The following is a 115343-nucleotide window of genomic DNA, read 5'->3' on the forward strand; positions in this document are numbered from 1 at the left end:
CGCTGATGCATGACCATCAATAATCCAGTCCGCCAGTACCTTGCCGGCACCGCCGGAGGACTGGATACCAATCGAGTTGAAGCCCGCAGCAACATAGAAATTCCGGATTTCCGGGGCCGGACCGAGCAGATATCGATCATCCGGGGTGAAACTCTCCGGACCATTGAAGAACTGACGAATGCCGGTCTCAGCCAGGATCGGAGCGCGCTCCATCGCATCCATCAGGATCGGCTCGAAATGATCGTAATCTTCCGGCAGTTCATCGAACTCGAAATCATCGGGAATACCATCCATCCCCCACGGCTTGGCAACCGGCTCGAAACAGCCGATCAGCAGCTTTCCCGCATCTTCTTTCCAATAGACACAGCCATCCGGGTCGCGCATCACCGGTAATGTCGGGGGCAGGTCCGGCACCGGCTCAGTGACGATATAGAAATGCTCAGCCGCATGCAGCGGCACATTCACACCCGCCATCTTGCCGACATCACGGGCCCACATACCGGCGCAGTTCACGACATATTCAGCTTCAATGCTGCCAGCATCCATTGTCACGCCGCAGGCACGGCCATTTCTGACCGTAACCCCGGTCACGGGGACGCCTTCGATGATCGTCGCACCAGCCTGCTTTGCCCCCCTGGCCAGTGCCGCCGCCGTATCCGAAGGGTTGGTCTGGCCATCATTCGGCAGATATACGCCACCCATGACATCGTGGATCGACATCAGCGGCCAGAGACGTTTGCATTCCGCCGCGTCAATGACCTCGACATCCAGACCGAAAACCTTCGCCATATCAGCGCCGCGAACCAGTTCTTCCAGCCGGCCCGGTGTGCGGGCAATCGAGACACTGCCATTCTGCTTCATACCTGTTGCCTGACCGGTTTCCGCTTCCAGCGTTCGAAACAGGTCGGTCGTGTACTGGGCAAGTCGCGTCATGTTCTGACTGGCACGAAGCTGGCCAACCAGCCCGGCCGCATGCCAGGTCGTCCCGCAGGTCAGTTGTTTACGCTCCAGCAGCACCACATCGGTCCAGCCACGTCTGGTGAGGTGATAGGCAAGACTGCATCCGATAATACCGCCACCGATAATGACAACCTGTGCACGGGAGGGGAGTTGAACGGCCATGAGACGGTCCTTCTGCAGGAGGAGTTAATAGGAGGGTGGCGAGATGACCCAGAGAACATGGGTGACCTGACTGCCGGAATTGGCACAACGATGCGGTCTGGTACTCTCGAAACTGAAGCTGTCACCGGCGGACAGGCTGTACTTCCGGCCATCCACTTCGAGATCCAGCGTTCCTTCCAGCACAAAACCGCCTTCTTCACCGGTCCGGCTGTAGGCGACGCCACTGTCTGCGCCGGGCTCAAGCGTCGTCATGACCATTTCAAAAGTGCCATGAAGGTGAGGGGAGAGCAGGGCTTCCCGCACGCCGGTCCCCGAATAATTGAGCTCCCGGCGATTGGCCCGGCGAACGATAATGTCCCGTTCTTCCGGAGGTGCCATGGCCTGTCCCTGAAAGAACCAGTTGATTTCCACACCAAGCGCGTCAGCAATTTTTTTCAGGTCCGGAATTGTAACCGGGGACAGACCCCGCTCGACCTGACTGACATGACCGACGGAACGCCCGATTTCGCTGGCCAGTCCAGCGATACGCAGGCCCTTGGCCCGCCGCAGGTCGCGTATTTGCTGTCCGACAGGAATGCTGTCTGTTCGGGAAAGGCCCATTTGTCCGCCCTGTTACCAGTCTGGAAAATAATAGGGCGTAAAAATTATTCTGTCGTGAAAATTATATGAATTTTTTCATCTTTGCGTTTTCTCTCCATGGATAGAGGATCAACCGGAGAAGCAGACGCAGCCAGATAACCGGGCAGGTTACATATTATTCAGAAAAGCCTGTGCCGGGGCCGGTTCAGAGACTGACCCGACCCCGGAGGCTGTTAGTTCAGGGTCGGTATGGTGAACTCGGCACCCGTGCGAATACCCGACGGCCAGCGAGCCGTAACCGTTTTCAGCTTGGTATAGAAACGCACACCTTCCGGGCCATGCATATGATGATCGCCGAACAGTGACCGCTTCCAGCCGCCGAAGCTGTGATAGGCGACCGGCACCGGAATCGGCACATTGATACCAACCATCCCGATCCGGGCATTCCGGGAGAATTCACGGGCCGCATCACCGTCACGGGTAAAGATTGCGGTACCGTTACCGAACTCATGATCATTGACCATGGCGAGCGCCGCATCATAGTCCGGCGCACGAACCATCGAGAGTACCGGGCCAAAGATTTCCTGTTTGTAGATATCCATATCGGTTGTCACCCGGTCGAACAGGCAACCGCCCAGGAAATAGCCGTTCTCATAGCCCTGCAGGCGAAGATCCCGGCCATCAACGACCAGTTCCGCACCTTCCGCGACACCGCGATCCACCAGCCCCCGGACCTTTTCCATATGACCTTTGGTATTCAACGGACCGAAATCTGCGTCCGGATCATTGTAGGCGCCGACTTTCAGGGTCTGAATTCGGGGAATGAGTCTTTCCCGGATCGCACCTGCGGTTTCATCCCCGACAGGAACGGCAACGGAAACCGCCATGCAGCGTTCTCCCGCAGAGCCAAATCCGGCACCGATCAGCGCATCAGCCGCCTGATCAAGATCAGCATCCGGCATGATGATCATATGGTTCTTTGCGCCACCCAGCGCCTGAACCCGCTTATTATTCGCGGTTCCCGTATGATAGATATATTCAGCAATCGGCGTTGATCCGACAAAACTGACAGCCTCGACCAGCGGATGATGCAACAGGGCGTCAACGGCTTCCTTGTCACCATTGACGACATTCAGAACACCCGGAGGTGCGCCAGCTTCCGTCATCAGTTCAGCCAGCCGAATCGGGCAGGAGGGGTCTTTCTCTGACGGCTTGAGAATGAATGTGTTACCGCAGGCCAGAGCAACCGGGAACATCCACATCGGCACCATCGCCGGAAAATTGAACGGCGTGATACCCGCACAGACACCCAGCGGCTGACGCATGTTAAAGCTGTCAATACCGCCGCCGACCTGTTCCGAGAATTCACCTTTCAGCAACTGCGGAATACCACAGGCAAACTCCACAACTTCCAGCCCGCGCTGTACAGAACCCGCCGCATCCGGAAGGGTCTTCCCGTGCTCACGGCCAACCAGTTCTGCCAGTTCACCCATATTCTTTTCGACGAGGTCGCGATATTTGAACATAACCCGTGCACGCCGGATCGGTGTCCATTCCGACCATTCCCGGAAGGCTTCATGGGCGATCTGCACCGCGGCATCGACCTCGGCTGCGGAAGCCAGTTCAACATCCGCAAAATGCTCTCCGGTCGACGGATTGAAGACCGGCCCCGTTCGTTCCGAACCGGACTTTGAAACACCGCCGACAAAATGTGAAAGCCTGATCGTCATATTTACCCCCGTTCGTGCGACCGCTTGGGCCAGCATCAATTCATCCAGAAGACTAGTGATGCAGCCTAGCAATGTGAAGAGGAAGGTTTTAGGGCCAACCGTGTCATTTATTTCGGAACAAACACCGGCACAGAGCGTTCCTGTCTTAATGTTGGCAATGCCGACATCAGCCGGGACAACGGCTGGCTTTTACAGATGAAGGAGAATTTATCATGCGTAAGTTCGCAATTGTCGCAGCCACAGGCACAGCCCTCCTTGTTTCGGCCTGCTCTGGTATGTCTGCACAGGAACAGAAAGTCGTCAGCGGTGGCGCAATAGGTGCCGCAGTGGGTGCTGCAGGTACAGCAATCACCGGCGGGTGTGTCTCCTGCGGCGCCGCAATCGGTGGTGCGGTTGGTGCCGGCGCCGGTTATGTTAAGGACAAGATGGACAAAAATAACTGATTGTCCCGAACAGGTTAAAAAAGCGCTCACTCCGGTGGGCGCTTTTTTATGCCTGGAATCAGCGATTCTTTCGTTCCTGGGCTTCAATATCTTTCTGCGCCAGACGTAAATTGGCACGGTTTGCCTTCCAGAAAAAATCAACGGCATCCCCCAGCAGGGGAACAGAGCCAATCACCAGATCAGCTCCAGCATTGATCCCCATTCTTATCAGGGCAGGGACACGAACGCCGGCACGGCGGGCTTCGATGATGACATAGGCAGATAGCGCCGCAGCCACCAGGTCGCCTGCACCTGGCAGCAACCCCAGCAGTCCATCCAGCCCGAATCGAAAACCAGTCCCGGGAATCCGGAACTGGTTGTCGAGAAGGTGGCTGAGACGGTCCATCCGGGCCAGGCGATGGTGCCGGTGATCTGTCATCATGTCTCCATCAGCTCTCTGTATGGCATCCCGTCTTCATCCTGAAAATCCACTTTCAGTCAGGCGCTTCTCTGCATCTGGGTTTTATGGCCACCTTTTGAAGCCCCATAGGCCTGACCAAGTTCTTCGATCGTCTTTGAATGCAGGTTTTTCTCCGCCAGCGGAAAGATATCCTCTTCTTCCTCGTCAAGATGATGAAGAATATCATGGGCAAGCTCATCGAACGAGTTCCACCATTCGTCGCCGAAAGACGGTGTCTCCTGCATCATTTCGATCAGCTTGCGATGTTCACCATGCTCTTCAACCGCATGCAGCGCCTGATCGCCAAGCGACTCCAGCCGGGCGAGATGAGCGAACAGAACATGCTGTTCCGCTTCATGGTGAACCATCAGCTCAAGCGCCAGATCATCGTAATGGCGGGCAACAACCTTCCGGTCCTGACCTTTAGCCCGCTGCACAGCAGTGATTCGCTCGCGCAGGCTGTCATGGTCGTCTTTCAGCAAAGTGAAGATGCTCATTCAAGAACTCCTTTGGAATGAATGTCATAAGACAAACGCCTGGGAGTTATGGAGGTTCCGGATAGCAGGCACAAAAAACCCGAAGAACCTTGGTTCTCCGGGTTTATGAACGCCAGTCCTTTGCGGACCCGAATGCTCTGAACATCTCGCCTATCTGTAACTGATAGGAATGAATGCGGCGAAGCAGATCCGGTCGGGTGGCAAGATATTTCTCATACTCGCATCGACGGTCACGATGCATCTGACCATCGATGTAGGCATGAAGATCTTCCTCCGACCATTTCTTGTCATCAGCACTCAAAAGACCCTCAGCTCATCCATTCAACTCACATAGCATGAACGACATTATGAGCTGACTGTTCCCGCCGGCGGCGCATTTTCGGCGCTGCGGCCTGAGTCTGGATATCCCGGAGACGCTCACGGGCCCGGAACAGACGGGACTTCACAGTCCCGACCTTGATCTCCAGAACTTCAGCAGCTTCTTCATAAGCCATGCCTTCCATCCCGATAAGGATCATGATCTGCTGATCCCGTGCGTCAAGCTTGGCAAAGGCCCGGCGGAAATCACGCATTTCAAGAGAACCGAGCTGATCACCATTGGTGCTGGCACCATCTGACCATTCTTCCAGCGGTACATGTACGCCACGACGGACATCCTTGCGCTTACGATCGCACTGCAGGTTATGCATGATCGTAAACATCCATGTCCGCAGGTTGGTGCCAGGCTGAAACTGTTCCTGACGCGAGAGCGCACGCTCAACGCAGTCCTGTATCAGATCTTCAGCAGCATGCGGATTCCGCTCAAGCGCATGGGCATAACGGCGAATACTCGGCAACTGTTCTTCGATCATTTCGTAGACTTCGCTTTGCATCTGTCGACTCCAGTCGTGTTGTTCGATGACCAGAATCTACCCAGAACAAATTATTACTACAATAAAAACCGCTGACATTAGTTATACATCATAAACATATTATGTAATATATTATATAATGTAATTTATGTACTATACTCACATACATTAAGTTAACCAGATTACGCATTATCAGGGAAATCCATTGCTTACTTAAATTGAGTAAGTTACTCATAAAAAAAGACAACCGAACACGATTAGCTGTCAGGGCAGAAACAAGTGGAAAGATGGAGATGTCTGATGGACAACCACAGACGCAGACTGCTGTGACCGGCGGCAAAAAGCGCACCGAACGCCTTCAGGTCATGCTGGAACCAGAAGAACTTGAAGCCATTGATATCTGGAAATTTGAAAACCGGCTGCCGACACGGGCCGCAGCAATCAGAGAACTTCTGCGCCGCGGTCTGCTGGCTCAAGAACCGAAAATCTCTGCAGAAGCGGGCAGGGGGAATACGCGCAACTTTGGTGTTCTTCGGAGACAATAAAAAACGGGGCACCCGAAGGTGCCCCGTTTGCCGTCCAGTAATGCAGAGAGATTACTCAACGAGGATTTCGACGCGACGATTCCAGGCATTCTTCACCTCATCATCGGTCTTGATCGCCGGATCGACTTCACCAAAGGCCAGAACCGTAATGTCTTTCTCCGGGATACCGGCGATCATCAGCTGCTGACGAACCGCCTCAGCCCGTTTCTTGGAAAGCTCCAGGTTATAGTCCTGCGGACCAACCCTGTCTGCATGGCCGGAAATAAGAATCTTCTCCTTACCGGCAAACTTGGCATCCGAACGATAGGTCGTAATCGCATCGCCAATCGCTGTCTGGTCTTCCTCTCCGATAACCGCACTATCAAACGGGAAGTACAGTTCAAAGAGTGACGTCGGTGCAGGTGCTGATACAGGCGCCTCAACCTTTGCCGTCGGCTTCGGTTCCATCATTGCCGTATCGACCCGGTCCATGGCAGCCATGAACTGGTTACGACACGCCGCAATATGTGCTGTCTGCCAGTTTTCTTCCTGCTGCTCGACCCAGCAATCGAATTTTGCCTGCGCTTCGGCAACAGCCATCGGTGCCTTGGTACGGGCACCACCATCAAGCGCTGAAACCAGCTGGGTACGGGCAATGGAAAGCTCGGTCTGATGTTCGGCCGGCAAGTCCCATTCCTTCAGAGTGGTCGGTTTGACATCATTGCCTTGAGCGGCTGTCAGGCCTTTTTCAGCCCAGCGATCAGCATCCCGCCAATCCTGCATCTTGTCATATTCAAAAGCTGCGATCTGGCGATACTCGTCAACCAGCGCATTCTGATGCTGTGAGCCTGTCGGCTGAGCACCGCGAAGCGCCGTCATATTGGGCTCGACATCCCAGGTGCTGCAAGCCGCAGCAAGGGAAGACGCAACAACTGCTGTGATAATTTTACGGTAGGCCATGGAATGGTCTCCTTTTACTTCATTAATTTGGAGAAGCGCCTGTTCGACGCCTTACCCGACCTTTAACGAGGCGGGGTTGAAATAGTTCCGAGAAAGTTTATGCGGAGAAATAAACAGCCGCAGAAATGACAGCGATAGAAAGTACAGTTGAGCAAACAACAACCTTTCTCATACGCCCGGACGTTTCTCCCTGACGTACCTGTTCTTTTTCGATTTTAACTGGGTCAGTCATATCAAACTCCTTTTCTTCTTATATGCACTGCGTGAACGCTGATTATTTATATTTGTTCCCATGGAACTTCCGAAAATCATTGGCGTTTATCCTGTACTGCCTCAACAGCGGGGCACGAAATAAGGAGACCACCATGTCAAAAGCAGAAGAGTACAGTCAGAAACTGAAAGCCGAACTGAAGGACATTGAAGCTGAAATGAAGCATCTGGAGGCCGATATCGAGCGCGCCAAGGCTGACGGCAAAAATGACCTCGACGAGTTCCGGCGGGAGGTTTCCGCCCAGTACGAAAAATCGAGATTTGAGATGGAAAAGCTCCGGGCTTCCGGTGAGGCCAGTCTGGAGCAGGTCAAACAGAGCGCCGAGATGGCTTACCTTGACCTCAGAAAAGCAATCTCGAATGCCCGTAATCGTCTCTCCGGCTAATCAAGCAACATTTTCCTGACGAACCCAAGAAAGGACCAGAACATGAAACCGACCTATCTCAAGTTTGCCACCGCCGTTGCTCTGGCAACCACACTTGTTGCAACGTCAGTCCATGCAGAATCCAAAAAGGAAGATCCGGTTACCTACGAACAGGTTTCGGACTACACCGTCGAGCAAAAGACCGAGGCGGTGACCTGGCTGGAAGAGCGCGCTGACGACCTCGACCGTCAGATTGATGAACTCGACCAGAAAATGGCCAACGCCGGTGATGCGATGGCCAGGAAGTGGGAAGAGGTCAAGATCGACCTTGCTGCCAAGCGTGAGGCTGTGGCCCGGGATCTTGAAAAATTCAAGAATGCATCGGCTGATGCCTGGGACAGCGCCAAGGCCAGCATGGTGGAATCCATGCAGGACATGGAACGCGCCTATGATGCGGCAGCAGAAGAGCTGAGTAAGTAAGTAAACCGGCATCAATACCGGAAAGGCGGGCGCGGCGGCATCCGCCTTTTTTGATTCCGTTACATGAAAATCCGGCCAAAGCGCATGACAGAGGGCTGCCTGACAGCTATCAGTCGCCACCCTCCACAGAATCTAGTGATTGCCAGCTGATGTTTTCAGAATTTGATCCCGTTTTTCTCGCCGGTCTCGTTGCCGCATTGCTCGCCACCGGTGTGATTGGTGGTCTGATGGCCGGTCTGCTCGGCGTCGGCGGCGGCATTGTTATCGTGCCCGTGCTCTATCACGCCTTTTCCCTGCTGGGGATTGCCCCGGAAGTGCTGATGCATATCGCCGTGGGCACATCACTGGCGACAATCGTTGCAACCTCCATCTCGTCCGCCCGGGCGCATTACCGCAAGGGTGGGATCGATGTTGACCTCCTGAAATCCTGGGGCCCCTTCATTGCCCTCGGCGTCCTCCTCGGGGCCGTCCTTGGCGCCAATCTGGATGGTCTTGTGCTGTCCGGTATCTTTGCCGTCATTGCATTGTTCGTGGCAGCCAACATGGCCTTCCGGCCGGATGGATGGCATATGCGCGAAACGCTGCCCGGTGCGCCCGGCCGGCAAATCATTGCAACCATCATCGGATTTTTCTCGGTCATGATGGGTATCGGCGGCGGAACACTCGCCGTACCAACCCTGACAGCCTTTAATTATCCTATTCGCAAAGCTGTCGGCACAGCTTCAGCGATCGGGCTGATCATCGCCATTCCGGGTGCTGCCAGCTTTGCGATTTTCGGCTGGGGCAGGGCAGAGCTTCCTCCCTTTTCCCTTGGCTACATCAACCTGATCGGCTTTGCGCTGATTGTGCCGATGTCTGTCTTCATGGCACCGGTCGGTGCAAAACTGGCCTACACGATTAACACCCGCATGTTGCGGCTGTGTTTTGCCATATTTCTGCTGATCACCGGCTTGCGGATGCTCTATGATATATACGGGGCCTACGCCGTCTGATCTGCACGCGGATCAGACGTTGTTCAGGCCGGATGTTCGCAGAATATCGACCAGCGTCCGGCCGCTTACCTCCCGGTGCCGACTGTGTACTTCCCGCGCTTTTTCCGAATCACGGGCGGCAATGGCAGCCAGTAATTCCCGGTGATCCTTGTTGGAATTTGTCGGCCTCGGTCGCAGCTTGAGCGTCACCATCCGGACCCTGTGTGCCTGATCCCAGAAATTCTCCACCAGCGCCATCAGCCGCCGGTTGGCACAGTAGTTCAGAAGCAACTGATGAAACCGTTCATCAGCTGTTGCCCAGGCAGATAAATCGTCGCTGACCAGCGCATCATCCATATCGCTGACAGCCTTTTCCAGTGCTTCGAACTCTTCCACAGAGAGCCCGCGTTTTGCGACTTCTGCAGCTGCGGTCGATTCCAGCGATGTCAGAACCAGATAGATCTCTTCCATGTCATCAGCAGAAATCGGCAGCACCCGCATGCCATGCCGGGGCTTGACCTCAACCAGTCCTTCATTTGCAAGACGCATCATAGCTTCACGGGCGGGGGTTCGGCTCATCCCCAGCTCGGCAGCTATTTCCTGTTCGAGCAAATTTGCTCCCGGCGATAACTCGTTATCCAGAATGCGGCGTTTAAGTTCCCGGTAAGCCTGTTCGGCATAGGGAATTCGCGAACCGGTTCGTTCCGTGACATCCATGCGAAACCCGTCTCCTCCATCGCATTCATTATTATCACCAGACGTTGTGCGATCATGTTTGTTACAGCAAACTGATCATCTGCAGATGCCTGATTATGCGTCTGATATGATTCTAGCAATGAACAAGGTATGAGGGAACGACGAATGCATGCTGTCCTGGTCTGGTTTGATGTTCAGCCGCAACGGCGGGCGGATTTTTATGAAGCAATGATGGCACAGGCTGCCAACTCGCTGGCACTGGAATCCGACTGCCATTATTTCGATGTCTGCACATCAGAACAGCATCCCAACCGGTTCTTTCTGTACGAATTGTACACGGATGCCGCTGCCTTCCAGACCCATCTGGATTCCGATCATTTCAAGTCTTTCAATGAAAAGGTCACGCCCTGGGTCACCGGAAAATCTGTTGAGACCTGGAAACGTCAGTAGCCCTTACGAAACAATCTGAGCGGATATTCAACAGGCAGACAGCCCGCCCATGAACATCGCCCGTTTTCTCCAGCGTGCAGCCGGTCTTTATCGAGACCGGCCCGCCCTTGCGCTGAACGAACAGGTGATTGCCAGCTATTCGGACTTTGCCCGCAATGCGGCGCATCTGGGGCAGGGGCTGAAGATGCGGTTCGCCATTACCCCGGGCGACCGTGTTGCAATCTGTATGTCGAACCGGCCGGATTACGCCCTGATTGCCTTTGCCTGCTGGTGGGCTGGTGCGGCCATCGTCGCCGTGAATGCCAAACTGCACAGCAAAGAAATTTGCTACATTCTGGAGAACAGCGGCGCCAAACTCTGCTTTGGCTGCCCGAAAACAGCGCCACTGCTGACCGGCATGGAGGCCCCGTCCGGAACCCTCAGACAGGTCATCATCGCCGACCACGGAGGCCTCACGGATCTGCAAGCCTCAGACCCGGCAGACCTGATCACACGCTCACCGGATGATCTGGCCTGGCTGTTTTACACCAGTGGAACCACCGGCCAGCCAAAAGGGGCGATGATCAGTCATGGCAATCTGCTGTCGATGACACAGGCCTATTTCAGCGATGTCGATTCTGTCGCGCCCGGTGCCGCCATCCTGCATATGGCACCGATGTCGCACGGGTCAGGCCTCTATGCCCTGCCATTTGTGGCTGCTGGCGGCGTACAGGTAATGCCGGACAGCGGTGGCTTTGATGAAGCCGCCTTTTTTGACCTGCTGACCAAATGGCCTGATGCCAGCATGTTTGCAGCCCCGACCATGGTATCGCGTCTGACAGCGAGAGCCCGGGCCAGCAATCCGGATCATCAGAATCTGCGAACGATCGTCTATGGCGGCGGGCCGCTGTATCTTGATGACCTCCGCGCCGCTGCCGATCTGTTCGGGCCGAAGTTCGCCCAGATTTACGGACAGGGCGAATGCCCGATGACCATTACATCGATGAGCCGGCGAAACATGACCGCTGCCCTGATGGCAAATGACACAGGCTATCTGGAGAGCGTGGGCGCGCCTTTTACCGGCACAGAAGTCAGAATTCTGAACGAGGCAGGAGATGACGCCCTTCCCGGTGAGACCGGAGAAATCGCGGTATCCAGTGCTACTGTGATGCCCGGCTACTGGAACAATCCTGTAGCAACCCGGCAGTCAATCCGGAACGGATGGCTACTGACAGGAGATCTCGGCACACTGGATGACCGGGGATTACTGACCCTGAAAGGCAGAGCAAAGGAACTGATCGTCAGTGCCGGCACAAACATCTATCCCATTGAGGTGGAAAATGTCCTGACCTCACATTCCGATGTCAGGGAAGCGGCGGTTGTCGGGGTCAGGGATCAGGAATGGGGAGAACGTGTTGTCGCCTTCGTCCTTCCTGAAAGCAGCATTGACCCGATTGCCCTGGAACAACGCCTGGATCAGTATTGCCTGACCCATATCGCCCGCTTCAAACGCCCCAAACAGTATGTTTTTGTTCAGGAAATGCCGAAAAATGCCTATGGCAAGATCGTCAAACGCCAGTTGCTCGAATCATACCCAAACCTGAGCGATATCGACAGCCAGTAACCCGAGACAGCAGATCACACCTGATACAGGCACCCACATTGGCAAATTCAGTGGAACAAACGGAGCGTTTTCACGCATCTTGAGCCGGATAAGCGACAGGTTCACAATAGTGAAAACTGTGAGCGCAATCTGCGATGTCGTCGCCGCCAGACGCTCAACATTGAAGCCCAGTGCCAGCACAAGAACGATCACGGAGACCAATATTGTTGCGATTACCGGTGTCCGGGTCAGCGGATTGATCCGGGCAAGAAATCCCGGTAACTGCCCGCGATCTGCCACACCATAGATCACCCGGGACGCCATGATGATCTGAATGATGATCGTATTCAGAGTCGCCATAATCGCAATGCCGGTTATCACCACCGGACTGATGCTCCCAACTCTCGCCGCGACAACTGCCAGCGGTGCCTCAGATACTCCCAGTTCCGCAGGTGATACCGTCATCACGGCAACATACACGACACAGAAATAGACCAGCGTTGTAATGAAAAGTGTCAGGGCAATAGCACGGGGCATGTTTCGGACTGGATCAACCGTCTCTTCAGCGACATTCACCATGTCTTCAAAGCCGATAAAGGCGAAGAAGGCGATCAATGCGGCGCTGCCAATGCCAACAAGAGCCGGCATGTCGCCAACTGACGGCAGAACCTCGCTTATCCTGAGGATCATCCCCGGATCAGCAGCCAGACCCGCAATGACAATCACCACAAGACCGCCAACTTCGATCACGGTGAATACTGCGGCGAGGACAACGGACTCCAGAATACCCCAGCAGGCAACGGCACAGACAGCCAGCACCACGGCGGTCTTCAGCAAGACCGGCGATAGAGATGTGAATTCAGAAATATAGCCGACGGAACCAACGGTTATTGCGGCGGACGAAACAATACCTGCGCCGACAACCAGAGCACCTGTGACGAGTGACAGGATGTCTGAGCCGAATCCCGCCTGGACATATGCTGCTTCTCCCGCGCTAACGGGAAACCGGGCGGACAATTCGGCAAATGATGCCGCAGTAAAGGACATCACAAAGGCAGAAACCAGAAAAGCAATCGGCGCATTCATACCGCTTTCACGTGCTGCGGCACCAATCAGCACATAAATACCGGCACCAACCGTCACGCCGACGCCATAGAGTACCAGCAATGTCAGGCCCAACCGCCGTCGCAAGGCAACAGGCTTCTGCATGTTTGTTTCCCAACGGGATGGATGTAACGGGAACCATTGCATTCAAACCGGTGACCGGCATTGATGCATCGCAATGGGATTGACGAAAGAAATGCGGGGCAATTGATACGGATCAAGGCGTCATCATCGCTGCATGACTAACATCCGACCATCAAGCCACAATTGGGAGGACAAGATGTCCTACAAAACCGTTCTTGTTTATTTCAACAATGAGAAAAGTGCTGACGGTCTGATCAAAGCGGCTGTCAGACTGGCAACCAGCCACGGCAGCCATGTCATCGGCCTGTTTGTCACACCGAAAGTTCAGGTTTTCCCGGATGTGGGTCCCGGCATGACAGCTGAAATCCTCAAGGCTCACGCAGAAACCTTTAAGGAAGAAGCCGACGGCATTCATGCCAAATTCGAAAAAGCGATGGCAGGACAGCCATTCAGCGCGGAATGGCGCCATGCCGATACCGGCTACTACCAGACGGCAAACGAGATCGTACAGCAGGCCCGGATGGCCGACATTCTAATTGCACCACAGACCGACAGTGAAAACCCGGACCCGAACTATGCCGGTGTTGCGGAAGAATTGCTGATCGGTTGTGGCAGACCGGTTCTGATCGTTCCGGCCTTCAGCGGTGCCCGTGATTTTGGCCGGCATATCATGCTGGCCTGGAACGGCAGCCGTGAATCCGCCCGCGCCGCTTTCGATGCCCTGCCTGCATTGAAACTCGCAGAGATGGTCACAATTCTGTCTGTCGAATCGAGTGAAAAGAATGGCCAGACCTTCATTCCTGGGAGTGAAATCGCAACGGCTCTCGCCCGTCACGGCGTTACCTGTGACGTTTCCATGTCATCCGGCAGCAGCCTGCATCCGGGCGACGAACTGCTTGCCCGGCTGGCAGATGCCAATGCCGACCTGCTGGTAATGGGTGCCTACGGACATACCCGTTTTGCGGAATTCATCTTCAGCGGCGTCTCGCGGCATATGCTGAAAAACATGACGACACCGCTGCTGATGTCGCATTAGGGAGAAGCAGGCATGTCGCTTAGTAAAATCAGACTTGAGCTGGCCCGCGATCATGATTTCCCGAATGGCAGCACCACACACGGCTATGAATTCGTTGCGCCGCTGGATGCCAACCATCTGATAGAGGCAAAACAGTTCAGGACCCTGAAAGCCAGTTGCAGAGTCAGACGCTTCTGGGGGAACAGTGATGACGAAGTCGGTCATCTCGTCCGTAAACCGGGAGGATCATGGGCGTTCCATTATGATATCAATGGTGACGCAGATGATGATGAAACCGGCTACCGTTTCGGCGATCACCGGTTTGTCGAAGGAGAGTATGTGTCAATCAAGGAACATGACGACCATATGCGCACATTCCGTGTCGCAGCTGTCTCACAGGTTTCCTGATCACATACGGGCGCAACATTGTCGAAGGGCAGGGGCCAAATTCCCCTGTTCTTCAACTGCGACAGCCTCCAGATTCAGCCAGTCTGCCATCAGCCGCAGTTCCTCTGCCAGAGCAATCGCCACATCATCCCGGCGCACAGACTGTTCAGCATAGGCGCCCCTGACGCGCAAAATGCCTGCCGCCCGGTCTGCTTTCAGATCAACCCGTCCAACCAGACTGTCACCCAGCAGGAAAGGCAGGACGTAATAGCCGAACTGACGTTTTTCGGCAGGGGTATAGATTTCCAGCCGATAGTGAAAATCAAACAGGCGCTCTGTTCGCGGGCGAAACCATACCAGCGGATCAAACGGTGACAGCAGGGCAGAACAGGTGGCACGCCCCGGCAGCACATAATCCCGCCAGAGCCAGGCCGGCTGGTCCCAGCCCTGAACCGTAACGGGGATCAGGTCGCCCGCTTCCGCAAGTTCGGCAACCCGTGGTCTGGACTGCGCCGCTGACAGCCGGAAGTAATCACGAAGGTCAGGTTCCGTCGCAACGCCCAGGCTTGCAGCCGCCAGACGCAAAAGCCTGCGATGTGCCTCGGCCGCGTCCGGTGTCGGCTGGTTGAAGATATCCGCAGGGATAACCCGTTCTGTCAGGTCATAATGCCGTTCAAAATTAACCCGGCGGGATGACGTAACCCGTCCGGTCCAGAACAGCCATTCCATTGCGATTTTTGAATCCTGCCAGCCCCACCAGGAACCTTTACGCTTTTCCCCTCCGGAAATATCCGCCACCCGAACCGGCCCCTGATCTCGGACCATCGCCAGCACCTCGCTGACATAGGACTGTTTTTCATGGCCAAACCGGGCAATGCCTTTCCACGGTCCCAAACCATCCAGTGCATCCTGCATTCGCCAGCGAAACAGAGGCTGAAAATCCAGCGGTAGAATCGACGCCTCATGCGCCCAGTACTCGAAATAACCGCGTTTTCGGGGAGGGCCGTCAACCGCCTCATCCAGCAGGCTTTTGCGATAATTGCCGAGGCGCGAAAACAGCGGCAGGTAATGTGAACGTTCGAGCACATTCACCGAATCAATCTGCAAAAGCTGCAGATCGCCCAGAACAGCATCGAAATGCCGCCGGTCTATGCGCCGGCCACGACGGCGGGTCGGAATAAACCCCTGAGCTGCCAGCGTAATCCGACGCGCCTGTTTGATGCTGAGATGATCCATAATCCAAAACCTAGCCTGCCATATTCCGGAAGAGAAGCCGGGACAGAAAGCATGACAATAATCGCCCCGGCGCAATCCGATTGTTGCACCGGGTGCCTGAGTCTGAAATGAAGATCGGAGTCTTCATCCGATACCGGACCAGCCTTGACCACTGACATCGAACAGATTCGCGACCGTATACGCCGCCTGCGGGCCATGACTGTCGAAAATGGCTGCACGGAGGCCGAAGCCGCCGTCGCGGCAGAAAAGGCACTGGACCTGATGCTGCGCCACGGTCTCAGTGAAACTGTCACCAGTCTTGATGAAGCGAGTATCGTCAAGCATGGCAAACGCCTGACGCCCCGTGACCGGTTATGGCGCTGGGTCTCCATGTCGACCAATACAGCCGTGTTCTTTCAGCCGGAGTCCGACCGCACGATGACCGTCCGCTATATCGGCAAGGCTCCCGGACCGGATATTGCCGTTTACCTGACGGAGGTGCTGAACCGCGCAGTGGAAGACGGGCTGAAGACATTCAGGGAGGGTCGGATCTACCAGTCAAAACGAAACCCTCAGGCCAAACGACAGGCTACCGCTGAATTTACCGAAGCCATGGTCGAGCGACTGAGCCGCATGCTCTGGAAACGCATGAAGCAGGCCCATGATGAGGAAACCTATGCCCTTGCCTGCAACGCACTGGAGGAGAGGGTGCCCGATGCCCGTACTGTCCAGCACCGTAACCAGCGCCTGCGCCACTGGGACGCCCGTGCAGCCGGTCATGCGGCTGCTGGCGTTGTCCGGCTGATGGATGCCGTAAAAACCGGCTTCTTCCGTAAACAGATTGGCAAGGGCTGAGCAGACAGCCGCTGCCGTCAGGACGTCAGAACCTTACGGGCGTCCGCATGACCGTACCCCAGTTCCTCAGCAACTGCCTGACAGGTAACCTGTCCCCGGTACACATTCAGTCCGGGCAGGAAACCCGGAATTGAGAGCAGAGCATCTGCATATCCCTTGTCTGCCAGTGCCAGTGCATAGGGCAGGGTGACATTGTTCAGCGCATAGGTTGATGTTCCGGGAACCGCACTTGGCATGTTCGCTACACAATAATGAACGACATCATCAACCACATAGGTTGGCTCGACATGAGTTGTCGCCTTTGATGTCTCGAAACAGCCTCCCTGATCGATAGCCACATCAACCATCACCGCACGCGCCTTCATGCGTCTGACCATGTCAGCCGTGACCAGTTTCGGGGCTTCCGCACCAGCAACCAGCACGGCACCAATCACCAGATCTGCCGACAGCACTTCTTCTTCAAGGGCTGCGGCGGTTGAATAAAGTGTCGTCAGGGCAGGGCCATAACGATGGGAAAGACGGTCCAGCACGGTGACATCCCGGTCCAGCACCGAGATATCCGCCCCCAGACCAATCGCCATCTGAATCGCATTTTCACCAACAACCCCGCCACCGATAACCGTTACTTTTGCCGGACGAACGCCGGGCACGCCGCCCAGCAAAAGACCCCGGCCACCATTGATCCATTCCATTGCATGAGCCCCGGCCTGAATGGACAGGCGACCGGCGACCTGCGACATCGGGGTCAGCAATGGCAGACCCCGCCCGTCAGCACCGGTTACAGTCTCGTATGCAATACAGATTGCACCACTATCAACCAGATCCCGCGTCTGTTCCGCATCCGGAGCCAGATGCAGATAAGTGAAGAGAATCTGACCTTCACGCAGCATCCGACGTTCAGCCGCCTGTGGCTCCTTCACCTTTATGATCATCTCTGCTTCAGCAAAGATGGCAGCAGCATCGCCGGAGATTTCGGCACCGGCAGAGCGATAGTCGTCATCGGTTTTGCTGATGCCCTGGCCGGCATTGGTCTCGACCGTCACCCGGTGCCCGCGACGCGTGAGTTCTGCGACCGATTCAGGGGTCAGGCCAACGCGGTTTTCATGGGTCTTGGTCTCTTTTGGAACGCCGACATGCATCTCTGGAACCTCCGAATTCGGTGCTGCGGGAAACAAACTCCTTCCCATTCAAGTAGAGCGTATCGCGTCGAAAACCAGAATGTCCTTGCTAAGATAATCAGAATTGTCCGATTTATGCGAATATCCTGCGGATAAACCGACAGATAGAGAGAGATTATTCGATGACAGAAATTGACCTGACAGACCGCAAGATTCTGAATTTACTTCAGACCGAAGGACGAATATCGAACGCTGATCTGGCCGAACAGATAAACCTGTCCCCCTCTGCCTGTCTGCGGCGTGTCCGGCGGCTGGAGGATGAGGGGGTGATCGACAGCTATGTCGCACTTCTCGATCAGACAGCCATCGGGAAGCCATCAGATATCTTTGTCGAAATTACCGTTGCCTCACAGCGCGACGAGGCTCTCCGGGCTTTTGAAGCAGCTGTCGCTGAATTGCCCGATGTCATGGAATGTTATCTGATGTCCGGATCGTCCGATTACATGCTCCGGGTTGCTGCAGCCGATACAGCCGACTTCGAACGCATTCACAAGAATCTGGCGCAATTACCGGGACTGGAGCGGACCCGTTCCAGCTTTGTCCTGAGAACGGTCTGCAAGAAAACAGCCTTCCATCTGTAATGGCCTGACACATTCCGGAACGGGAGCAGACAACAAAAAACGGGCCCCTGTGAAGGAGCCCGTTTCCAGTCCGGCACGGAGGCCGGCGATATTCTCGGAAATTACGCTTTCGCGAGGTTTTCCGCTGCGAAGTCCCAGTTGACCAGGCTGTCGAGGAAAGTCGACAGATAGTCAGGACGACGGTTCTGGAAGTCGAGATAGTAAGCATGTTCCCAGACGTCGCAGGTCAGCAGGGCAGTCTGGCCATGAGCCATCGGCAGGTCTGCATTCGGGGTCTTCGTGACCTTCAGCTTGCCGCCGTCGAGAACCAGCCATGCCCAGCCGGAGCCGAACTGCGTGGCACCCGCTGCCTTGAATTCTTCAACGAACTTGTCGTAGGAACCGAAATCTTCGTCGATCTTCGCTGCCAGCGCGCCTGTCGGCTTACCGCCGCCACCCGGCTTCATCGAATGCCAGTAGAAGGTGTGGTTCCAGATCTGGGCTGCGTTATTGAAAACACCGGCCTTCGAAGCATCGCCAGCCGAAGCCTTGATGATTTCCTCCAGCGAGGCGTCGGCCATCGGGCCGTCCTTGATCATGCCGTTCAGATTAACGACATAGGTGTTGTGGTGCTTGCCGTGGTGGAAGCTGAGCGTGTTCGCAGTGATATGCGGCTCGAGAGCGTCCTGCGCGTACGGCAGATCGGGGAGTGAGAATGCCATGATGCCTCTTCTTTGTTTGGTTGTCAGTTACAAGACTACGGGAGACACATAGAACCTCCGGCCCGAAATTTGAAGCCCGGTTTCCCGGTTTAGGACGGTTTTTCCGGGTATCACCCCGATCTTTACGATAATTACCTGTTTGCCCGTAAGGTCACGTCAAATGTTATATTCTTATAACTAATCTGTTTTCCACAAGTCAATGCCACACAAAACGACAGATCAACAGGAGTGGCAGCCGATGCCAGATGAACCAGCGTTATCCTATTGTGCCGCAGAAATCCGGCGATATGACCGTGACCGCTTCCTGACCGCGCTGTTTGCACCGCCTGCCATACGAGAGAACCTGTTCGCCCTCTATGCCTTCAACCATGAGATCGCGAAGACGCGGGAGAGCGTCAGCGAACCGATGGTCGGACGAATCCGCCTGCAATGGTGGCGTGAGGCGCTCGATGGGATCGAAGCCAACGAACCACGCAAACATGAAGTTGTCGAAGCTCTGTATCGCGCACAGCAGTCAGGTCTGAAAATCGACAGCCTTCGCCCGCTGATTGATGCCCGCGAGTTTGATCTGGATGAAACAGCGCCCGCGACACTGGACGAACTGGTCGCTTACGCCAGAAAAACATCGGGCAAACTGGGCCTCACTGCCGCCAGCCTGCTGGATATCGATGATCCGGACACACTGAAAGCAGTCGAAGATGCAGGAACTGCCCATGCGGTTGTCGGTCTGATCCGGGCCATACCTTTCCATTCACGGGACCGGCGGCGCTTCATCCCGGATGATGTCATTGCCGAATCCGGTGCCGGTCTGGATGATCTGTTTGAACTGCGGTCCAGCGAAGAACTCAAGGTCGCCGTTTCCCGGATCGCCCGGACCGCAGATAAACTGATCCGCCAGGCCCGGAAAGCACGGACAAGGCAGGGCAGGGCGGCCATGCCCCTGTTGCTGCTGACCAGTGTTGCCGCCTCCAATCTCAAACGTATTGCGAAAGCCGGTTATGATCCGGCCAGCCGGGCCATACTGACTGCCTCACCAATGCTGGCGGCCAATCTCTGGCTGCGCGCAACCATCGGTCGTTACTGATGATTTCTTGACGTGGAAACAACATCACGGTAATGACGCTTTACTGATTAGGGAAGAAACCATGTTCATGAGTGCGCTGCGACGACGAATCTGCACGCCGGTCACTGACCGGCGCTAACCGCACGCCTCCGCCCTGACGAGCCCGTGCTGACTTTACTGTCAATCTGACCACGGGACGACCTTCCAGATGTTTGAACTTTCCGCGACTCAGCCGGCTGACCTTCCGGCCATCGAAAACCTGCTTGATACTGCTTTTGGCCCGAACCGGCATGCCAAGACCTCTTATCGTTACCGGGTTGGCGTCGATCCGGTTCCCGGCTTGTCTTTTGTCGCCCGCTCTCAGGGCACCTTGCTGGGCTCAATCGCCTATTACCCGGTACTGATCGGCGCCTCGCCAGATCCGGTCCTGTTGCTGGGACCGATTGCGGTTGATCCGGCGCTTCATGGTCGCGGCATTGGCGCCAGCCTGATGCATCACAGCCTCAATCTGGCGACGAGCATGGGGCACGGGCTAACTGTTCTGGTTGGCGATCCAAACTATTACAAACGGTTCGGTTTTCATCCGGCGTCACCTTGCGGAATCTGGATGCCGGACGAGGATCAGAACCGGCTTCAGTTACGGGAACTGAGTGAAGGCACTCTGGCTCACACCAGCGGCGAAATTCGCCACTGGGGGTCAGTTCGATGTGCCGCAGCGTGACATGGTCCTGACCAGTCTGGCCTGACCCGGGTTAAAGCCCCTGCAGGGGCGAGCCGTCCATTGCCGGGCCATCAACATCGAGATGACGGAGCACTGTCGGCGTGATATCGGTGACCGAGCTTTGATGATCACTCACACCAGTCGCAAAACCCCGGCCAGAGACGATCAGCATCGGGTTGGTTTCATACGGGCCGAGACCGCCATGCTGGCCAAAGCCGGTACTGTCTTTCGGGCTGAACGGATCACCGCAGACATCCCCCAGCCCCGGCACGCCAAAACGATTGGCTTCACCGGACTTTGCCATGGAGAAGGCAATCTGCATCGGTGTATCGACACGATGCCCGGCAGCAGCCAGCTCCTCACCCGCAAAGACATCGCCGCACCAGGCCTGTGCCCGCAGCCAGCCGGCGATGTCATCAACACGCGACAAAGCCTCCGGCGCGAAGTAGAGCAGGGCGCCCATTCCGCTGGAGCCAAGCACCACATCACTGGAGACCGGGCTTTCCTTGAAGCCCTGTTCCACCAGCATTTCCGTCACCGGCACCACACTTCGTGCCGTTTCATGACCGTGATCGGATCCGGCGATGAACAGCACGTCCTCACCCCGGTCACGCAGGCCCTGAACCGCCGCCATGACCTCTCCGGCCCGGCTGTCCGCACCGGCGATGTTCGCCAGATGATCTGCTGACCCCAGTTCCTGCACATGCTGCGAATGATCCGGCTCACAAATCCACAGCAGATTGAGCGCAGAGACAGGGCCGTCACGAAGCCAGTCACAGAACCGCCGGGTCACTTCTGCATCCCCGCCTGCGTCATAAGCAACGGCGGGATGTTCATCACCGGTAACCGGCTCAAAACCCGGCCGCCACGACCCGGAGCGATGAAACAGGGTTCCATGACCATCCGGGTCCTGCATATGCGCCGCACCTGCCGAGGAATTGGTATGAATGACGGCACCGCCCTTATCTTTCAGAACCTGCGTCAGGGTCGGACGATGTAATGTCCGGCCCGTCGCCGCCCGCCAGCGTTCCCGGAATTCCGGCGGACCAACGGATACCGCCTGCAGGCCCTGACCTTCATCAATGGCAATCGCATTGCCCTGAAGGCCATGAGCGCCCGGCAGACAGCCGGTTGATATGGAGGCTGACGTAATCCGCGTTGCAGACGGAAACACACCCCTGTGGTTTGGATAATGGCGGGAGGCTGCCGCCAGGGCAGCCAGATTCGGTGTCAGTTCCGGGCGAACCATATCACCACGCAAACCATCAACGATCAGAACAACGGCCCGTGCCATCTGCTTACTCCGCTGCCATATGTGAATCATCAAGCCAGGTGCCGATATCTGTCAGGGCACGGTCACTCATGGCTTTCTTGCGATCGCGTCCCTTGATCTTGCGTTTGCCTTCTGGCGGTTGTGGCGGCGGCAACAGACCGAAATTGATATTCATGGGCTGGAATGTCTCTGCATCCGCGCCGCCCGTGATATGCGACAGCAACCCGCCAAGAGCCGTCGTTTCCGGCGGGAAGGAGATATCGCGACCCAGACGCTCTGCCGCTGCAAAACGCCCGGCCAGCAGGCCAATAGCAGCACTTTCCACATAGCCTTCAACACCGGTTATCTGCCCGGCAAAACGAATCCGGGGCTGATTGCGCAGCCGCAAAGCCGGATCGAGCAGTTTCGGGCTGTTGATGAAGGTATTGCGGTGCAGTCCGCCAAGTCGTGCAAACTCTGCCTTTTCCAGCCCCGGAATCATCCGGAATATCCGGGTCTGCTCAGCATATTTCAGCTTCGTCTGAAATCCGACCATGTTGTAGAGCGTGCCCAGCGCATTGTCCTGCCGCAACTGGACAACAGCATGTGACCGCTCGTCACTATGTGGATTGGTCAGGCCAACCGGCTTCATCGGTCCGAAGGAGAGAGTTTCGCGACCGCGTTCTGCCATTACTTCAATCGGCAGGCATCCCTCAAAATAGGGAGTGTTCTCCTCCCATTCCTTGAAGCTGGTTTTCTCACCGGCCAGCAACTCATCTATGAAGTTGTTGTACTGGTCCTTTGTCATCGCACAGTTGATGTAATCCTTACCTGTGCCGCCGGGGCCGGGCTTGTCATACCGCGACTGATACCAGGCGCTGGAGAAGTCGATGGATTCTTTATAGATAATCGGCGCAATGGCATCAAAAAACGCCAGTTCATCAGCCCCGGTCAGGCCGCCGATAACTGCCGACAGCGCATCGGAGGTCAGCGGGCCGGTTGCCAGAATCACACTGCTCCAGTCCGCCGGTGGCAGGGCATCCACTTCTTCACGGCGGATATCGACCAGTGGCTCGGCTTCAAGCGCTGCGGTCACCGCGTCGGAAAAATGCTCACGGTCAACGGCCAGCGCCCCGCCGGCCGGAACCTTGTGCTGATCCGCCGACCGCAGAATCAGCGATCCGGCACGGCGCATCTCCTCATGCAGCACGCCAACCGCATTATATTCATGGTCATCGGAGCGGAATGAATTGGAGCATACCAGTTCTGCCAGTCCCTCCGTCGCATGGGCATCCGTTTTGCGAACGGGCCGCATTTCATGGAGGATTACGGGCACACCGGCACGGGCCAGTTGCCAGCAGGCTTCACTGCCGGCAAGACCGCCGCCAATGACGTGAACCGGCTCGATCCTGTCTGTCATTATTTTCTGCCTGATTGTTTGTGTCCGCGACTGTATCCACCGCCACAGCGCTTTCAACCGGAAAGGCTTGATTTCTTATATTTGAAGGCGTTGCATAGAGATGCTGATTTTGAGGGCGAAGCAAATGCGGCGACTTGCTGCACATTTTTCCGGAGCGATTGCGCTGCTGCTGGCGGGCGGCTGTCTGCATGACCAGCCTACAGCCATCGTTCCCGAGCCTGATGACAACGCCTTTATCCGGTTCGATCAGTTGCTGGTTCAGGCCCGCAAGGACCAGCTTATGGCTGATATGGTCTATGACGGGAAAATCTATATGGACCCGTCCATGACGCCGGCACTGATCGCTGTGCCGATGGTCTATCGTGCCCGGCAATGCGGGCTGGACACATCCGCCTCCCGGCCAGATCTGCTGCAGTTTCTTGAATCCAAGGGCCTCAATTCTGCCGATATCGCAGAATATATGAATTTTTTCGATGCTGGCCTTCAGGCACTGCAGCTGCGCAGCGGGCCATCGCCTTGTGCCGGACAGGAAGCTACCGATTTCAAGGCGATGTTTGATGAGTTCAACCGGCTGATTCTTCCCGGTGCCGAACCACCCCGGTTTCCGGAAACATTGCTGGCAGACGCCGCCGACGCCCGGCCACCCGTCACGCCGCCGGCAACCGCTGTCTGGGCCGACCAGCAGACAACCGGACCAGCAGCAGGCCCTTCCGTCTTTCCCTGGTCGCCAGCGCCTGGCGGGGCCGCCGTGACGCCCGGCACATCGGAAGTTCTGCCCTGGCGGCAAACCAGCCCGACAACCGGCTATTCGCAACAGACATCGACATCCGCCTATTCAAGCCGGTATGCGACGCCCGAACCATACGTGCCACCGACCCGTGCTGATGTACGCTATGCGGTGCAGTCCGACATCGGGAATACGACCGGCATTCCGATAACGGAAGACCAGCAGCGCCGTTCGTCAATTGAGGCGACCGGCGTCGATCTGACACCCTGGCTGCGCTAACACGGGTTCAGCCCCGGTCAGCCGTCATCATCTCAAACAGGTTTTCCAGATTACGGGCAAAACCCGGACCGTCACAAAGCGGTGACCCGGCGACCTGAGCCCTCAATCTCTCCCGCAATAACGCCAGATCCTCTGCACGCTTCGACCATTGCACGGCAAGTGTGACGTAATCCTCGATACTTTCAGCCGAGAATCCATCCAGCCCGGCGACCTTCTGGTAGGTCATGCTGTAACGCGAGACGATACTGTCGCCATACTGCGTTATGGTCGGCACGCCCATCCACATCGCTTCGCAGGTAACGATGGAGCCAGTCCAGGGGAAGGGGTCCAGCACCAGATCGATCTTGCCGTAATCCGCCAGCAAGTCTGCGTGTGAGCGGCGACCGATCAGATCAATTCTGTCACCGGCAATCCCAAGTTCCCTGAACTTTCCGAGAATATCATCCGCAACACCCGGTGTATCCAGCGACCGGCATTGCAGCCGCAGGCGAGCCTCTGGCAGCCGGGCCATTATGGCCGACCATGCTGTAATCACAGCATTATTGATCTTTGCCAGCCGGTTGAAGCAACCGAAGGTCACAAAGCCGTTTGCCAGCATCGGCAGTGTCGCTACATCCGGTGCATGTTCCGGCGGGCGATAGCAGATGCTGGCATCAGGCAGACGGGCAATCTTCTCGACAAAATTTTCTTCCGCCTTCGCCGGTGTCAGCAGCGGGTCACCAATCAGCCAGTCGACCGCGGTCAATCCCGTCGTGTTCCAGTAGGAGACTGGCCAGGCCGCAATCACAGGTGCCGGTTTCCGGGCCAGAACAGCCAGCCGGTTATCGCGGGTATGCCCGGACAGATCGATCAGCAGATCCAGTTCATCCTCTGCGATCAGATCAGCCGCCGCAGCATCATCAAATCCGGAAATATCACGCACGGCAGCAAGTCCCGGAGCGAGACGGTCCAGCGCACCATCTTCACTGCGGTTGTTGATATAGAAATAAATCTCGACCCGGCCCGGGTCATGGGCAGCAATTGCGGCTTCGCTCAGCCAGCCCGCCGGATGGTTACGATAATAGGCCGCAAAATAGCCAACCCGTAACCGGCGCCCCGCACGCGAATGTCTTACAGGCACGGATACCGGCACGTCCTGTTCCAAAGTCCCGGCATAGCGCCGATGTTCAGCCAGTACCTTGTCAGTTCCCAGTGTCGGCAGATAGGGCAGGTTCATCAGATAGTTAGACCAGACCAGCGGATCGTCAGGCCGCGCACGCAACACACGGGCGTAAATATCTGCCGCCTCACCACAACGGCGCATTGCCTGCAGGTTATTGGCCAGCGCCAGCATAGCCGGATAATGATCCGGTTTGATAGACAGGGTTCGCCGCAACTCCCGCTCGGCATCATCGAGACGCCAGACGCGGGTCAGCAGGTTGCCGTAGTTGAAGGCAATTTCCGGATGTTCCGGCATAAGGGCCACGGCATTACGATGCGCCTGCAGCGCCTCATCAACCTGATCGACACCTTCCAGCGCCCGTCCCAGATTGCTCCAGATAGCCGGATTCCGGGGCTCGACGACCGATGCCTTGCGGTAAGCGGCCAGTGCCGCCTCAGGCTCGCCACCTTCCAGCAGCATATTCCCGCAGGCATTCAGCGACGGTGCGTCCAGATCATTCCGCAGTGCCGCATCACGGGCCAGATCAAGTCCGCGATAAGGGCTGGTCCGCGCAAACAACAGGGCAGCCGTTGCTGCCATCAGGTTTCCGGTCGTCGTCTGTTCCGCCTCAAGCAACGGCCAGTATTTTGGCCACCGCTCTGCCAGCCCGGCAAAGGCAACCGGGATGTCTGCTGCCGCAAGGTTGTAAGACGGCTCCTCATCCAGTGTCGCATTCGCCCGGTTCATCAGTGCAGTCATCTGCCGGAACTTGTCCCATTCCGGGCGAATAGAATGTGCCGCCATGACGCGCCGGATAGCCGCAACCGCAGCCGCACGGTCATCCTGCTGCAAGGCCAGACAAACCATCTCAAAGTCTGCCTGACGCTGTTCCAGACCGCGTTCGGTTTCGCGTAGTTTTTCAGCCGCTGTCGACATTCACTCTATCGGGTCGTGGGTGATTTGAGAGACTCGATAAATACCACGACCGGCAACCGCATACAGCAGAAGAGAAACCGTCAGTTTCCTGTGCCGTGCGTGATCATCAGTTCAATGCTAGTTTTTTGCTGCCCGCCACACAGATGGAAACCGACCATACGCAACTATACCCGCCTCGATGCCTTCCTGAATCAGCGCATCAGGGATATCTATCCGGAACCGCTGGGAGCGCCCCGTCTGTCGATCCCAGCCCGCATGGTGCCCGCACTGATCGACCATCATCATATTCAGCAGGGGGCAAAAGTTCTCGATATCGGCTGCGGCCATGCGCTGATCCTGAAAGCCTTTCGTACTGCTGGAACGCTCCGGATTTAAGAACATCCGTCAGAACAACACCGCCCTCTGCATAACGGCGGCAGCTCACCCGGATCGCAACAGCCCCACAGCCGCATCGCGTTCAAACAGATACAGCAGAACCCGCAATGCCTTGCCACGGTCGCTCTGTAGTTCCGGGTCACGTTCAAGAATCAGCAGCGCGTCATCCCGGGCGGCAGCCATCAGGTCAGCATGGGCGGCCAGATCGGCAATCCGGAATTCAGGCAGACCGGACTGGCGAACGCCAAGCAGTTCCCCCGCACCGCGCAAACGCAGGTCTTCCTCAGCAATCAGGAAGCCGTCTTCGGTATCCCGCATCACCTTCAGACGTTTGCGGGCTGTCTCGGTCACCGGCTGGGCGTAGAGCAGCAGGCAGGTCGATTTCTTTGCTCCCCGGCCAATGCGTCCCCGCAACTGATGCAACTGGGCAAGGCCGAAGCGTTCCGCATGTTCAATCACCATGATCGTCGCATTCGGTACATTCACCCCGACCTCAATCACCGTGGTCGCGACCAGAAGGGACGTCTCTCCGCTGGCAAAAGCGGCCATTGCGGCGTCCTTCTCGGCACCTTTCATCCGGCCATGCACCAGCCCGATACGGTCTCCGAAAATGCCTTTCAGATGTTCGAACCGGTCTTCAGCGGCGGCAAGGTCGCTGACTTCCGATTCCTCTACCAGCGGACAAACCCAGTAAGCCTGTGCACCCTCACTGATCTGCCGCCGCAGCCCTTCCACGACATCTTCCATTCTGTCAGCAGAAATTGTCCGCGTATCAATAGGCTGACGGCCTGCCGGTTTCTCCATCAGGCGGCTGGTATCCATATCACCATAGGCGGTCAGCATCAGTGTGCGCGGGATCGGGGTGGCGGTCATCACCAGAGTATCGGCCGCACGCCCCTTGCGGCTGAGGTCCAGCCGCTGATGCACCCCGAAACGGTGCTGCTCGTCGATCACAACAGCGGCAAGGTCCTGAAATTCGATGTCCTTCTGAAACAAGGCATGGGTGCCAATTGCAATCTGCGCACGCCCGTCAGCAATCTGCTCCAGTATCTGACCACGCGCCTTGCCCTTGTCACGGCCGGTCAGGATGACAACACCGACGCCAATCGCCTCGCAGATCGGGGCAATGGTTTCATAATGCTGACGGGCCAGAATTTCGGTCGGGGCCATGATCGCACCCTGCGCACCGGCTTCCACCGCATTCAGTAGCATCATCAGGGCAACAACCGTCTTGCCGCTGCCGACATCGCCCTGCAACAGGCGCAACATGCGATCAGCAGCCTTCATGTCCTGCAGGATATCAGCAACCGCCGCTTCCTGACCCGCCGTCAGTTCAAAGGGCAGGGCGGCCCGTGCTGCCGCGATCAACCGGCCATCCCCCAGCAGACTGCGACCAAGCAGTTTCCGGGCATTCCGGCGGATCAGCAGCAGCGCCAGCTGATTCGCCAGTAACTCGTCATAAGCCAGTCGTCGCCGGGGAACCGCATCCGGCTCCAGGTCTACCGGGGCTTCCGGTGCATGGGCAGATTTCAGGGCCGTCAGCCAGTCCGGCCATTTCTGTTTCGCCAGCCACGGGCCATCCTGCCATTCCGGCAGTTCCGGTGCATGCTTCATCGCCTGTTCGACAGCTTTCTGCATGACCTTCGCCGTCAGACCCGCAGTCAGCGGATAGACCGGCTCTGCCCGCATGATTCGGTCTGCGTCCGACGGCAGCCCGATATGATCGGGGTGGGTCATCTGCAGCCGGTCGTAATAGGTCTCCAGCTTGCCTGAAATCAGCCGTTCCTCACCCGGTGGCAACATCCGGACCAGATAATCCTGCTTCGCATGGAAAAAGGTCAGTTCCAGTTCACCCGTATCGTCATGCACAAATATCCGATAAGGCTGTCTCCGGTTTTTTCCGGCAATATGCTCCGACGCAGTGACCCGCAAAGTCACAATACGTCCGGGGATCGCATCAGCCAGTTTCGGGGCATAGCGCCGGTCAACGATGCTGGCGGGCAGTCTCAGGATTAGGTGCACAACTTTAGGGCCGGCGATCTTCTCGATAAGATCAGCCGTGCGCTTTCCAACACCGGCAAGACCGGTGATATCCTTGAACAGGGGAAACAAAATTTCCGGTCGCATAACACTCCAATGCGAATGGGCGGCTGACAACAGGGTAGGGAATGTCTATATCCCCGGAAACCGTTTTCCTCCAGAAGCGCAGATATGGACGATCCAGAAAAACTCCGCCTGAAGAAACTTCTCCACCGCAGCCGCTACCGCGGTACCAGCGAACTCGACAATCTGGTCGGCGATTTCGCCGCGACCTATCTTGACGGGATGAGCGACATTCAGAAAGACCGGTTTGAGGGATTACTGAACGAAAACGACACCGATCTGTACAAGTGGATCACCGGAACCGCGCCTGTACCAGATGATGTTGACCATGATGTCATGCAGATGATGCGGGACTTTCAGAACGGATATACGAAACGGTGAATGCCCTGACACCGAAACCGGAAGACACCGGTCGCTTAACAGTCGGCGGTGCACCTGAAGGCTATGACGCCTGGTTGCTGGCACAGATTGCAGCTGACGGCGGACAGGCGATGTTTGTCCTGCGTGACGACGCCAGAATGGCCCGCACCGCAGATGCGCTTCGTTTCTTTGCACCAGACACCGAAATCATCGAAATTCCGGCATGGGATTGTCTGCCCTATGACCGTTTGTCACCAAAACCGGATGTCGCCGGACGGCGGGTTGCCGGTCTGGTCCGTCTGGCGACGCTTGGCGAGCGACCAGCCATCATTCTCACCACAACGGCATCGGTCCTGCAGCGCGTCCCTCTGCGGAAATCGCTGACCGGGCGTCGGATTGCCCTGGCGGCAGGCTCTGCCATCCGGACAGAGAAGCTGATTTCGTTCCTTGAGACGAATGGCTTTCACCGAACCGACACCGTGATGGAAACCGGCGAATATGCTGCCCGTGGTGGCATTATCGATGTTTTCCCGCCGGGCTCTGACCGCCCGATACGAATCGATTTCTTTGGCGACGATATTGACGATATCCGCCTGTTCGATCCGGAAACCCAGCGCACCGTCGAAAAGATTTCCCGAATCGATATCCACCCGGTCAGCGAAGTCGTTCTGGACGAAGAAAGCGTTGCCCGGTTCCGGACCGGGTATCGTGAACGGTTCGGCGCGGTCGGTGATGAAGACCAGCTTTACCTCTCCGTCTCCGAGGGACGCAGGCATATGGGGATGGAGCACTGGCTGCCACTGTTTCACCCGGCCATGGATACGATTTTCGATTATGCGCCTGATGCCAGCCTGTTTCTGGACAGCCAGATTGATGCATCTGTCGAAGCCCGGCTGGAGCAGATCGCCGACTATTTCCAGGCCCGTGATGAAATGCGCGGCACAAAGATGTTCAAGGATGCGCCGGACTACAAGGCGATGCATCCGGAAGCCCTGTATATCGGCCCGGAAGACTGGGAACGTCTGCTGCAGGCAAAGTCGGCCCGTACCTTCAGCCCGTTTGAAACCGGTGGTTCAGATGCCGGTGGCCGTCCCGGACGTAACTTTGCCGAAGTTCGCAATCAGCCGGGCGGCAATGTCTATGATGCGGCAATCGAGCATTTCAAAGACCTGACAAAACGGGGAATGCGCCCGCTTCTGGCAATTAGCGGTCGTGGCGCCGGGGAACGGCTGGCAACCGTGCTCAAGGAACATGGCGCACCGGAAGCCATCTTTGTCGACAGCTATACCGACATCAGCAACCTGCCGGCCACGACCATCCCGATGGCACTGCTTTATGTCGACCACGGGTTTCTTGCCCCGGATTTCGCTGTCATCTCCGAACAGGACCTGCTGGGAGAGCGTTATGCGCGCCCTGCACGCAAACGCCGGGCAGAACAGTTCATCAATGATGCCGGCACGCTGGGTGAGGGCGACCTTGTTGTCCATGTGGACCATGGTATCGGGCGTTATGAGGGTCTTGAGACCATTTCTGCTGCCGGGGCACCGCATGATTGCCTCCGGCTTGTCTATCAGGGCGGCGACAAGCTTTACGTGCCGGTCGAGAATATCGAGATGCTGTCCCGGTTCGGGTCCGAAGATGGCGCAGCCTTCCTCGACAAGCTGGGTGGTGCCGGATGGCAGGCCCGCAAGGCACGCCTGAAAAAACGCATTCGCGATATGGCTGAACAGCTGATTCGCATTGCTGCGAAACGAAAAATGAAAACAGCACCGGCCTTTGAGGTGACTGACGGTGCCTATGACGAGTTCTGTGCCCGGTTTCCGTTTGAGGAGACCGAGGATCAGGCCGCAGCCATTCATGATGTCACTGGCGATCTGAAAGCCGGACGGCCCATGGACAGGCTGGTTTGTGGTGATGTCGGCTTCGGCAAGACCGAAGTCGCCCTGCGTGCGGCCTTCGTTGCCGCCCTCAGCGGGCATCAGGTCGCCGTTGTCGTACCGACGACGCTGCTGGCCATGCAGCATTACAAGACCTTCGCCGACCGGTTCCGGGACCTTCCCGTGCGGGTGGTGCAACTCTCCCGGCTGACATCATCCGCAGATGCCAAGGCCATTCGTGAAGACATGGAAAGCGGCAAGGTCGATATTGTCGTCGGCACCCATGCGCTGCTCTCAAAAAATACCGCCTTCGCCAATCTCGGTCTGCTGATCGTCGATGAGGAGCAGCATTTCGGTGTCGCCCACAAGGAACGCCTGAAACAGCTGAAAGCCGACGTTCATGTACTGACACTGACCGCAACCCCCATTCCACGTACATTGCAGCTTGCGCTGACCGGCGTGCGGGAACTGAGCGTAATCGCAACACCACCGGTCGACCGTCTGGCTGTCCGGACCTTCATTCTGCCTTATGATCCGGTCATCGTGCGCGAGGCATTGCAGCGCGAACTGCATCGTGGCGGTCAGGTATTTTATGTCTGTCCGCGTATTGGCGATATGGACCGGCTGGTTGGCCGTCTGCGCAAGCTGGTCCCGGATATCCGCCTCGCCATAGCCCATGGCCAGATGTCCGGCAAGGAGCTGGAAGATGTCATGCATGCCTTTGCAGACGGCAAGTTCGATGTACTGGTCGCCACCAACATCATCGAAAGCGGACTCGATCTGCCGAACGTCAACACGATGGTCATTCATCGTGCCGACATGCTGGGCCTGGCACAGCTCTATCAGCTGCGCGGCCGGGTAGGGCGCTCGAAGCTGCGTGCCTATGCCTATCTGACGGTGCCGAACGACCACAAGATCACACCGACCGCAGAACGCCGCCTGCAGGTCATGCAGACCCTCGACAGTCTCGGTGCAGGCTTCAGCCTCGCCAGCCATGATCTCGATATTCGTGGTGCCGGGAACCTGCTTGGCGAAGAACAGTCCGGCCATATCAAGGAGGTCGGGATCGAACTCTATCAGCAGATGCTGGAAGAAGCCGTTGCTGCCATCAAGGATGGTGACCCGGATGACGAGACGGACAGCCGGGAATGGTCACCGACAATCAATATCAGCACACCCATTCTGATTCCGGAAAATTATGTGCAGGATCTGGGCCTGCGCCTCAGTCTCTATCGTCGTATGGCGAGCCTGTCAGACGAGATGGAATCGGAAAACTTTGCGGCAGAACTGATCGACCGCTTTGGAAAACTGCCGGATGAAGTAGAAAACCTGCTGAAGGTGCTCTCCATTAAACGGACCTGCAAACAGGCGAATATCGAGAAGATCGACGCCGGTCCGAAAGGGGCTGTCATCACTTTCCGGAACAACCAGTTCGACAATCCCGGCGGGCTGGTGGCCTTCATCGCGAAAGAAACCGGCGCCGCCAAGGTCCGTCCGGATCACAAGCTGGTCATTCGCCGCGCCTGGGATCGCCAGCAGGACCGGATTACCGGTGTCAGCCGTCTTGTCCGTGATCTGGCCGTCATCGCCGACGGCTAGGCACTGCCGCTTTGCGCTGAGATGGCTCCCTCCGCCGCTGTCTGAAACATCCGGCGCAGAACTTCCGGCTCCTGCGCACCGGCGATAGCGTATTTCTCATCCAGGATAAAACAGGGAACCCCTGTCACGCCAAGACGGTGCGCTTCAGCATTTTCGCGATAAATTTCGGCCCGGTCTTCATCAGTAGCCAGGTAGGCTGACAACATTTCCCGATCAAGGCCGGCGGCAACACCAATTTCCGTAAGCACGGCCAGGTCACCAATATCCTGCCCCTCCAGAAAATATGCCTCGAACAACCGTTCCATCATCGCTTCACAGGCATCCTGCGTCGCATTTTTCTCTGCGAAACGGATCAGGCGATGAGAATCAATCGAATTTGGTGTGCGCTGAATTTTATCGAAGGCGAAATCGATACCATTTCCAAGACCGGCGCGCCGGATACTGTCATAGACCCGTTCGGCACGGTGCTCACCGCCAAACTTGGTCGACAGATAGGTTTGCCGGTCCATCCCGCCATCAGGCATATCCGGATTCAACAGGAAGGGGCGCCAGTGAATCTCAACGGTTTCACCCGTGATACCTTCCATCGCTTCTTCGAGACGACGCTTTCCAATGAAGCACCAGGGGCAGATCGTATCGACAACAATGTCCAGTCTCATGGGAATATCCTGATTTAGTTACGGCTCAACATGGCCTTGACTTAAAGACCACCAGTCAGGGCGCAGCCCGTTCCATCATGGCATCTGCGCTGTCCGAATCCTCCATATGGGCAATACCAGCGATCAGGTCCACCGCAACCGGGCGATAAACATCATAAACCGCCAGATCCGTATTCACGAGAATGCCCAGAACCCGGTCACGAACGATCTCCGCCTCATGCCTCGGCGTATTCGGCAATACAATCGTGAAGCTGTCATCCAGATCCCGCGAAACCAGATCTTCGGTTCGCAGCAACTGGGTGATCCATTGCGCAACCTGCTGTGTCATATGATACAGCGAGGGCAGGCTGAATTCTGCGGCCATTTCCGGATAATTCGCGATTTTCACACGGATGATCGAAATCGGATGCCGCATCGCCCGTGCCGTACCGACTGCCGCCAGCAGGTGGCTGGACAGAAAGGCGGGGCTGTAGGTCCAGGTCAGCGGGTCAACGGTTTCGTCATGCATTGTCTGGCGAAGCGACCGGTTGAGTTTCTGGCCGAGAGCAAAATGCCTGGCGCGCTTTGAGGACAGAAAGCGCCAGACTTCCATATCCCCGTATTTGAAAACCACCTGTGTCACACCTGCGCGATACAGAGCCATATCAAATTGCTTCTCGCCATTCGTGGCAGCAACGATCGGCAGGTGAAACAGTCTCGGATTATTGCGGATCCGGGAACAAAAGCCCGGCCAGTCCTGGGTCTCATCCGTCGCATCAAACAGCAAAGCATCGTAAGCGTCAGAGACCAGTTCCTGTTCCGCCGCCGCCAGATCACTGACCCGGTGCGTCAGACCGCCTTCAGTCAGATCCCCTCCAAAGCTCTCGGCTTCACTGGTCTCCAGCAATAACAGCTTCGGTTCCGCTTCGGAAACAGCCGGTGTGACAACCGTTTCGGGCTCCAGCCCAAATCGCCGGGCGAGGCTGAACCGTCGCCACATTTCCTCGTAGAGCATCGACATCCGGATCAGCGGGCGTGTCCGCGCCAGCAACATGACTTCTTCTTCGTCGCCAAAGAAAACCTCATCTGCTCCCGCGCTTGTCGCGCTGCTATAGGCATCGGCGTCTGCCGGATCGCAGAGCCAGGCGACAGGTGTCGGGGCAATTCCATCGCCATTATTCAGCAGCCGGGTAAAGCTGTCCCTGCTGCCCTGACGCAGATATTCAGCAACGATAACCAGATCCGGACGGTTCTCGGCAACAACACCAAGACCAGCCCGTTCGGACGTCACGAAAAACACACCGTCACGTTCCCCGGCAATCGCAATCGCCAGTCGCTCCATGTCAGCACTGCGTTCACCAACGCAAAGGATGTTTGCACGTCTTCCCATAGCTACCATCATGCGCATGTTGCGCGATTAAATCCATGCATCAATAGTCACACCGACAACCTGTCAGGGGCCGGCATTCACAAGCAGAAAGAATATCATATGACATCAAAAACCGTATTCATTGCAGATGATGATCCCGATATCCGGTCGTTGCTGGAAATTGCGCTATCTGATATCGGCGGTCATGAAGTCATCTTTGCCGAAACCGGAATGCAGGCTCTGTCGATGACGGCAGAGCTGGGGCGTGCTGATATCGCTCTTCTGGATATGTATCTGCCGGACATGCAGGGCCCTGAACTGCTGACCCGCATACGGGCGATTGCACCGGCAAAACTGAAGATCGTTTTCCTGACCGGTGCCACGGCCCCGGTCCGGGAAGAGCTTGCGCAACTGAAGCCGGACGGCATCATCACCAAACCGTTCGACCCGCTCACGCTCGCCGAAGAAATCAAACAATATCTTTCCAGTTAGATGTCTATTTATCTGTTATATATAGGAAAAATAAATGTTCTTGTTTTGTTCTTTACACGGAATTTCTGATACGCTATAACCTCCCGACACCAACGAGGGAGAGTTGAAATGCAAATGATCAATCGTTCTGAAATGCTGTTGAGCGCCATTTCCGTCGCTGCCGGTTTCACCCTGATGATGACCGTTTTTGCCTATGGCTGGCTGATGGCTTTCAAGGTTATGGCTGCCTGATCAGGGGGTAACGCTTCTGCGGCAGTTTACCGCCCGGAGAACAGCAGGCTGATAAGCTGATCAGCGGCCACACCGGCGGGCAGGGTGCCGTCTTTGACTAGTGGCTCAATTCCGGCGATCTGGCTGGAGACTTCTTCATTATTCCGGAACCGTTCCATCAACCGGTCTTCGATCACGTCCCACATCCAGCGCAGGTTCTGTTGCTCGCGGCGTGCAGGAAGGGCGCCGTTTTCAGTCATCACCGTCTGATGTTCGATGATCCGTCCCCAGAGATCCTCTACACCTGTATTTGCCAGCGCGCTGCAGGTGATGACGGGCGGACGCCAGTCCGCGTTCTGGGGTGTCATGATGTTCAGAGCGCTGCGGTAGTCACTGGCGGCGCGGCGGGCGCGGCGTTCATTGTCACCATCAGCCTTGTTGATGGCGATCATGTCGGCGACTTCCAGCACGCCCTTCTTGATGCCCTGTAACTCGTCACCCGCACCGGCGATCATCAGCACCAGAAAGAAATCGACCATATCGGAGACCGCGATTTCTGACTGGCCGACCCCCACGGTCTCAACCAGCACAATATCAAACCCGGCGGCTTCACAAAGCAGCATGGTCTCCCGCGTCCGGCGGGTTACCCCGCCCAGCGTCCCGGCAGAAGGTGAGGGGCGGATAAAGGCATTCGGGTCAACCGACAGCCGGGCCATCCGGGTCTTGTCGCCCAGAATGCTCCCCCCGGTCCGGGAACTGGTCGGGTCCACCGCCAGCACCGCCACCTTGTGTCCGGCACTGGTCAGATTGCTGCCCAGCGTATCGATGAAGGTGCTTTTCCCGACACCCGGCACACCGGTTATTCCGACACGATGTGCCTTCCCGGCCGCAGCAGAGACGCCCTTCAGCAGGGCAGATGCCTGTTCCCGGTGTTCTGCACTGCGACTTTCAACCAGCGTGATGGCACGGGCAAGAATCACCCGGTCGCCAGTCAGCACACCGTCGATATAGTCACCGGTCGAGAGTTTTCGCCGCCGGGGGCGGACAGGGCGTGTCGACAAAGTCACTGACAATCCTGCCGGTCAGGCAACCTGTGGCTCATCATCGGCCGCGCTGCTGATGGCTTTCAGCAACTCAACCGCAGCCTCGGCAATGTTTGTCCCCGGCGGGAAGATTGCCAGCGCACCCGCCTCATAAAGCTCATCATAATCCTGCGGCGGGATGACACCGCCAACCACAATGGCAATATCCTCGCGCCCCAGCGCATCCAGCGCCTGCCGCAATTCCGGCACCAGCGTCAGGTGACCGGCAGCCAGAGAACTGGCCCCGACAATATGAACATCATTTTCCACGGCCTGGCGGGCGGCTTCTTCCGGGGTCTGGAACAGGGGACCGATATCGACATCAAAGCCAAGATCGGCAAACCCAGTGGCGATCACCTTCTGCCCGCGGTCATGACCATCCTGCCCCATTTTGGCCAGCAGGATACGGGGGCGACGACCTTCTTCAGCAGCGAAGGCATCGATATAGCTTCGGGCATCCTGTGCCGCGGTTGAGTCCCGTCCCATCTCCGCTCCATAAACTCCTGTGATCGACCGGATTTCAGCGACATGGCGACCATAAACGACTTCCATCGCCGTGGTGATTTCACCAACCGTTGCCCGGTTACGGGCCGCATCAACGGCCAGTGCCAGCAGATTGCCACTGCCCGTCTTTGCCGCTTCTGTCAGCGCTGCCAATGAGGCGTCACAGGCAGACTGATCACGTTCTGCCCGCAACTGTTCTAGCTGGGCTATCTGCCGCCGACGGACCGAGGAATTATCGACCTTGAGAACCTGTACATTGTCCTTCTGGCCGGATTTATAGCGATTAACACCCACAACGGTTTGCCGACCGGAATCAATCCGCGCCTGTGTGCGGGCAGCCGCTTCCTCGATCCGCATCTTCGGAATACCGGCTTCGATGGCCTTTGCCATGCCACCCTGTTCCTCGACTTCCTGAATATGCGCCCAGGCGCGCTGTGCAAGATCGTGGGTCAGGCGTTCAACATAGTAACTGCCGCCCCATGGGTCGATCAGCCGGCAGGAACCGCTTTCCTGCTGGATGAACAGCTGGGTATTACGGGCAATCCGGGCGCTGAAGTCAGTTGGCAGGGCCAGCGCTTCATCCAGTGCATTGGTATGCAGCGACTGGGTATGACCATGCACGGCGGCAAACGCCTCAACACAGGTTCGCGTCACATTGTTGAAGACATCCTGCGCCGTCAGGCTCCAGCCCGAGGTCTGGCAATGGGTCCTGAGCGACAGCGACCGCTGGTTCTGCGGATCGAACTGCTTCATCAGACGTGCCCAGAGCAGGCGGGCCGCCCGCATTTTCGCCACCTCCATGAAATAATTCATGCCAATCGCCCAGAAGAACGACAGGCGCGGTGCAAACGCATCGACACTCAGCCCCGCCGCCATCCCGGCGCGGACATATTCAACACCATCAGCCAGCGTATAGGCGAGTTCCAGATCGGCCGTCGCCCCGGCTTCCTGCATGTGATAGCCGGAGATCGAAATCGAATTGAATTTCGGCATCCGCTCGGCGGTATAGGAGAAGATGTCGGAAATGATCCGCATCGAGGATTCCGGCGGATAGATGTAGGTATTGCGAACCATGAACTCTTTCAGAATGTCATTCTGAATGGTTCCTGAAAGCTGTTCCGGGGCAACGCCCTGTTCTTCACCCGCAACAATGAACAGCGCCATGATCGGTAATACGGCGCCGTTCATGGTCATCGAAACACTCATCTTGTCGAGCGGGATGCCATCGAACAGGGTCCGCATATCCATAATCGAATCGATGGCCACACCGGCCATGCCGACATCACCGGCAACCCGCTGATGATCTGAGTCATAACCGCGATGGGTCGCCAGATCAAAAGCGACAGAGAGACCTTTCTGACCCGCTGCCAGGTTTCGCCGGTAGAATGCGTTGCTTTCCTGCGCAGTCGAGAAACCGGCATACTGGCGGATGGTCCAGGGCTTGGTGACATACATGGTCGGGTAGGGGCCACGCAGATAGGGCGCGATCCCCGGATATCCGCCGGTAAAGTCCAGACCGGCCACATCGTCCGGTGCATAGGCTGTTTTCACATCAATGCCTTCCGGCGTCTCCCAGGGGGCAGCCTCGTAACGCGGGCTGGCAACCGGTGCGCCGTCAGCTGACAGGGGAAGGGTCGAGAAGTCTGGTAATCCGCTCATGCCTGGCCTCCTTCAAGCCGGTCATAGATACCGCTCAGAAAACCGGCGGCATCCGAGCCCGCATAGATATATCCGTCAATTCCGGCGGCTGCATAGTCTGCCTCCGCCGCACCCGGCCGTCCGGCAAGCCAGATCCGGGCAGCACCGGCCGCTTTCAGTGCAGCCGCAAGCGCCGCAGCACGGGCAGCATAAATATCATCACCGGAACAGAGTACCACTTCCCGGCAGCCACTTGCTTCAAAAGCAGAGACAATATCTGTATCAGCAGCATCTGAGGGGCCGTCGGTGATTGTCACGCCGCCTGCTGCTGCCAGATTACGGGCAAACATGGCCCGGGCTGAGAAATCCGCCAGCGATCCGATGAACGCACCAAAAAGAGCAGGGCGACGGCCGTTAAGTTCAAGATACTCATCCGACAGGTCCCGCAAAGCCTCATAGGCCGCAGAAGGGCGGAAATCAGCCAGAACCTGTGACAGTTTCTCACCCGGCAGGGGCAGGGTCCGCGATATCTGCTGAACGGTGGCACCACCCTCCAGCGCCCCTGCAACAGCAGCATAGGTCGTCGTCTCCAGACCCGATACATCCTCAGACCCTTCAGGTTCCGGAACCCGGACGATATTTGCTTCCGCGGTTTCCTCATCAAGATGGGGGAATTCGCTGACACCGGTGACCGGCAGCTTCCGGTGGGCTGCATCCCGGCGTTTTCTCTCAACAACTCCGGCAACCTCAGTCTGAAACCAGCCATCCTGCAGGGTGCTGACCATACCGCCACCGGCCTCGATCTTCTGGAACATCGCCCAGGCACGGTCAGCCAGGTGGTCAGTCAGATGCTCGATAGCGTAAGATCCTGCCGCCGGATCACAAACCGCACCGAGATGGCTTTCCTCATTCAGGATGACCTGAATATTGCGCGCCATCGCGGCTGATAATTGTGACCCTTCTCCCTCAACCGCCCAGGCATAAGGCAGGACCGTGATTGAGAAAGCGCCGCCGATGGCACCAGCCATACCCGCCGCAGTGCCCCGCAGCATGTTCACCCAAGGGTCACGGCTGGTGTACATCCCGGAGGCAGAAATCGCTTCAATAATTGCAGGGCTGTCAACGGCACCGCTGGCCTGCAGAATGCGCTGCCACATGCGCAAACCCGCCCGCAACTTCGCGATGGAGATAAACAGATCAGAAGAGGTGCTCAGCCTCAGGCGGACCATATCCGCAGCGGCCTGAACCGACAGCCCCGCATCAATTCCTGCACGCAGATAATGAACGGCAGTCGCAAGCGCTGCCGCGAGTTCCTGTACTTCTGTCGCACCAACCTTTTCATAGACCGCCCCATCAGAAACAAGATTAACAAAATCAATATTCTGAACGGATTCCCTGAAGTCAGAAATAAAGGAAGAAAGATCAAAAGAAAGAGTGCCAGTGAACGCCATCCGCCCAACCGGATCAGCCCTGAAGGCCTGTATCCGTCGTTCCTGACGACCGGCTTCTGCATCCAGCAACACCAGTTGTGCCAGAGCCATATCCCCGGCCTCAATGCAGACATCCGTATCCATGTCCAGTCGCTGCGCCTGTTCCGGGTTGGACAACACGACACCATCGCCTTTGCCAGGTTCTGATTCGAGACGAACCAGACAGGACGTCGCACCACAACGCCGGTGTTCGGCTATCTGAGCGGAAGCTTCTGCACCATCCGGATGGGTAACCAGCGTCCTGATATCCCACGGTCCCTGCCGGGCAGGCACAGCTTCACTGTCGGCGGGGCGTGTCGTGTAGAGTGGCTCGATCCGGACATCGTCATAGGTGCGAGAGACGAGGGTTTTATCGAAATCGCGGCCCTTGAGCGCACTTTCCACGAGTTTCAGCCACTCCGCCTCATCAGGCAGTACAAAACCTTCTGAAAGATCAAGTTCGGACAGGTCTTCAACATTCGCCAAGGGTCGCGCTCCTACAGAACAGTGTTTTCAGGCGGTGCACAGGCTACCGGCCAGCAGATTTTGCGCAAGTATAGCCGAACCAGACGGCCTGTCCCATGCTAACAACCTGAAAACAGTTCCTTATCTCTTCGTGCTGATGGCCCGGAGAGAGGGAGCAAGAAGGCTGAGCGCAAAGATTACAGCCGCAGCAACCACAATTGTCGGTCCCGCCGGTGTATCAAAACGGACAGCCGTGAACAGGCCAAGCGGCACTGTCGCAGAGCCGACCAGCGCCGCCAGCACCGCCATCTGCTCCGGTGTCCGGGCAAAGGATCTGGCTGCCGCAGCCGGGATGATCAGCATTGATGTGATCAGCAGGATACCGACAACCTTCATGGCGATGGCAATGACAACCGCAATCATCAGGACAAGCGAAGCTTCAACAATTGTCGTCCGGACACCTTCAGCTTCTGCCAGTTCCGCGTTGACGGTCGCCGCCAGCAACGGGCGCCACAGCCAGACCAGCAAGGCCAAAACCACAAACCCGCCACCGTAAATCAGGGCGATATCGTCTGTTCCAACGGCCAGAATATCCCCGAACAGATAACTCAGCAGGTCAACCCGTACAGAAACGGCAACGGCAACAACCACAAGGCCGATAGAAAGCGATGCATGAGACAGGATGCCCAGCAGCGTGTCATTTGGAATGGCCCGCACGCGGCGCATCAGAATCAGACAGGCCGCAATGCACACGGCCACGGCCAGAACACCGAACGACACATTTACCCCCAGCAACAGGCCCAGCGCCACGCCAAGCAACCCGCTGTGCGAGACCGTATCGCCGAAATAGGCCATGCGTCGCCAGACAATGAAACACCCAAGCGGACCTGCGACCAGCGCAACACCGATACCGCCAGCCATGGCGCGGAAAAGAAAATCGTCAAACATCAGTGCTGATGATCCTCTGCGCAGGTTTCCGGCATGCCGTCGGCGATCTGCCCATCAAGATGATGATGGTGATCATGGCGGTGGGTGTAGACGGCAAACGCATCCGCTGCTCTCGGCCCAAAAAGCCGGGTATATTCCGGGTTGGCACCGACATCTCCGGGCACGCCCGAGCAGCAGACATGACCGTTCAGACAGACCACACGGTCTGTCGATGACATGACAATATGCAAATCGTGGGAAACCATCAGCACGCTGCATTGCCGGTTGTTCCGAATCTGTGAAATCAGGTCGTAAAGTGCGATTTCTCCGGCAAAGTCGACCCCCTGAACAGGCTCATCCAGCACCAGCAGGTCAGGCTGTCCGGCAAGTGCGCGAGCCAGAAGAACCCGCCGGAATTCGCCGCCACTCAGGGTCTGGACGGCGGCATTGATCAGATGTTCAACGCCGGTTTCCGCCAGAGCCGAACGGATTGTCGGCTCGTCATGGATCTGCGTCAGTGACATCAGCCGCCCGACAGAAAGCGGCATCGTCCAGTCCACACTGAAATGCTGCGGCACATACCCGACCTTCAGGCCATCACGTCGTGATATCACGCCCTGATCAGGCTTCAGCAGCCCCAGAATGCAGCGTACCAGCGAAGTCTTGCCGCCACCGTTCGGACCAATCAGCGTGACGATTTCATTATCGACGATGTCCAGCGCCACAGATTGCAGGATATCCCTGCCGCCAAGCGTCAGACTGACATCCCTGAGATGGACAAGGTGAGAAGGGTTCAAAACAGCAGGCCTCAGATGAATTTCGGTAGCAGAACGCCAGGAAACCAGCCTGCGCGAACCTGCGATACACCGTTATATTATAACAACACCAGATTCAGCCATTCATTTCTGCGACTGCCCCGGCCGCCTGACATTCGGCACAGAGTCCGATCAGTTCCACACGCGTGCGGCTGACCGTAAATCCCAGTGCTCCCGTTCGCTTGCGCATATCTTCCTCAATGGCGTCCAGAGGCAGCTCACTGACAGCCGCGCAGCTTTCACAGATTGCAAACCCCACATCATCTTCATGCCCGTGCTGATCACAGGCCACAAAGGCATTCAGGCTCTCAATCCGGTGTACCTGTCCATCAGCACATAGCCGGTCAAGCGCCCGGTAAACCTGCGGCGGGGCAGACAGGCCGTCATCTTGCAGTTCACCAAGAATCTGATAAGCCCCGAGAGCGCGGCCCGACGCCCGCAAAATACGCAGGACGGCCATCTGATTTGGGGTAAGTTTTCCGGGTGCTGAACGTGCCATGGCGAAACAGTACACCGCTTCGGCGACCGGTGAAATGATGATCCGCCAGCAAAATGCCTGCAGCAACATTTCGCATACAATGAAATCGCGGTTTCACCAGTCGGTACAGCATGGTAGTTTGAGGCAATGGGAATAACGACAAGTTGGACATTATGACACGGCAGCAAACGCTCTTCGACAAGATCTGGGAAAGCCACACTATTCTGGAACAACCGGATGGCGATACATTGCTGTATGTCGACCGGTTGCTGACACAGGAAAACTCCTTCCATGCCTTCGACAATCTGCGACGCGACGGTCACAAGGTTCGCAATCCCGGACAGGTCTTCAATTTTTCCGACCATTATGTCGCAACACGGCAGGATGGCGCGAAGCCGGACCCGGCCATCGCCAAGATGGTCGAAATCATCCGCGCGGACGCGGAACAATATGGCACAAGACTGTTCGGCCCGGATGATCCGGACCGGGGCATCCTGCATGTTGTCGGCCCGGAACAGGGCATCACCCAGCCCGGCCTGATTATCGCCGGAGCAGACAGTCACACATCAACCCATGGCGCACTGGGTGCTTTCGGCTTCGGCGTCGGCTCCTCGGAAACCGCTCATATCATGGCAACCCAGTCAATCTGGCGGAAGCGGCCGAAGACCATGCGAATCACCATTGATGGAAAACTTGGCTATGGCGTATCCGCCAAAGACATCATTCTCGCCATCATCGGGAAAATCGGCGCCGGCGGGGCTGTCGGGCATGTCATCGAATATGCCGGATCAACCATTGCCGATATGACGGTCGAACAGCGTATGACCGTCTGCAACATGTCGATTGAAGCCGGCGCCCGCGCCGGACTGGTGTCACCGGATGCCAAAACCATCGATTATGTCAAAGGTCGCCCTTATGCACCTTCGGCAGAAAGCCTGGACAAGGCCGTTGCCTTCTGGCTGGCACTGGCCACAGATGACGGTGCCACATTTGACCGGGACATAACACTGGACGCCGCTTCGGTGGTGCCCATGGCAAGCTGGGGAAATTCTCCGGAAGACGTCTCTCCGATTGACGGAACCGTCCCTGATCCGGCCTCAGAAACCAGTGATTTTCGCCGCAAGAAAATGGAACGCGCGCTCGATTATATGGGTCTGAAGGCTGGCATGAAGCTGACAGATATTCCCATTGATCAGGTTTTTATCGGGTCCTGCACCAATGGCCGGATCGAAGACCTGCGTGCCGCCGCCGATGTCGTGAGGGGACGCACGATCAAGATTCCGGGAATGGTTGTTCCCGGTTCCCGCAACGTAAAACGCCAGGCAGAGGCGGAAGGACTGGATCAGGTTTTCATTCAGGCCGGTCTGGAATGGCATGATGCAGGCTGTTCCATGTGCGTCGCCATCAACGGCGACAATGTCGCCAAGGGCAAACGCTGTGCCTCGACATCCAATCGCAATTTTGAAGGACGTCAGGGCAGGGGCTCGCGCACCCATCTGGTCAGTCCGATGATGGCTGCTGCTGCCGCAATCACAGGACATCTGACAGATGTCCGGGAACTGGGAGAGGAGGGCCGGTCATGAAGCCTGTTACCAAAGTCAGCGAACGTGCCGTTGCCATTGACCAGATCAATGTGAACACCGATCAGATTTTCCCTGCCCGGTTTCTTAAAAACCCGAGATCCGTCGGTTATGAACAATTCCTGTTTCATGATCTCAGATATGATGAATCCGGCGCAAAACGGGAACAGTTCCCCCTCAATAAGGAGGCCTACAGCGATGCTGCGATCATCGTCAGCGACCAGAATTTTGGCTGTGGCTCATCGCGGGAAGGTGCCGTTTATGCGCTCGTTGACGCCGGTTTCCGTTGCCTGATCGCACCGAGTTTCGGTGATATTTTTGCTGCGAACTGCGTCAAGAACGGCCTGCTGACCGTCGTTCTGCCGGCCGATGTCTGCGCTGAACTGAGACAGCAGATCACCGACAGCAATGGGGCACCGATCAGTGTCGACCTTCCGGCGCAGACCGTGGAAGCACCATCCGGTGAAAAGCACCATTTTGATATCGATCCGTTTGCCAAGGAATGCCTCACCAAGGGCCTCGATGAAATTGGCCTCACCCTGACTCACGCCGACAAGATTGATGGGTTTGAGGAAAACTGGCGCGCAAAAACCCCCTGGCTGGAGGCCAATGTCTGATGAGCAAGCAACTTGCAGGACTCGTGCTCCGGGAAATCAAACTTCCCCTGCATACCCCCTATAAACTTTCCTATCGTAACTACACCGAATTCGAGCCGATCATTGTTGAAGCCATTGGAGAAGATGGTGTTATCGGCTGGGGTGAAGGACATATTTCCCCTGGTTCCAGCAGCGAGACCCGGGAAGGGGGCTGGGCCTTTGTCAAAGAACTCTCAGCCAAAATTACTGGTATGAGTCTGGCGGATGCCAAAGCAGAAGTCACCCGCCGCATGGCCGAGAGCAAGGTTGCCGCAACCTCTATCATTACCGCCATCGAGATGTTGCAGAACCACAGCATCCTGACGGTTGATGCCGACACCCGGCTTCCCCTGCTGACCCCGTTCAATGCAAATGACGATGAAGGTATTGCACGGGAAGTCGAACAGCGGCTCGCATCCGGCTTCCGGACTTTCAAGATCAAGGTCGGGCAGGATGTCGAAGACGATATCAGGCGATTTGGCGTCATCCAGAAATATACAGCCGGACGCGCAACCCTGCGCGTGGATGCCAATCGCGCCTATTCACGCGAAGACGGGATCAAATTCTCCTCATCAATCAACCCGGAAGGGGTGGAACTGTTTGAGCAGCCCTGTGATTCGGATGACTGGGATGCCAATGCCGCTGTTGCAGCCGCCTCGAATGTTCCGCTCATGCTTGATGAGCCGATCTGTGCACTGCCGGACATTGAACGGGCGGCAACCATCAAGGGCGTCGGTTTCTGCAAACTCAAGCTGAAGCGGTTTGGCGGTCTCGACCTGCTTCGCGAATCACTTGATGCTGTCCGGGAACATGGCATGGAGCCGGTGCTGGGCGATGGCCTGTCGAGCGAAATCTGCTGCTGGATGGAAGCCTGCGTTGCCCGTCACACCATTCGTAATGCCGGAGAATTCAACGGCTTCCTGAAGCCTTCGGACCGGCTGTTCGCCAACCCGCTCCGGTTCGAGGATGGCGATATTGTGATGCCGGCCGGCTACTGGCCAAAGATTGACCGGGACAAGCTGAAAGAAGTTGAAGAACGGCAGGAGCGTTACGGAGAAACCTCCCCGGATTAATCCATCCCTGCTGTGTAGAATCGTAAGACCATGGTAAGTTCCAGAAGGTAGGCTAAAGAAAACCAAAAACACTCACGCCGAAAGCAGAGACATATGGCTGAAACAATTGACCGCGCAATCCTGATCCTGGACGCTTTTCTTGAAGGTCCGGCAGCGCTGACCCTCACAGCCATCGCAGAACGTACCGGTTTGCATAAAACCACGGCGCTCCGCCTCTGCACCTCGCTGGAAAGTCACGGGATGCTGGTGCGGGGAGGCGACCTGACGTTCAGACTTGGGCCGAAGGCCTGGCTTCTCGGGCAGGCATTCTCGCGAACCTCGCCGCTGGAAAATACGATCCGACCATTACTTCGTGAAATTGTCGACCGGGTTCAGGAAAGTGCCTCCTTCTATGTCCGGCATGGCGACCGGCGAACCTGCCTGTTTCGGATAAACTCCCCGCTGACAGTCCGTCACCACCTGAACGAAGGGGCCAGCTTTGCCGTCGGCAGTGGTGTGACCGGTCGCGTCATGCTGGCTTTCTCAGGTGATGAGGGTGAAGAGTTCGACCGGATCCGTGCTGACGGTTATCTCGTCGACGAAGGCCGGGAACCCTATACCACATCAGTCTCCGTGCCTGTGCTGGTCGCTAATGAACATATGATCGGCACACTGGTGGTGTCCGGTGTCACCACCCGTTTCAGCGATGAATCACGACAGATCGCGCTCCGGATGGTTCAGGAAGCAGCAAAGAAGATCAGCCGTGTGGCCGAAGGAACAACCGACGTCGGCTTCCACAGCGAAAGCGCTTCTGTCGAAATTCGCGAACCGGTCCCGCAAACCACTTGACGATTTCATACAATGAAACTACTGTTTCACTCAATGAGATTGCGTCTCTTTGAATAAACAGTGGAGAATGAAATGTCCGGACTAGCAGCAGCCGTTAAAAGCCAGGTTGAAATTGTACCTTTCGATGGGCCGCTCGGCGCCGAAGTGCGCGGGGTCGATCTGGCGCAGGGTATTACCGCAGATGACTTCGCAATCATTGAGCAGGCATGGAACGACCATCTTGTTCTGATCCTGCGAAATCAGAAAATCAGCGACGAAGACCTGATGGCTTTCAGTGAATTCTGGGGCGAGCTTGATCCGCCGGCACCGAATCCCTACGGCAAGCAGATGCATCCGAAATATGCGGTCATCAATGTCATCTCGAACATCGTACAGGATGGCCAGCCACAGGGCATTCTCGGAGCAGGCGAGGCGGTCTGGCATGCTGACCTGACTTATATCGATACACCCCCGAAGGCTGCTATCCTGCATTCCCTCGAAATTCCGGATGATGGCGGCAATACCTATTTTGCCAACATGTATGCCGCCTATGAAGCCCTGTCAGACGATATGAAGAAGCGGATCGAAGGCGTGAAGGCCGTCCATGACTGCTCCCATAACAGCGCCGGCCAACTGCGTCGCGGCTATGAGGAAATCACGGATGTCCGGAAAACTCCGGGCGCCCATCATCCGCTGGTCCGGACCAATCCGCGTGACGGGCGCAAATGCCTGTTCCTCGGTCGTCGCCCTTACTCCTATCTTGCCGGCTTTGAGGTTGAGGAAAGCGAAAAGCTGCTCGATCAGCTCTGGGCACATGCTTCCCGACCGGAATTTGCCTGGGGACATGAATGGGCACTGGATGACGTGCTGATCTGGAACAATCTCTCCGTTCTGCATCGCCGCGATCCCTTCGATCCGGACAGCCGGCGCCGTATGCACCGGACCCAGATCAAGGGCAACGAAGTCATCAGCTGACCAGCCCGGGCGGGCCGTCCTGCGGTTCGCCGGCAGATCCAGAACAGGGAACGCCGCGTGATCATCGATCGCGCGGCGTTTCGCATTCTGGGTATCAACACGGATGTCTGATTGCAAAAAGAAAGCCCGGTGCCTGATTGCTCAGGGACCGGGCTTGAAAAACTGGCCAGATAAAGCCAGTGCAGGGGAAGTCAGCGGCCCTTGAACTGAGCCGGGCGTTTTTCCATGAAGGCGCGGCGGCCTTCGATATAGTCTTCAGATGCAAAACAGACGTCGACCATTTCCTGACATTTGTCCATGTCACGGTCTTCACTGTCTTTACGGGTTTCACCGATAATGAACTTCATTGCAGCAACAGTGAGCGGCGCATTGCCGGCAACCGTCGCGGCATAATCCATCACGGTCTTTTCCAGATCAGCTTCGTCAACGATCTGCTGTACCAGACCGATCCGCAGAGCCTCATCCGCATCCATGCGGCGGGCCGAGAACACGATGTCCTTGGCCTGTCCCAGGCCGACCGTATCAACCAGACGGTTGAGACCACCATAGGGATAGCCAAGGCCGAGTTTCGCAGCAGGCAGTCCGAATTTTGACTTCGAGGAACAGAACCGGAGGTCACAACTGACAGCCAGCGCCAGTCCGCCACCAAGGCAGAAGCCATTGACCATGGCAATAGTCGGCTTCGGCAGGGCTGCAATCTTGTCATAGACGACCTTGATCCGCGCATTGTAGTGCGCAACGGCTTCCTGCGATCCGCGTTCTTTCTCGAATTTCGAGATATCAGCACCGGAGACAAAAGCCTTGCCGCCAGCGCCGGACATGACGATCACCCGGATATCATCGTCAGCAACAAAATCCTCAAGAATATCTACCGCAGCATCCCACATATCCAGAGAGACCGCATTATAGCGCTCCGGATTGTTGAAGATCATATGTCCGACAAAACCATGTTTTTCCGCCAGCATCTTGGGTGCTGAGATTTCATCCGTACTCATACAGAAAACTCCTCGATCAAACGACGTTGCGGGATCGCAGGTCAGCAATTTCATCTGCTGACAGGCCAAGCGATTCCAGAATTTCATCACTATGCTCGCCTCTCTCCGGCGGGCTGACCTTCAGCTCGCTCGGCGTCCGGCTCATATGAATTGGCTGTGCAATAAGCTGTGTCTTGCCAAAAGCCGTTGTCTCAATATCCGTGGCAATGCCCAGATGCTTCACCTGCTCATCCGCAAACATGTCACCAACATTGTAAATATGACCGCTTGGCACACCGGCCTTGGCGAACAGGTCAATCCATTCCTTGCTGGTTTTAGTCGGTGTCAGTTCCTCGATCATGCCGTTCAGCAGATCGCGATGGGCAAGGCGGTCTGCGTTATCGAGGAAACGCGGGTCTTCTTTCCATTCAGGCTTGCCAACCGCGTCACAAAGCCGGGCCCAGATCGTATTACCGGCAGCTGCGATATTGATATGGCCGTCTTTCGTCTTGAAAACGCCCGTCGGGATACTTGTCGGGTGGTTGTTTCCTGCCTGTTCGGGGATTTCATCATGAACCAGATAGCGGGCAGCCTGAAAATCGAGCATGAAAATCTGCGCCTGGAGGAGGGAGCTTTGTACCCACTGCCCCTTGCCGGATTTCTGGCGCTCCATCAGCGCGACAAAAATACCGAGTGCTGCAAACAGGCCGGAGGTCAGATCCGCAATCGGAATGCCCACGCGCATCGGGCCACGCCCCGGTTCGCCGGTAATTGACATCAGACCACCCAGTCCCTGGGCAATCTGGTCAAAGCCGGGACGCTTCATGTAAGGGCCGTCCTGACCAAAACCGGAAATCGAGGCCAGAATGATCGCCGGGTTTACCGCTGCCAGACTGTCGTAATCGATCCCGAGACGATGCTTCACATCAGGCCGGAAATTCTCGACAACAACATCCGCTGATTTCACCAGCTTCTTGAGCAGGGCAACGCCGTCCGGGTCTTTCATGTTCAGGGTGAGGCTGCGCTTGTTGCGCTGCAGATTCTGAAAATCTGCGGTGTGCCGTTTCGCGCCAAGCGCGCCGTCTGCTTCCAGCGCTTCCGGCATTTCCACCTTGATGACGTCGGCGCCCCAGTCGGCAAGCTGACGGACACATGTCGGACCGGACCGGACCCGTGTCAGGTCAAGAACACGGATATGGTCCAACGCGGTTGAGGCAGGTACGTGTGGCATGTTGGGATGATTCCTTTCAGGGCTGTTGCGCAAAGGGCGCAAGATCAATCACTGCATCACCGCGGAGAACGCCTGATGCATGGTTGTACAGGTGGTCGGCCTGAGCCGCCGAATAACCGCCAAACTGAACATTGGCAGTGAATTTGGTTTTCAGTTCGTCATCTGTCAGCGGCTCTGTCGCGCCACCACGCATATGTGGCTGGATGGCCTCGACGGTACTGCCGTCTTTCAGGGTTGCACGAACATGACCGCGATAACTTGCGGGGTAGGGATCCTTCGGATCAATTTCATATCGTGTCAATCCGGCGATATGAAGCAGATCCGCATTGGCAATCCGTTCGTCAGTAAACTGGGCCAGTCCCGCTGCGCCGTCCACCAGTCCGGCAGCAACGCAATAGGGGGTCGAAAACTTGGCCGCATAAGGTGTCGCCGGCTTCTGCTTGCTGGCCAGTGGCTCCCAGAGACGATGAACTGTCCCTTCACCACACTTGCACTCAATTCGTGCGACCTGATCAGGTGTCACACCCTTGTTGCGAAGGGCAATGGCGCAATCCACAAAGGGCTGCGTCATGGTGCCACAGGCATAAGGTTTGAAGGCAATGGAGGCATAGAGCCAGTTTCTTCCCAGTCCACGGTCAATCTGACCAAAATCCCGGTCAATTCCGGGCTTTGCAAATCCGAGGAAGAATCCGTGTTCACCTTCGATAACACTTTTCGGGCCGGTAAAGCCGTTCTCTGCGAACAATGCCGCACGATAACCGCAATGTGCCGCCCATCCGGCATGCAGACGCTTCGTTGACGAACCATCCGCCAGATATTCGATAATGCCCGAGGCCATTGATCCGGCAATACCCAGAGCACGGGACATCCGCTCACCATCCAGGCCAATCGCAACCGAAACAGCCGCAGCGGCTGCCAGAGCGCCTGCAACTCCAGTCGGATGAAATCCGGCACGGTGAATCGCTGTTGGCGCAACAACCGCGAGGCGGCACATAAGTTCACCACCGGCAGCGATACCAAGGCGGGCACGTTCTGCCGACAATCCCCGGGCCTCACAGGCAGCCAGGACGGCCGGAACAACAACCACACCGGTATGCACCGGCGTTCCCTCGAAAGTATCGTCATAGTCTTCGCCATGACCGGCAACGCCATTGACCAGCGCCGCATCCTGTGGCGCAAGTCCGGTCGCATGACCAAAGGCAGTACCATTGCCTTCCGCAGGATGGCTGGCCAGCAACGCGCTTACGTAATCTTCACGCCGGGCGGAAAGTGCCAGACCGACCACATCAAGCATCGAGCGAGCCGCCTGATGCACAACGGCCTCCGGCAGGTCATCCGAAACCAGAGAGGTGGCCCAGTCCGAAAATTTTTCAGCCCGGGTCATGTGGATGCATCCCGCAGAACCATCGTCAGACGGTCTGCATCCACATAACAGGTTACCATCAGGCTGCTGCCTTCGCCGCCCGCTTGCGGAACTTGCGAACCAGCGGCCACAGCAGGCTGACTGCTGTCAGCAGGAAGAAGAACAGCGCAATCGGGCTTTCAAACATCCGCCACCACTGATTATCCATGATGATCATCGCCTGACCGAGTTTTTCCTCAACGATCGGACCGAGAACAACACCCATGATCAGCGGAGCAGGGCCAAAGCCGTGCCGGTTCATCAGGAAGCCGATGACCCCGGATGCCAGCATGATCCAGACATCGAACACAGAACTCGCAAAGGAGTAGGCACCGATCACCGAAAAGGTGAAGACTGCCGGCCAGAGGAACTGTTTCGGGATCATGGTAATCCGCGAGAACACCTTCGCACCAAGGAAACCGATGCCCAGGAACATGAAGTTCGCCAGCAACATGGCACCAAAGATCGCATACATGAACTCGGGCTGGTTATTGATCAGCTGCGGACCCGGCCGGACACCATGCATGATGAGTGCGGCAAGAATGACAGCCGTCGACCCGCTGCCCGGAATACCGAGAGCAAGCGTCGGAACCATTGCGCCACCGGTTGCAGCATTATTCGCGGCTTCCGGACCGGCAATACCTTCCGGACAACCTGTGCCGAACTCTTCCGGAGTCTTGGACCAGCGTTTCGCCTCATTATAACCCATGATGGCAGCCACGGTGGAGCCTTCAGCCGGCAGAATACCGATGAAAGTACCAATGCCTGAAGACCTCAGTACCGTGCCGATAACCCGGCGGAAGTCTTCTTTCGACGGCAACTTCACGACGACCGATGTAATCCGTTCATAGGCAACATTGGCCGCGTTGGTCTGTGACAGCAGTTCACCGATAGCGAACAGGCCGATAAGCACCGGAATGAAGCTGATGCCTTCAGACAATTCGGGAATGCCGAAGGTGAAACGTTCAATACCCGTGACCAGCTGGACACCGACAGTACCGATCAGCAGACCGACAAAACCGGAAATCAGGTTACGGATCGCGGAACGGCCACTGATCGTCGCCAGCATGGAAAGGGCGAACAGCGTCAGCGCAAAATATTCGGTCGGCCCGAATTCAAGCGCTACAGCAGCCAGAGCGGGGGCCGCTATCAGGAAGATCAACAGGCTGATGACGCCACCGATAACACTGGAGAACGTCGCCAGACCAAGTGCCCGTCCGGCTTCCCCGCGCTTGGCCATGGGATAACCGTCAAGTGCCGTCGCCGCAGCAGGCGGAGCGCCCGGAGCATTGATCAGAATGGCTGTGATTGACCCGCCAAAAGTGCCGGCACAATACAGCGCAGCAAGCATGCCGATGGCAGATGCCGGCGGCAGCGAAATCGTAAAAGGTAACAGAAGTGCGATCGCCATCGGTGAGCTCAGGCCGGGCAGGGCACCAACCAGCACACCGACAAAAACACCAAAAAAGATCGCGAGAATGGCTGGCCCGTTCGATATAAGAGACAGGCCCTCAAACATTGCGTCCATGAAACTGTCCTATTCGAAAAAGACGGAGAGCAGACCAGGCTCGAAATGCACCTTCAGTGCATAATTGAACAAGGCCCAGATGCAGAGGGTGAAAATCACCGTGAAGGAAAGGATCGCAAACGGCCGCCGCTCACCCCACATCAGGGGCATAAGCAGGCAGTTCAGGATCACCGTCAGCAGCGCACCGAGCGTCGGCATCTGTGAGGCAATGACAATCATCAGCAACGCCGTCAGGAGGGTATTCCTGGGCAATGGTTTTTCACGGCCTTTGTCGAGACTCTTTGCGCCACCTTCAACGAAGCGGTGCTCAAACGGAATCACGACACCAAGCGTCATGATCACCACAAGAATGCATTGTGGATATATCTCCGGAGCCATTCCGGTACTGAACAATGCCGACACTTCATCAAAAGACGTGGTGACGTAGAACAGCCAGAGTGAAACAGCGTAGAGAATAAGGGTTACAATGAGATCAACGCGATGAACGAGCGGAGCATTGCTCCGCCCGTCATTCGCCAACGAACTGGAATCAGTCATCGGATTTTCCCCGGTATCAACTTATTTGATAATGCCGAGTTCCTTGAGAGCTGCTTCTGATTCGACATATTCCGCCTTCAGCTGCTTGTCCCATTCGACGGTACCGGCAACTGAATCTTCAGGGGTCAGGCCCGAACCCTTCAGATAGGTGGCAAACATTTCATGCTTCATCGCCTTGACCAGCTTCTCGGACAGCTTGTCGATGATTGCCTGCGGTGTTCCGGCGCGGACAGCATAACCACGGGTGGTTGAGGCCTTCACGTCCCAGCCTTTTTCAACAGATGTCGGAACATCCGGGTATCCGGCCAGACGCTTGGCAGAAAGCACGACCAGCGCATTGACGGAACCGTCTTCGATCTGCGTCACAGCTTCGGAGACGTTCGGCAGCGTGGCTTCGATATCACCGGAAAGCAGCGCCTGGATCATCTCGCCGCCGGAACCGAACGGAACCGCCTTGAATTTGATACCGGCCGCTTTGGCGAAACGTGCCAGTGCGATATGCTCGGTACCACCGATCTGCGCAACACCCCAGTTCAGCGGAGTCGTTTTCGACGCGGCAACCAGTTCATCAATGGTTTTGTACTTGCTGTTCTTACCGACGGTAATGAATGTCGGATCATCCATCGCACGGACAACACCAACCATGTCATTAATGCCCATCTTCGATTTGCCCTGGGCAATCGTGTAGAGATGAGTCTGGGTCAGAGCGAGGAGCGTGTAGCCGTCAGCCGGCTTCGACATGACGTATTCCTGTGCCGAGGAACCGGAGCCGCCACGCTTCGAGACGATGGCAATATCCGTGTCCAGTTCTTTCCGTGCACGGAGAGAAACCATTCGTGCAGTCACGTCGGTACCGCCGCCGTAGCTGGAATGAATAACGATTTCAATCGGCTTGCTCGGGAAATCATCCGCAGCGCTAGCGAATGTCGGCGCAAGAGTCAGCCCGGCAGCAACCGCGCCGGCAGAGAGCGTCAGGAGACGCCGGGAAAGGGTAAATGATGTCACAGTGTATCCTCCCAGAAGTTTATGTCTGCTTGTTGCAGATGATCGTTCATACGATGAACGATTTGTTTCATCCAGTGCATTCTAGATTTCATCGAATGAAATTTCAATCCCCCATAACAAGGCGGACCAGGTTAACTGCCAGAATGTTGCTGGCCAGGTTTCACCAGCTCCGGTCCCTTTTGTCAGAGGAGACCGCTTGCCTTCACGCCATCAAAGATGAACTGAACCGCAAGTCCGGTCATCAGTACACCAACAACCCGGGAAACAACCTGCAAACCGGTCACACCCAGTAGTTTCTGAACCTGTGTTGCAACCAGAAGCAGCAGGAAAGTAAGCAGAAGCACGCTCAGCAACACCGCAACGACGACCAGATGAGCCAGCGTATAGGACTCAGCATTGGAGACCAGCAGCATCGTCGCACCGATAGCTCCCGGCCCGGCAATCAAAGGGGTTGCCAGCGGGAATACGGAAATATCGTCACGTGTCACAGCTTCTGCATTTTCCTCATCTGTGGTCGAGGTACTGCCGGAATGACGGGCAAAGACCATATCGATGGCAATCAGCAACAGCAGCACGCCACCTGCCGTCCGGAACGCCGCCAGCGAGATGCCGAAAATATCAAGAACAGCCCGTCCGAATATGGCGAAGACAAGCAGGACACCGGTCGCAATCAGGACGCCCTTCAGGGCGATGTTCCGGCGCTGGGCAGGGGTTTCATCCGGGGTCAGTGCCGCAAAAAGCACGGCGACATCCGGCGGCCCTATCGTCGCGAATAAAGTCGTAAAGGCAATGATTGCCGTCTCAAGCATGCGCAACCTCAACTGTCTGACGGCAATTCTTGCATCATGAAGTTGTAACGTCCACAGGGCTCACCAGAATCGCCACTATTCCCCCAAGTTCTTTGACCTCCACCGGATAATATCGGATGGTCTTGAACTATATTTCACCCGGTTGAGTGAACGAGCGCTGATGAGAAAAAAGCCGAAGTCTCCTGAGCCTGCCAGCAACATCCCTCTATCAGAGGAAAAAGGTATGACATCAGTGGACTATGCGCTTGTTTTTGAAGCACAATCGACTGGCATCGCCATTGTCAGCCCGGACGGGGTTATACGCCAGTCCAATACGTCCGCACGCAACATACTGTCCAACACCGGGAACATTCTCGACGTTTCACCGGAAAGGCAGACGGAGTTCGGAGATCAGAAAGAACGAAAACGTCTTATACAGGCACTGGGGGCGACTGCTGACGGCGACCGGAGCGAGATTGAGATCAGAGTCACAAACAAGGGACTGGCCGTCACACATCTGCTGCTGACCATTGCACCTTTTTCTGCCGATTCGTCTGATGCCATTATCGTTGAGATCAAAGACATCTCGATGGAGCGCCAGAGCGAAGAAATTCTGGCAAATCTGAACAGCGACCTGGAGAGTCTTGTCGACAGCCGGGGCCGTGAACTCGGGGAATTCACAGAACGATATGAAGTGCTGTTCCAGACTTCTGCTGTCGGCATCCTGCTGCATGATCAGGGCACCCTGTTCATGGCCAACAAGGCGGCGGCAAGCATGTTCGGTTATGCATCCCCTGAGCAGCTTCTCGCAGAAACTGATATCTTCGGACTGGTTACCGATCAGGACCGGGCTCTCATAGAAAATGACATCCGATGCCGCACTGCGGGCGAACCTGTTCCTGACAGCTACGAAATACAAACCAGAATGCGTGATGGCTCATCTTCATGGGCCGTCGTTTATATTACCCAGGTCCCATGGCGCGACCGGATCGTCACGCAGGCAACCATCATTGATATTGGTGACCGCAAGCTCATCGAAGAAGCTCTTGCACATTCCAATGACCGCTACAGCTCCCTGATTCAGGAGACACCTCTGGGAATCTGTGTACAGCGGGACTTTGAGTATCTGTTCTCAAATATGACCTACGCCCAGATGCTGGGTTATGAGCATCCAGAAGAAGTCATCGAGAGAAGTACGCTGGAGCATATTTCTCCGCAAGAACACAGCCGTATGATGCGCAATGCCGAATTGCAGCGAACCGGATCCGGCGAGGCACCACGGATATACGACTATGCCGCCGTCAGGGCTGATGGCTCACAGGCAATCTTCGAAAACCGGGTCAGCCAGGTAAACTGGGATGGCAAACCGGCAACGCTTTGCGTGATGATCGATGTCAGTGAGCGGGACCGCGTGCGCCGTGACATGGAAACCAGCGAACGCAACTTCCGGACTATTGTCGAAAATTCCTTTCAGGGCATCGTCATTCATGACGAAACCGGCATTCTGTTCAGCAACAAACCGGCTGCAAATATTTTCGGTCTGCAAGAGGCCGACGACCTCAAGACCCTGCCAACACTTGATACGTTCATACATCCGGATGACAAACAACGAACAGCCCGGCCCTTTGCACCGCCTCATAACGACGAACGCCGGAAGCAACATCGTCTGAGGGTTATCGGACGCGACAAGACTACCCGATGGGCGGAAGCAACCTCAGGATGGATCCACTGGGAAGGTGGTAAAGCCGTCCAGACGATCCTTCTGGACATCACAGACCAGATCAAGGCTCAGGACGAACTGGAACAAAACCGGGAACATCTGACGGCAGCAATCGAGTCCCTTCCGGGCGGGCTGATAATGTACGACCGGGACAGCCGGGTTCTGCTGTTCAACACACAATATTCCCAGATGATGGGCTTTCCTGCAGATTATATTTCTGTCGGAATGGACCGTGCTGAACTCCACCAGCAGGCAAGTTCTCGTGGTTATTTCCGGGAAAAAAATGAAATCTACCAGAACGTCCATGACTACCTTGCATCCTACAGATACAGGGAAAATTCCGTCTACGAAGTCGAGATGGCGGATGGACGATGGATCCGGTGCGTTGACCGGGTAATTCCCAATGGCAGCCGTGTCTGCCTGAGAATGGACGTCACCCGCGAACGTCTGGCGCAACGCGAACTCCGTCTGGCAAAAGGGCAGGCAGAAACAGCAAACCGGGCAAAATCAGAGTTCCTGTCCAGCATGAGCCACGAGCTTCGCACCCCCATGAATGCGATCCTTGGCTTCAGTCAGTTGCTGGAAACCGACATTGATGCCCCCCTGAATGACGAACAGCTCCGGTTTGTTTCCCAGATCGCCAAGGCTGGTGACCATTTGCTCAAGCTTATCAATCAGGTGCTTGATCTGGCGAAGATTGAATCCGGCAAGAGCGAGATCGACATCGTCGATGTCCATCTTCTCGACCTGATACAGGAATGCATCGGTCTCAGTTCATCACTCTCCAAACAGATGGGGATCCACCTGATCTGCGACACGGGAAAAGTCACGGGCATCTTTGTTCGCGGAGATACAGACCGGCTGCGTCAGGTGCTGATCAATGTTCTGTCGAATGCCATCAAGTACAATCGCGCGAATGGTACGGTGACAATCGACATGGAAACCATGTCTCCCGACAAACTGCGCATTCTGGTCAAGGATACCGGAATCGGCATTCCCGCAGACAAACATGACAAGGTTTTCGAAGCCTTCGCCCGGCTCGGAGCAGAAAACAGTGGCATTGAAGGCACCGGTATTGGCCTGACATTAAGCAAGAGACTGATTGAGCAGATGGACGGTGATATCGGTTTCGAGAGTGTCGCCGGCGAAGGCAGTACATTCTGGATAGAACTGCAGATCGCTGATGTCACAAACATGATGCCGCCCACAGCCATCGACGGCACCTCAACAGCCCAGGAAACACCCCCTTCAACAACACGGACAACCGTGCTGTATGTCGAAGACAATGCTGCAAACATGATGCTGATGGAAGAGGTCGTCTCACGGATCGAGGGCGTGACCCTGTTGACCGCAACAACTGCCGAAATCGGCCTTTCACTGGCGCGTAATCATCAACCCGACCTGATCATTCTCGACATCAATCTGCCGGGAATGGATGGATATGAAGCACTAAGTATCATTCAGAATGAAACGAAATTGCTGAATACGCCGGTGGTCGCATTGAGCGCAGATGCCATGCCGCAGCAGGTAGAGCGCGGTAAAAAAGCCGGGTTTCAGGATTACCTGACAAAACCGATCAATATCCGGGAAGTGCGGAACCTGATACAGTCATATGCTGAAAGTGGGGAAAAATGACCAATGATGAAGCGCTTGTCTATATTGTCGACGACATCGAGGCTAATCGCGACCTGCTGCTGAGCCTCCTGAAGAAAAACGGTATCGCAACAGAAGCATACGGAACGGCAGACCAGTTTCTTGACGAGATGGCAGCCGACAGGCCGGGCTGCATCCTGCTTGATATCCGGATGCCTGGCATGGATGGCCTGACTGCATTGCGTGAGCTGCAATCCCGGGAATGCCCGTTGCCGGTTATCATGGTCACCGCACATGGCGACGTACCTGTTGCGATCGAGGCCATGAAAAGCGGAGCCTTTGATTTTGTCGAGAAGCCGATAAATACCCGGCAGGTCCTGGCCAGCGTCGAGCAGGCAATTGGCATCAGCCATCGCAACATACTCGACCGGCAGGAACTTCTGAAGGCCCGCGAGGGGCTCGAAAGCCTTTCGCAGCGGGAACGGGACGTGCTCAATCTTATTGCGGGCGGGTTGATGAACAAGCAGATTGCCTTTGAACTGAGCATCAGTCAGCGAACTGTTGAGGTCCATCGCTCACGCGTCATGGAGAAAATGGGCGCAATCACCGTTGCAGACCTTGTTCGCTCCTCACTTCTGGTCGGAATCGGCAAGGAAGACAGCTGACAGCATCACATCAGTCCTGCTGGATCAGACTGATTCCAGCAGTCCGAAAAATCATTTCTATCGTGGATAACCGCAATTGCCCGGACTATCCATGTTCGCCATTCTTCACCGAATATCAAAGCACTCGTCAGTACTGAAAGTCTCAGAGAGATGATTTCCAACTCGACCATCACCCGGTCACGTATCCTCATCGTCGACGATTTGCCGGTGAATGTGATGGTATTGGAAGCCACTCTTCGCAGAGATGGCTTTACCGATATTACGACAGTGACAGACCCCCGGATGGTCGAAAGTCAGGTCAGCGCCAACGAGTATGATCTGATTTTTCTTGATATCAGAATGCCTCACATCAACGGGTTCGAGTTATGTGAGCGACTGGCCTCGAATGTTGCGGATGATGATTATCTTCCGGTCATTGTTGTTACCGCACAAACCGACAAAGAGACCCGGCACCGGTCATTGCAACTCGGCGCAAAAGACTTCATCACCAAACCGTTTGATAATCAGGAAATCCTTTCCCGAACCCGGAATTCACTCGAAATTCGCGCCCTCTACAAGGAGCGCCGCGACCATGCTGCCCTTCTTGAACGGAAAGTTGCGGAACGGACCCGGGAGCTGGAAGACGCCCAGCTCGAAATCGTCCGTCGTCTCGGCATTGCCTCTTCCTTCCGCGACAATGAAACCGGCGCGCATGTGCAGCGCATGAGCGAAGGCTGCCGGCTGATTGCCCTTGAAGCCGGCCTTGGCGATACATTTGCCCAGATGATCCTTCGCGCAAGCCCGATGCATGATGTTGGTAAAATTGGCATTCCCGACGGTGTTCTGCTGAAACCCGGTCCGCTGAATCCCGACGAATGGGCCACCATGCAAACCCACGCCCAGATTGGGGCAGACATGCTTGCCGGCCATCCGTCACCGGTCATGCAGATGGCCGAACGTATTGCGAAAACTCATCATGAACGGTGGGATGGCAAGGGCTACCCGAACAAGCTGTCCGGAGCAGAAATACCGGTTGAAGGTCGTATCTGTGCGGTAAGCGATGTTTTTGATGCCCTGACCTCACGGCGTCCCTACAAGGAACCCTGGTCGGTTGAAAAGGCAATTGCCTATATCAAAGATGGCGCAGGCACCCAGTTCGATCCCGAAATCGTAGAATGCTTCCTGCGGGTTGCCCGCCAGATCGCCCAGTTGCGCATGCTCACCCCGGATGAAGAACCGGGACAATCAGTCACTGCCTCAGCAGCGCAAAAAAGAGACGCTGACGCAGCCTGATCCAGCGAAAACCCTCTCCCTTTTTTTCAGGAAGAGGGGTCTGTGTTCTGGCAGACCGGTCGTCGGCTCAGAAGGACGCCAGTGTCTTCCGCAAAATCGTCCCCATTTCATCGATATGGCTTTCATTACATATCAGCGGCGGGGAGAGCAGGGCGCAATCACCGGTCAGCTTGACCAGCAGCCCCGCAGCATAAAGCGCCTTCATCACCTCATAGCCGCGCTTGCCGGGCTTTTCATCGACAGAAAGATCGATACCCGCCAGCAGACCAATCGACCGGATGTCGGTCACCAGACCAAATTCCTTCATGGAATGAACCATCTCCTGAAACGGTCCGGCCATCTTCGCAGCATTTCCGAACAGGTCTTCGCGCTCATAGATGTCCATGGCAGCAACACAGGCCGCAGCAGCAGGAACCGATCCTGAATAGGTATATCCGTGGAAGAACTCAACGGCTGTCGGGCCACCTGACGAAATGATGGTCTCATACACATCATCACTCACCGCAACCGCTCCCATGGCGACCGTGCCATTGGTCAGGGCCTTGGCCATCGTCACGATATCGGCCTTAACGCCGAAGACACCATCAGAGAACGCGGTCCCCATACGGCCGAATCCGGTGATAACCTCATCGAAAATCAGCAGGATACCGTTGGCATCACAGATTTCACGCAGGCGCTGCAGATAACCTTTTGGCGGCGGCAGGCAGCCCGTTGAACCGGCAACCGGTTCGACAATGCAGCAGGCAATCGATTCGGCCCCATAGGTATCGACAAAGCCCTGCAGATCTTCCGCCTTGTCAGCACCGGTTTCCGGCTGCCCTGCCACGAAACGCTCATCCTTCGACCAGGTATGGCGCATATGCAGAACACCCGGCAGCCCCGGTCCGAACACTTCCTTGTTCTTCACCATGCCGCTGACCGACAACCCGCCGAAATTCACACCATGATAGGCACGCTGGCGACCAACAAAGCGGGTCCGCATCTTGTCATTACGGGCATAATGGTAAGCCAGAGCAATTTTCAGCGCCGTATCAACCGATTCCGAACCGGAATTGGTGAAAAAGACATGGTTCATGTGATCCGGCAGAATGCGCGCAACCTTGCGGGCAGCCTCGAAACTCAGTGGATGAGCCGTATTGAACGGAGGGGCATAATCCAGCTGCTCCAGCGCCGTATAAATGGCATCACGCACTTCCTTGCGACCATGACCGGCTGCAACACAGAACAGCCCTGCGCAGCCGTCCAGAAGGCGACCGCCTTCATGGTTTTCGTAATACATGCCATCTGCTTTCACGAGCAGGCGTGGCGATTGCTTGAAGTCCTTGTTGGCCGTAAACGGCATCCACTGACTTTCAAGGTCATTGGTCGTGAACTGGATGGTCATCGCAGAACTCCCGAAAATGGCGCAGCACAGGCGCTTTGTTGCTGACACAAAACTATGCCAGTGCCTTGCACCAAAACAGCGCCAGAATATTCGTTTTGGTTGGGCCACAGCAGAGTTTTGGTTATAAACTGGCCCCATGAGAGAATTTCTGTTCCACATGCCTGATGATAACGGGCTTCCCCTGCAGACCCGGATCCGGCAGATGATCGTCACTGCCATTCTGGATGGTCAGCTGGCCCCTGGCGCAACCCTGCCATCCTGCCGAAAACTGGCCAAAACGGTTGGTGTTGCCCGTAATACAGTGGTTCTCGCTTACGAAGGTCTGGTCGATGAAGGCTTTCTCAATGCCCGCGAACGAAGTGGTTTTTTTGTCAGCACAGATGTTGTCGACGGGCGGCTGAAGGCCTTACGCGGCGAAATGCCGGCGCCGACTGAGATCAGCCAGAAAGAACAGATCGATTGGTCCAGACGCCTGCGCAGCCCGGCCCGGGACGCCGTTATTGTCCGCAAACCGGCGGACTGGCAGAATTTCCCCTTTCCCTTTATCTCCGGCCAGCTGGATCCCGGCCTTTTTCCGCTGGCCGAATGGCGGGAATGTTCACGTCAGGCCATGGGGCGGGTTGCCGTGCGCGACTGGGCCAATGACGCCCGGATCGAAGATGATCCCGATCTGATCGAACAGGTCAGAACCCGCATTCTGCCGCGACGTGGTGTCCGCGCGTCAGAAAACGAGGTTCTGATTACCGTTGGTGCCCAGCATGCCCTCTGGCTGATTGCCTCACTGCTGGCCACGCCACGATCCCTGGTTGGTGTCGAGAACCCTGGATATGTTGATGCCCGCAATGTCTTCGGCGCGGTCACCCGGCAATTGAAACCACTCGCCATTGATGAATCCGGTCTCATCATCGATGAGCAGATTGATGATTGCGACCTGGTCTTCACCACCCCCAGTCACCAGTCACCGACCACCGTCACCCTGCCGCTGGAGCGGCGCCGGGCATTGCTCGCCAAAGCGCATGAAAAAGACTTCATCATCATTGAGGATGACTACGAAGCCGAAACCAATTTCGTCGGCGACCCGACACCGGCACTGAAGTCACTCGATACAGAGGGCAGGGTGCTCTATGTCGGCAGCCTGTCAAAGACACTGGCTCCCGGATTGCGCATCGGCTATCTCGTCGCCCCCGCTGAAGTCATTGCCGAGGCCCGGCGATTGCGCTGGCTGATGATGCGACATGCGCCAACCAACAATCAGCGAACGGCGGCTCTTTTCCTGATGCTTGGCCACCATGACAGCCTGATCCGACGGTTGCACAAGATCTACAGCCAGCGCTGGAACGCCATGCGGGACGCTCTGGAAAAACATCTGCCGGACAGCCATCGCGCCCCGACCTTCGGTGGCTCCAGTTTCTGGGTCGAAGGCCCTGACAAACTCGATTCCGACCGGCTGGCTGCTCAGGCCCTCGATCACGGCATTGTTTTTGAACCGGGCTCCGTACATTTCATGGGAGAGAACCCGCCAAGAAACTTCCTCCGGATCGGCTATTCCTCCATATCGATGGAGCGAATTGAACCGGGCATCGAACGACTGGCCTCCCTGATACGCTCCGCCTGCTGATCAGTTACACAGCAAAACAAAATCACCTTTAAGCAGGAAACATATGTCATCCTGAACTCGATTCAGGATCTGCAGCAGGCAAAAAAGCAGCTCATCGAATAAAATATTATTATTTGATAACAAATAAGTATGGATAGTTTTTAAAGCTCTATCAAAGTCATTAAAGTTCAGGATGACAAAAAATCCGGTTACCGGAGAGCCATCAGCCCAGCGGTAGGGCTGCACTTGCCTTGACCTGACGGAGCGCGAAGGAACTTTCGATGGAGGCAACGCCGGGAATCCGAGTCAGGGTCTCCTTCAGGAATCGCTCATAATCTGCAAGGTCGCGGGCGACGATACGGAGCAGATAGTCGCGGGGACCCGTCATCAGATAACATTCCAGCACCTCCGGACATTCCCGCAAAGTCGCTTCAAACCGGTCTAGCTGTTCTTCCACCTGATGCTCCAGCTTTACCGACACGAATACGGAAACCGGCAGACCGACAGCATTCTGGCTGACCTTCGCTGCATAGCCTTCGATCACACCTGCCGATTCCAGGGCGCGCAGCCGCCGAAGGCAGGGACTGGGGCTAAGGCCAACCCGCTCGGACAATTCCTGATTGCTCAGCCGGCCATCACCCTGCAATGCGCGGATGATATTTTTATCAATGTTATCCAGTTTCATTTAGCAGGTTCTTTCACTCAACATCAGAAGATGGTCACAATCTTGCGAAATCAATTTTGATTTTGGCAAATACGCGAGGAAATGCCAGAGGGTTTCAGCTATGATCTGCCAAAATCAGCTATTCAACCGGAGTATTCTGCCATGACCACCGCCGACGAGATTGAAATTCTGCGCGAATTACAGCGCAAGGTGCTCTGGCTTTCCTCCTGGACGATCCACAATGCCAACCATCTCCGCGACAAACCCGACGGATTGAAGGTCGGCGGCCATCAGGCCAGTTGCGCCTCCATGGTCTCCCTGATGACAGCGCTCTATTTCTCGGTTCTGCGCCCGCAGGATCGTGTTGCCGTGAAGCCCCATGCCAGCCCGGTATTCCATTCGATTCAGTATCTTCTTGGCAACCAGACCCGTGAAAAGCTGGAAAATTTCAGGGGCTTTGGCGGCGCGCAATCCTATCCCAGCCGCACCAAGGATGTGGATGATGTCGATTTCTCCACCGGGTCGGTTGGCCTCGGTGTCGCCATCACGGCCTTTGCCTCCATGATTCAGGATTACGTCCGGGCCAAAGACTGGTCAAAATCCGTACCGGAAGGCCGGATGGTGGCTCTGGTCGGTGATGCCGAACTGGATGAAGGCAATATCTATGAGTGCCTGCTGGAAGGCTGGAAACATGGCCTGCGCAATACCTGGTGGGTGATTGATTATAACCGCCAGAGCCTCGACGGCGTGGTGCGCGAAGGCCTCTATGACCGCATCGAGAAAACCTTCGCCACCTTCGGCTGGGAAATCGTCACCCTGAAATACGGTGCCCTGCAACAGGCTGCCTTTGAAGAGCCGGGCGGCGAGGCCCTGCGCAACTGGATCGATAAATGCCCGAACCAGCTCTATTCGGCGCTGACGTTTCAGGGGGGTGCCGCCTGGCGCAAGCGTCTGCTCGACGAACTGGGCGATCAGGGCGATGTCACCGGACTGATCGAGCGGCGGAGCGATGCCGAACTGTCAGACCTGATGACCAACCTCGGCGGTCATTGCCTGCCAAGCATTCTCAATGCCTTCAACAGTATTGATCATGACCGTCCGGTCTGTTTCATCGCCTATACCGTCAAGGGCTGGGGCCTGCCGCTGGCCGGCCACAAGGATAACCATGCCGGGCTGATGAACCCCGCACAGATGGGCGAATTCCAAACCTCGATGAACATTCGGGCTGGCCATGAATGGGACTTCTTCGAAGGACTGAGCAAGCCGGAGAAAGATATCAGGGGATATCTGTCGGCAGTACCTTTCAATGCAAAGGGCCCCCGGCGTTATCAGTCGCCAACCGTACCGGTCGAAAATTTCCCGATGATTTCCGGCTCCGACATGTCGACCCAGGAAGGGTTCGGCAAAGTCATGCTGGAACTGGCAAAGTCGGACAGCGCACTGGCCGAACGCATCGTCACCACGTCACCGGATGTTACCGTCTCGACCAATCTTGGTGGCTGGGTGAACCGGCGCTCGCTGTTTGCCCGTGATGAAATGGCTGACATCTTCCGGGACGAAAAAGTCGCCAGCGCCCAGAAATGGATTTTCGACCCGAAGGGACAGCATCTCGAACTCGGCATTGCCGAAATGAACCTGTTCCTGCTGCTGGGGGCGGCTGGCCTGTCGCATTCCCTGTTCGGTGAACGTCTGCTGCCGGTCGGCACATTGTATGATCCGTTTATCCAGCGCGGTCTCGATGCCCTTAACTATGCCTGCTATCAGGATGCCCGCTTCATGGTTGTGGCCACGCCGTCAGGCGTGACGCTGGCACCGGAAGGCGGTGCGCATCAGTCCATTGGCACACCACTGATCGGCATGTCGCAGGACGGTCTGGCGTCGTTTGAACCGGCCTTTGTCGACGAACTGGGTGTCATCATGGGCTGGGGCTTCGAATATATGCAGCGCGACGGAGCAGGGGACCCGGGCGAACAGACCTGGCTCCGCGATGAGACCGGGGGCAGCGTTTATCTTCGCCTCTCCACCCGTACTCTGGAACAGCCGAAGCGTGAAATGACGCCGGAACTGCGTGAAGACATCATCAATGGTGCCTACTGGCTGCGTCGCCCCGGTCCGAACGCCGAGGCCATCGTCGCTTTCACCGGCGTCGTTGCACCGGAAGCGATCGAGGCTGTCGGTATGGCAGGGGAAGACCGGCGGGATATCGGCTTGCTGGCCATTACCTCCGCTGACCGTCTGAACGCTGGCTGGACTGCGGCAGAACGCGCCCGGCAACGCGGCGAGACACATGCCATGAGCCATATCGAGCGGCTCCTCGCACCCTTGTCCCGCGACTGCGCGATCGTTTCCGTGCTCGACGGCCATCCGGCAACTCTGGCCTGGCTTGGCTCCGTCTACGGCCATCGCATGAAGTCACTGGGGGTCGAGCATTTCGGGCAGACCGGAACCATCGGTGATGTCTATCGCCAGCACGGCATCGACCGTGAGGCAATCCTGACAGCCCTCGACGCCATCGCCGGTCGCCGCCCGATCCGCCATCTGCGGGCATTAGCGTAAGATACAAAAGCGGACTGAAGAGCAATCAGCGCAGGTCCCGGAACCCGGCTTATGTCGGTTCCGGGACTGGCCTGAGACTGGTGTCCGGACGTCCTGTCAGGCAACCAGTGCCGCAATAGCTGCTGCTGTAAGGCGGGCTTCGGGCGGGTCTGCGCGGGAAGTCAGGACGATAGGGATTTTCGCGCCCATCACGATGCCCGCCGCACAGGCACTGCGGAAATAGACCATCATCTTGAACAGGCCATTGCCCATCTCGATGTTCGGGACAACCAGAATATCGGCATTTCCGGCAACCGGACTGTCGATGCCCTTCAGCCTTGCCGCCTCCGGGCTGACAGCATTATCAAAGGCCAGCGGCCCATAAATATCGGCATCTGCAATACCCGTGGCAGGATCGTTTGCTGCAGCAGACAGCTCAGCCATCAGTTCGCTTGATGGCATCGAGGCAATCGGCGTCTCCGTCCCAGACAGAAGAGCCGCCTTCGGTCGGGAATTTCCAAGCTTATGGGCCAGTTCCACGGCATTACGGGTAATATCCATGAGACCGGCCAGATTGGGTGCCACATTAACGGCCGCGTCCGTGATCATCAGCTCCTTGTCGCTGCCCGGCACAGTCATGTGAAAGATATGGCTGACCCGTCGTTCGGTCCGCAGGCCAGCGCTGCGGGTCAGGACCGCGCGCATCAGGTGGTCCGTGTGGATCTGCCCCTTCATCAAAGCCCGGACATGCCCGTCAGCCGCCATCGCAGCCCCTTTGACGGCTTTTGCTGCCTCATCCTGCTCGTCGACAACCTCGACAGCGGAAATATCCCAGCCGATAGCTGCCGCACAGTCCCTGATCCGGTCAGCCCGGCCAATCAGCACCGGCTCGATCAGACCGGCATCTGCCGCCGACCGGGCACTCTCCATAGGCAAACGGTCATCAGCACCAACAACGGCCATACGAACCGGCGCCAGATCTTTAGCCAGTTCCAGCAAGCGGGCCGGAGCTTCAAAGGGCAGGGTGGAGAGCATTATTTCGTTACCTTGATCACAAGTTTCGGCGCCGGGCCGTAAATATTGTCGATGAACCAGATATAGGTCCGCTGAAAACCTTCCTCGACCACCCGGTCCGCATTCTGCTGGATCACCTTTGCATCAGTGCGCACACGAAGCTGGCCCTGCATCGACAGGCCCATCTTCGCCAGTTGCTGCTTCTGATCGGTACGAAGATAAGCCCCCCGGACCGTGATCTCCTCGACCTCGGAATTGTACTCGATGGTCATGATCTTGGCGTTACGCCGGATGAAGAAGACAGACCGCACCAGCCCCAGATGGCCATGCCGTTCATATTTTGCTGAATAGCGGGACCGACCGAGATGTTTTACCTCTGTCAGTCCGGAATTCTCCAGATCTGTCCAGACATCCTGTATCCGGGTTTCACGTTCCTCGCTATCCTGCAGAGTGCCGTCAAGCAGCGCCCGGTGCAGCGGCAGGCTGATCAGCTCTCCTTCAAAGGCCAGCCCGAAAGCGCCTTTCTTGTCGATAACGATTTCCGCATCGAATTTCTGCGGCAGAAAACAGCCGGAAAGGGCCATCACCGTCAGCAGGGCTGCGGTCAGGGAAAGCAGGCGGCGTTTCATCATCAGGTTCCCGTCCGCTTCGCAAGAATGGTGTCAGGGGCTGCCACAGCCCGCTCTTCGGTCTTGGCCACCCGCCAGAGTTCATCCATCTCGGCAAGGGAGGCCTCTTCACAGGACCGGTTCTGATCGCGCAGCAACTGCTCAACCCGGCGGAAGCGACGCTCAAATTTGGCATTTGCCCGTCGGGCGGCCTGTTCCGGGTCAACATCGAGCTTGCGGGCAAGGTTGGCCATCACGAAAAGCATATCGCCCAGTTCATCCTCAAGCCGGTCATGGACAGGCTGATCAACGTCAATTTCGGCCTGAAGCTCTGCCGTTTCCTCATCAAGCTGATCAAAAACCTGGCTGACATGTGGCCAGTCGAAACCAACCCGGGCCGCCCGTTTCGTCAGCTTTTGTGCGCGCAGCAGACCGGGCAGGGTACGTGCAACGCCATCCAGCGCACTCTCCGGCGCGTCATTGCCCCGGGCTTTCTCCCGCCGTTCAGCGGCTTTCTGCTCTTCCCAGTTCCGGGTCTGGGCCTCTGCATCGTCAACCTGCTGATCACCAAAAACATGAGGGTGACGTCGGACCATCTTGTCAGCAATACCGGCGGCAACATCATCGAAGCTGAACAGCCCCGTTTCTTCGGCAATCCGGGTGTGATAGACGACCTGCAGCAACAGATCGCCCAGTTCATCGCGCAGGGAAGCCATATCCTTCTGTTCAATCGCATCAGCCACTTCATAGGCTTCTTCGATCGTGTAGGGGGCGATGGTCTCGAATGTCTGCTCGATATCCCACGGACAACCTGTTTCCGGGTCACGCAGGCGTATCATGATGTCGAGCAGACGACGCGTCTGGGGCAGGGACATGGAACCTCCGGTGAGTCGACATGAGAATAACCGGCTTGCCCGCTCCCTGCCAGAGCCGGGTTAACCGGGGGATGAATGCAGGCTTGCCATCTTCCCTGTCAATCATACCCGACCTTCTGATATATTAAGCGAATGAACCTTTCTGATCTGAAATATCTCATTGCCGTCGCAGAGCACCGCCATTTCGGCCATGCGGCTGACGAATGCAATATCAGCCAGCCCACACTTTCAACGCAGCTGAAAAAGCTGGAAGCGGAACTGGGCGTTGCCTTGCTGGAGCGCACAAACCGGTCGGTTTCAGTGACCGATGCCGGTGAGCAGGTGCTGCGTCATGCCCGCAATATCCTCGCTGAGGCAGACATGATCCGGCAGGTGGGGTCTGATGAATCGCGCCCGATGTCGGGACATCTCAGAATTGGCTGCATCCCGACGCTGGCCCCTTATATGCTGCCCTGGCTGTTGCCGGCCCTCGTTGCGGATTATCCGGATCTCATTCCGGTTCTCGTCGAGGACATGACTGCCCATCTGACCGAAAGCCTGATAAATCACGATCTGGATGTCGGATTCATGGCCCTCCCGCTGGATGGTGACGAACTGGCGACGGAAGCCCTGTTTGATGAATCCTTTCTTGTCGCCTGTCATCCCGATCACCCGTTTGCTGCGACAGAGGCCGTCCTGCGTCAGCAACTGGCGGAGGAGGATGTGCTGTATCTTGATGACGGACACTGTATGCGGGATCAGACAATGGAAATCTGCGGCCGTCCGTCATCCGGCGGACTTGGCGGCGACTTCCGGGCAGCCAGCCTGGAAACATTGCGTCAGCTCGTCAAAGCCGGCTTTGGCGTCACCCTGCTGCCCGCAATGGCCGTCTCCGGTAGCAATCATGATGGCCGGATTGCCATTCGACCGTTTGCCGGGCCTGCCTTTCGCCGGGTGGGGGCGGTCTGGCGTAAAAGCTTTCCACGGCCCGATGATATCCGCCTGCTGTGCCAGACGGTCCGCCGGGCAGCACCCGGAGTTGTCAGTCTGATTGATGATTGAATTCGCCTATCACCGTCATTCAGACAGTCAAATTCCTAAACAAACCCGCCTCCGATACGTTCTCTCCACGCAAGCAACGAAGCTTGCACCCAAAATTACGGAGAGACGTTATGAGCGACAAGCGCCCCACAATGACCACGACCGGTGGTAATCCGGTCTCCGACAACCAGAACAGCCTGACTGCCGGTGCCCGTGGCCCCGTGCTGATGCAGGATTACCAGCTGATTGAGAAGCTGGCCCATCAGAACCGTGAGCGCATCCCCGAGCGTGTTGTCCATGCCAAGGGTTCCGGTGCTTACGGCACCTTCACCGTCACGAATGATATTACTGCCTATACCCGCGCCAACCTGTTTGGTGAGGTCGGCAAGCAGACTGATATCCTGATGCGGTTTTCGACGGTCGCCGGTGAGCGTGGTGCGGCAGATGCCGAACGCGATGTCCGGGGGTTCTCCGTGAAGTTCTATACGGACGAGGGCAACTGGGATGTTGTCGGCAACAATACGCCAGTCTTCTTTGTCCGCGACCCGCTGAAGTTCCCTGATTTCATTCATACCCAGAAACGCCACCCGCGCACCAATATGCGCAGCCCGACTGCCATGTGGGACTTCTGGTCACAGTCACCGGAAAGCCTTCATCAGGTTACCATCCTGATGTCTGACCGCGGCCTGCCGCAGGGCTATCGCAACGTCAACGGCTATGGCAGCCATACCTACAGCTTCATCAACAGTGACGGTGAACGGTTCTGGGTGAAATTCCACTTCAAGACCCGCCAGGGCATCAGGAACTGGACCAATGACGAAGGCAACGCCGTCATCGCCAATGATCGCGAGAGCGCTCAGGCAGACCTGTATAATGCGATTGAAGAGGGCGACTTCCCGCGCTGGGACCTCAAGGTGCAGATCATGCAGGAGCTGGATGCTGAGACCTATCACCTCAACCCGTTCGACCTGACCAAGGTCTGGCCGCACAAGGATTATCCGCTGATCGATGTCGGGACCCTCGAACTGAACCGCAATCCGGATCACTATTTCGCGGAGATTGAGCAGTCGGCCTTCTCACCGTCGAACATCGTTCCCGGGATCGGCTTCTCGCCCGACAAGATGCTGCAGGCCCGTATCTTCTCCTATGCGGATGCTCACCGCTACCGGGTTGGTACTCACTATGAAGCCCTGCCGGTGAACCGTCCGAAATGCCCGGTTCATCATTACCACGCAGATGGCCCGATGCGCTTCGATGCTCCGAAAGGCACAGATGCTTATTACGAGCCGAACAGCTTCAACGGCCCGGCAGAAGACAAAGGCTATGCCGAACCGCCGCTGAAGATTTCCGGTGATGCCGATCGCTACAATCATCGCGATGGCAATGACGACTACAGCCAGGCCGGTGATCTGTTCCGGTTGATGGATGACAATCAGAAGGCCCAGCTGTTCGGCAACATTGCCGGTGCCATGCAGGGTGTTCCGGAGAACATCATCCGGCTGCAACTCAGTCACTTTGCCAAGGCTGATCCGGCTTATGGGGCAGGGGTTGCCAAAGCCCTCGGCCTCGACTTCTGAGCCTGCTCAATGCTTCACACCGGGGCCTCCTGACCGGAGGTCCCGGATTGCCGGTTACTTCAAATATTCTGATATAAATACAAAACGCCCGCCCCGGATTTTCCCGGAGCGGGCGTTCTGATTCAGACTGTCAGAAGATTATTTTCCAGCCTTGTGGTCAACAATTTCGCCACGGGCCGGATAGCCCTTGGCGAGGACAAAATCGAGTGCCCCGAGGATTTCACGGAAGTTCGGACGAGCAAACGGCATGGTCTGCACAGTACCGAAATAGAGGGTGCCATCCGGGCGGACCAGGAACAGACCCGGCTCACTGAAAAGGGCTGGCTCTTCAAAACCGGATGAGGTCACGCCATTCGACGAAGAGATATAGAGACCCCATTCGCGGGCCTTGTCGAGATCCAGACCATAGCCCATGACGAGCTTGTCGAGACCCCATTTTGACTTCGCCTCAACGGCGCGATCTTCACCATCACTGGAAACCGTGACGACGTTGACGCCACGCTCTGCGAAGTCGCCGAGCTTCTTTTCAAGGTCGGCCAGGTAGTTGCCGCAGATCGGGCAATGCAGTCCGCGATAGAAAACCACCATGGTAAAATTCTCGGGCTTGCTGTCACCGAGATCGAATGAGCCGCCACCGACAGTCGCAACCTTGAGCGACGGAACGGGCTGACGCGGAAAGAGGGGGGTAATGTCAGTCATCACATATTTCCTTATCTGGTTTGAACAACACCAAAGCAACAATGTCACTCGGCGGTTGCCCCGAAGATGCGCTTAACCATCCCGGATGCAACCATCCATCAGATAGCGATTTCGTGATCCCAGCTAACCCGGAACTACCGGTCGGATGAATGCCAGCCTGATAACATGTGTGAGATATTGTTCGCCAGTCAGTATCGGAACCATCCGACAGTTCGTCAGAAGCATCTCAGCAAGATCGATAGCGGCATCCGTGAGACCAACCTCCGGGACAAACATTGATTAGAAAAGTGAGGGGACCGACAGACCGGTCTGCGACCGAAACGCAGATCATCATAATCCATAATGTCGCATAATATACGTTATCTAAAATATAATATCATTTATAAACAATGGATTAGAAATTGAGTCCTAACTATAAAGCAGACCTTCTAAATTTCGATTACCATTCCATCCCAGGCTGGCTCAACACCGTTCGGGCACAGGCCAGCAACGGTTTTATAATCCATATCCGGTCCCATATGCGTCAGGATGGCCCGCCCCGGCCGAACGCGTTTGATCCATTCAAGGGTCTGACTGAACCAGCTGTGCGTCGAATGCCGGTCCATCCGGAAGCAGTCGACGACCCATATATCGACCCCCTTCAGGCAATCGAACGCCCGGTCATCGAGAGCAACACAATCTGTCGAATAGGCAAAATCACCAATTCTGAATCCGAGCGTTCGGGAATATCCGTGGTCCTGATCAAAGGCTGTCATCGTCAGCCCCGCGACATCAAACTGCCCTGGCTCTATCTGGTGAGCCTTCAGACAGGGTTTGTAGAATGGCCTGTCACGGAACTGTTCTTCGAACACATATCCGAATCTCTGACCAATCTCGTCCAGCGTGACCTGATCAGAATAGACATCGAGCCATCGGTCAGTTGCCATGTTGACCCAGCGCAGTTCGTCGATGCCATGAACATGATCTGCATGGGCATGGGTGAACAGAACAGCATCAAGATGGGAATGGTTAACGCGGAGAAGTTGTTCCCGCAGATCCGGACTCGTATCGACCAGCAGACGCTTGCCCGAGACTTCAATCAGGACCGATGACCGGAGCCGCCGGTTGCGTGGTTCATCCGGATCACAGCTTCCCCAGTAGTTACCGACAGCCGGCACACCACTGGAAGATCCGCATCCCAGGATGGTGATCCGCATACCCGTTATCCGGCCGGTCGCCGGGCCTTCGAGAACAGGCGATAGAAGTTATCGGTGGTGATCCGGGCCAGATCATCCGGGGTAACGCCCTTCACTTCAGCAACCTTCGCAGCGGTATGCTGAACGAAGGAAGGCTCGTTTCTTTTACCCCGGTTTGGCATCGGCGCCAGATAAGGCGCATCGGTTTCAACCAGCAATCTGTCTAGTGGAATACCAGCAATCGTCGACCGAAGGTCTTCAGCTTTCTTGAAGGTAACGATCCCGGAGATAGAGATATAAAGACCCAGTTCGACCGCCACGCGGGCCAGTTCAGGCCCGGCAGTAAAGCAATGAATGACCCCCGGAAACGCTCCGGCCGACATCGTCTCGCGAAGGATATGAATGGTATCATCATCCGCATCCCGGGCATGCACAATCAGTGGCAGACCGGTATCCTGTGATGCCTCGATATGCGCCCGGAAGTTCCGTTGCTGTTCAGCTTTCGGGCTGTGCTCATAGAAATAATCGAGCCCCGTTTCACCAATCCCGATGCATTTTGGATGGACAGAAAGCCCTGCCAGTTCAGCCCCCGTCACAGGCGGTTCGCTCTCCGCCTCGTGGGGGTGAATCCCAACGGAACACCAGATATGATCATGCGCCTCGGCGATGGCGCGAATCTGCCCGAACTTCGTCACATGGGTACAGATCGTCAGAATGCTCTCGATATCTGCATCTTCTGCCCGGCTGAGAACACCATCAAAATCCTCAGCGAAATCCGGGAAATCGAGATGACAGTGCGAATCAACCAGCATCTTCAGGCGCCGTCGGTCGTTTCATCCACGAACCGCGGAAACACCCCGGTTGGCTTCGGCACAGCCTGCCCCGGCGTCAGGGCCGTTTCCAAATCACCAAAGCTGCGCTTGTCTTGTGGCACATCCATCTGATCCAGAAGCTTTCCGGCACTTTCCGGCATCACCGGCTGTACCAGAATGGCGATCCGCCGGATCACGTCTGCCAGTGTATAGAGCACCGTCCCCATGCGTTCGGGGTCGCTCTTCTTGAGCCCCCACGGGGCCTGTTCATCGACATAGCGGTTGCCCTGCCCGATCACATCCCAGATATCGCCCAGTCCCTTGTGGAAGCTTTGGGCAAGGAACGCCTCACGTGTCTTTCCGTGCAGACTGCGGGCGGCATCAAGCAGGACGTTATCAGCTTCGCTGAACGCATCGGGCTGCGGAATTACGCCATTGCAGTTCTTGTGCACCATCGACAGCACACGCTGAGCCAGATTCCCGAGATCATTCGCCAGATCACCGTTCATGCGATGCACGATGGCGTTGTGCGAGAAATCACCGTCATTTCCGAACGGAACCTCACGCAGCAGAAAATAGCGAACCTGATCCAGACCATATTGTTCAATCAGCGCCAGCGGATCGATGACATTGCCCACAGACTTGGAAATCTTCTGGCCCTCATTTGTCCACCAGCCATGGGCAAACACCCGTTTCGGCGGCTGCAATCCGGCTGCCAGCAAAAAGGCCGGCCAGAAGACCGTGTGAAAACGGATGATATCCTTACCAACCATATGCAGATCAGCCGGCCAGAATGTCTTGTAGCTGTCGCTGTCCTGATCCGGATAGCCAACGGCGGTCATGTAATTGGTCAGCGCATCCAGCCAGACATACATGACATGTTTGTCATCGCCCGGCACCGGGACACCCCAGTTGAAGGTCGTACGTGAGATCGACAGATCAGTCAGTCCGCCCTTCACAAAACTCATCATCTCGTTACGACGACTGACCGGCGCAATGAAATCCGGATTGTCTTCATAGAATTTCAGCAGCGGCTCCTGCCATTTCGACAGCTTGAAGAAATAGCTCGGCTCCTCCACCCATTCGACATCCGCACCGGTTGGCGCCTTACCGGCGACCAGTTCGCTTTCCGCGTAATAGGTTTCATCCCGGACGGAATACCAGCCGCTGTAACTGCCGAGATAGATCTCACCGGCGTCCATCAGACGTTTCCACAGATCCTGCACAGCTTTTGTATGCCGTGGCTCGGTGGTCCGGATAAAATCGTCATTGGAGAAATTCATCGCGACAGCAAGGTCGCGGAAATTCTGCGAAACCCGGTCGGTAAAGGTCTGCGGATCAACGCCTGCGGCCATAGCCGACTTCTCGACCTTCTGACCATGTTCGTCGGTCCCGGTCAGGAAGAAGACATCTTCCCCTTCCAGCCGCATGAAGCGGGCAAGCACGTCACAGGCCAGCGTGGTATAGGCATGGCCGATATGGGGCGCATCATTAACGTAGTAAATTGGTGTTGTGACGTAGTAGGGCATGCCCCTGCTCCCGCTATAGGCTTTGGATCCGTCAGCCCTGCCCGACTGGCATTGCTGTCCGGCGCTGATCAGGCTTTGGATTGCGCGACTGACTGGATTGACAGCAGGGCATCCAGTGCTGCCTGCTTGCGATCCATATTGACAGTCGAAACGGCCCGACCAAGACGCGCGATCTTTTCCCACACCTCTATCCAAGGTTCAAGCGAACCGGCGCCTGCCGCCGCAGCGACACTGGCCCTCATACCGTCATTACCGACCTCACCAAGCTTGCCAGCTGCCGCCAGCGAGACAGATTTTCCGATCCTGTGATAGATCAGGTCCATCATGACAGTAAACCGGCGCTCGGCGCCGGCTTTCGCAACCTGGTCAGCCAGACCATGCATTTTGCGGATATCCATTTTCGGCAATCCGGCAAGCAGTGCATCCAGATCATCCATCAGATCGATACCACCGGCATCAATCAGCGACATTGCCTGACCGATGCTGCCGTCGGAAATTTCTGCCAACCGCTCAACCAGCCCGCTGCTGATTTCCGGATGATGCCGGGTGATAAGCTGGCTGACCGTGGTTTCCGGCAGCGGCTGAAGCATCAGCCTCCGACAGCGGGAGCGAATGGTAGGCAACAGACGTGATGGCTGATGACAGACCAGCATGATCAGCGCCTGCCGTGGCGGTTCTTCGAGAATCTTGAGGATCGCGTTCGACGCTTCCCGCCGCATCTCGTCGACGGCATCAATGACAACGACCCGCCAGTCACCTGCCGATGGTGTCATCGACATAAAGCCCGGGATCTGCCGGGCGACATCGACGGAAATGGATTGCGACAGTTTCTTGCCCTGCTTGTCGAGCTTGCGGGTGATCGCCAGAAAATCCGGATGGCCAAGCGACGCGACCTGCCGGAAAATCGCATCCTCCGGTGCTGTAGCCAGACTGGTGGGCGGACCACCAAACATGTCCGGCTCACCACCTCCCGAGAGGACAAACCGGGCGAACCGGTAGGCCAGCGTCGCCTTGCCGATTCCTTTCGGGCCACTCAGCATCCAGGCATGGCTCATCCGGCCGGATGACCAGGCTTCGATCAGTTCTTTCTCGGCGTCCCCCTGCCCCAGCAATTCCGGGTTTTCCCTTGGCGGCAACCAGGGCGGGTCAGACGGATCAACCAGATCAGGTACGGCAGGCTTCTTGCTCATAAGGTAATGCCAAGGCGTTCCCGGACAGCGCCCACCACCAGTTCATGCACAGCTTCAACAGTACGGTCGGCATCGATGACAACACAGCGATCCGGTTCCCGCCGGGCAATCTCAAGAAAGCCCGAGCGTACCCGCTCGTGAAAGGCCAGCGGCATCCGCTCATAGCGGTCTTCGCCTCCTTCCCGTTCAATCGCCCGGCCGATCCCTCTGTCTGACGCCAGATCGAGAACAATGGTCAGGCTGGGCCGGAAGCCGCCGCAAACCAGACGATGCAATCGTCGGATGGTCTCTTTATCAAGCTCATGGCCATATCCCTGATAAGCCATCGTTGAATCGGCGAACCGGTCGCTGATGACCCACTTACCCCCGGCCATTGCGGGCTGAATGCGTCGGGTCAGATGATCACGTCGCGCGGCATAATTCAGCAAGGCCTCGGTCAGCCCGTCCCAGCGGCCGGTTTCTCCGGTAACCAGAAGATTCCGGATTGCCTCCGCCCCCTCTGATCCGCCGGGCTCCCGTGTCAGTTCGCACTGAAACCCAGCGGTCTGTACGGCAGCAGCCAGCATCTTGCACTGGGTCGACTTCCCAACACCCTCACCGCCTTCAAATGTGATGAATGGGCCCACTTCCTGCCCGTCAGCCAAGGTCACGCACCCCAGACGATATATTTGACGGCAGACAGAATACGGCCGACAAAACCGAGCCGGTTGACCGTTTCTGCCGCTTTCAGGGGAATAACCCGGTCTTCAAGACCCGGTGCACTGATCACAAGGTCGGCAACCCGGTCACCGGCCACAATCGGTGCCGGAACCGGCCCGTCATAGACCACCGCAACCTTCATATCCTTGCGTGCGTTGCGCGGAACCGTGACGGTCAGAGCTTCATCAATGACCAGCGGCACCCGCTTCTTGTCACCCAGCCAGACTTCCGCGCTTTCAACCACATCGCCGCTCCTGAACAGGCTGACATTGGCAAATTCGCGGAACCCCCATTCCAGCAGACGTTCGGACTCCGATCCGCGTGCCTTCACGCTGTCGAGACCATTGACGACCAGCACAAGCCGCCGGCCATTCCGCTCGACGGTCGATGCCAGACCATAACCCGCAGCCTCTGTATGGCCGGTTTTCAGGCCATCCGCCCCCATATTACGGTAAAGCAGCGGATTCCGGTTACCCTGCCGGATGCCGGCATAGGTAAAGCTGCGTTCTGCATAGATCTTGTAGAGTTCCGGAAAGTCTTTGATCGTCCGCAATGACAGGGTCGCCAGATCACGGGCCGTGGTCATATGTTCCGGGTCGGGCCAGCCCGTTGCGTTACGCAATGTCGTATTCGACATCCCCATTTCCCGTGCCTTCGCGGTCGCGGTACGGGCAAAGGCCTCTTCAGAACCTGCCAACGCCTCGGCAACGACAATACTGGCATCATTCCCTGACTGGATGATGATTCCCCGAATCAGGTCAGAGACCTTCACGCGGGTATCGACTTCCACGAACATTTTCGAGCCGCCCTTCCGCCAGGCCTTTTCGCTGACGGGGAAATTGTCATCAAGGCTTACCGAACCTTCCCTGATTTTGGAAAACAGCATATAGACCGTCATCATCTTGCTCATGGATGACGGCGGCATCAGTTCATCTGCATTCTTTTCAAACAGAACAGCACCGGTCTCCGCATCAATCATCACGGCCTGTTTGGCTGCGGTATCCAGCGCGAATGACGGTGAAGCAACAGCCAGAAAACCTGCGAGAGAACACAATCCGGCAAACCGGCCAACCGTCTGAAACATGTTCTTTCCTCCGTTTTCTCTTTCGCCGGAACAGCATCCGGATATCCGTAACGGATCAGGCCGCTGTGGCGAAATTTTGATCTGAATGATTCGTCTTACTCTAGCACGATACGGGCGTCAGGAAATCCCGCCGAAATCACCGATGCGAGCAACTGATCAGCCTGATCCACTGTACTCAGGGGGCCGACCCGGACACGGAAATAATCCCGGCCATTCACCAGGGCGTGGGTAATTCCGGCTGTTCCATGCCCGGCAAGCCGCGCCTGCGCCCGGTTGGCATATTCGTAGACGGTAAATGATCCGGCCTGAATAAACATATCCGTATCGACAGGTACCGTTTGCGTAATGGTCTGCGGCAGCGGTGTGGTCACGCCTACGGCCGGCGCGGCGGCCCGGGTAGCCGGAGGAGCGGCAAAAGACTGAACAACCGGTGTTGGCTGGACGGCACCCGAGCCGTTCAGGTTCCGGGCGACAACTTTCGTCCTTGGTGCCGCCGTTACCCTTGTCGTATCGCCTGAGGCAACTGTTGTCCCCTGAAGGCGCGCCGCAAGCATACGGCTTTCCCGTGACAATACCCGCACCCGCACCCGCGCCGTTCCGGCCCCGATCATATCCAGCTGGTCGGCGGCCTTACGGGACAGATCAATGATCCGGCCTTTCGAAAACGGTCCCCGGTCATTCACCCGGACAATAATTGATCGCCCGTTTTCCAGATTCGTGACACGAACAATACTCGGCAAAGGCAGGGTACGGTGCGCCGCAGTCAGCGCGTTCATATCATAACGTTCGCCGTTCGCGGTATCCTTGCCGTGAAAGTTCGGCCCATACCAAGAAGCAATGCCTGTCTCGTCATAAGCATAATCAACCGCCGGCGTATACCAGGTGCCGTAGATCTGATAAGGATTCCCGATCTTGTAGGACGTCGAATTACCATATTCGCCGCCTTCGCCGGTAAAGGGCTCCGAGTTTTCAGGCAGCGTCTCCTTGATCGCGTGAGATAACAGATTGATCTCTGCGCACCCCGCCATCCCCATCATCAGGCAGAAAGCCCCGACAAGTTTACCGGCACGCGACACAGAATGCCGGTCAACAGACGCGTAAATTCTGCCAGAATTCATCTCAAACTCCCCCAAACCCAAAATCAGTCACCAATAGCGTCTGCAATCGACCCGACAGAAATGCCAAAGAAATGCGAATAATTCCACTTCAGCAGGGTTCGATAATTCTGATAGATCAGAAATGCAGCATCCCCGCCCCGCTTGGGACGAATGACGGAGGCTTCAATATTGCGGGTCGGCAAGGCACCACCACCTTCCTTACGCACACCGAGGGCACGCCATTCATCCATCGTCTTGATCACATCCAGACTGACCAGCGATTCATCAAATCCCCTCGGCAGGTCAACTGCCCGCCCCCATGTCAGGTCATCCCGCCAGCCGGATTTTGACAGGTAATTGGCAATTGATGCGAAAACATCTGATTGCGTCTCCCAGATATCACGGCGTCCATCACCGTTGTAATCCTCCGCAAACGAAAGATAGGAGGATGGCATGAACTGACTTTGCCCCATGGCGCCTGCCCACGATCCCTTCATGATATCGGCGGTCGTATGGCCCTGATTGAGAATCGTCAGTGCGTTAAACAGTTCCTTACGGAAAAAGGCACTTCGCCTTCCGTCCCAGGCCAGCGTTGCAAGAGAGTCGACGACCTTGAAGCCACCGGTATAGCGGCCAAAACTGGTTTCCGCTCCCCAAAGCGCCACAATAAACCGCGGTTGAACACCGTATTTCCGAGACACCTCATTGAGAATTTCACGATGCTCCTGCATCATCTTTTTGCCGTACTCAATCAGCTGAGGTGTTATTCTCTTTGCCATATACTGCTGGAATGTCTGGGTAAATTCCGGTTGTCCGCGGTCAAGTTCAATGACCCGGGGTATCGGTTTGATATCAGTCAGGGCAGCCGCGATGATCACCTCGGAGATATTACGCTCCCGCGCTTCCTGACGTACGCCCTCAAGCCAGGCATCGAAAGACTGTTCAGCAGCCAGTGCCCCGGCGCTCAGACTGACAGTCAATGAAAGAGCCAGCATCGAAAGTCGTTTTTGCATTGCTATTCATCACATTGATTGATCGGGAATATACTTTGTAATCCGGCAATCTTGCGAAACCGTTATCATCCGAAAGATTTCAGGGCGCGGGAAACAATTCGCTGGTTCGGCCCATAAGCCGGTATGCAAACAGGCCAATCCATTCCCTGATAGCGGATGATACGCCGCTCAACCCGCCGGCGAGATCAAACCGGAACGAAAAATTTTCGTCCTTTTTTGTTTTATAATCAACGGGGTACGGAGCTACCTTAAACCCCGCCCTGCGAAAAACACCAACAGATCGTGGCATATGTGCAGCGGAAGTAACCAGAATCCAGACATCCCCCGGCTTTGGGGGATACAAGTCTGCCACGCGGGAGGCATTCTCAAATGTATTCCGGGCATTGGATTCAAAAATAAATCTGCCGGGGTCAATTCCAATTCGTTCAACCAGAAGACGCGCCGCATCTGCCTCCCGATGTTCTGTATTGGTCAGCCGGCCTGAACCACCCGTATAGATTACCGGCACAGCCGGGTACAGTCTGGCAAGATACAGCATCTCCAGCACCCGTTCCGCACCACCACCAACCGAAGGCATCCCCGAGGCCGTTGTGGCTATCGGATCGATAACACCACCAAGAACGATAACTCCCGCAGGCCCGGGTGCGCTCTCCTGCAAAACAGCCGGAGGAAAGCGTTGTTCAAGCGGGCCTTCTATCCAGCTGCCAACCGGCAGAAAGGTCAGCGCAGAGGTCAGTCCCAGAAGCAGCACATTTGCCCGCACAAGCCAGCGGTTCCGGCTTCTGACAATACCAAAACCCGTACAGAAAATGATCAGGAAGGCGAGGAGATTTCCTGGCTGAACCACAAACCAGAACAATTTCGAGGCAACAAAAAGAACATCTTCCATACCGGACCTGCTTTCGTCATTCTGACGCCCGGTCAGGCGACAAATTGCTCCCGGTGCTTGTTGATCGCCTTGCGCAGCCCCATGAATATCTGCTTGCCGACATCGCCGCCATCGCCCTTGATCTTTTCTTTCAGGACGACGCGCATGGAATCAATATGCGCTTTCACTACTTCAACGGCAGCATCACTCTGGTTACAGCCTCTGCCGGTACAGTCATAAAGCGATTTGGCAAAAGTCGTGATCAATGGATAGCCGAAGGTTCCCCCCTGCCCGCGCATTTCATGAGCCAGCAGGTTGATCTGTTCAAAATGTTTGGGTCTCTGTGTTGGGTGCAGCAGCGCCTCGGTGCACAGATCAGACAGGCTGGCGAGGTCCGTCAGTGCCCAGTCGGCAAATTCCAGTGACTTGCGCGCCAGATTATCCTCGGCTTCCTCAAGCAGGTTAAGCGGCAACTCCCCGCTGCCTGTAGCTCCCATCCCGGCAACCTTTTCCTTCAGCCGGTTTGGTAACCTGAAATACCAGACTTCCGTTTTGTCTTTCGGCTTTGTGACCCGTGAGCCGGAATAAACAATCGTTATATCCTTCTCTGCGGTCACCCGGCGTTCATTATCGCCGACATCATCCTTTCGGCGCCGCCGGTCCGGACCAAAATAATGCTGATTCATGACATACTGCCTGGGATGATCAATCAGGGCGAGGATGCGCTGCGACACCGAACGTCCGGAAAACGGCTTGGCCAGAAACTCTGTTGTTCCGATGTCCCGGGCTGAATTCACATATCCCGTATCTGCTGCGCCACTCAACATGATGAACGGCATGAAACGGTCAGGCGATTCCTTTGCCATACGCAGCCAGCGCAGCAACAGCACACCGTTTACCGGGTTCATCACCAGATCACTGATCACCAGATCAATGCCAAAGCCATATTGCTGATTACTGCTGCTTTGCGCGACCATTTTCAGGAATTCAATCGCATCTGCGCCGTTTTTGGCTGTTTTCACCTCGCGAAAGCCAAGCTGACGCAGCAGGTCAGACAAAACATCTCGCATATAATCATTGTCTTCGACGACCAGTGCCGAAAGACGGTCAAAACTGTAAAGTGCCAACCTGATACCCTTGCCTAGTCAAAAGGCCCCGTCTACCCGGCTCTAAAGTGACGACCAACCGGGTATGATGCAATCCTGTTCTGGAAAAAGAAAAGGACGCCCCGGAGAGCGCCCTTTTTGATCTCGTATTTTACCCGGCTTAGAAGAGCTGAAGGACCGACTGTTCGGACTGCTGAGCCAGTGACAATGATGTCACACCGAGCGACTGTCTGGTCTGGAGGGAAAGCAGGTTCGCCGATTCTTCGTTGAGGTCAGCGTTGACCAGTTTTGCCGCCCCTTCTTCCAGCGTATTCACCAGTGTTTCCGTAAAATTCAGCCGGATCTGAAGCAAGCTGTTGCTGGAACCGAGTGTTGCCGAGGCATTCCGAACCTCCCCGATCGCAACATCCAGATCCGAAATTGCCGCATCAATGTTGGCATCCGAACCGAAGTTACCGGCCGCCAGTTCGATGGACAGACCGGTTGCATCCAGTGATGTACCGGTAATCGTAATCTTGTGGTCACCGTCTTCGTCAAAGGTAACCGTGAGGTTATCCGCTGTCTGGCCGACCAGGTTTGTACCGTTATAGCTTGAGTCGTTCGCAAGGTCGGTCAACTGGTTACGGATAACGTTGAACTGGTTGGCCAGGTTCTGACGTTCCGACGTATCGTTGGTCTGACGTGCCTGCAGGGCAAGACCCTTGGCCTGATCAACCAGGTCGGCCAGTGCTTCTGCGCCCTGAACAGCGGCTTTCACTGTCGAAATACCCTGATCGATGGAATTCTTGAGAGCAGCAAGATCGCTGCTTCGGTTGCTGAGGCCACGCGACTGGAAGAAGGCAAGCGCATCATCAAGTGCACTGTTTACCTTGAGGCCGGTCGAAAGCCGTTCCTGTGTCCGCCCGATCAGTCTGGAGGTGCGGGTAAGGGACAGCAGGTTAGTCCGTGTCGGTGCTGACAGTGTGATGTCCGAGGTCGACATTGATTCTACTCCGTTTACTGTTCTGTCATCAGCGCCGGGGCCTTTTCAGGGGCTTCCCCGCACCAGTTGATCCAAAGCACCGGCCAGTGGGCTTGCAGGACCCTTCGTCCTGCGTTGCGCCTTCTGCGCGATCCGGAACTTATCTGGCATCCAGATAGCAGGGAGCGTGCCAACTTTTATTTTCCTGTAAAAACAATGGCATACCTGTCCAGAACCTGTGGTAATGGTGGGCAGAGGGGAAAAATGGTACGGAACGAACGGCAAAAATTGCCGGGCAAACTGGGTAAAAGGAAAAATCGTCATGAGTCATGAACAGAAGTCTTCCGCCATCATCGTCGGTGCGGGCAGCGGATTAAGTGCCTCCTTTGCCCGGAAACTGGCTTCCGAAGGGATGGAGCTGATACTGGCAGCCCGGGATGAGACAAAACTCGCCGCGCTGGCAGAGGAGACCGGCGCCACCACAATCAGATGCGATGCCTCAGTCCCGGAAGATGTCGATGCGCTGTTCGCAGCGGCAGACAGACAGTTCGGAACAGCAGATATCGTTCTCTACAATGCCAGCTTCCGGACCCGCGGCGATTTCGAGAGCCTGGACCGGGATCAGGTTCGCAAGACCCTTGATGTTACCGCTTATGGCGCATTTCTGGTCGCCCAGCAGGCAGCACAGGCGATGCTCCGCCGCGGGTCAGGCGCGATCTTCTTTACCGGCGCCTCCGCCAGCGTGAAGGGCTATTCGAAGTCAGCCCCCTTCGCGATGGGCAAGTTTGCCCTGCGGGGGCTGGCGCAGAGCATGGCGCGGGAATTGTCACCAAAGAACATTCATGTTGCGCATTTCGTCATTGATGGCGGCATCGGCGACAGTTCCGATCCGCGTGCCGCCAGCCGCGGTGAAGACGGTCTGCTGCATCCCGACGCCATTGCCGAAAGTTACTGGCAGGTCTATCGCCAGCATCGCAGTGCCTGGTCCTGGGAACTTGAATTGCGTCCCTGGGCAGAAAATTTCTGACCGCATATTCGAAACCGCTCCGGTGCCGCCATATAGAAGATATGTAAACCGACAACAGGATCCCGCCCGGCATGTCCGTGAACAAGACCACCCTGCTCCCGTCCCTGCTGGCAACTGGCAGCCTGCTGATACCGACCAGAAGCGCCTTCGCGTTTGAGTTCAGTCAGAACGGGCCGGAGCTGGTTTATTCTCTCCTGCTGTTGCTGTTTGTCGGCTCGGGCGTGCTGTTTCATTTCCGTAACCGGGTCGGGCTGGCTTTGAAATATACCGCTGTCTGGCTGGGTATCTTCCTTGTCCTCGCGATTGGCTACAGCTTCAGGGGTGATGTCATGATGGTGGCGGACCGGGTGATGGGGAACCTCATCGAAGACCAGGGTTCTGTCGCAAACGGGGAAATTTCCTTCCCGGCGGGACGAAACGGTCACTTCTTTATTGAGGCCAGTGTGAATGGCGAGCCGGTGCGGTTTCTGGTCGATACCGGCGCGTCCAGCGTTGCCCTGTCACAGACCGATGCCCGGCGGCTGGGCTTCGCCCCGGAAACGCTGACCTTCGACCAGCCGACACAGACCGCCAACGGACCTGCACTCAGCGCCCGTGTCCAGCTGGACCATGTCGCCGTTGGTCCGGTTGTGGTTGAAGATGTCCGGGCGACGGTCAGCAATGCCAACCTCAATCAGTCCCTGCTGGGGATGAGCTTTCTCAGCCGCATCGGCGGCTATCGGGTTGAAGCCGGACGCCTGATCCTGACCCCCTGACGCCTAGGGAGCGGGTCAGGCCAGCGCCACCGCGATCCGTGCCGCAACATCCGCATTATGAATTGCCAGCGCCCGGTTGGCGGCAACCGTTCGCCCCTCGCTCAGTTCCGCGAGGCGGCGCAGCAGGTAAGGTGTCTCCCGCTTGCCGGTCACCCCGTCACGCCGGGCTTCAGCCAGTGCTGTTTCGATCCAGCCTTCAACCTCGGCACGGGGTAATTCGTCGGCTTCCGGTATCGGGTTGACGATCAGCAACCCGCCCTGCAATCCCAGCTGGCGCTGCGCCCGGATGATGGCAGCGGCCTGCGCTGCATCTTCGATTTTCCTGTCCACACCAAGACCCGAATCACGATAATGGAACGCGGGCAGACGGTCCGTGCCAAAGCCCAGCACCGGTACGCCCTCAGTCTCCAGCACTTCCAGTGTCCGCGGCAGGTCGAGAATCGATTTAGCCCCGGCGCAAACCACCGTCACCGGGCTTTGTCCCAGTTCACGCAGATCGGCAGACACATCAAGGCTGTCCTCACCCCCGCGATGGACGCCTCCGATACCGCCGGTCGCAAACATCTCAATTCCGGCCAGCGCGGCGCAATACATGGTCCCCGCAACCGTTGTCGCCCCCGGCAGACCCAGCCCGATGACGGTGCCGAGATCGCGCCGGCTTACCTTCACGCAGTCACTGGCCTGTGCCAGTCGCTCCAGCGCATCGCCCGACAGCCCGATATGCACCCGCCCATCCAGCAGCCCGATAATTGCAGGTGTCGCACCTGCTGCCCGCACTGCATCCTGCAACGCGGCTGCTACCGACAAATTGTCCGGCCAGGGCAGACCATGCGCAATGATGGTGGATTCAAGCGCCACAATCGGGCCGCCCGCAGCTCTCGCTGCCGCCACCTCGTCACTGAAAGTCAGAAGATCGTTCATCCGCGCAGTTTCGACATTTCAGCCGGACTGGCAACCCGCAGCGTTATTCCGCGTCATCCCGTGTCACTGTGATATCCCCGGCCCGGCTCTCAACAGCCGGCCAGTCCAGCGTCTCCGGTGCGGCCTGGTCACTCTCAACCACCAGCGAAGCCGCTGCGTTCCCCCGCAACAGCCAGGTTTCCGCCACTTCCCCGCGCAACAGCGAGGCCAGAACCCCCGCTGCAAATCCGTCCCCGGCCCCGACGCAATCAGCCATCTCACAATCAGTCCGTGCCCCGGCCCGATAGGTAATCCCCTCCAGCCCCAGCGCCGCCCCGGCAGCCCCCGCCGTCACGGCAACAATTGACGGCCCCTTGGCCAGCAGGTCGTTGGCCAGCCTGGCCGCCGCATCAAGGCTTTCTGCACTCTCCTCCTGTCGCAGCAGCGCCTCGGCCTCCCGCTGATTCAGCAGCAGCAGGTCAATGCGGTCCAGCAGCCCGGCCAGCCGGACCACCTTGGCCACGGACACACCGGCAACTGCAACCGGCGGGCGCCCTTCTGTCAGGATCAGTGATTCCAGCAGGGCACTCGACAGATTCGCATCCGCCAGCCACCAGCGACAGGTCATTGCCCGCGCCATCGCATCCCCGTCCAGCGCCGCCGCCTGTTCATGAATACCCATATCGTTGAAGGCGACCGACAGCCGCCCTTCCGGATCCAGCGCCGCAATATAACGGCTGGTCCGCCCCTGCCCGCCGGACAGGTTGATCAGATCGACGCCCATCCTGCCGGCATCACCGGCAATTGCCGCCCCGTCCGCATCATCGGCAAAGGCCGACAGCAACAGCGGCCGCTGGCCCAGCCGTGCCAGACAGGCCGCAATATTGCGCGCCGCTCCGCCGATCCGCAGCGTCATTTCCGCCGGGTTCGACAGACCCGGCAGCATCGGCTCATCCAGCCGCATCACCAGATCGACATTCGCCGCGCCAATCAGCGCGATATCGTTGCTGCTCTCCATCATCTCAGGCTCCACCATCCCGGCCATCCGGCAAATTCCCCCCATGCTGACGGCGAAAGATGAATCTCACGCTAATGCGTATCGGGTCTGGACAGGGCCGGTTCCGGCAAACCTGCACAACAAAGCTGAAACGGAATTGTAACCCCGATAAAAATCGACTATCCAACGCCTCTGGCGAAGGATGGGTGGCCGAGCGGTTGAAGGCACCGGTCTTGAAAACCGGCAAGGGTTAACGCTCTTCGTGGGTTCGAATCCCACCCCATCCGCCACTACCGCTTCGCAAAGCGAAGCGGTGAACCAACTCTCTGAAATTGATGTAGCGCCAGCCGTTTCGCAGAAACGGCGAGAGCGATGGCGTTCTCAAATCTCTACGTCTCCGACAGACACTCAAATGACCGCGTCGAGTTTCGACAAAATGCATCACTAATTTTTGAGTGAAATCAACAGACGCGATACAAGTGCCACTGGTCAAACGCGCAACCTCCAGGTAGCTTTCATTTATGGGGTATTGTGTGTTTATGCTTAGACCTGATTCGATCTACGATGACAGTCCATCGGAGCAGTATCAGTTTCCAAGGCAGTATCTAGATCGGGCAAAAACGTCAGAAGGGGACTGGATTGTATATCTAGAGCCAACGAAGATGCGCGGAACACGAGGGTATTTTGGAATTGCGCGTGTCAGCAGCATCATACCAGATCCAAAAACACCCGGGATGTACTTGGCTTTAATCGAATCTGGTAGTTATTTGGACTTTCCCTCTCCTGTTCCATTCAATGATAGCGATGGCCCGATTGATCGCGGTCTATTAAACGAGAATGGAATACTTTCTGGTCGCGCCCAAGCAGCAGTAAGACCAATAAATCCAGTCGATTTCCTCCGTATCATCGAAATCGGACTCAGCGATTCAAATCCGCTACTCCCGCGCCAAGATTCTGCTGAAGCGATACTCCAACTGGATGACGAACAGGCCCCTTTTACATTTGGAGAGGACCGGGAGCGTGTCCAGCAACTGACAAGACGCGTAATGCGGGACAAGGCATTTCGTCGTGTTGTGCTTCGGGCTTACAATGAGCGTTGTGCAATTACCGGACTGAAACTTATCAATGGCGGAGGACGCGCTGAAGTAGAAGCAGCCCATATCCAACCAGTTAAAAATAATGGTCCGGACATAGTTCGAAACGGTCTCGCACTTTCCGGGACCGCACATTGGATGTTTGACCTAGGTTTGATCAGTTTATCAGATGAGTTTGAAATTCTTATTTCTCGTCAGGTCAATGATCTTGAGAGTGTAAAATCATTCATCAACGAAAATGGTAAAGCATCATTACCCGAGCGAATTATGGATCGGCCACATCCACAATTTCTTCAGTGGCACCGGGAGCACTGCTTCAAGAGCTGAATCACTAGGAGAACTTTACTAATATAAGCTTAAATATTTAAATACATTTTTTACCATTTAACTCCAACGTCCTAATACAAACTTACTTTAGTTCATAATTTGACCAAAATTTATACGCTTCCGGATCCTTTAATTTATTTAAACCTGCAACGTCATTTATACTTTTAAGTGCTGACTTTCGCAATTGCGGAACTTCTAAAATAAACCTCTGCGTGAGACTAATAAACTCGTCTTTAATTCGATAACTCATGTCTTTTTTTGGACCAGTCATTATACCAGATTTTCTCCACAATTCCACGTCCCGAAGACTCATCACGGTATGTTTCTGGCTAAACAGATCTCGCCCAACCGTCATCGTCACAAATAAAAACTCATACAACACAGCGCAAGATTGATTTTTTATTCCATATCCAGAAACAGATATAATTAACCTACTTGCCGAATATCCATCATCCGATAAATTTATTTTGTAACCACTTCTCTGTAACTCAATCGCTACAGAATCCCTAGTCTGAGCGACATTTGTCCAACATCCATCTGAAACACCATCACTCGCAACAACCTTGATCTCGCTTCCAGAAGCAATATCAATCCAAGCTGGATCTTCTCCCCATGAAATGACGGTACTGATGCTTTCTGATCGGGAGTTAGAAGGCATCAGCATCAAAAACAGCACAAAGTTAAGGAGAAAAAAACGCATTCATCTTCCCTTTCGCAACTCACATATCTGCATCAACCAGCAGCGGACAAAACGGTAGAAATACAGATGAAAGAATATTTTATCGAAATAAATTTAACAAGTTATTCTATCTTTGGTATGACCGCAGACCGCGCTCTAACATCAATCCACCAACGGCAAGGTACACTCACGGAACCTTAATTAGACGATCAACAGAAACACAATCCTACTTCCCCCCATTGATCCAAAACAATGCCGCCCTGCCTCGCGACGGGCAGAGTCCCCTAAAAACACGCCGGGAGGGAAATAATCGCTGATGACTGAGACATATATTCCGATAGGAAGCCGCGTCAGGCTGATCTCTACGGCAGAGCCGTGGCGGTGGCTGGTGGCGGGGTGGAATGATTTGCGGGCAAACCGGATGCGGAGCCTGCTCTACAGCCTTCCCTTTGTACTGTTCGGATATGTCTCGACCGCCGGGCTGTATCTGGCGGGCTGGCATTATCTGATCTGGCCGGCGCTGGCCGGGTTCTTCATTCTGGCCCCCGCTTTTGCTGTCGGGTTTTACGAGGCCAGCCGGCGTCTGGAACGGGGCGAGGCCGTGACGGTGATGGACATGGTCATGGCCTGGCGGCGCAACCCCAGCCGTATCTTCGGGGCCGGGCTGACGCTCTGCTTTTTCATGATCCTGTGGCTGCGGTCGGCCTCGCTGATCTATGCGATCAATTTTCCCTATCAGATGCTGTCCCTGCAGGGGATCATGAACCAGACCTTCTTTTCCGCTGACGGGGCATCTTTTTTCGCGGTCGGAACGGTTATCGGTGCGGCCTTTGCGGTGACAGCCTTTCTGCTGACCGTTGTATCACTGCCGATGCTGCTGGGGGAGAAGGCTGACCTGCTGCCTGCGATTTTCCTGTCCATACTGGCGGTATCGCGTAACAGCCGGGCAATGGCACTGTGGGCCGCCATCATTGTTGTCGCGACGGCTGCCGGACTGGCCACGGCCTTTGTCGGGTTGATCCTGACCATGCCGCTTCTGGGCCATGCGTCCTGGCATGCCTACCGGTCGATGATTGAGCCGGAGAAGGAAACCCCGTGAGATCTGTGACCTGACCTCCGGGACCGTGCCCCCTCACCCCACCACGGGCAATTCTGCCGGTGCGCGGCGGCTCAGCCATTCGGCGCCGTCTTCGGTGATGACGATGTTTTCCTCATGCACCATCTGTTTGCCCGGCGCGAATTCCATACCGGGTTCGAGGGTCAGCACGACACCCGGTTCCAGCACGGTGCCATCCTCCGGAGTATTTGACGGCCATTCGGTGAGTTGCATGCCGAGACCATGCCCCATGCGGCCAACGCTGTTGCCGAGCGCACCGCCCGCTTCCAGCACGCCCCACATGGCGGCCCAGACATCGCTGGTGGTGGCCCCCGGTCGGGCCGCCGCAAACCCGGCGTCGGTGGCAGCATAGACCACGTCATAGGCGCGACGGACCGCGTCGTCTGCATGTCCGAAGGCGATATTGCGGTCGAAATCGCAGAAATAGCCGTCAAAGGTGGTGCCGGTATCGATTATCAGCACATCGCCCGCTGTCTGCACCCGGTCGGTCGGCCCCATGATGATGCTGTCATAACCACCGGGGCCAGAGCCTGAGATGATGTAGGGTGAGCTGTCTGCGCCCCGTTGCAGCAGGTCGATCCGGAAGCGGCGGCAGATTTCCCGCTCGGTCTCGCCCATGCTGACCGACGACGGCCAGTCATCGAAGGCATCGGAGGTCAGTTCGCAGATATGGGCGATCTTTTCGATCTCTGCCGCTGACTTCACATAGCGAAGACGGTGAATCAGCAGGGAGACATCGGCAATCTCAAAACCCGTGAGTTCCTGTTTCAGCCGCTCAAAGTCACCAGCGGGCATCCGCAGATGACTTTCATGCCCCATCGGAACCCCCAGACGGCCAAAACGTCCCGGCAGTTCGGCGAAAACCGAGCAGAGCAGTGAAATACCGTCATCCGCCGGTCTTGGCGCGGGCCATGTCCGGATATCCCCGATCCAGGTTGATGCCATCCCGGCCAGCCCGATTTCAGGGATCACGGCAATCGGCTTGCCCGCCAGCGGCACGACCAGAAACCAGGGCCGGGTCGGACTCTCCCAGAACTGGGTGAAGAAGCCGCTGAAATAGCGGACCTCCGGCTCTGTCGTCAGTAACAGCGCATCAATGCCGTCTGCCTGCATCTGCCGTTGTGCCCGCAGCAGGCGATTCTCGAATTCACAGACATCAAACCCTCGCGGCGGGATCTTTGCCATTTGCCGGTTTCCTATCGTGACAGTTGCGAGCGAACAAGACGCAGCCAGAAGGCGACACCGGTCTGCAGAATGTCGTCGTTGAAATCGTAGTGCGGGCTGTGGAGACCGCAGCCCCCCGGCCCGTCCCCGCCATTGCCAAGGAACAGATAGCATCCCGGCTTGCGTTGCAGCATGAAACCGAAATCCTCTGATGCCATCAGCGGCAGACAATCCGGCTGAACATTGTCTTCACCCACCACTTCGCGGGCGACCGCAGCCACGATGTCCGCCTCTCTGGCCGTATTGATGGTCGAGGCAAATTCCCGCGAGTACGAGAACGACGCCGTCGCGCCATAGGCGGCAGAAATCCCCTCGCTGATGCGCGCCATCGAGGCCTCGATCTGATCCTGTACAGCCGGCAGGAACGAGCGTGTATCACCACGCAGGGTCACCCGTTCCGGGATGACATTCCGCGTCGCCTCAACGGCAAAGTCCGTCACCGAGATGACCCCGTTCTCCAGCGGATTGAGGCTGCGGGAGACAATGCTCTGCAGGGCCACGACAATTTCGGAAGCCACCAGAATGGGATCGATGCTGAGATGGGGCATCGCCGCATGTCCGCCCTTGCCCAACACCCCGATCTCGAAATTATCCTCACAGGCCATGATCGGTCCCCGGCGCAAGGCAATCTGCCCTGTGGGCAGCGACGGCATGTTATGAATGCCATAGACCGCCTCGACCGGGAAACGCTCGAACAGGCCGTCTTCCATCATCGCCAGTGCACCGCGGCCATGTTCCTCTGCCGGCTGAAAGATGAAAACCACCGTGCCATTGAAATCCCGGCTGTTCGCCAGAAGCTTCGCCGCCCCCAGCAGCATCGCCGTATGACCATCATGGCCGCAGGCATGCATCCGGCCCGGATGTCGGGATGCATGGTCAAAGCTGTTCAGTTCGGTGATCGACAGCGCATCCATATCTGCCCGCAGGCCAATCGCCCTGTCACCGTCACCGGCTTTCAGGACGCCGACAACACCTGTCGTCCCGACCTTTTCATGGACCTCCAGCCCGAATTCACGCAGCAATCTGGCCACCTCTGCCGAGGTCCGCTTTTCCTCAAACCCCAGTTCGGGATGCCTGTGCAGGTCATGCCGCCAGGAAATGATCTGATCGGTAACGTCCTGTGAAATCTCGGGGAAACTGTTCATGGGTGTTCTCGGAAAAAGAAGACAGGAAGGATCATCATGGCTGGCCCTTATCTCCACGGAGGATGACAGGAGGAACAAAGGCCGTCACTTCAGGTGCCGGGCCGGACAGACGCTCTATATCGACCAGACAGGTCATCGCGCCCGGCCCCTGCGCCAGTTCGGAAGTTCCCTGATCGCGGGTCAGCGTATTCGGATTCCCGTGTTTGCAGCAAGTCTCGTCACCTTCCAGATCCGGGTCATACCACGCGCCTGTCGCAAGCATGACAACCCCCTGCCGCACGCCGGGATCGGGAATGGCCACGCTGACGGTCGCGCCACGTTCGTTATGCAGGCGGACAAGATCACCCCCTGATATGCCACGGGCGGCCGCATCTTCCGGATTCAGGCGACAGGGCTCCCGCATCTTCATCTTACCGGCACGGCTGTAGGCACTATGATCAAGCTGGCTGTGCAGCCGCCGGGCGGGCTGATGGGTGATCAGATGCAGTGAAGCCGGTTTCGCCAGTACGGACCCCAGCCATTCCGCAGGCTCACGCCAGACCGGATGGCCCGGAATGCCCTCCAGACCAAAGCCGGCAATTGTTTCACTGAAGATCTCGATCCTTCCGGTCGGCGTTTCAAGCGGACAGGCATCCGGATTTTCACGAAAGGCTTGCAGCATGACACGCGGCTGCTCCGGCGGGGAAACCCGGAAGAAACCAGCCTCCCTGAATGTCTCATAGTCCGGCAGGTCAATGTCGGATTTCGCCGAGGCGGTCCGGGTGCGCTGGTACATGTCCCGCAGCCACTGGTCTTCCGTCCAGCCATTGGTGAAGGCCGCCTCAAAATTCACCGGTGCGTCGGGCGATCTGCTCAGCCGTCGGGCGAGCCCGGCAAAAATATCATGGTCATTGCGCGCCTGACCGAAAGGCTCCGCAGATTTGCTCATCGCCGTGAGATAATCATCCCGTGATGAGGCCCCCAGATCATTGCGCTCCATCGCAACCGTCGCCGGGAAAATAATATCTGCATGACGGGCCACCGGCGTCCAGTGCGGCTCATGCACGATCACCGTCCCGATGTTCTGCCAGGCACGGCGCAGGCGGCTCAGGTCCTGATGATGATGAAACGGATTACCGCCAACCCAGTAGACCAGCCGGACATCCGGATAGCGCCGTTCCTGACCGTCATATTTATAGAGCTGGCCCGGATGCAGCAGCATGTCAGCAATACGCGCCACGGGGATATGGCTGTCGACCGGGTTGCGGCCCGTCGGGAAAGCCGCCCAGGGCGCCTTGCCCCGATGACTGCCCAGCCCGTTTACCGCACCAAGGCCGAGGCCAAACCCCTGCCCCGGCTTGCCAATGCCACCCAGCAGGGCAGCCAGCACAATCAGCATCCAGTAAGCCTGCTCACCATTTTGCTGCCGGGTCAGTGACCAGCTTGCATTCACCAGCGTCGGTGTTGCCGACATCCTGCGGGCCAGTGCAATAATATCCGCAGCGGGCAGTCCGGTGATCTCTGCCGCCCAGGCTGCATCCTTCGGCTGACCATCCGATTGCCCTGTGAGGTAAGGCAGGAATTTTTCGAACCCGATGCAGTAGCCTTCAACAAACTCCCGGTCATACAGGCCTTCTGACACCAAAACATGAGCCAGCGCCAGCATCAGCGCGACATCCGTATTCGGGCGAACGGGCAGCCAGTCTGCCTTCAGGTTTTCCGGAATATCAGACCGGTCCGGGCTGATATTGACGAAGGAGACACCGGCCCTGCGCGCAGCCTCGATATCCTGCGGCTGGCTGTGCTGGCCGACACCACCGGAATTCACCTGTGCATTGCGGGAGGCAAAGCCGCCGAAAGCCACGACCAGCCCGCCGGCAGCAGCAATCGACCGCCAGGACGTATGTTCAACAAACAGGCTGTTCAGTGACCCCGCCACATAAGGCAGGATAACCTCGGCAGCGGCATGGCTGTAGGTGTTTCTGGCTGACGTATAGCCGCCGAACAGGTTCATGAAACGGCGGAGCTGGCTTTGCGCATGATGGAACCGCCCCGCGCTGGCCCAGCCATAGGAACCGGCATAGATCGCCTGATTGCCGAACTGGCCCCGGACCCGGTTCAGTTCACCGGCAGCAAGATCGAGAGCCTCATCCCATTCCATGGCAACGAAGCTGTCCCGCCCCCGCAATCTCCGGTGGTCGGTGCTGTTTTCGAGGAAGCCCCGGCGTACCATCGGCTTGTCGATCCGCATCGGCCCGGACAGGGTGTCGACAATTGCCTCACCAATCGATGACGGCGACGGATCATCGGGGAAACCTTCCAGCGCCACCGGCTGACCGGCTGACCGGACGACCCGGTAAGTCCCCCAATGCGCTGCTGTCAGGGGTTCGGACAAATGCCTACCCCTCTTCCGGCCCTTCGGTCACCATCAGCAGGCACCGGCTGTCAGCAGGTAATCCCGCATGGCTGACCGCTGCCAGTGGCGCCCCGCCGCTTTCTGTCGTCAGAATACCGTGCCGCCGGTAACGGGCGACGGCAGCCGTTGCCTCATCTTCGGTAACGGTCATGAAAATATCAGCATCATGGCGCAGGGACTCAAACGCGATCAGTGAGGCATCCTTGCAATCCAGCCGCCCCATGTTCGAGACCGGCCCGTCGGCCCGTGTCAGCCGGTCTGCCTCAACGCTGGCCCGGATACAGGGGGCCGCATCCGGTTCAACAACAATGATCACCGGCTGCTCATCCCAGAAGTCACGGATATTTGCCGCGATTGCAGCCGCAAATCCCCCGACCCCGGCCTGCAGAAAAACATGTGTCGGCCAGCGGCCCTGTTCTGCAAACATCTGGCGGCATTCGTCTGCGAGGACGGTATAGCCTTCCATCACCAGTGCGGGACGCTCCGTATAACCGTCCCAGGAGCCATCCGCGAGATGCAGCCAGTCATTCTCGTCTGCCGCCTTGCGGGCATAGGCGACACTGTCTTCATAGGTCCCCTTCGTGCGCACCACCTCGGCATTCAGGGACCGGATGCGGTCAGCAAAGCCCTCGGGCACCGTCGGGGCCAGCACGACCACTGCCCGCGCGCCAAACACACGGGCACCAGCTGCCACGGACAGCCCATGATTGCCCGCACTGGCTGTAATGAAGGTCATTTCAGACGCCTTCTGCCGTGCAGAGTCCGACATCAGGTCTGTCTCGCCCGTCGCATCTGAAATCATCTGAGCCACAGCAAATGCACCACCCAGCGCCTTGAAGCTGCCGAGACGCATGCGCCTGGACTCGTCTTTGACGTACAACTCTGCAACGCCGCAATCTGCGGCAAGACCCGCAACCGTCATACAGGGTGTTGGCTGATAGACCGGGCATTGTTTCAGCATGGCAAGCGGACGGCTGGCATCAGAACGAAACCGGCGTGCAGGAGAATTCGGCTTAAGGCGTGTTTTATTTGACATAATACCGCTTATTTTATGCGCCCCAGAGACAAGTATGGTGTCACTGATGGCATGGAGAAGATAAAATTTGCCGTGAGAACCCGCTTACTGACCGGCTTCCCTCATTTCATCGAAAGATAAGAAATCAGCCGGATCTAAGGCTTTTAGGCTGGAAGTGTTTCTCCAGCTTCATCGCCAGATAAGCGGACGGGATGCTGACCAGAATGAAGAAGACGCCAACCAGCGTCATCGGCTCCAGATATTTGTAATGGCTGTTGCTATAGATATTAGCTGCGTTGAACAATTCCACCACAGTGATCGCGGAAAGCAACGGCGTTTCCTTGAACATGGTAATCAGATAATTCGCCAGCGGCGGAATCATTGGCGGAATAGCCTGCGGAAGAATGGCATATCGCATGGTCTGATAGGTGCTGTAGTTCAGCGCTCTTGTCGCTTCCCACTGTCCTTTGGGCACGTTTTCAATGCCGGCCCTGTAGACCTCGGATGTATAGGTACTGAAATGCAGGCCCAGACCAACAACCCCGGCCATGAACGGCGACATGAACATACCAAAGTCCGGCAGGACGAAGAACAGGAAGTAAAGCTGCACCAGCAGCGGCGTCCGGCGTATGAATTCTGAGATCCAGTAAAATGTGAAAGAAACGATCCGGAAACGGGACATCTTCAGCAAAGCCAGCGCCAGCCCCAGAACATAGGCCAGCAAGGCACCGACAATCGTCGCCTGAACCGTAACAACCAGCCCTTCTGCCATTGACGGCAGAACATCAAGAACAACCTTCCAGCTCCAGTCCATGGCTCAGTTTCCTCCTGATTTAGCGGTATCTTTGCCGAAGGAGAATTTTGCCCCGACGAAATTGGTAAAGCGGACCAGACCGGATGCAATAATGAAGTAGATCACCAGGATTATCAGGAATGGTTCCAGGGTCATGGCGGTCTGCACCCGGATGATCTGCGCCATGAATGTCAGATCTGAGATCGTGATCAGGGATGCGACGGCGGTAAGTTTGAGAAGTTCGATCAGCAGATTACCAAAGGTCGGAATCATCACCGGGATCGCCTGCGGAATCAGGACATACCGGTAAAGCTGATAGGTTGTGTAATTCAGTGCTGTGGCCGCTTCATGCTGCCCGCGGGCAACGGACTGAATTGCCCCCCGGACCACTTCAGAACCATAACTGCCGAGGTTGAAGCCACAGGCAATAACACCGGCCATCAGAGGTGAGAAATGCACCCCCATCAGCGGCAGGACATAATACATGAAGAAAAGCTGCACGATGGCCGACGTGCCGCGGAAAAATTCCAGATAGATAATCGCAGAAGCACGAACCAGTCTGTATCTTGAGAACCGCGACAGACCGACAACGAAAGAAATCGTCAGGGCAACAATCGCGCTCAGGACGGTCAGTTCAATCGTCGTCAGCGTCCCCTCAATCAGGATCGGGGAATATTCAAGTATCTGATCCATGCCAGCACCTCTGGAGTGCTGCCCCCGATACCGGGGGCAGCTTTGTTAACCAGGCATTTGTTGTTCGGGAGTCTGTATTCCAGCTCAGTTACCTGGGCAGAAATCATCCCGTTCCACCGCCAGCGTTGCTTCGGTGGAGAAGCCATACGGCTCGATGATGCTTGCGAATTCCCCGCTTTCTTTCAGCTCTTTCAGAGCCATGTCATAGGCATCACGGAATTCCTTGTCGTTAGGATTGAACGCCGCACCAGCGCAACCCATTGGCACGCCCTTTACCGGCATGATCAGCTCCAGATTGGGATCATTGGTTTTCTTCAGCAGATCCTGTGTCCCCAGACCGGACAGGGCAAATACATCAACCCGGCCCTGCTGCAACATCTTGATCCCGCTTGGCGGGTCACTGAAAACCTTGATCTGGTCTTTCGAGACGCCCCGCTCCAGCGCATAGGCTTCTTCGGCGCAACCTGCACAGGTTGTCATCGTCACATCGGGGTTTTTGCCGATATCTTCGTAAGTCATGATGTTGTGGGGATTACCCTTGGCAACGGCAAAAGCTTCCGCGCCACAAAGATCCGGCTGGGAGTAGATGATCGATTCACAACGCTTCGGTTTGATGTACAGGCCGGATGTTGCCATATCGACACGCCGGGCCATCAGGGCCGGAATCATCGAGCCATAGGCGACAACCTTGGCTTTCAGTTCCGGAACACCGAGCTTTTTCATGACCGCACGGGCCACATCAGGGGCCGCGCCGGTAACATATCCGTCTCCCTTGATGTCGCTGTATGGCGGCTCGTTGGCGACAGCCACAGTGGCATAGCCCTGTTTACGAAGATCATCCAGCGTACCGGCTGATGCCACGCCCGTGGTGATCGTCAAAGCAACCGCGCCCATTGTGAGCCATCGGATGCAATCCCCTGTTTTACCTCTTTGCATTACATTTCCCTTCTTTGTTATGCATTGAATTGACAGACGTCTTCCCTGTTTAGCCAATGTCCCCGATGAATTTTTTCAGGAAGTCTTTTGTTCTCGGCTCATCGGGCGCCGTGAAAATTTTGTCGGGCGGACCCGCCTCGACAATCTGACCGTTCTCGAAGAACAGAACCCGGTCCGCAAAATCACGGGCGAAGTTCATTTCATGGGTAACGGTCAGCATGGTGGTGTCCGTGCTCTCGGCGAGCAGCCTGAGAACCGACAGCACCTCTTCGACCAGTTCCGGATCAAGCGCCGACGTCACTTCGTCGAACAGCATGATCTTCGGCTCAAGCGCCAGGGCACGGGCAATCGCAACGCGCTGTTGCTGACCTCCCGATAACTGATGCGGATAATGCCCCTGCTTGTCTTCCAGACCGACCAGCGCCAGCAGTTCCTGTGCCTTTACCTTGGCATCGGCCTTGTCCTTGCCTTTCACGAGAACCTGCGGCTGAACAATGTTCGCCATCGCAGTGAGATGCGGAAACAGATTGAACTGCTGAAAGACCATACCGACGGTTTCACGCATCTTGTGCAGATGCTTTTCACTCGCCGGCACCAGATTGCCTTCAACCTTCTGATGCCACAGATAATCGTTATCGACGATCACGTGACCGCTATCGATGGTCTCCAGCGTCATGAGGATTCGCAGGATAGTCGTCTTGCCCGACCCGCTGGGGCCGATCAAAGCGAGCTTCTCGCCGCTGTTCACATGCATATCGAGATTTCGCAGCACGCGCAGATCGCCAAAGGACTTGGATACGTCCTGAAATTCTATGATTTTTCCCATTTGAGAAGATTCTCAGCCCCTGTTTCATCACACGACCATGCCCCCATGTCGTGTAAAAACCTTAGCGGACCGAAGAGATAGAAATGCTCACCCCGTCGCAATATGAGAGAAAAAATGCTAATCTGGATGATAAAATGACCTGATCAGCGCAATTTATGCTGCTAGCTATGCTTTCTCTGATGGGATCAGGTCATTTTCACGGGGACAGAACGAGCCGCATGAACACGCTTTCAGAATCTGATATCGGCATCCTCCGGCTGTTGCAGGAAAATGCCCGTGAGAAGCTTGAAACCATTGCGTTCGAGACAGGTTTATCCGTCGCCACTGTTCAGAGGCGGATTAAATATCTGAAGTCAAAAGGCATCATTGAACGGGATACCGCACTGGTGGCACCCGAATCCGTCGGCTACGCAATGACCTTCCTGATTATGGTCGAAATGGAGCGCGAACGGCTGGATCAGCTCGATGCGTTTCGCCGGAAGACGAAAGCCGAACCACAGGTTCAGCAATGTTATTATATAACCGGTGAAGCCGATTTTGCCCTGATCGCGCTGGCCCGTAATATGGCCGACTTCGAAGAACTGACCCACCGGCTGTTTTTCGACGACACCAACGTTAAACGGTTCCGGACATCGGTTGTCATGAACCGGACCAAAACCGGCATGACAGTTCCCCTCGGCAATTCAGAAACGAACTGAGCAGACGCCCACCGCTATACGGTTCTGTTGCCGGCTTCCAGATATGCAGCGGCCTCTTCACCCGCAACACGGCCATGCGCCATACAGGCTGTCAGCAGATAACCACCGGTCGGAGCTTCCCAGTCCAGCATCTCACCCGTCGCAAAAACGCCGGGGATCGCACGAATATGGCTGTGGCCGTCGAGTGCTTCGAAACACAGCCCCCCTGCGCTGCTGATTGCCTCAGCTATCGGACGGGTTCTGTCGACCGGGATGACGAGTTTCTTGATTGCTGCTGCCAGCACCGGGATATCACTGAAAACATTAGGTGACGTGAACTCACGCAGCAAACCAGCCTTTACCCCGGTCAGCCCGGTTGTCTTTCGCAGATGATTGGCAAAAGAATTCCGCCCCCGGTCGCGACCAAGATCGCGGACCAGCCGTTCTTCAGTCCGCCCCGGCGTCAGATCCAGCGTGAGGGCGGCCTTGCCGGTTGCTTCAATCTCGTCACGCAACAGGGAAGACACCGCATAGACGCCACTGCCTTCAATACCGGTCCGGGTGACAACGAACTCTCCGGCCCGTGTCTCCCCACCGGCAGAAAGAGTCACCGACTTCACGGGTGCCCCGGCAAAGCGGTCACGGAAATGGTCACTCCATTCCACATCAAAACCGCAATTTGCAGGTCGCAAAGGAGAAACCTTCGCGCCTTTGTCGGCCAGCCACGGAGCCCAGGCGCCATCGCTGCCGAGTTTCGGCCAGCTTGCCCCGCCCAGCGCCAGAATTGTGGCGGCCGCAGTGATACTGACCTCACCCGCCGGCGTGTCAAAACGCAGCTTCCCTTCCTCCGTCCATCCCAGCCAGCGATGGCGGGTATATGTGCGAAGCCCCGCTTTCCTGAGCCGGGATATCCAGGCGCGCAGCAAGGGGGCCGCCTTGAACCCTGCCGGAAAAACACGCCCCGATGATCCCGTGATGGTCTCCACACCGAGGTCCAGCGCCCAGGCCCGCAGGGCCGTGTTGTCAAACTGCCGCAGGGCAGGTTCCAGATCCGGCTGCCGGTCCCCGAAGCGGGACAACAGGGCCTCCACCGGCTCGCTGTGGGTCAGATTGAGCCCGCTTTTACCTGCCATCAGGAATTTCCGCCCCAGCGACGGCATTGCATCATAAAGATCGACCGTAACACCACGTGCCAGCAGCACCTCTGCAGCCATTAGCCCCGCAGGTCCTCCTCCAATAATCACCGCTTGCTTGCTCACCTGCTCTCCTGACCTGAAATATCATACGGACCCACCCGTCCGAATCCGGGGCCATGGGAGGGAGGACGGTCGTGAAAGGCAAGCCGGAACTGCCGTAAACATCACCCGGTATGCAGCCTGTACCGGTTAACGCAACGACCGGGCGGTCATCAGAGTCAGCGTTGTTGCAATGAGAGAAGCTGTCGTCAGCAACAGGACAGCATCGAAATTTCCGGTGACCGTATGAATGCTGCTGGCCAGCACAGGCCCCAGCATCTGCCCTGTCGCAAAGGCACTGACCAGTGCCGCGATATGACGCATGACATCACCGGCCGGTGCCACACGATGCGCCTCCTGCATCCCGGCCATGGTGATAATCATGAAGGTGCCGCCAACCATCAGTCCGGAAAGCGCAATACCTGTGATTGTCGGCCAGACGACCGGGATCAGGACACCGGTCCCCATAATGAACTGGCTGGCTGTCCAGATTTGCAGACTGGAGAACCGTCGCCTCAGCCAGCCGGCAAAAAACGTCGAGAGAAAAGCAGCCGCGCCAAACAGCGGCCAGCTCCAGCCAAAAACCAGGGGGTCGCTGATGATGTCACTTGCCATGACCGGCAGATAGGTTGCCGGGATTGAATAACCGAAACCGGCCGTCCCATAGCTGATAATCATCGGCCAGATAAACCCGCGCTGCTCTCCCCCCGCCTGACGACGCGCCGGGCGCTCTGCGGGAAGCTCTGTCCCGAAGGTGAGGCATAGCACAAAAGCAGTCACCAGCGAGCCTGCGCCAACCCAGACCCAGCCTGCGGCACTGCCAGATCCGGTGGTCATGAACAGCAGACAAACCAGCCCGATCAGCAGAATACCGCCCCCAACGCCGGAAAACACCGCACCTGAACGTCCGGGATGACCTGCGTCTGCAAGCGTCCGGATAACGAAGTTACTCACCAGAACCAGTATCCATGCGCTGCAGGCGCCCGCAATCCAGCGCAAGGCCGACCAGATGATGACATTCTCAATCAGCCCCATCCCCAGCGTCGTAACGCCAATCCCGAACAGCGAGAACCGCATCATGTTCTGCGGAGAAACCGGCAGCCTGGCGGCGATCAGCGCCCCCATCAGGTAACCCAGAAAATGTACCGAAGCGATCAGCCCGCCATCTGCCAGCGACAGCAACCCGTCTTCCAGCATCAGCGGCAGCAGCGGCGTATAGGCAAACCGCCCGATCCCCATGGCCAGCGCCAGTGCAGCAAACCCGGCGAGTGTGAGACGCAGGCTGACAGACATGGGAAGCGGGTCCGATCCGGTAAATTAAAAAGCAGAACTGAACAGCAAGACTAGGTACATACAGCTTTCGCGGAAACCGAATTTGTATGCTATTTTCATCCTGACCCGAGATCAGTCCGAAGCATCAGCTGTCACCGGACACCATGATGTCACGCTAAAACGTATCTTCTGGATAACAGCATGCCATCATCGCCTTCGACCATCGATTATCTCTGCTTTCAGGCAGCACGGCAGCCGGAGCATGTTGCCCTGCACTTCAACGGTCAGGCGATCTCCTATGCCCGGTTTCATGAAGATACCGGCAGAATGGTTGGCATGCTGCGCCAGAAAGATATTCGTCCGGGGGAGCATGTTGCCGTTGAAATGTCGAATTTCTATCTGCACTGGCTGATCCTGCTGGCGATTGAGGCGCTGGGTGCTGCCAGTTTTTCTTTTGCGCCGGATGAGGTCTCCCTGGTCGGAAAAACCCTCGACCAGATGGACAGGGTCATCTGCCTGTCTGCGAACATGCCACACAGTCTGGAAAAACCACAGATGATCGATATCGGCCATCTGGAGATGTTCCGGCAGACAGAACCTGAAATCCCCATCCGGCAGCACGACACCGACCATGATGCAGCGTTCCGTATCGTCAGAAGTTCGGGCACGACCGGGGATCCGAAAACCATGGTCCAGTCCCGCGGAGCATTTGAAACCCGGCTGACACAGGCACAGGCGCATCTCGGCTTCACTCCCCGCACCCGTTATCTGATGGCCTTTGGTTTCCCCGTTCAGGCGTATCATCTGCATGGCACCGCCTGTCTGCGTGCCGGGGCAACATGCCTGTTTGACCGGAAAATCCGGCTTGATGAAGCACTCATAATGCAGCAGGCCACGGATATTCTGCTGCTGCCGCGTACACTGATTCTGATGCTCAACAGTCTGGACGAGACCTACCGTCCGCAGCCCGGTCGCCGGATATTTGTCCTGGGCGGCTCGCTCTCCGCTTCGCTCCGTCATCGTGCTGCAGACCGTTTCGGCGCAGAAATCATTGAAAGTTACGGCACGAATGAAACCGGTGCGGCAGCCCGCGTCTCGCCTGACGGACAGGCTGCCGTTCTCCCCGGTGTCGAGATTGAGGTGGTTGATGAGCATGACAACCCGGTTGCCGGTCAGCCCGGCCGCATCCGCATCCGGACCGGTGGTGCTGTCAGCAGTTACCTGAACGACCCCGAAAGAACCGCCCTGCAATTCCGCGATGGCTGGTTCTATCCCGGTGATATCGGGCTGACGCTCGCTCACCGGGTTGTTCGCATCACCGGGCGTGAAGATGACCTGCTGAACATTCAGGGACGGAAATATGATGCCCGGGATTTTGAAGAACAACTGATCCGTAACTGGCCGGTCAGCGATGGCTGTCTGATCCATGTAAATGACGATGGTGAAATGCCGACCCTCTGGGTTGTTGTCGTACCGAAGAACCCGGATGACGGCATGACCATCCTGAAGGCGCTCGAAAAACGGGTGACACCGGCATTTGGCAAAACCCGCCTTGTCACGCTGACTGAAATTCCGCGGACAATGACCGGAAAGCTTCAGCGCACCCGGTTGGCTGACACCCTCCGCCAGATCGCAAAACAGCAGACCACCTCCGACAGCAGTTCCCCGCTTCCAATTGATCCGGAAGCCTGAAAGACGGATACTGAGCCATCAACAGACGCGGAATTTGAACCATGTATACCGTCAGGTTGCACAATCAGGGCCAGCTGCTCGAGCTTTCCGGGCCAGAGCAGCCTGCAACAAGGTTCCACGCCATCTGGCTGCGCGACAATGCACAGGACAGTGACACAAGATCGCCCGGCAATGGTCAGAAGCTGATTGCGTTACGCGACATCCCCGCAGATACGACAATCCGGCAGGCTTCCGTATCCGGCACCCGGCTGATGGTCTCGTTCATGCCTGAGGACAAAACTGTCAGTTTCGATATCGGCTGGCTGATCGCGCACGCCTATGACCGGCCATCGCAAGCACAGAGAGAATGGTCTGCACCTGCCGTCGAGACATGGGACAAAGGGCTGATGCAATCACTGCCGGGCACCGAATTCAGCCGGGTACAGACGGATACAGGAGCCTTGTCAGACTGGCTCGGACAGGTTGCCCGCTATGGCTTTGGCGTGCTGACAGGCGGCCCCGTCCGGGATCAGGCACTGTTCGATGTCGTCGACCTGTTCGGCTATGTCCGGGAAACCAATTACGGCCGGCATTTCGAGGTACGGACAGAAATCAACCCGACCAACCTTGCTTTCACCGGGCTTGGTCTGCAGGCCCATACGGACAATCCCTATCGCGATCCGGTCCCTACCCTGCAAATTCTCTATTGCCTCGAAAGCTCCGCCGAGGGGGGCGAGAATATGGTCGTTGACGGCTTCCGGGCAGCAGAAAGGCTGCGACAGGAAAACCCGGTCTGGTTTGATCTGTTAAGCAGCCATAGCGCACAGTTCGAATATGCCGGTGAAACCGGGGTCCGGCTGCGTGCCCGCCGGCCACTGATCGAACTGACGCCGGAAGGGGACCTCTGGGCAATTCGCTTCAACAACCGTTCTGCGGCTCCCGTGGTTGATGTCCCTTTTGACCAGATGGAGGCCTACTATGCCGCCTGTCGCCGTTTCGGCGAGATCATTGATGATCCGGAGATGCAGGTAAGCTTTCGCCTGAACCCCGGTGACAGTTTCATTGTCGACAACACCCGCGTCCTGCATGCGCGCAAGGCATATTCCGGCACCGGCACCCGCTGGCTGCAGGGCTGCTACGCTGACAAGGATGGCCTGTTATCCCGTCTGGCGAACCTGCGGGATAACCAGCAGGAGGCTGCAGAGTGACAACACCGGATGAAACCCGTCTGACATCTGAAACAATCGTTGCGTTTCTGGCCGATATTTTTGCCCGGCGCGGTGCCGAGGAATATCTTGGTGAACCGGTCACCATCGCCGAGCACATGCTGCAGGGCGCGACGATGGCAGAGAACAGCGGCCAGCCGGAAGAAATCATCGTCGCTGCCCTGCTCCACGATATCGGTCATTTCACCAGCGAGTTCGGCACTTTCTCCATGGATGACACAGAAGACCGGTTCCATGAAGCTGCCGGTGCCCGAATTCTGGCGCCTTTCTTTCCGGCAATCGTGACAGACTGCGTGCGCCATCACGTTGCCGCGAAACGCTATCTCTGTGCCACCCGGCCTGAATATCTGAAACGCCTGTCAGACGCCTCCGTTCACTCACTCAGCCTGCAGGGCGGACCAATGAGTGAAACAGAAGCCGCCAACTTCGCGCAGAACCCGAACCTGAAAGACATCATCAAGGTTCGCCATCTCGACGATGCAGGAAAGAAACCGGACATGACGACCCCCGGTTTTTCACATTTCGAGCCCATGATTCAACGGGTTGTAGACCGGCACTGCGACAAGATGAAAGAGCCGTAAACCTCTTACTTTGCCCCAACCGTGAATGTAAGTTTACGCATATTCGAGTCCCTTCCGGTTCCCTTTGCCCCTTTTCCTGCCCCAAGTGCTTCAATATCCCCAGATGCAGTCAAGCCATTATCGCAGGCTACAGACCAGATACCGGAACCGGCAGACTGCATCTGATAACTACCGATACATTCAGCACTTTGATCTGGGATACTTACTTTCAGAGTACCCTGCCTACCTGATCGCCTCATCTCAACTGTTCCCGCTAACAGATCAGAAACACCCTCCCAGATAACTGCTATTGACCGGACATCTATGTCTGACGGTTTTGTCGAATCATTGACGGCTCCAGTCGTTCTCGTCTGAGTTTCAGCGCCAGATTCGCCCCAATACCCTTTGAATTTTTGTTGATACTCAGATGCTGAAATTTGCCGAAACGGAATTTCTCTCTTCCTCCAGTTATCTGAACCGCAAACGACCTCTTCTCTGTCAGGGTAATAGTAGATATTACCTCGAATTCCATTAGCAGCGACATCAAAGCGAACCCATCCGCTTTCCGCATATTGAATACTATAGACTTGGATTTCTTCTTCAAACCTCCGGTAAGATGGGGCGTTATCTCGGCTACGCACGATAACGCATTTATTTCCCACAATATTCGAAGCCCTTCTGGCTTCCGGGGTATCCAAGCCTGACGTAACACAACCAGAAACAGAGGCCAAAACCCCCACTCCAAGCAAAATTATGCTGAGAAATTTAGACATTTATAGCTCCGAAAGAACCGGCAAAACCTTAAACCGATATAAATTCTGCTATACTCAATCATAACGATCAAATTATTTCACATTCATCATCCGCTCTGAAGTGACGTTCTTTATTTCACTTGCGTCCGGTTAAACGTCTTACGTGAAATCAAACCCGCGGCGCTTGAGCTGTTCGCGAAGTTCCTGCCGGGGACGGTTGGAGATTTTGCGAGCGACTTCATAGCTCCAGGAATCCTCGGTTGTCGGCTTGCCGACACTGTCGTAATGGGCTTTCAGCGCCTTATCGTAAGCTTCGACAACGGACAGAGCGAGTTCAGGATCGTACCGTTCCCGGTGCACCATCCCCGTATATGCCATCCGGGGCTTCTGCTTCGGAGCTTCTTCCGGAAACCCGAGACACATGCCGAACACAACATAGGCCCGGTTTGGCAGGCCAAGGGCGTCAGCAACCCTTTCCGGGTCATTACGCGCCGCGCCGATCATGACTCCCTGAATACCAAGGGATTCTGCGGCGACATAGGCCGACATCCCGACCAGCGCCGCATCAACGGTTGAGACCAGCCCCATTTCCAGATTGTTATCATCAAGGCTGTGTCCATTCATCTGGAAGGCTTTTTCGATGCGCGTCAGGTCGGCACAGAAGGCCAGAAATACCGGACAGTCGATGACATGCTGCTGATTACCCGCAACCTCGGCAATGATCTCTCTCGTTTTCCGGTTCTCGACGATGATCACCGAATAAGCCTGCAAATTGGATGAGGTCGGTGCCCGGAATGCGGCCCCGAGGATTGCCTCGATATGGGCTTCCGTTACCGGCTTGTCTGAAAATCGCCGGATGCTCTGGCGACCCATCAGCGCTTCAATGGTTTCACTGGTTATGGTCTGGTCCTGATCTTTCATCACGTATCCTGCCTGCTTATATTTGAAATCGTTACCATACTGGTTAAGTCTCAGCAGCCTGATCGGCAACCCTATTTGCTCCTGCAGGGCATCCTTTCCGACACCGGATATCTGGACTTACGAAACGGCTGGTTTACTGTGTTTTCATCATCAGCCGGGGACAAAACTCATGCAGCCAGAACCGCGACTTTTCCTCGGACTGGGCGATTCCCCCGTCAGCTTCGATCTGCGTTACGCCAACAGGCACGGCCTGATATCCGGCGCCACAGGAACCGGAAAAACTGTCACACTTCAATGCCTTGCCGAAGGTTTCTCAAGTCATGGCATACCTGTCATTCTGGCCGATGTGAAAGGTGATCTCTCTGGTTTGTGTGTCGCTGGCCACACCGACGGAAAACTTGGCGAACGGGCAAACGCAGTCGGACTCCGGTCCTACGCGGCTGAGGCCTTTCCCGTCGTATTCTGGGACGTGCTTGGCAAAGCCGGACATCCGGTTCGCACGACCATCTCAGAAATGGGGCCGCTTCTGCTGTCGCGACTGATGGAACTGAATGATACGCAGGCCGGTGTGCTGGAGGTCATCTTCGCCGTCGCCGACGACCAGGGGCTGGCGCTGCTGGATCTTGACGACTTGCGCGCCATGCTGGCCTTCGCACAGGAGCACAAAGCTGACCTGGCGAAAGACTATGGCGCCGTCAGCCCGGCCTCTGTTGCCGCAATCCTGCGCAAGCTGCTGGTGCTTGAACGCTCAGGTGCAGACCAGTTTTTTGCCGAACCCGCCCTGGAAGTGACGGACCTGATCAGAACCGATCGTTACGGCAAGGGCATGGTCCATATATTACAGGCCCGCGAACTGGCGGAATCCCCCCGGCTTTACGGAACCGTGCTGCTGTGGCTGCTGTCAGAGCTGTTCGAGGATCTGCCGGAAGTCGGGGATCAGGACCGGCCCAAGCTGGTGCTGATCTTTGATGAAGCCCACATGATGTTCGACAATGCACCGCCTGCACTGCTGGAGAAGACCGAACAGGTGGTACGGCTGATACGCTCAAAGGGTGTCGGGGTCTATTTCGTCACCCAGAACCCGCTCGACATTCCGTCTGGCGTAGCCGGCCAGCTTGGCAACCGTATCCAGCACGCCCTCCGGGCTTTCACGGCAACCGATCGCAAGGCCGTCAAGGCGGTCGCCCAATCCTTCCGGGATAATCCGAATTTTGATGCCGAACAGGTACTGACGGAACTCGGACTGGGTGAAGCACTGGTAACAACGCTTGAGAAGAAAGGCACGCCGACAGTCGTCCAGCGCACATTGCTGCGCCCGCCCTGCTCCCGCATCGGCGTTGCCACGGAGCAAGAGCAGGCTGAAGTTCAGAAATTCAGCCCCTATGCAGGGCGCTACGACACAACCATCAACCGGGAATCAGCCTTCGAAATTCTGAATGCACGGGCCCGGAAAGCCGCTGAAGAAGCTGCCAGCGCAGAAGCAGAGAAACGCCGGCAGCGTGTTGAAAGCCGTCCTGCCCCCCGCGCATCCTCCCGCAAATCAAACCGTCAGGGTATCGGTGAAGCTATGGTAAAAAGCGTTGTACGCTCAATCGGCAGCAGACTGGGGCGCGAAATCGTCCGCGGCATTCTGGGTTCTATATTCAAGGGGCGCTGAACCCTGACGGACACCTGATCTGATCACATGAGAACCCGAAACACAGGTGAGGAAAAATGCAGCCCAGAATCAGTATGATTACCCTCGGGGTAAAAGACCTCGCGAAATCAGTCGCATTCTATGGCACAGGACTGGGATTTCCCCAGCTTGACTCCCCGCCTTCCGTTGCCTTTTTCACGCTTAACGGCACCTGGCTTGGCCTCTTCGGACATGATGATCTGGCAAAAGATGCGGGTATCTCCCCGGAGGGTTCCGGTTTTCGCGGCGTCGCGCTGGCATATAATGTTGCTTCTGAAGAGCTCGTCGATGCAGCCATACAGGAAGCCGTATCAGCGGGTGCAAAGCTGGTAAAACAGCCGGAAAAAGTGTTCTGGGGCGGCTATTCCGGCTATTTCTCGGACCCTGATGGTCATCTGTGGGAAGTTGCCCACAATCCCTTCATGTGGGTCGGACCGGAAGATACGGAGATGTCGGGGAACAGTTGACCCACAGGCCGCATCACGGAATGATCCGGACGGGATCATATCAACGAAAGAACAGCTGTATCATGCATCATCGCCAGGAACGTGAAGACCTTGCCGCTGTCCTGCGGCTTGCGTCGCAGCAGGGATGGCAGTCCGGTATCTGCAATCATTTCAGTCTGGTAGCTGAGGCTGAAGATGGCTCTCCCGGTGGTGTGCTGATCAATCCGCAGGGGCTGTACTGGTCAGAAGTCACAGCCTCCTCCCTGCTGCTGCTCGATGATGCAGGCAATGTGATTGAAGGTGACGGTACCGTTGAACGGTCGGCCTTCTTCATTCATCTGGCTATCCACCGGCGTCTGCCGCAGGCGAAATGTGTCCTGCATGCCCACCCGCCCTATTCGACCGCCCTGATGTGTACTGAAAAGGGCCGGTTGCTGAACTGTCATCAGGATGCGCTGAAACTGCATCGCCGGATTGCCTATGACGACGATTTTGGTGGTCTGGCCGATGACGAAGATGAGGGTGTCCGGATCGCCGGGTCGCTGGGCAATCGTGCTCTTTTGCTCTCCGCCCATCACGGTGTCACCATTACCGGCCCCACCGTTACCCAGGCCTATGATGATTTCTATTATCTTGAGAGCGCAGCCCGGTTTCAGGTGCTGGCGGAATCAACAGGCCGTCCCCTGAAGGTCATGGACGACGATACCGCAGACCGGCTGGCCCCCGCCTTTCAGCAGGGTGACGAGCAGGTTCCGCTGCATTTCCCTGCTGCGAAACGTGTTCTGGCCCGTAATGAGCCGGAATTTCTGGCTTAACGGAAAAGCCGCGCTCCTTGTCAGACCCTGTTCGGGTGGCCGCTGACCACGCGGGCATCAAGACCATGACCGCCATACAGCCAGTCAATGGAATGATACCAGTCTTCCGGTGATTTTGCCTTGAGATAGGCATTGCGCAGCGACGCATGCCCCGTGTCGTTGTGAAAGACCTGATCGCCCAGCAGACGGGACTGGATCGTCACACGGGCTGTCCGGTCACGCCGCCGCTGACAATAGGCCGGAAATACAGTTTCAAAACCGCCGTCATGACGGTCCAGCAGGGTCGACAGGCAGACCGCATCTTCCATCGCCATGCAGGCCCCCTGTGCCAGGTATTGCAGCGTTGGATGAGCCGCATCACCCAGCAGGGCAACCCGGCCCTCGGTCCAGTTCAGAACTGGATCACGGTCACACAGAACCCAGTATTTCCAGTCCCTGCCCCGGTCGATGATCTGACGGGCCTTCGGATGGACATGAGCGAATCCCCGCGCCACTTCCTCATGGGTGCAGGGCACACCGGCTGCGGCATCGGGCGCGTCGTTGTGATAGGTCACGACAAGATTGAAAACCTTCCAGCCGCTGAGCGGATAATGAACGATGTGACATTTCGGGCCACCCCACAGAACAGCCGCATTCCAGCGCAGTTCCTCCGGCATATCCTCGGTCGGAATGACAGACCGGTAGGTCGTATGGCCGGAGACACGCGGTTCGCCGTCGCCCAGCATCTGCTCGCGTACATTAGAGCGTAATCCGTCAGCCCCGATGAGAGCGCACCCCGCCACCCGTTCACCGCTTGCCAGGCAGGCGGTAACGCTCGCCCCCTCCTGCTCGTAAGCTGTTACCGCGCTCGACGTGCGCAATTCGACAAGGGGGCTGTCCTCGCAGGCCTTCAGCAGGACCCCATGCAGATCCCCCCGGTGAACGACTGCATAGGGATTCCCGAATCTGGCCCGGAAATCATCCCCTAACGGGATATTGCAGATTTCCTCGGCCGAGATCGCATCCATGAAGCGCAGTTTCTCGACATAGACGGCCGTGCGGCGCGCCGCCTCTCCCACGCCGAGATGATCAAAGGAATGAAAGGCATTCGGTCCGAGCTGAATACCGGCTCCGATTTCTCCAAGCCTTGATGCCTTCTCCAGCACCATGCAGGCAAATCCCTTCTGCGACAGGCCCAGCGCCGTCGCCAGCCCGCCAATACCGCCACCGGCGATCAGAATGGGTTTCTTGTTTCGCATGGCCCTGCCCGATCTGCTTTGTTGCAGCCATCAAATTAGTAAGTATGCTTACTAATTGCAATGTTCCTTTGGGCTGAACAGGATATCCGGACGAATGGAAAGAGAACCGGCAGCCGGTGAAAGGGCCTCATCCGGGTCATCACTGAACGATGTCTATGACATGCCCGGCCATCTGCTGCGCCGGATGCAGCAGATTGCCGTATCCACCTTTCACGACGCTGTCGGTGATGCAGGACATGGCATCACCCCTGTTCAGTATGCCTGTCTCCGGGCCGTTGCCGCTTATCCCGGTGAAGATCAGGTCCGGCTGGCCGGCGTCATAGCCTATGACAAGACCACGATTGGTGGCGTGATTGACCGGCTGATACAGAAAGGCTTTCTGAAGCGCACCATTTCAGAGAAAGACCGGCGCGCCCGCGTCGTCCACCTGACTGATACAGGCCGGGATCTTCTGGTGCGGATCACCCCACTCGTTACACAGGCCCAGAACCAGATGCTGTCAGGTCTGTCAGAACAGGAACACAGGGACTTTATGCGTCTGCTGGCAAAGGCGGCAATCACCGCCAATGACCTCAGCCGGGCGCCGCTCAGGCCAATCGACTGACTGACCGGGTCATCAGGGCGTGAGCTTCTTCAGAGCGTCGGCAAATTCGCTCAGTGCCGCCTCACCCTGCGGGGTAATGACATAAGAAGCCCTGTCCTGACGGTAAAACCAGCCATAGACATTACGCTGGAGAATGCTGGCCGCCCGGTCCACACCGGTTGCCTGCTTCACCAGGCGGGGTGGCTGCCCCGGCGTTTTTCGGAGAAAATCCAGACAGCGCAGCGCATCCTGACGATAGGCCGTCACAATGGCGCGCCGCGTACTGCCCCCGATATTCGGATCTCCCTGACGCCGGTCGAACTCCAGCATCAGTGACCGGTGTTTGCGGGCATTCCCACGCGGCTTGTAGGGTTCCGGTTCCAGCACCACCTCGACACGATTATCGACGATCAGCAGCCCGACACCCAGCCTGCGACATAAGCCGATAATCGCCCGTCGTCGTTTACGCCAGTGACTGCCCTTCCCGGTGGCCGAACGCGGGAAGGCGATATAAACGCGGTCAGAAAGCCGGAGCCGGTCAACACCCTGCAGCAGCAGGTCGAGATTGAAGCGGGTTTTCAGCTCAACAATGACCGGCGCTTCATCACCGCGACGCGCAACAATATCACAGCCTTCGATTTCGGCTTTCACCTCAAATCCGGTGGCCTCAAGCCACGCCTTTACCGGCGCATATAGTTCGGTTTCCAGACTACTCATGCTTTCAATGATAAGCAGAACAGATCAAGGGATCATTACCCGACGACAGGAGACCGGGAATCCGGAGAACAAGACGAAAACGGAGTCGCCACAATCGCAAGAACAAAGCAAAAACATCTTGCATTTTTATGACAGAATTTTCCCACTGAAATCAACATCTGGTACAATATACATGAACAAAGATAAAACGAATCGGAGCGTACCTACAAAATATTGAGGCTGTAATTTTACCGGTGCACATAACATGAACAATCTGATGTGCCCCAGTCCCCTCCTGAAGATTGACAGGCTGCGGGGCAGCAAATCATCCTCTCGATATTCATGTTAAGGAATTTATCAAATGAAACCGGTTGATCTGCGCACCCATCCCATTCACCTCGGTCTTGGTGCCACCGCACTCGCCGAGCCGGAGTTCACAGGCTCAATGGATTGGTATGAAGCCTACGGGACACGCCATCTGGCTGACGGGGCGGAAGGCAGGCTCGTCAATCTCCACAGCTTTACCGAACCCTGGTCAATGTGGGAAATGCATCCGAAGGGGGATGAGGTTGTCCTCTGCATCAGTGGCGCTTTGACCCTGCACCAGGAAAAACCTGATGGCACGATCAACAGTATCCGCCTGACACCCGGAACCTACGCCATCAATCCACGGGGAGTCTGGCACACCGCAGATACAGAAGAGGCAACGACAGCCCTGTTCATCACAGCCGGTGAAGGAACAGCACACCGGCCACGCTGAAGATCAGGAAGCTCCGACCGGGTTCAGCCGCCAGATTTCAAAATTCAGGAAGGTCGCATAGGCGGTCCAGCAGATATAAGGCACCATCAGCCAGAACGCAGGGCGGCTGATCGGATGAAAACGGATCAGGCAAATGATGATCGCCAGATTCAGAAGGAAGATATTGATCAGCCCGAGATCCGGACGCTGCATCCCGAAGAACATGAAAGACCAGGCACAATTCAGCGCAAGCTGTACCGCCCAGGCGGTCAGGGCTGCCTCCTTCCGGTCTGAACTGCTGATCGCAATCCGCCAGGCAGCAACAGCCATCAGAATGTAGAGCGTCGTCCAGGCCGGACCAAAAACCCAGCGGGGCGGATTATAGGGCGACTTGACGATCTCCGCATACCAGCCATCAATCTGTGGCACAGTCACATAGCTGCCCAGCGCGCCTACAGCCAGTGTCAGGGCCAGTAAACCAGCCAGAACGAGGAATGATTTCAGACGGGTTGGCGATGCCATTTCGATGCCTTCTGTTTTGACTGAAAGGTATATGGGGACTGGTCGGAATGAATGAAATCAGAACCCGCCCGCGGGCTGCGT

111 protein-coding genes and 1 tRNA gene (2 of these 112 running past the window's edge) are annotated in these 115343 nt (G+C 56.5%); 44 read left to right on the forward strand and 68 right to left on the reverse strand.

The genetic code is table 11. The annotated features are described in order from the left end of the window. The 3 genes from GH722_16695 to mmsA form a co-directional block, all read right to left on the reverse strand. Window positions 1-1122: the start of an FAD-dependent oxidoreductase gene (locus GH722_16695; protein ID MRG73410.1), read on the reverse strand. It extends 1329 nt beyond the left edge of the window; 1122 of the gene's 2451 nt are visible here — the first part of the coding sequence; the start codon lies at window positions 1120-1122; the stop codon falls past the left edge of the window. 24 nt (window positions 1123-1146) lie between these two features. Then, window positions 1147-1722, reverse strand: coding sequence for a cupin domain-containing protein (locus GH722_16700; GenBank protein MRG73411.1), 576 nt, complete (start codon window positions 1720-1722; stop codon window positions 1147-1149). Window positions 1723-1934: 212 nt separating this feature from the next. Then, the gene (gene mmsA, locus GH722_16705; GenBank protein MRG73412.1) at window positions 1935-3431 is read right to left on the reverse strand and encodes a CoA-acylating methylmalonate-semialdehyde dehydrogenase; all 1497 of its coding nucleotides are present in this window, start codon (window positions 3429-3431) and stop codon (window positions 1935-1937) included. Window positions 3432-3643: 212 nt separating this feature from the next. Here mmsA and GH722_16710 point away from each other — a divergent pair, with 212 nt between their 5' ends. Beyond that, window positions 3644-3874, forward strand: a complete 231-nt coding sequence (locus GH722_16710; GenBank protein MRG73413.1) for a hypothetical protein — start codon at window positions 3644-3646, stop codon at window positions 3872-3874. Between the two features lie 58 nt (window positions 3875-3932). On the opposite strand, the gene GH722_16715 is transcribed toward GH722_16710, so the two are convergent. The 4 genes from GH722_16715 to GH722_16730 form a co-directional block, all read right to left on the reverse strand. Further along, window positions 3933-4295, reverse strand: coding sequence for a DUF4112 domain-containing protein (locus tag GH722_16715; GenBank protein ID MRG73414.1), 363 nt, complete (start codon window positions 4293-4295; stop codon window positions 3933-3935). 56 nt (window positions 4296-4351) lie between these two features. Next, window positions 4352-4810, reverse strand: a complete 459-nt coding sequence (locus GH722_16720) for a hypothetical protein (GenBank protein MRG73415.1) — start codon at window positions 4808-4810, stop codon at window positions 4352-4354. 103 nt (window positions 4811-4913) lie between these two features. Further along, on the reverse strand, window positions 4914-5111 hold the full coding sequence (locus GH722_16725) for a hypothetical protein (protein ID MRG73416.1): 198 nt from the start codon (window positions 5109-5111) through the stop codon (window positions 4914-4916). Window positions 5112-5136: 25 nt separating this feature from the next. After that, window positions 5137-5682 (reverse strand): sigma-70 family RNA polymerase sigma factor, encoded by a 546-nt coding sequence (locus GH722_16730; GenBank protein ID MRG73417.1) that lies wholly within the window; start codon window positions 5680-5682, stop codon window positions 5137-5139. Window positions 5683-5954: 272 nt separating this feature from the next. On the opposite strand from GH722_16730, the gene GH722_16735 reads away from it, so the two are divergent. Next, window positions 5955-6206 carry a hypothetical protein gene (locus tag GH722_16735; protein MRG73418.1) on the forward strand — a complete coding sequence of 84 codons (252 nt, stop codon included), beginning with the start codon at window positions 5955-5957 and terminating at the stop codon, window positions 6204-6206. 51 nt (window positions 6207-6257) lie between these two features. Here GH722_16735 and GH722_16740 read toward each other — a convergent pair whose 3' ends face one another. Further along, window positions 6258-7145: an OmpA family protein gene (locus tag GH722_16740; protein MRG73419.1), complete on the reverse strand. Its 888-nt coding sequence runs from the start codon at window positions 7143-7145 to the stop codon at window positions 6258-6260. Between the two features lie 365 nt (window positions 7146-7510). Here GH722_16740 and GH722_16745 point away from each other — a divergent pair, with 365 nt between their 5' ends. The 3 genes from GH722_16745 to GH722_16755 all read left to right on the forward strand — a co-directional run bounded on the left by GH722_16745 (window position 7511) and on the right by GH722_16755 (window position 9252). Then, window positions 7511-7801: a hypothetical protein gene (locus tag GH722_16745; GenBank protein MRG73420.1), complete on the forward strand. Its 291-nt coding sequence runs from the start codon at window positions 7511-7513 to the stop codon at window positions 7799-7801. Window positions 7802-7843: 42 nt separating this feature from the next. Continuing rightward, window positions 7844-8260, forward strand: coding sequence for a hypothetical protein (locus GH722_16750; protein MRG73421.1), 417 nt, complete (start codon window positions 7844-7846; stop codon window positions 8258-8260). A gap of 149 nt (window positions 8261-8409) precedes the next feature. Then, window positions 8410-9252: a TSUP family transporter gene (locus tag GH722_16755; GenBank protein ID MRG73422.1), complete on the forward strand. Its 843-nt coding sequence runs from the start codon at window positions 8410-8412 to the stop codon at window positions 9250-9252. A 12-nt stretch (window positions 9253-9264) separates the two neighbouring features. On the opposite strand, the gene GH722_16760 is transcribed toward GH722_16755, so the two are convergent. Beyond that, a complete protein-coding gene (locus tag GH722_16760) occupies window positions 9265-9948 on the reverse strand; it encodes an FCD domain-containing protein (protein MRG73423.1) in 684 nt (227 codons plus the stop codon). Between the two features lie 144 nt (window positions 9949-10092). On the opposite strand from GH722_16760, the gene GH722_16765 reads away from it, so the two are divergent. Continuing rightward, entirely contained in the window at window positions 10093-10377 is a 285-nt protein-coding gene (locus GH722_16765) for an antibiotic biosynthesis monooxygenase (protein ID MRG73424.1), read from the forward strand. Window positions 10378-10426: 49 nt separating this feature from the next. Continuing rightward, window positions 10427-11980 (forward strand): AMP-binding protein, encoded by a 1554-nt coding sequence (locus GH722_16770; protein MRG73425.1) that lies wholly within the window; start codon window positions 10427-10429, stop codon window positions 11978-11980. Here GH722_16770 and GH722_16775 read toward each other — a convergent pair. Further along, on the reverse strand, window positions 11945-13168 hold the full coding sequence (locus tag GH722_16775) for an amino acid permease (GenBank protein ID MRG73426.1): 1224 nt from the start codon (window positions 13166-13168) through the stop codon (window positions 11945-11947). The genes GH722_16770 and GH722_16775 overlap by 36 nt on opposite strands. A 133-nt stretch (window positions 13169-13301) precedes the next feature. On the opposite strand from GH722_16775, the gene GH722_16780 reads away from it, so the two are divergent. Both GH722_16780 and GH722_16785 read left to right on the forward strand, forming a co-directional pair. Continuing rightward, window positions 13302-14183 carry a universal stress protein gene (locus GH722_16780; GenBank protein MRG73427.1) on the forward strand — a complete coding sequence of 294 codons (882 nt, stop codon included), beginning with the start codon at window positions 13302-13304 and terminating at the stop codon, window positions 14181-14183. Window positions 14184-14195: 12 nt separating this feature from the next. Beyond that, on the forward strand, window positions 14196-14570 hold the full coding sequence (locus GH722_16785) for a hypothetical protein (protein MRG73428.1): 375 nt from the start codon (window positions 14196-14198) through the stop codon (window positions 14568-14570). On the opposite strand, the gene GH722_16790 is transcribed toward GH722_16785, so the two are convergent. Further along, on the reverse strand, window positions 14571-15788 hold the full coding sequence (locus GH722_16790) for a winged helix-turn-helix domain-containing protein (GenBank protein MRG73429.1): 1218 nt from the start codon (window positions 15786-15788) through the stop codon (window positions 14571-14573). Window positions 15789-15929: 141 nt separating this feature from the next. On the opposite strand from GH722_16790, the gene GH722_16795 reads away from it, so the two are divergent. Further along, window positions 15930-16619, forward strand: coding sequence for a DUF2786 domain-containing protein (locus tag GH722_16795; GenBank protein ID MRG73430.1), 690 nt, complete (start codon window positions 15930-15932; stop codon window positions 16617-16619). Window positions 16620-16636: 17 nt separating this feature from the next. On the opposite strand, the gene ald is transcribed toward GH722_16795, so the two are convergent. Further along, window positions 16637-17758: an alanine dehydrogenase gene (gene ald / locus GH722_16800; protein ID MRG73431.1), complete on the reverse strand. Its 1122-nt coding sequence runs from the start codon at window positions 17756-17758 to the stop codon at window positions 16637-16639. Between the two features lie 161 nt (window positions 17759-17919). Between ald and GH722_16805 the strand changes: the two genes are divergently transcribed. Next, on the forward strand, window positions 17920-18378 hold the full coding sequence (locus GH722_16805; protein MRG73432.1) for a winged helix-turn-helix transcriptional regulator: 459 nt from the start codon (window positions 17920-17922) through the stop codon (window positions 18376-18378). A gap of 101 nt (window positions 18379-18479) precedes the next feature. Here the strand turns inward: GH722_16805 and GH722_16810 are convergent, their stop codons facing one another. Further along, window positions 18480-19079, reverse strand: a complete 600-nt coding sequence (locus GH722_16810) for a superoxide dismutase [Fe] (protein ID MRG73433.1) — start codon at window positions 19077-19079, stop codon at window positions 18480-18482. A 199-nt stretch (window positions 19080-19278) separates the two neighbouring features. On the opposite strand from GH722_16810, the gene GH722_16815 reads away from it, so the two are divergent. Both GH722_16815 and GH722_16820 read left to right on the forward strand, forming a co-directional pair. Continuing rightward, the gene (locus GH722_16815) at window positions 19279-20163 is read left to right on the forward strand and encodes a squalene/phytoene synthase family protein (GenBank protein MRG73434.1); all 885 of its coding nucleotides are present in this window, start codon (window positions 19279-19281) and stop codon (window positions 20161-20163) included. A gap of 187 nt (window positions 20164-20350) precedes the next feature. Further along, complete coding sequence (locus GH722_16820; GenBank protein MRG73435.1) at window positions 20351-20863, forward strand: GNAT family N-acetyltransferase; 513 nt, start codon at window positions 20351-20353, stop codon at window positions 20861-20863. A 31-nt stretch (window positions 20864-20894) separates the two neighbouring features. Here the strand turns inward: GH722_16820 and GH722_16825 are convergent, their stop codons facing one another. Together GH722_16825 and GH722_16830 are read right to left on the reverse strand one after the other, a co-directional pair. Beyond that, the gene (locus tag GH722_16825; GenBank protein MRG73436.1) at window positions 20895-22187 is read right to left on the reverse strand and encodes an alkaline phosphatase family protein; all 1293 of its coding nucleotides are present in this window, start codon (window positions 22185-22187) and stop codon (window positions 20895-20897) included. After that, complete coding sequence (locus GH722_16830; protein ID MRG73437.1) at window positions 22162-23535, reverse strand: methylenetetrahydrofolate--tRNA-(uracil(54)-C(5))-methyltransferase (FADH(2)-oxidizing) TrmFO; 1374 nt, start codon at window positions 23533-23535, stop codon at window positions 22162-22164. The genes GH722_16825 and GH722_16830 overlap by 26 nt, the downstream gene beginning before the upstream one ends. A gap of 124 nt (window positions 23536-23659) precedes the next feature. Here GH722_16830 and GH722_16835 point away from each other — a divergent pair, with 124 nt between their 5' ends. After that, complete coding sequence (locus tag GH722_16835; GenBank protein MRG73438.1) at window positions 23660-24541, forward strand: hypothetical protein; 882 nt, start codon at window positions 23660-23662, stop codon at window positions 24539-24541. Window positions 24542-24548: 7 nt separating this feature from the next. Here GH722_16835 and GH722_16840 read toward each other — a convergent pair whose 3' ends face one another. Beyond that, window positions 24549-26618, reverse strand: a complete 2070-nt coding sequence (locus GH722_16840; protein ID MRG73439.1) for a tetratricopeptide repeat protein — start codon at window positions 26616-26618, stop codon at window positions 24549-24551. A gap of 114 nt (window positions 26619-26732) precedes the next feature. Here GH722_16840 and GH722_16845 point away from each other — a divergent pair, with 114 nt between their 5' ends. Beyond that, a complete protein-coding gene (locus tag GH722_16845) occupies window positions 26733-26993 on the forward strand; it encodes a hypothetical protein (protein MRG73440.1) in 261 nt (86 codons plus the stop codon). A 45-nt stretch (window positions 26994-27038) separates the two neighbouring features. Here GH722_16845 and recG read toward each other — a convergent pair whose 3' ends face one another. After that, window positions 27039-29120: an ATP-dependent DNA helicase RecG gene (gene recG, locus GH722_16850; protein ID MRG73441.1), complete on the reverse strand. Its 2082-nt coding sequence runs from the start codon at window positions 29118-29120 to the stop codon at window positions 27039-27041. Window positions 29121-29204: 84 nt separating this feature from the next. Here recG and GH722_16855 point away from each other — a divergent pair, with 84 nt between their 5' ends. Further along, on the forward strand, window positions 29205-29477 hold the full coding sequence (locus tag GH722_16855) for a succinate dehydrogenase assembly factor 2 (GenBank protein ID MRG73442.1): 273 nt from the start codon (window positions 29205-29207) through the stop codon (window positions 29475-29477). A gap of 110 nt (window positions 29478-29587) precedes the next feature. Next, window positions 29588-32932 carry a transcription-repair coupling factor gene (gene mfd, locus GH722_16860; protein ID MRG73443.1) on the forward strand — a complete coding sequence of 1115 codons (3345 nt, stop codon included), beginning with the start codon at window positions 29588-29590 and terminating at the stop codon, window positions 32930-32932. On the opposite strand, the gene GH722_16865 is transcribed toward mfd, so the two are convergent. Further along, window positions 32929-33591 (reverse strand): DsbA family oxidoreductase, encoded by a 663-nt coding sequence (locus GH722_16865; protein MRG73444.1) that lies wholly within the window; start codon window positions 33589-33591, stop codon window positions 32929-32931. The genes mfd and GH722_16865 overlap by 4 nt on opposite strands. A 55-nt stretch (window positions 33592-33646) precedes the next feature. Next, on the reverse strand, window positions 33647-34978 hold the full coding sequence (locus GH722_16870; GenBank protein ID MRG73445.1) for a diguanylate cyclase: 1332 nt from the start codon (window positions 34976-34978) through the stop codon (window positions 33647-33649). A gap of 81 nt (window positions 34979-35059) precedes the next feature. Here GH722_16870 and GH722_16875 point away from each other — a divergent pair, with 81 nt between their 5' ends. Further along, a complete protein-coding gene (locus tag GH722_16875; protein MRG73446.1) occupies window positions 35060-35431 on the forward strand; it encodes a response regulator in 372 nt (123 codons plus the stop codon). 257 nt (window positions 35432-35688) lie between these two features. On the opposite strand, the gene meaB is transcribed toward GH722_16875, so the two are convergent. From meaB to GH722_16905, 6 genes are all read right to left on the reverse strand, one after another. Continuing rightward, window positions 35689-36702 carry a methylmalonyl Co-A mutase-associated GTPase MeaB gene (gene meaB / locus GH722_16880; GenBank protein MRG73447.1) on the reverse strand — a complete coding sequence of 338 codons (1014 nt, stop codon included), beginning with the start codon at window positions 36700-36702 and terminating at the stop codon, window positions 35689-35691. Between the two features lie 21 nt (window positions 36703-36723). Next, window positions 36724-38886, reverse strand: a complete 2163-nt coding sequence (gene scpA / locus GH722_16885; GenBank protein MRG73448.1) for a methylmalonyl-CoA mutase — start codon at window positions 38884-38886, stop codon at window positions 36724-36726. Beyond that, entirely contained in the window at window positions 38883-40820 is a 1938-nt protein-coding gene (locus GH722_16890; GenBank protein ID MRG73449.1) for a hypothetical protein, read from the reverse strand. The genes scpA and GH722_16890 overlap by 4 nt, the downstream gene beginning before the upstream one ends. Window positions 40821-40940: 120 nt before the next feature. Next, window positions 40941-41747 carry a hypothetical protein gene (locus GH722_16895; GenBank protein MRG73450.1) on the reverse strand — a complete coding sequence of 269 codons (807 nt, stop codon included), beginning with the start codon at window positions 41745-41747 and terminating at the stop codon, window positions 40941-40943. Then, window positions 41747-42589: a zinc ABC transporter ATP-binding protein ZnuC gene (gene znuC, locus GH722_16900; GenBank protein MRG73451.1), complete on the reverse strand. Its 843-nt coding sequence runs from the start codon at window positions 42587-42589 to the stop codon at window positions 41747-41749. The genes GH722_16895 and znuC overlap by 1 nt, the downstream gene beginning before the upstream one ends. 28 nt (window positions 42590-42617) lie before the next feature. Further along, window positions 42618-43109, reverse strand: a complete 492-nt coding sequence (locus GH722_16905) for a transcriptional repressor (protein MRG73452.1) — start codon at window positions 43107-43109, stop codon at window positions 42618-42620. 83 nt (window positions 43110-43192) lie between these two features. On the opposite strand from GH722_16905, the gene leuC reads away from it, so the two are divergent. The 5 genes from leuC to GH722_16930 all read left to right on the forward strand — a co-directional run bounded on the left by leuC (window position 43193) and on the right by GH722_16930 (window position 48089). Further along, window positions 43193-44602 carry a 3-isopropylmalate dehydratase large subunit gene (leuC, locus tag GH722_16910; protein ID MRG73453.1) on the forward strand — a complete coding sequence of 470 codons (1410 nt, stop codon included), beginning with the start codon at window positions 43193-43195 and terminating at the stop codon, window positions 44600-44602. Next, window positions 44599-45216: a 3-isopropylmalate dehydratase small subunit gene (leuD, locus tag GH722_16915; protein MRG73454.1), complete on the forward strand. Its 618-nt coding sequence runs from the start codon at window positions 44599-44601 to the stop codon at window positions 45214-45216. The genes leuC and leuD overlap by 4 nt, the downstream gene beginning before the upstream one ends. Next, window positions 45216-46307, forward strand: coding sequence for a hypothetical protein (locus tag GH722_16920; GenBank protein MRG73455.1), 1092 nt, complete (start codon window positions 45216-45218; stop codon window positions 46305-46307). Before leuD ends, GH722_16920 begins: the two co-directional genes overlap by 1 nt. Window positions 46308-46400: 93 nt before the next feature. After that, window positions 46401-47135 carry a helix-turn-helix domain-containing protein gene (locus tag GH722_16925; GenBank protein ID MRG73456.1) on the forward strand — a complete coding sequence of 245 codons (735 nt, stop codon included), beginning with the start codon at window positions 46401-46403 and terminating at the stop codon, window positions 47133-47135. Between the two features lie 72 nt (window positions 47136-47207). Further along, window positions 47208-48089, forward strand: coding sequence for a TauD/TfdA family dioxygenase (locus tag GH722_16930; GenBank protein MRG73457.1), 882 nt, complete (start codon window positions 47208-47210; stop codon window positions 48087-48089). A gap of 191 nt (window positions 48090-48280) precedes the next feature. Here the strand turns inward: GH722_16930 and GH722_16935 are convergent, their stop codons facing one another. From GH722_16935 to GH722_16965, 7 genes are all read right to left on the reverse strand, one after another. Beyond that, entirely contained in the window at window positions 48281-49084 is an 804-nt protein-coding gene (locus GH722_16935; protein ID MRG73458.1) for an enoyl-CoA hydratase, read from the reverse strand. 16 nt (window positions 49085-49100) lie between these two features. After that, window positions 49101-50294: a CoA transferase gene (locus GH722_16940; protein ID MRG73459.1), complete on the reverse strand. Its 1194-nt coding sequence runs from the start codon at window positions 50292-50294 to the stop codon at window positions 49101-49103. Window positions 50295-50310: 16 nt separating this feature from the next. Then, window positions 50311-51678, reverse strand: a complete 1368-nt coding sequence (locus tag GH722_16945; GenBank protein MRG73460.1) for an MmgE/PrpD family protein — start codon at window positions 51676-51678, stop codon at window positions 50311-50313. A gap of 58 nt (window positions 51679-51736) precedes the next feature. Next, complete coding sequence (locus GH722_16950; GenBank protein MRG73461.1) at window positions 51737-53224, reverse strand: C4-dicarboxylate ABC transporter permease; 1488 nt, start codon at window positions 53222-53224, stop codon at window positions 51737-51739. A 9-nt stretch (window positions 53225-53233) separates the two neighbouring features. Beyond that, window positions 53234-53761 (reverse strand): hypothetical protein, encoded by a 528-nt coding sequence (locus GH722_16955; protein ID MRG73462.1) that lies wholly within the window; start codon window positions 53759-53761, stop codon window positions 53234-53236. 21 nt (window positions 53762-53782) lie between these two features. Continuing rightward, window positions 53783-54766 (reverse strand): tripartite tricarboxylate transporter substrate binding protein, encoded by a 984-nt coding sequence (locus tag GH722_16960; protein MRG73463.1) that lies wholly within the window; start codon window positions 54764-54766, stop codon window positions 53783-53785. Window positions 54767-54948: 182 nt separating this feature from the next. Further along, window positions 54949-55575, reverse strand: a complete 627-nt coding sequence (locus GH722_16965) for an NAAT family transporter (protein MRG73464.1) — start codon at window positions 55573-55575, stop codon at window positions 54949-54951. A 160-nt stretch (window positions 55576-55735) separates the two neighbouring features. Between GH722_16965 and GH722_16970 the strand changes: the two genes are divergently transcribed. The 3 genes from GH722_16970 to GH722_16980 all read left to right on the forward strand — a co-directional run bounded on the left by GH722_16970 (window position 55736) and on the right by GH722_16980 (window position 60804). Continuing rightward, complete coding sequence (locus GH722_16970; GenBank protein MRG73465.1) at window positions 55736-58909, forward strand: PAS domain S-box protein; 3174 nt, start codon at window positions 55736-55738, stop codon at window positions 58907-58909. Next, window positions 58906-59532: a response regulator gene (locus GH722_16975; protein MRG73466.1), complete on the forward strand. Its 627-nt coding sequence runs from the start codon at window positions 58906-58908 to the stop codon at window positions 59530-59532. Before GH722_16970 ends, GH722_16975 begins: the two co-directional genes overlap by 4 nt. Window positions 59533-59682: 150 nt before the next feature. Then, a complete protein-coding gene (locus GH722_16980; GenBank protein MRG73467.1) occupies window positions 59683-60804 on the forward strand; it encodes a response regulator in 1122 nt (373 codons plus the stop codon). 67 nt (window positions 60805-60871) lie between these two features. On the opposite strand, the gene GH722_16985 is transcribed toward GH722_16980, so the two are convergent. Further along, entirely contained in the window at window positions 60872-62188 is a 1317-nt protein-coding gene (locus GH722_16985; protein ID MRG73468.1) for an aminotransferase class III-fold pyridoxal phosphate-dependent enzyme, read from the reverse strand. Between the two features lie 157 nt (window positions 62189-62345). Between GH722_16985 and GH722_16990 the strand changes: the two genes are divergently transcribed. After that, a complete protein-coding gene (locus tag GH722_16990; protein MRG73469.1) occupies window positions 62346-63806 on the forward strand; it encodes an aminotransferase class I/II-fold pyridoxal phosphate-dependent enzyme in 1461 nt (486 codons plus the stop codon). Between the two features lie 202 nt (window positions 63807-64008). Here GH722_16990 and GH722_16995 read toward each other — a convergent pair whose 3' ends face one another. After that, window positions 64009-64470 (reverse strand): winged helix-turn-helix transcriptional regulator, encoded by a 462-nt coding sequence (locus GH722_16995; GenBank protein ID MRG73470.1) that lies wholly within the window; start codon window positions 64468-64470, stop codon window positions 64009-64011. 141 nt (window positions 64471-64611) lie between these two features. On the opposite strand from GH722_16995, the gene GH722_17000 reads away from it, so the two are divergent. Then, a complete protein-coding gene (locus GH722_17000) occupies window positions 64612-67005 on the forward strand; it encodes a transketolase (protein MRG73471.1) in 2394 nt (797 codons plus the stop codon). 96 nt (window positions 67006-67101) lie between these two features. Here GH722_17000 and GH722_17005 read toward each other — a convergent pair whose 3' ends face one another. From GH722_17005 to mazG, 3 genes are read right to left on the reverse strand one after another with little or no spacing between them, the layout of a single operon-like run. After that, a complete protein-coding gene (locus GH722_17005; GenBank protein ID MRG73472.1) occupies window positions 67102-68019 on the reverse strand; it encodes a bifunctional enoyl-CoA hydratase/phosphate acetyltransferase in 918 nt (305 codons plus the stop codon). Next, window positions 68019-68627, reverse strand: a complete 609-nt coding sequence (locus GH722_17010) for a hypothetical protein (GenBank protein ID MRG73473.1) — start codon at window positions 68625-68627, stop codon at window positions 68019-68021. Before GH722_17010 ends, GH722_17005 begins: the two co-directional genes overlap by 1 nt. A gap of 2 nt (window positions 68628-68629) precedes the next feature. Continuing rightward, on the reverse strand, window positions 68630-69481 hold the full coding sequence (mazG, locus tag GH722_17015) for a nucleoside triphosphate pyrophosphohydrolase (protein ID MRG73474.1): 852 nt from the start codon (window positions 69479-69481) through the stop codon (window positions 68630-68632). Window positions 69482-69613: 132 nt separating this feature from the next. Here mazG and GH722_17020 point away from each other — a divergent pair, with 132 nt between their 5' ends. Then, window positions 69614-70522 carry a LysR family transcriptional regulator gene (locus tag GH722_17020; protein ID MRG73475.1) on the forward strand — a complete coding sequence of 303 codons (909 nt, stop codon included), beginning with the start codon at window positions 69614-69616 and terminating at the stop codon, window positions 70520-70522. Window positions 70523-70632: 110 nt separating this feature from the next. Continuing rightward, on the forward strand, window positions 70633-72078 hold the full coding sequence (locus GH722_17025) for a catalase (GenBank protein MRG73476.1): 1446 nt from the start codon (window positions 70633-70635) through the stop codon (window positions 72076-72078). A gap of 138 nt (window positions 72079-72216) precedes the next feature. Here the strand turns inward: GH722_17025 and GH722_17030 are convergent, their stop codons facing one another. The 12 genes from GH722_17030 to GH722_17085 form a co-directional block, all read right to left on the reverse strand. Further along, window positions 72217-72777 carry a redoxin domain-containing protein gene (locus tag GH722_17030; GenBank protein ID MRG73477.1) on the reverse strand — a complete coding sequence of 187 codons (561 nt, stop codon included), beginning with the start codon at window positions 72775-72777 and terminating at the stop codon, window positions 72217-72219. 428 nt (window positions 72778-73205) lie between these two features. Continuing rightward, window positions 73206-73973: an MBL fold metallo-hydrolase gene (locus GH722_17035; protein MRG73478.1), complete on the reverse strand. Its 768-nt coding sequence runs from the start codon at window positions 73971-73973 to the stop codon at window positions 73206-73208. Between the two features lie 5 nt (window positions 73974-73978). Beyond that, window positions 73979-74764 carry a YchF/TatD family DNA exonuclease gene (locus GH722_17040; GenBank protein ID MRG73479.1) on the reverse strand — a complete coding sequence of 262 codons (786 nt, stop codon included), beginning with the start codon at window positions 74762-74764 and terminating at the stop codon, window positions 73979-73981. 2 nt (window positions 74765-74766) lie between these two features. Continuing rightward, window positions 74767-76293, reverse strand: coding sequence for a methionine--tRNA ligase (locus tag GH722_17045; protein MRG73480.1), 1527 nt, complete (start codon window positions 76291-76293; stop codon window positions 74767-74769). Window positions 76294-76361: 68 nt separating this feature from the next. Further along, window positions 76362-77483, reverse strand: coding sequence for a DNA polymerase III subunit delta' (locus tag GH722_17050; protein MRG73481.1), 1122 nt, complete (start codon window positions 77481-77483; stop codon window positions 76362-76364). After that, window positions 77480-78127, reverse strand: a complete 648-nt coding sequence (locus tag GH722_17055; GenBank protein MRG73482.1) for a dTMP kinase — start codon at window positions 78125-78127, stop codon at window positions 77480-77482. The genes GH722_17050 and GH722_17055 overlap by 4 nt, the downstream gene beginning before the upstream one ends. 2 nt (window positions 78128-78129) lie before the next feature. Then, entirely contained in the window at window positions 78130-79266 is a 1137-nt protein-coding gene (locus GH722_17060; GenBank protein ID MRG73483.1) for a D-alanyl-D-alanine carboxypeptidase, read from the reverse strand. 95 nt (window positions 79267-79361) lie between these two features. Continuing rightward, window positions 79362-80384, reverse strand: a complete 1023-nt coding sequence (locus GH722_17065) for a septal ring lytic transglycosylase RlpA family protein (protein ID MRG73484.1) — start codon at window positions 80382-80384, stop codon at window positions 79362-79364. 23 nt (window positions 80385-80407) lie between these two features. Further along, window positions 80408-81376: a lytic murein transglycosylase gene (locus GH722_17070; GenBank protein MRG73485.1), complete on the reverse strand. Its 969-nt coding sequence runs from the start codon at window positions 81374-81376 to the stop codon at window positions 80408-80410. Window positions 81377-81455: 79 nt separating this feature from the next. Next, entirely contained in the window at window positions 81456-82265 is an 810-nt protein-coding gene (locus GH722_17075; GenBank protein ID MRG73486.1) for a YdcF family protein, read from the reverse strand. 32 nt (window positions 82266-82297) lie between these two features. Continuing rightward, a complete protein-coding gene (locus GH722_17080) occupies window positions 82298-83371 on the reverse strand; it encodes a response regulator (protein MRG73487.1) in 1074 nt (357 codons plus the stop codon). A gap of 139 nt (window positions 83372-83510) precedes the next feature. Continuing rightward, window positions 83511-84332, reverse strand: a complete 822-nt coding sequence (locus tag GH722_17085; protein ID MRG73488.1) for a flagellin — start codon at window positions 84330-84332, stop codon at window positions 83511-83513. 301 nt (window positions 84333-84633) lie between these two features. Between GH722_17085 and GH722_17090 the strand changes: the two genes are divergently transcribed. Then, window positions 84634-85338 carry an SDR family NAD(P)-dependent oxidoreductase gene (locus tag GH722_17090; GenBank protein ID MRG73489.1) on the forward strand — a complete coding sequence of 235 codons (705 nt, stop codon included), beginning with the start codon at window positions 84634-84636 and terminating at the stop codon, window positions 85336-85338. 71 nt (window positions 85339-85409) lie between these two features. Then, entirely contained in the window at window positions 85410-86093 is a 684-nt protein-coding gene (locus tag GH722_17095) for a TIGR02281 family clan AA aspartic protease (protein MRG73490.1), read from the forward strand. Window positions 86094-86108: 15 nt separating this feature from the next. On the opposite strand, the gene GH722_17100 is transcribed toward GH722_17095, so the two are convergent. After that, window positions 86109-87014, reverse strand: coding sequence for a pseudouridine-5-phosphate glycosidase (locus GH722_17100; GenBank protein MRG73491.1), 906 nt, complete (start codon window positions 87012-87014; stop codon window positions 86109-86111). A gap of 43 nt (window positions 87015-87057) precedes the next feature. Further along, window positions 87058-88056: a hypothetical protein gene (locus GH722_17105; GenBank protein ID MRG73492.1), complete on the reverse strand. Its 999-nt coding sequence runs from the start codon at window positions 88054-88056 to the stop codon at window positions 87058-87060. A gap of 134 nt (window positions 88057-88190) precedes the next feature. On the opposite strand from GH722_17105, the gene GH722_17110 reads away from it, so the two are divergent. Together GH722_17110 and GH722_17115 are read left to right on the forward strand one after the other, a co-directional pair. Continuing rightward, window positions 88191-88280: transfer RNA gene (locus GH722_17110), tRNA-Ser, on the forward strand. Between the two features lie 231 nt (window positions 88281-88511). Then, window positions 88512-89411 (forward strand): restriction endonuclease, encoded by a 900-nt coding sequence (locus GH722_17115; protein MRG73493.1) that lies wholly within the window; start codon window positions 88512-88514, stop codon window positions 89409-89411. A gap of 82 nt (window positions 89412-89493) precedes the next feature. On the opposite strand, the gene GH722_17120 is transcribed toward GH722_17115, so the two are convergent. Beyond that, entirely contained in the window at window positions 89494-90111 is a 618-nt protein-coding gene (locus GH722_17120; GenBank protein ID MRG73494.1) for a hypothetical protein, read from the reverse strand. Between the two features lie 295 nt (window positions 90112-90406). On the opposite strand from GH722_17120, the gene GH722_17125 reads away from it, so the two are divergent. Continuing rightward, window positions 90407-91189 (forward strand): DUF2189 domain-containing protein, encoded by a 783-nt coding sequence (locus GH722_17125; GenBank protein MRG73495.1) that lies wholly within the window; start codon window positions 90407-90409, stop codon window positions 91187-91189. A gap of 33 nt (window positions 91190-91222) precedes the next feature. Here GH722_17125 and GH722_17130 read toward each other — a convergent pair whose 3' ends face one another. The 8 genes from GH722_17130 to ehuA all read right to left on the reverse strand — a co-directional run bounded on the left by GH722_17130 (window position 91223) and on the right by ehuA (window position 100234). Further along, on the reverse strand, window positions 91223-92392 hold the full coding sequence (locus GH722_17130; GenBank protein ID MRG73496.1) for a M24 family metallopeptidase: 1170 nt from the start codon (window positions 92390-92392) through the stop codon (window positions 91223-91225). A gap of 11 nt (window positions 92393-92403) precedes the next feature. After that, entirely contained in the window at window positions 92404-93576 is a 1173-nt protein-coding gene (locus GH722_17135) for an amidohydrolase (GenBank protein MRG73497.1), read from the reverse strand. Between the two features lie 34 nt (window positions 93577-93610). Further along, window positions 93611-95950 (reverse strand): molybdopterin-dependent oxidoreductase, encoded by a 2340-nt coding sequence (locus GH722_17140; protein ID MRG73498.1) that lies wholly within the window; start codon window positions 95948-95950, stop codon window positions 93611-93613. Between the two features lie 4 nt (window positions 95951-95954). Beyond that, a complete protein-coding gene (locus tag GH722_17145) occupies window positions 95955-97007 on the reverse strand; it encodes a diaminopropionate ammonia-lyase (protein ID MRG73499.1) in 1053 nt (350 codons plus the stop codon). Window positions 97008-97131: 124 nt separating this feature from the next. Further along, window positions 97132-97800 (reverse strand): ectoine/hydroxyectoine ABC transporter permease subunit EhuD, encoded by a 669-nt coding sequence (gene ehuD, locus GH722_17150; GenBank protein MRG73500.1) that lies wholly within the window; start codon window positions 97798-97800, stop codon window positions 97132-97134. Window positions 97801-97803: 3 nt separating this feature from the next. Then, the gene (ehuC, locus tag GH722_17155; GenBank protein MRG73501.1) at window positions 97804-98472 is read right to left on the reverse strand and encodes an ectoine/hydroxyectoine ABC transporter permease subunit EhuC; all 669 of its coding nucleotides are present in this window, start codon (window positions 98470-98472) and stop codon (window positions 97804-97806) included. 84 nt (window positions 98473-98556) lie between these two features. Next, a complete protein-coding gene (ehuB, locus tag GH722_17160; GenBank protein ID MRG73502.1) occupies window positions 98557-99366 on the reverse strand; it encodes an ectoine/hydroxyectoine ABC transporter substrate-binding protein EhuB in 810 nt (269 codons plus the stop codon). A gap of 91 nt (window positions 99367-99457) precedes the next feature. After that, window positions 99458-100234, reverse strand: a complete 777-nt coding sequence (gene ehuA, locus GH722_17165) for an ectoine/hydroxyectoine ABC transporter ATP-binding protein EhuA (protein MRG73503.1) — start codon at window positions 100232-100234, stop codon at window positions 99458-99460. Between the two features lie 218 nt (window positions 100235-100452). Between ehuA and GH722_17170 the strand changes: the two genes are divergently transcribed. Next, a complete protein-coding gene (locus GH722_17170) occupies window positions 100453-100932 on the forward strand; it encodes an AsnC family transcriptional regulator (protein ID MRG73504.1) in 480 nt (159 codons plus the stop codon). Window positions 100933-100946: 14 nt separating this feature from the next. On the opposite strand, the gene GH722_17175 is transcribed toward GH722_17170, so the two are convergent. Together GH722_17175 and GH722_17180 are read right to left on the reverse strand one after the other, a co-directional pair. Then, window positions 100947-102170 (reverse strand): TIGR03862 family flavoprotein, encoded by a 1224-nt coding sequence (locus GH722_17175; protein MRG73505.1) that lies wholly within the window; start codon window positions 102168-102170, stop codon window positions 100947-100949. Window positions 102171-102296: 126 nt separating this feature from the next. Continuing rightward, a complete protein-coding gene (locus GH722_17180) occupies window positions 102297-103439 on the reverse strand; it encodes a YbfB/YjiJ family MFS transporter (protein ID MRG73506.1) in 1143 nt (380 codons plus the stop codon). 180 nt (window positions 103440-103619) lie between these two features. Between GH722_17180 and GH722_17185 the strand changes: the two genes are divergently transcribed. Genes GH722_17185 through GH722_17195 form a run of 3 tightly spaced genes read left to right on the forward strand, consistent with a single transcriptional unit; the run spans window position 103620 to window position 106896 of the window. Further along, window positions 103620-105110 carry an AMP-binding protein gene (locus tag GH722_17185; GenBank protein ID MRG73507.1) on the forward strand — a complete coding sequence of 497 codons (1491 nt, stop codon included), beginning with the start codon at window positions 103620-103622 and terminating at the stop codon, window positions 105108-105110. 41 nt (window positions 105111-105151) lie between these two features. Further along, on the forward strand, window positions 105152-106297 hold the full coding sequence (locus tag GH722_17190) for a gamma-butyrobetaine dioxygenase (GenBank protein MRG73508.1): 1146 nt from the start codon (window positions 105152-105154) through the stop codon (window positions 106295-106297). Further along, window positions 106294-106896 (forward strand): HD domain-containing protein, encoded by a 603-nt coding sequence (locus GH722_17195; GenBank protein ID MRG73509.1) that lies wholly within the window; start codon window positions 106294-106296, stop codon window positions 106894-106896. The genes GH722_17190 and GH722_17195 overlap by 4 nt, the downstream gene beginning before the upstream one ends. A 5-nt stretch (window positions 106897-106901) precedes the next feature. On the opposite strand, the gene GH722_17200 is transcribed toward GH722_17195, so the two are convergent. Together GH722_17200 and GH722_17205 are read right to left on the reverse strand one after the other, a co-directional pair. Beyond that, window positions 106902-107648, reverse strand: coding sequence for a hypothetical protein (locus GH722_17200; GenBank protein MRG73510.1), 747 nt, complete (start codon window positions 107646-107648; stop codon window positions 106902-106904). A 138-nt stretch (window positions 107649-107786) separates the two neighbouring features. Next, window positions 107787-108548 (reverse strand): NADPH-dependent oxidoreductase, encoded by a 762-nt coding sequence (locus GH722_17205; GenBank protein MRG73511.1) that lies wholly within the window; start codon window positions 108546-108548, stop codon window positions 107787-107789. Window positions 108549-108717: 169 nt separating this feature from the next. On the opposite strand from GH722_17205, the gene GH722_17210 reads away from it, so the two are divergent. Genes GH722_17210 through GH722_17220 form a run of 3 tightly spaced genes read left to right on the forward strand, consistent with a single transcriptional unit; the run spans window position 108718 to window position 111484 of the window. Further along, window positions 108718-110205 (forward strand): DUF853 family protein, encoded by a 1488-nt coding sequence (locus tag GH722_17210; protein MRG73512.1) that lies wholly within the window; start codon window positions 108718-108720, stop codon window positions 110203-110205. A 56-nt stretch (window positions 110206-110261) separates the two neighbouring features. After that, window positions 110262-110690, forward strand: coding sequence for a VOC family protein (locus tag GH722_17215; GenBank protein ID MRG73513.1), 429 nt, complete (start codon window positions 110262-110264; stop codon window positions 110688-110690). Between the two features lie 20 nt (window positions 110691-110710). Continuing rightward, window positions 110711-111484 (forward strand): hypothetical protein, encoded by a 774-nt coding sequence (locus GH722_17220; GenBank protein MRG73514.1) that lies wholly within the window; start codon window positions 110711-110713, stop codon window positions 111482-111484. A gap of 20 nt (window positions 111485-111504) precedes the next feature. Here the strand turns inward: GH722_17220 and GH722_17225 are convergent, their stop codons facing one another. After that, window positions 111505-112722, reverse strand: a complete 1218-nt coding sequence (locus GH722_17225; GenBank protein ID MRG73515.1) for a 3-hydroxybenzoate 6-monooxygenase — start codon at window positions 112720-112722, stop codon at window positions 111505-111507. Between the two features lie 142 nt (window positions 112723-112864). Between GH722_17225 and GH722_17230 the strand changes: the two genes are divergently transcribed. Then, window positions 112865-113326, forward strand: coding sequence for a MarR family transcriptional regulator (locus tag GH722_17230; GenBank protein MRG73516.1), 462 nt, complete (start codon window positions 112865-112867; stop codon window positions 113324-113326). A 12-nt stretch (window positions 113327-113338) separates the two neighbouring features. On the opposite strand, the gene GH722_17235 is transcribed toward GH722_17230, so the two are convergent. Further along, window positions 113339-114022 (reverse strand): hypothetical protein, encoded by a 684-nt coding sequence (locus GH722_17235; protein MRG73517.1) that lies wholly within the window; start codon window positions 114020-114022, stop codon window positions 113339-113341. A gap of 340 nt (window positions 114023-114362) precedes the next feature. Here GH722_17235 and GH722_17240 point away from each other — a divergent pair, with 340 nt between their 5' ends. Then, entirely contained in the window at window positions 114363-114761 is a 399-nt protein-coding gene (locus GH722_17240; GenBank protein ID MRG73518.1) for a cupin, read from the forward strand. 3 nt (window positions 114762-114764) lie between these two features. Here GH722_17240 and GH722_17245 read toward each other — a convergent pair whose 3' ends face one another. Continuing rightward, the gene (locus GH722_17245; GenBank protein MRG73519.1) at window positions 114765-115262 is read right to left on the reverse strand and encodes a tryptophan-rich sensory protein; all 498 of its coding nucleotides are present in this window, start codon (window positions 115260-115262) and stop codon (window positions 114765-114767) included. Between the two features lie 57 nt (window positions 115263-115319). Further along, window positions 115320-115343: the 3' end of a hypothetical protein gene (locus tag GH722_17250; GenBank protein ID MRG73520.1), read on the reverse strand. It continues 564 nt past the right edge of the window; 24 of the gene's 588 nt are visible here — the last part of the coding sequence; its start codon lies beyond the right edge, outside the window; it ends in the stop codon at window positions 115320-115322.

Source organism: Alphaproteobacteria bacterium HT1-32, assembly GCA_009649675.1.
In the GTDB taxonomy this organism is placed as follows: domain Bacteria; phylum Pseudomonadota; class Alphaproteobacteria; order Rhodospirillales; family HT1-32; genus HT1-32.

Excerpts from the sequence above, each read along its gene's own strand:
- GH722_16700 (MRG73411.1), bottom strand. The coding sequence starts at position 1,722 with ATGGGCCTTTCCCGAACAGACAGCATTCCTGTCGGACAGCAAATACGC.
- mmsA (MRG73412.1), bottom strand. The coding sequence starts at position 3,431 with ATGACGATCAGGCTTTCACATTTTGTCGGCGGTGTTTCAAAGTCCGGT.
- GH722_16710 (MRG73413.1), top strand. The coding sequence starts at position 3,644 with ATGCGTAAGTTCGCAATTGTCGCAGCCACAGGCACAGCCCTCCTTGTT.
- GH722_16715 (MRG73414.1), bottom strand. The coding sequence starts at position 4,295 with ATGATGACAGATCACCGGCACCATCGCCTGGCCCGGATGGACCGTCTC.
- GH722_16720 (MRG73415.1), bottom strand. The coding sequence starts at position 4,810 with ATGAGCATCTTCACTTTGCTGAAAGACGACCATGACAGCCTGCGCGAG.
- GH722_16730 (MRG73417.1), bottom strand. The coding sequence starts at position 5,682 with ATGCAAAGCGAAGTCTACGAAATGATCGAAGAACAGTTGCCGAGTATT.
- GH722_16735 (MRG73418.1), top strand. The coding sequence starts at position 5,955 with ATGTCTGATGGACAACCACAGACGCAGACTGCTGTGACCGGCGGCAAA.
- GH722_16740 (MRG73419.1), bottom strand. The coding sequence starts at position 7,145 with ATGGCCTACCGTAAAATTATCACAGCAGTTGTTGCGTCTTCCCTTGCT.
- GH722_16745 (MRG73420.1), top strand. The coding sequence starts at position 7,511 with ATGTCAAAAGCAGAAGAGTACAGTCAGAAACTGAAAGCCGAACTGAAG.
- GH722_16750 (MRG73421.1), top strand. The coding sequence starts at position 7,844 with ATGAAACCGACCTATCTCAAGTTTGCCACCGCCGTTGCTCTGGCAACC.
- GH722_16755 (MRG73422.1), top strand. The coding sequence starts at position 8,410 with ATGTTTTCAGAATTTGATCCCGTTTTTCTCGCCGGTCTCGTTGCCGCA.
- GH722_16760 (MRG73423.1), bottom strand. The coding sequence starts at position 9,948 with ATGGATGTCACGGAACGAACCGGTTCGCGAATTCCCTATGCCGAACAG.
- GH722_16765 (MRG73424.1), top strand. The coding sequence starts at position 10,093 with ATGCATGCTGTCCTGGTCTGGTTTGATGTTCAGCCGCAACGGCGGGCG.
- GH722_16770 (MRG73425.1), top strand. The coding sequence starts at position 10,427 with ATGAACATCGCCCGTTTTCTCCAGCGTGCAGCCGGTCTTTATCGAGAC.
- GH722_16775 (MRG73426.1), bottom strand. The coding sequence starts at position 13,168 with ATGCAGAAGCCTGTTGCCTTGCGACGGCGGTTGGGCCTGACATTGCTG.
- GH722_16780 (MRG73427.1), top strand. The coding sequence starts at position 13,302 with ATGACTAACATCCGACCATCAAGCCACAATTGGGAGGACAAGATGTCC.
- GH722_16785 (MRG73428.1), top strand. The coding sequence starts at position 14,196 with ATGTCGCTTAGTAAAATCAGACTTGAGCTGGCCCGCGATCATGATTTC.
- ald (MRG73431.1), bottom strand. The coding sequence starts at position 17,758 with ATGCATGTCGGCGTTCCAAAAGAGACCAAGACCCATGAAAACCGCGTT.
- GH722_16805 (MRG73432.1), top strand. The coding sequence starts at position 17,920 with ATGACAGAAATTGACCTGACAGACCGCAAGATTCTGAATTTACTTCAG.
- GH722_16810 (MRG73433.1), bottom strand. The coding sequence starts at position 19,079 with ATGGCATTCTCACTCCCCGATCTGCCGTACGCGCAGGACGCTCTCGAG.
- GH722_16815 (MRG73434.1), top strand. The coding sequence starts at position 19,279 with ATGCCACACAAAACGACAGATCAACAGGAGTGGCAGCCGATGCCAGAT.
- GH722_16820 (MRG73435.1), top strand. The coding sequence starts at position 20,351 with ATGTTTGAACTTTCCGCGACTCAGCCGGCTGACCTTCCGGCCATCGAA.
- GH722_16825 (MRG73436.1), bottom strand. The coding sequence starts at position 22,187 with ATGATTCACATATGGCAGCGGAGTAAGCAGATGGCACGGGCCGTTGTT.
- GH722_16830 (MRG73437.1), bottom strand. The coding sequence starts at position 23,535 with ATGACAGACAGGATCGAGCCGGTTCACGTCATTGGCGGCGGTCTTGCC.
- GH722_16835 (MRG73438.1), top strand. The coding sequence starts at position 23,660 with ATGCGGCGACTTGCTGCACATTTTTCCGGAGCGATTGCGCTGCTGCTG.
- GH722_16840 (MRG73439.1), bottom strand. The coding sequence starts at position 26,618 with ATGTCGACAGCGGCTGAAAAACTACGCGAAACCGAACGCGGTCTGGAA.
- GH722_16845 (MRG73440.1), top strand. The coding sequence starts at position 26,733 with ATGCTAGTTTTTTGCTGCCCGCCACACAGATGGAAACCGACCATACGC.
- recG (MRG73441.1), bottom strand. The coding sequence starts at position 29,120 with ATGCGACCGGAAATTTTGTTTCCCCTGTTCAAGGATATCACCGGTCTT.
- GH722_16855 (MRG73442.1), top strand. The coding sequence starts at position 29,205 with ATGGACGATCCAGAAAAACTCCGCCTGAAGAAACTTCTCCACCGCAGC.
- mfd (MRG73443.1), top strand. The coding sequence starts at position 29,588 with ATGTTTGTCCTGCGTGACGACGCCAGAATGGCCCGCACCGCAGATGCG.
- GH722_16865 (MRG73444.1), bottom strand. The coding sequence starts at position 33,591 with ATGAGACTGGACATTGTTGTCGATACGATCTGCCCCTGGTGCTTCATT.
- GH722_16870 (MRG73445.1), bottom strand. The coding sequence starts at position 34,978 with ATGCGCATGATGGTAGCTATGGGAAGACGTGCAAACATCCTTTGCGTT.
- GH722_16875 (MRG73446.1), top strand. The coding sequence starts at position 35,060 with ATGACATCAAAAACCGTATTCATTGCAGATGATGATCCCGATATCCGG.
- scpA (MRG73448.1), bottom strand. The coding sequence starts at position 38,886 with ATGAGCGGATTACCAGACTTCTCGACCCTTCCCCTGTCAGCTGACGGC.
- GH722_16895 (MRG73450.1), bottom strand. The coding sequence starts at position 41,747 with ATGTTTGACGATTTTCTTTTCCGCGCCATGGCTGGCGGTATCGGTGTT.
- GH722_16905 (MRG73452.1), bottom strand. The coding sequence starts at position 43,109 with ATGTTGCTGCAGGCATTTTGCTGGCGGATCATCATTTCACCGGTCGCC.
- leuC (MRG73453.1), top strand. The coding sequence starts at position 43,193 with ATGACACGGCAGCAAACGCTCTTCGACAAGATCTGGGAAAGCCACACT.
- leuD (MRG73454.1), top strand. The coding sequence starts at position 44,599 with ATGAAGCCTGTTACCAAAGTCAGCGAACGTGCCGTTGCCATTGACCAG.
- GH722_16920 (MRG73455.1), top strand. The coding sequence starts at position 45,216 with ATGAGCAAGCAACTTGCAGGACTCGTGCTCCGGGAAATCAAACTTCCC.
- GH722_16925 (MRG73456.1), top strand. The coding sequence starts at position 46,401 with ATGGCTGAAACAATTGACCGCGCAATCCTGATCCTGGACGCTTTTCTT.
- GH722_16930 (MRG73457.1), top strand. The coding sequence starts at position 47,208 with ATGTCCGGACTAGCAGCAGCCGTTAAAAGCCAGGTTGAAATTGTACCT.
- GH722_16935 (MRG73458.1), bottom strand. The coding sequence starts at position 49,084 with ATGAGTACGGATGAAATCTCAGCACCCAAGATGCTGGCGGAAAAACAT.
- GH722_16940 (MRG73459.1), bottom strand. The coding sequence starts at position 50,294 with ATGCCACACGTACCTGCCTCAACCGCGTTGGACCATATCCGTGTTCTT.
- GH722_16945 (MRG73460.1), bottom strand. The coding sequence starts at position 51,678 with ATGACCCGGGCTGAAAAATTTTCGGACTGGGCCACCTCTCTGGTTTCG.
- GH722_16950 (MRG73461.1), bottom strand. The coding sequence starts at position 53,224 with ATGGACGCAATGTTTGAGGGCCTGTCTCTTATATCGAACGGGCCAGCC.
- GH722_16955 (MRG73462.1), bottom strand. The coding sequence starts at position 53,761 with ATGACTGATTCCAGTTCGTTGGCGAATGACGGGCGGAGCAATGCTCCG.
- GH722_16965 (MRG73464.1), bottom strand. The coding sequence starts at position 55,575 with ATGCTTGAGACGGCAATCATTGCCTTTACGACTTTATTCGCGACGATA.
- GH722_16970 (MRG73465.1), top strand. The coding sequence starts at position 55,736 with ATGAGAAAAAAGCCGAAGTCTCCTGAGCCTGCCAGCAACATCCCTCTA.
- GH722_16975 (MRG73466.1), top strand. The coding sequence starts at position 58,906 with ATGACCAATGATGAAGCGCTTGTCTATATTGTCGACGACATCGAGGCT.
- GH722_16980 (MRG73467.1), top strand. The coding sequence starts at position 59,683 with ATGATTTCCAACTCGACCATCACCCGGTCACGTATCCTCATCGTCGAC.
- GH722_16985 (MRG73468.1), bottom strand. The coding sequence starts at position 62,188 with ATGACCATCCAGTTCACGACCAATGACCTTGAAAGTCAGTGGATGCCG.
- GH722_16990 (MRG73469.1), top strand. The coding sequence starts at position 62,346 with ATGCCTGATGATAACGGGCTTCCCCTGCAGACCCGGATCCGGCAGATG.
- GH722_16995 (MRG73470.1), bottom strand. The coding sequence starts at position 64,470 with ATGAAACTGGATAACATTGATAAAAATATCATCCGCGCATTGCAGGGT.
- GH722_17000 (MRG73471.1), top strand. The coding sequence starts at position 64,612 with ATGACCACCGCCGACGAGATTGAAATTCTGCGCGAATTACAGCGCAAG.
- GH722_17005 (MRG73472.1), bottom strand. The coding sequence starts at position 68,019 with ATGCTCTCCACCCTGCCCTTTGAAGCTCCGGCCCGCTTGCTGGAACTG.
- GH722_17010 (MRG73473.1), bottom strand. The coding sequence starts at position 68,627 with ATGAAACGCCGCCTGCTTTCCCTGACCGCAGCCCTGCTGACGGTGATG.
- mazG (MRG73474.1), bottom strand. The coding sequence starts at position 69,481 with ATGTCCCTGCCCCAGACGCGTCGTCTGCTCGACATCATGATACGCCTG.
- GH722_17020 (MRG73475.1), top strand. The coding sequence starts at position 69,614 with ATGAACCTTTCTGATCTGAAATATCTCATTGCCGTCGCAGAGCACCGC.
- GH722_17025 (MRG73476.1), top strand. The coding sequence starts at position 70,633 with ATGAGCGACAAGCGCCCCACAATGACCACGACCGGTGGTAATCCGGTC.
- GH722_17030 (MRG73477.1), bottom strand. The coding sequence starts at position 72,777 with ATGACTGACATTACCCCCCTCTTTCCGCGTCAGCCCGTTCCGTCGCTC.
- GH722_17035 (MRG73478.1), bottom strand. The coding sequence starts at position 73,973 with ATGCGGATCACCATCCTGGGATGCGGATCTTCCAGTGGTGTGCCGGCT.
- GH722_17040 (MRG73479.1), bottom strand. The coding sequence starts at position 74,764 with ATGCTGGTTGATTCGCACTGTCATCTCGATTTCCCGGATTTCGCTGAG.
- GH722_17045 (MRG73480.1), bottom strand. The coding sequence starts at position 76,293 with ATGCCCTACTACGTCACAACACCAATTTACTACGTTAATGATGCGCCC.
- GH722_17050 (MRG73481.1), bottom strand. The coding sequence starts at position 77,483 with ATGAGCAAGAAGCCTGCCGTACCTGATCTGGTTGATCCGTCTGACCCG.
- GH722_17060 (MRG73483.1), bottom strand. The coding sequence starts at position 79,266 with ATGTTTCAGACGGTTGGCCGGTTTGCCGGATTGTGTTCTCTCGCAGGT.
- GH722_17065 (MRG73484.1), bottom strand. The coding sequence starts at position 80,384 with ATGAATTCTGGCAGAATTTACGCGTCTGTTGACCGGCATTCTGTGTCG.
- GH722_17070 (MRG73485.1), bottom strand. The coding sequence starts at position 81,376 with ATGCAAAAACGACTTTCGATGCTGGCTCTTTCATTGACTGTCAGTCTG.
- GH722_17075 (MRG73486.1), bottom strand. The coding sequence starts at position 82,265 with ATGGAAGATGTTCTTTTTGTTGCCTCGAAATTGTTCTGGTTTGTGGTT.
- GH722_17085 (MRG73488.1), bottom strand. The coding sequence starts at position 84,332 with ATGTCGACCTCGGACATCACACTGTCAGCACCGACACGGACTAACCTG.
- GH722_17090 (MRG73489.1), top strand. The coding sequence starts at position 84,634 with ATGAGTCATGAACAGAAGTCTTCCGCCATCATCGTCGGTGCGGGCAGC.
- GH722_17095 (MRG73490.1), top strand. The coding sequence starts at position 85,410 with ATGTCCGTGAACAAGACCACCCTGCTCCCGTCCCTGCTGGCAACTGGC.
- GH722_17100 (MRG73491.1), bottom strand. The coding sequence starts at position 87,014 with ATGAACGATCTTCTGACTTTCAGTGACGAGGTGGCGGCAGCGAGAGCT.
- GH722_17105 (MRG73492.1), bottom strand. The coding sequence starts at position 88,056 with ATGGGGGGAATTTGCCGGATGGCCGGGATGGTGGAGCCTGAGATGATG.
- GH722_17115 (MRG73493.1), top strand. The coding sequence starts at position 88,512 with ATGGGGTATTGTGTGTTTATGCTTAGACCTGATTCGATCTACGATGAC.
- GH722_17120 (MRG73494.1), bottom strand. The coding sequence starts at position 90,111 with ATGCGTTTTTTTCTCCTTAACTTTGTGCTGTTTTTGATGCTGATGCCT.
- GH722_17125 (MRG73495.1), top strand. The coding sequence starts at position 90,407 with ATGACTGAGACATATATTCCGATAGGAAGCCGCGTCAGGCTGATCTCT.
- GH722_17130 (MRG73496.1), bottom strand. The coding sequence starts at position 92,392 with ATGGCAAAGATCCCGCCGCGAGGGTTTGATGTCTGTGAATTCGAGAAT.
- GH722_17135 (MRG73497.1), bottom strand. The coding sequence starts at position 93,576 with ATGAACAGTTTCCCCGAGATTTCACAGGACGTTACCGATCAGATCATT.
- GH722_17145 (MRG73499.1), bottom strand. The coding sequence starts at position 97,007 with ATGTCAAATAAAACACGCCTTAAGCCGAATTCTCCTGCACGCCGGTTT.
- ehuD (MRG73500.1), bottom strand. The coding sequence starts at position 97,800 with ATGGACTGGAGCTGGAAGGTTGTTCTTGATGTTCTGCCGTCAATGGCA.
- ehuC (MRG73501.1), bottom strand. The coding sequence starts at position 98,472 with ATGGATCAGATACTTGAATATTCCCCGATCCTGATTGAGGGGACGCTG.
- ehuB (MRG73502.1), bottom strand. The coding sequence starts at position 99,366 with ATGGGCGCGGTTGCTTTGACGATCACCACGGGCGTGGCATCAGCCGGT.
- ehuA (MRG73503.1), bottom strand. The coding sequence starts at position 100,234 with ATGGGAAAAATCATAGAATTTCAGGACGTATCCAAGTCCTTTGGCGAT.
- GH722_17170 (MRG73504.1), top strand. The coding sequence starts at position 100,453 with ATGAACACGCTTTCAGAATCTGATATCGGCATCCTCCGGCTGTTGCAG.
- GH722_17180 (MRG73506.1), bottom strand. The coding sequence starts at position 103,439 with ATGTCTGTCAGCCTGCGTCTCACACTCGCCGGGTTTGCTGCACTGGCG.
- GH722_17185 (MRG73507.1), top strand. The coding sequence starts at position 103,620 with ATGCCATCATCGCCTTCGACCATCGATTATCTCTGCTTTCAGGCAGCA.
- GH722_17190 (MRG73508.1), top strand. The coding sequence starts at position 105,152 with ATGTATACCGTCAGGTTGCACAATCAGGGCCAGCTGCTCGAGCTTTCC.
- GH722_17200 (MRG73510.1), bottom strand. The coding sequence starts at position 107,648 with ATGTCTAAATTTCTCAGCATAATTTTGCTTGGAGTGGGGGTTTTGGCC.
- GH722_17205 (MRG73511.1), bottom strand. The coding sequence starts at position 108,548 with ATGAAAGATCAGGACCAGACCATAACCAGTGAAACCATTGAAGCGCTG.
- GH722_17210 (MRG73512.1), top strand. The coding sequence starts at position 108,718 with ATGCAGCCAGAACCGCGACTTTTCCTCGGACTGGGCGATTCCCCCGTC.
- GH722_17215 (MRG73513.1), top strand. The coding sequence starts at position 110,262 with ATGCAGCCCAGAATCAGTATGATTACCCTCGGGGTAAAAGACCTCGCG.
- GH722_17220 (MRG73514.1), top strand. The coding sequence starts at position 110,711 with ATGATCCGGACGGGATCATATCAACGAAAGAACAGCTGTATCATGCAT.
- GH722_17225 (MRG73515.1), bottom strand. The coding sequence starts at position 112,722 with ATGCGAAACAAGAAACCCATTCTGATCGCCGGTGGCGGTATTGGCGGG.
- GH722_17235 (MRG73517.1), bottom strand. The coding sequence starts at position 114,022 with ATGAGTAGTCTGGAAACCGAACTATATGCGCCGGTAAAGGCGTGGCTT.
- GH722_17240 (MRG73518.1), top strand. The coding sequence starts at position 114,363 with ATGAAACCGGTTGATCTGCGCACCCATCCCATTCACCTCGGTCTTGGT.
- GH722_17245 (MRG73519.1), bottom strand. The coding sequence starts at position 115,262 with ATGGCATCGCCAACCCGTCTGAAATCATTCCTCGTTCTGGCTGGTTTA.